The 115343-nt window shown below is 62.6% G+C and carries 103 protein-coding genes, 1 tRNA gene and 4 pseudogenes (1 of these 108 running past the window's edge); 73 read left to right on the top strand and 35 right to left on the bottom strand.

Going from position 1 to position 115343, the window contains the following annotated elements; genetic code table 11:
- The 3 genes in view from HHL21_RS15150 to HHL21_RS15140 are tightly spaced (at most 10 nt apart) and all read left to right on the top strand, a layout consistent with a single transcriptional unit that may run on beyond the window.
- Positions 1-1241, top strand: the 3' portion of a protein-coding gene (locus HHL21_RS15150; RefSeq protein WP_169467325.1) for a cyanophycin metabolism-associated ABC transporter. 1042 nt of this gene lie to the left of the window's left edge; 1241 of the gene's 2283 nt are visible here — the last part of the coding sequence; its start codon lies beyond the left edge, outside the window; it ends in the stop codon at positions 1239-1241.
- Between the two features lies 1 nt (position 1242).
- A complete protein-coding gene (locus HHL21_RS15145; RefSeq protein ID WP_169467323.1) occupies positions 1243-1704 on the top strand; it encodes a cyanophycin metabolism-associated DUF1854 family protein in 462 nt (153 codons plus the stop codon).
- Positions 1705-1714: 10 nt separating this feature from the next.
- On the top strand, positions 1715-2014 hold the full coding sequence (locus HHL21_RS15140) for a YciI-like protein (RefSeq protein ID WP_169467321.1): 300 nt from the start codon (positions 1715-1717) through the stop codon (positions 2012-2014).
- A gap of 88 nt (positions 2015-2102) precedes the next feature.
- Here HHL21_RS15140 and HHL21_RS15135 read toward each other — a convergent pair whose 3' ends face one another.
- From HHL21_RS15135 to HHL21_RS15105, 7 genes are all read right to left on the bottom strand, one after another.
- Positions 2103-4028 (bottom strand): TRAP transporter large permease, encoded by a 1926-nt coding sequence (locus HHL21_RS15135; protein WP_169467319.1) that lies wholly within the window; start codon positions 4026-4028, stop codon positions 2103-2105.
- Positions 4025-4618 carry a TRAP transporter small permease subunit gene (locus HHL21_RS15130; RefSeq protein WP_169467317.1) on the bottom strand — a complete coding sequence of 198 codons (594 nt, stop codon included), beginning with the start codon at positions 4616-4618 and terminating at the stop codon, positions 4025-4027. The genes HHL21_RS15135 and HHL21_RS15130 overlap by 4 nt, the downstream gene beginning before the upstream one ends.
- A gap of 85 nt (positions 4619-4703) precedes the next feature.
- Positions 4704-5843, bottom strand: a complete 1140-nt coding sequence (locus HHL21_RS15125) for a TRAP transporter substrate-binding protein (protein ID WP_169467315.1) — start codon at positions 5841-5843, stop codon at positions 4704-4706.
- Between the two features lie 181 nt (positions 5844-6024).
- Positions 6025-7158: a HupE/UreJ family protein gene (locus tag HHL21_RS15120; RefSeq protein ID WP_169467313.1), complete on the bottom strand. Its 1134-nt coding sequence runs from the start codon at positions 7156-7158 to the stop codon at positions 6025-6027.
- Entirely contained in the window at positions 7155-8336 is a 1182-nt protein-coding gene (locus HHL21_RS15115) for a tetratricopeptide repeat protein (RefSeq protein WP_169467311.1), read from the bottom strand. Before HHL21_RS15115 ends, HHL21_RS15120 begins: the two co-directional genes overlap by 4 nt.
- A 59-nt stretch (positions 8337-8395) precedes the next feature.
- The gene (locus HHL21_RS15110; protein WP_169467308.1) at positions 8396-8680 is read right to left on the bottom strand and encodes a hypothetical protein; all 285 of its coding nucleotides are present in this window, start codon (positions 8678-8680) and stop codon (positions 8396-8398) included.
- A gap of 12 nt (positions 8681-8692) precedes the next feature.
- Entirely contained in the window at positions 8693-10192 is a 1500-nt protein-coding gene (locus HHL21_RS15105; protein ID WP_229496464.1) for a DUF4331 domain-containing protein, read from the bottom strand.
- Between the two features lie 434 nt (positions 10193-10626).
- Here HHL21_RS15105 and HHL21_RS15100 point away from each other — a divergent pair, with 434 nt between their 5' ends.
- Together HHL21_RS15100 and HHL21_RS15095 are read left to right on the top strand one after the other, a co-directional pair.
- On the top strand, positions 10627-10776 hold the full coding sequence (locus tag HHL21_RS15100) for a hypothetical protein (RefSeq protein ID WP_169467307.1): 150 nt from the start codon (positions 10627-10629) through the stop codon (positions 10774-10776).
- Positions 10777-10824: 48 nt separating this feature from the next.
- Positions 10825-11883 carry an aldose epimerase family protein gene (locus HHL21_RS15095; RefSeq protein ID WP_169467304.1) on the top strand — a complete coding sequence of 353 codons (1059 nt, stop codon included), beginning with the start codon at positions 10825-10827 and terminating at the stop codon, positions 11881-11883.
- Positions 11884-11890: 7 nt separating this feature from the next.
- Here HHL21_RS15095 and HHL21_RS15090 read toward each other — a convergent pair whose 3' ends face one another.
- Positions 11891-12346: an MgtC/SapB family protein gene (locus tag HHL21_RS15090; protein WP_169467302.1), complete on the bottom strand. Its 456-nt coding sequence runs from the start codon at positions 12344-12346 to the stop codon at positions 11891-11893.
- A 319-nt stretch (positions 12347-12665) separates the two neighbouring features.
- Here HHL21_RS15090 and HHL21_RS15085 point away from each other — a divergent pair, with 319 nt between their 5' ends.
- The 4 genes and pseudogenes from HHL21_RS15085 to HHL21_RS15070 all read left to right on the top strand — a co-directional run bounded on the left by HHL21_RS15085 (position 12666) and on the right by HHL21_RS15070 (position 16698).
- Complete coding sequence (locus HHL21_RS15085; protein ID WP_169467300.1) at positions 12666-13847, top strand: OmpA family protein; 1182 nt, start codon at positions 12666-12668, stop codon at positions 13845-13847.
- 454 nt (positions 13848-14301) lie between these two features.
- Positions 14302-14909 (top strand): annotated as a pseudogene (locus HHL21_RS15080) (CheR family methyltransferase); the annotation flags it as partial.
- Complete coding sequence (locus HHL21_RS15075) at positions 14906-15508, top strand: chemotaxis protein CheB (protein ID WP_169467298.1); 603 nt, start codon at positions 14906-14908, stop codon at positions 15506-15508. The pseudogene HHL21_RS15080 and the gene HHL21_RS15075, both read left to right, overlap by 4 nt.
- On the top strand, positions 15505-16698 hold the full coding sequence (locus tag HHL21_RS15070; protein WP_169467297.1) for a hybrid sensor histidine kinase/response regulator: 1194 nt from the start codon (positions 15505-15507) through the stop codon (positions 16696-16698). The genes HHL21_RS15075 and HHL21_RS15070 overlap by 4 nt, the downstream gene beginning before the upstream one ends.
- Before the next feature lie 7 nt (positions 16699-16705).
- On the opposite strand, the gene HHL21_RS21950 is transcribed toward HHL21_RS15070, so the two are convergent.
- Positions 16706-16828, bottom strand: coding sequence for a hypothetical protein (locus HHL21_RS21950; RefSeq protein WP_267874083.1), 123 nt, complete (start codon positions 16826-16828; stop codon positions 16706-16708).
- A 207-nt stretch (positions 16829-17035) separates the two neighbouring features.
- On the opposite strand from HHL21_RS21950, the gene HHL21_RS15065 reads away from it, so the two are divergent.
- From HHL21_RS15065 to pdeM, 5 genes are read left to right on the top strand one after another with little or no spacing between them, the layout of a single operon-like run.
- Positions 17036-18733: a RecQ family ATP-dependent DNA helicase gene (locus tag HHL21_RS15065; RefSeq protein ID WP_169467294.1), complete on the top strand. Its 1698-nt coding sequence runs from the start codon at positions 17036-17038 to the stop codon at positions 18731-18733.
- A 14-nt stretch (positions 18734-18747) separates the two neighbouring features.
- Entirely contained in the window at positions 18748-19776 is a 1029-nt protein-coding gene (locus HHL21_RS15060; RefSeq protein ID WP_169467292.1) for a ligase-associated DNA damage response exonuclease, read from the top strand.
- Positions 19769-21406 (top strand): ATP-dependent DNA ligase, encoded by a 1638-nt coding sequence (locus tag HHL21_RS15055; RefSeq protein WP_169467290.1) that lies wholly within the window; start codon positions 19769-19771, stop codon positions 21404-21406. Before HHL21_RS15060 ends, HHL21_RS15055 begins: the two co-directional genes overlap by 8 nt.
- The gene (locus HHL21_RS15050) at positions 21403-23865 is read left to right on the top strand and encodes a ligase-associated DNA damage response DEXH box helicase (RefSeq protein ID WP_169467288.1); all 2463 of its coding nucleotides are present in this window, start codon (positions 21403-21405) and stop codon (positions 23863-23865) included. Before HHL21_RS15055 ends, HHL21_RS15050 begins: the two co-directional genes overlap by 4 nt.
- Positions 23862-24512, top strand: coding sequence for a ligase-associated DNA damage response endonuclease PdeM (gene pdeM / locus HHL21_RS15045; RefSeq protein WP_169467286.1), 651 nt, complete (start codon positions 23862-23864; stop codon positions 24510-24512). The genes HHL21_RS15050 and pdeM overlap by 4 nt, the downstream gene beginning before the upstream one ends.
- 67 nt (positions 24513-24579) lie before the next feature.
- On the opposite strand, the pseudogene HHL21_RS15040 reads toward pdeM, so the two are convergent.
- Positions 24580-24840, bottom strand: a pseudogene (locus HHL21_RS15040) (zinc ribbon domain-containing protein); the annotation flags it as partial.
- A 213-nt stretch (positions 24841-25053) separates the two neighbouring features.
- On the opposite strand from HHL21_RS15040, the gene HHL21_RS15035 reads away from it, so the two are divergent.
- Complete coding sequence (locus HHL21_RS15035) at positions 25054-25347, top strand: hypothetical protein (RefSeq protein WP_169467284.1); 294 nt, start codon at positions 25054-25056, stop codon at positions 25345-25347.
- 54 nt (positions 25348-25401) lie between these two features.
- On the opposite strand, the gene HHL21_RS15030 is transcribed toward HHL21_RS15035, so the two are convergent.
- From HHL21_RS15030 to HHL21_RS15020, 3 genes are all read right to left on the bottom strand, one after another.
- On the bottom strand, positions 25402-26202 hold the full coding sequence (locus HHL21_RS15030; protein WP_169467506.1) for a Crp/Fnr family transcriptional regulator: 801 nt from the start codon (positions 26200-26202) through the stop codon (positions 25402-25404).
- Between the two features lie 450 nt (positions 26203-26652).
- A complete protein-coding gene (locus HHL21_RS15025; protein WP_169467282.1) occupies positions 26653-27297 on the bottom strand; it encodes a response regulator in 645 nt (214 codons plus the stop codon).
- A gap of 77 nt (positions 27298-27374) precedes the next feature.
- On the bottom strand, positions 27375-27839 hold the full coding sequence (locus HHL21_RS15020) for a universal stress protein (protein WP_169467280.1): 465 nt from the start codon (positions 27837-27839) through the stop codon (positions 27375-27377).
- A gap of 435 nt (positions 27840-28274) precedes the next feature.
- Between HHL21_RS15020 and HHL21_RS15015 the strand changes: the two genes are divergently transcribed.
- The 20 genes from HHL21_RS15015 to HHL21_RS14920 all read left to right on the top strand — a co-directional run bounded on the left by HHL21_RS15015 (position 28275) and on the right by HHL21_RS14920 (position 50727).
- Positions 28275-29102 (top strand): protein phosphatase CheZ, encoded by an 828-nt coding sequence (locus tag HHL21_RS15015; RefSeq protein ID WP_169467278.1) that lies wholly within the window; start codon positions 28275-28277, stop codon positions 29100-29102.
- The gene (locus tag HHL21_RS15010; protein ID WP_169467276.1) at positions 29102-30955 is read left to right on the top strand and encodes a chemotaxis protein CheA; all 1854 of its coding nucleotides are present in this window, start codon (positions 29102-29104) and stop codon (positions 30953-30955) included. Before HHL21_RS15015 ends, HHL21_RS15010 begins: the two co-directional genes overlap by 1 nt.
- A gap of 216 nt (positions 30956-31171) precedes the next feature.
- Positions 31172-32575, top strand: a complete 1404-nt coding sequence (gene leuC, locus HHL21_RS15005; RefSeq protein ID WP_169467274.1) for a 3-isopropylmalate dehydratase large subunit — start codon at positions 31172-31174, stop codon at positions 32573-32575.
- 30 nt (positions 32576-32605) lie between these two features.
- On the top strand, positions 32606-32728 hold the full coding sequence (locus tag HHL21_RS15000) for an entericidin A/B family lipoprotein (protein ID WP_169467272.1): 123 nt from the start codon (positions 32606-32608) through the stop codon (positions 32726-32728).
- A 104-nt stretch (positions 32729-32832) separates the two neighbouring features.
- Entirely contained in the window at positions 32833-33480 is a 648-nt protein-coding gene (gene leuD, locus HHL21_RS14995) for a 3-isopropylmalate dehydratase small subunit (protein WP_169467270.1), read from the top strand.
- Between the two features lie 14 nt (positions 33481-33494).
- The gene (gene leuB / locus HHL21_RS14990) at positions 33495-34565 is read left to right on the top strand and encodes a 3-isopropylmalate dehydrogenase (protein ID WP_169467268.1); all 1071 of its coding nucleotides are present in this window, start codon (positions 33495-33497) and stop codon (positions 34563-34565) included.
- A 24-nt stretch (positions 34566-34589) separates the two neighbouring features.
- Positions 34590-35717: an aspartate-semialdehyde dehydrogenase gene (asd, locus tag HHL21_RS14985; protein WP_169467266.1), complete on the top strand. Its 1128-nt coding sequence runs from the start codon at positions 34590-34592 to the stop codon at positions 35715-35717.
- A gap of 204 nt (positions 35718-35921) precedes the next feature.
- Complete coding sequence (locus tag HHL21_RS14980; RefSeq protein ID WP_169467264.1) at positions 35922-38795, top strand: motility hub landmark protein FimV; 2874 nt, start codon at positions 35922-35924, stop codon at positions 38793-38795.
- Positions 38795-39619, top strand: coding sequence for a tRNA pseudouridine(38-40) synthase TruA (gene truA, locus HHL21_RS14975; RefSeq protein ID WP_229496462.1), 825 nt, complete (start codon positions 38795-38797; stop codon positions 39617-39619). The genes HHL21_RS14980 and truA overlap by 1 nt, the downstream gene beginning before the upstream one ends.
- Positions 39567-40328, top strand: a complete 762-nt coding sequence (locus HHL21_RS14970) for a phosphoribosylanthranilate isomerase (protein ID WP_370659738.1) — start codon at positions 39567-39569, stop codon at positions 40326-40328. Before truA ends, HHL21_RS14970 begins: the two co-directional genes overlap by 53 nt.
- Positions 40312-41559: a tryptophan synthase subunit beta gene (gene trpB, locus HHL21_RS14965; protein WP_169467260.1), complete on the top strand. Its 1248-nt coding sequence runs from the start codon at positions 40312-40314 to the stop codon at positions 41557-41559. Before HHL21_RS14970 ends, trpB begins: the two co-directional genes overlap by 17 nt.
- Positions 41560-41593: 34 nt before the next feature.
- Complete coding sequence (trpA, locus tag HHL21_RS14960) at positions 41594-42397, top strand: tryptophan synthase subunit alpha (RefSeq protein ID WP_169467258.1); 804 nt, start codon at positions 41594-41596, stop codon at positions 42395-42397.
- A 175-nt stretch (positions 42398-42572) separates the two neighbouring features.
- A complete protein-coding gene (accD, locus tag HHL21_RS14955) occupies positions 42573-43448 on the top strand; it encodes an acetyl-CoA carboxylase, carboxyltransferase subunit beta (RefSeq protein ID WP_169467256.1) in 876 nt (291 codons plus the stop codon).
- A gap of 60 nt (positions 43449-43508) precedes the next feature.
- Positions 43509-44813, top strand: coding sequence for a bifunctional tetrahydrofolate synthase/dihydrofolate synthase (gene folC / locus HHL21_RS14950; protein ID WP_169467253.1), 1305 nt, complete (start codon positions 43509-43511; stop codon positions 44811-44813).
- Between the two features lie 4 nt (positions 44814-44817).
- Positions 44818-45678 (top strand): SPOR domain-containing protein, encoded by an 861-nt coding sequence (locus HHL21_RS14945; protein WP_169467251.1) that lies wholly within the window; start codon positions 44818-44820, stop codon positions 45676-45678.
- 34 nt (positions 45679-45712) lie between these two features.
- Positions 45713-46201: a CvpA family protein gene (locus HHL21_RS14940; RefSeq protein ID WP_169467249.1), complete on the top strand. Its 489-nt coding sequence runs from the start codon at positions 45713-45715 to the stop codon at positions 46199-46201.
- A 41-nt stretch (positions 46202-46242) separates the two neighbouring features.
- On the top strand, positions 46243-47763 hold the full coding sequence (gene purF / locus HHL21_RS14935; protein WP_169467246.1) for an amidophosphoribosyltransferase: 1521 nt from the start codon (positions 46243-46245) through the stop codon (positions 47761-47763).
- A gap of 50 nt (positions 47764-47813) precedes the next feature.
- Positions 47814-49049 carry a cystathionine gamma-synthase family protein gene (locus tag HHL21_RS14930; protein WP_169467244.1) on the top strand — a complete coding sequence of 412 codons (1236 nt, stop codon included), beginning with the start codon at positions 47814-47816 and terminating at the stop codon, positions 49047-49049.
- A 91-nt stretch (positions 49050-49140) separates the two neighbouring features.
- Positions 49141-49944: a sel1 repeat family protein gene (locus HHL21_RS14925; RefSeq protein WP_169467242.1), complete on the top strand. Its 804-nt coding sequence runs from the start codon at positions 49141-49143 to the stop codon at positions 49942-49944.
- Positions 49945-50019: 75 nt separating this feature from the next.
- Positions 50020-50727, top strand: coding sequence for a tetratricopeptide repeat protein (locus tag HHL21_RS14920; RefSeq protein WP_169467240.1), 708 nt, complete (start codon positions 50020-50022; stop codon positions 50725-50727).
- A gap of 50 nt (positions 50728-50777) precedes the next feature.
- Here the strand turns inward: HHL21_RS14920 and lexA are convergent, their stop codons facing one another.
- A complete protein-coding gene (gene lexA / locus HHL21_RS14915) occupies positions 50778-51413 on the bottom strand; it encodes a transcriptional repressor LexA (RefSeq protein WP_169467238.1) in 636 nt (211 codons plus the stop codon).
- Between the two features lie 114 nt (positions 51414-51527).
- On the opposite strand from lexA, the gene HHL21_RS14910 reads away from it, so the two are divergent.
- From HHL21_RS14910 to HHL21_RS14875, 8 genes are all read left to right on the top strand, one after another.
- Positions 51528-51989 (top strand): DUF29 domain-containing protein, encoded by a 462-nt coding sequence (locus HHL21_RS14910; protein ID WP_229496460.1) that lies wholly within the window; start codon positions 51528-51530, stop codon positions 51987-51989.
- Between the two features lie 132 nt (positions 51990-52121).
- Positions 52122-52526: a 30S ribosomal protein S6 gene (gene rpsF, locus HHL21_RS14905; RefSeq protein WP_169467236.1), complete on the top strand. Its 405-nt coding sequence runs from the start codon at positions 52122-52124 to the stop codon at positions 52524-52526.
- 42 nt (positions 52527-52568) lie between these two features.
- Complete coding sequence (gene priB / locus HHL21_RS14900) at positions 52569-52862, top strand: primosomal replication protein N (RefSeq protein ID WP_169467233.1); 294 nt, start codon at positions 52569-52571, stop codon at positions 52860-52862.
- A gap of 31 nt (positions 52863-52893) precedes the next feature.
- Entirely contained in the window at positions 52894-53184 is a 291-nt protein-coding gene (rpsR, locus tag HHL21_RS14895) for a 30S ribosomal protein S18 (protein ID WP_119812411.1), read from the top strand.
- Between the two features lie 27 nt (positions 53185-53211).
- Positions 53212-53664 carry a 50S ribosomal protein L9 gene (gene rplI, locus HHL21_RS14890; protein ID WP_169467231.1) on the top strand — a complete coding sequence of 151 codons (453 nt, stop codon included), beginning with the start codon at positions 53212-53214 and terminating at the stop codon, positions 53662-53664.
- 131 nt (positions 53665-53795) lie between these two features.
- On the top strand, positions 53796-55181 hold the full coding sequence (locus HHL21_RS14885) for a replicative DNA helicase (RefSeq protein ID WP_169467228.1): 1386 nt from the start codon (positions 53796-53798) through the stop codon (positions 55179-55181).
- A gap of 64 nt (positions 55182-55245) precedes the next feature.
- Complete coding sequence (locus HHL21_RS14880; RefSeq protein ID WP_169467226.1) at positions 55246-55872, top strand: DUF47 domain-containing protein; 627 nt, start codon at positions 55246-55248, stop codon at positions 55870-55872.
- 30 nt (positions 55873-55902) lie between these two features.
- The gene (locus tag HHL21_RS14875) at positions 55903-56913 is read left to right on the top strand and encodes an inorganic phosphate transporter (RefSeq protein ID WP_169467224.1); all 1011 of its coding nucleotides are present in this window, start codon (positions 55903-55905) and stop codon (positions 56911-56913) included.
- A 54-nt stretch (positions 56914-56967) separates the two neighbouring features.
- Here the strand turns inward: HHL21_RS14875 and HHL21_RS14870 are convergent, their stop codons facing one another.
- Together HHL21_RS14870 and HHL21_RS14865 are read right to left on the bottom strand one after the other, a co-directional pair.
- On the bottom strand, positions 56968-59325 hold the full coding sequence (locus tag HHL21_RS14870) for a GspE/PulE family protein (protein ID WP_169467222.1): 2358 nt from the start codon (positions 59323-59325) through the stop codon (positions 56968-56970).
- On the bottom strand, positions 59322-60230 hold the full coding sequence (locus tag HHL21_RS14865) for an MBL fold metallo-hydrolase (RefSeq protein WP_169467220.1): 909 nt from the start codon (positions 60228-60230) through the stop codon (positions 59322-59324). Before HHL21_RS14865 ends, HHL21_RS14870 begins: the two co-directional genes overlap by 4 nt.
- 360 nt (positions 60231-60590) lie before the next feature.
- Between HHL21_RS14865 and HHL21_RS14860 the strand changes: the two genes are divergently transcribed.
- The 4 genes from HHL21_RS14860 to HHL21_RS14845 all read left to right on the top strand — a co-directional run bounded on the left by HHL21_RS14860 (position 60591) and on the right by HHL21_RS14845 (position 69123).
- Positions 60591-62858 (top strand): CHASE2 domain-containing protein, encoded by a 2268-nt coding sequence (locus tag HHL21_RS14860; RefSeq protein ID WP_169467218.1) that lies wholly within the window; start codon positions 60591-60593, stop codon positions 62856-62858.
- 157 nt (positions 62859-63015) lie between these two features.
- Positions 63016-64602, top strand: coding sequence for a ShlB/FhaC/HecB family hemolysin secretion/activation protein (locus tag HHL21_RS14855; protein ID WP_169467216.1), 1587 nt, complete (start codon positions 63016-63018; stop codon positions 64600-64602).
- A gap of 14 nt (positions 64603-64616) precedes the next feature.
- Positions 64617-68390, top strand: coding sequence for a two-partner secretion domain-containing protein (locus HHL21_RS21430; protein ID WP_206085798.1), 3774 nt, complete (start codon positions 64617-64619; stop codon positions 68388-68390).
- Positions 68353-69123, top strand: coding sequence for a FecR family protein (locus tag HHL21_RS14845; protein WP_229496458.1), 771 nt, complete (start codon positions 68353-68355; stop codon positions 69121-69123). Before HHL21_RS21430 ends, HHL21_RS14845 begins: the two co-directional genes overlap by 38 nt.
- A 70-nt stretch (positions 69124-69193) precedes the next feature.
- Here the strand turns inward: HHL21_RS14845 and HHL21_RS14840 are convergent, their stop codons facing one another.
- The 3 genes from HHL21_RS14840 to HHL21_RS14830 form a co-directional block, all read right to left on the bottom strand.
- Entirely contained in the window at positions 69194-70993 is a 1800-nt protein-coding gene (locus HHL21_RS14840) for a PhoH family protein (protein ID WP_169467214.1), read from the bottom strand.
- 238 nt (positions 70994-71231) lie between these two features.
- Positions 71232-71702, bottom strand: a complete 471-nt coding sequence (locus tag HHL21_RS14835) for a peroxiredoxin (protein WP_169467212.1) — start codon at positions 71700-71702, stop codon at positions 71232-71234.
- A 113-nt stretch (positions 71703-71815) separates the two neighbouring features.
- A complete protein-coding gene (locus tag HHL21_RS14830) occupies positions 71816-72205 on the bottom strand; it encodes an Mth938-like domain-containing protein (protein WP_169467210.1) in 390 nt (129 codons plus the stop codon).
- 165 nt (positions 72206-72370) lie between these two features.
- Here HHL21_RS14830 and HHL21_RS14825 point away from each other — a divergent pair, with 165 nt between their 5' ends.
- From HHL21_RS14825 to HHL21_RS14805, 5 genes are all read left to right on the top strand, one after another.
- A complete protein-coding gene (locus HHL21_RS14825) occupies positions 72371-73600 on the top strand; it encodes a pyridoxal phosphate-dependent aminotransferase (RefSeq protein ID WP_169467498.1) in 1230 nt (409 codons plus the stop codon).
- A 23-nt stretch (positions 73601-73623) separates the two neighbouring features.
- Positions 73624-74946, top strand: coding sequence for a homoserine dehydrogenase (locus tag HHL21_RS14820; RefSeq protein ID WP_169467208.1), 1323 nt, complete (start codon positions 73624-73626; stop codon positions 74944-74946).
- A gap of 215 nt (positions 74947-75161) precedes the next feature.
- Positions 75162-75917, top strand: a complete 756-nt coding sequence (locus HHL21_RS14815) for a helix-turn-helix domain-containing protein (RefSeq protein WP_169467206.1) — start codon at positions 75162-75164, stop codon at positions 75915-75917.
- Positions 75914-77800, top strand: coding sequence for an MFS transporter (locus HHL21_RS14810; RefSeq protein ID WP_169467204.1), 1887 nt, complete (start codon positions 75914-75916; stop codon positions 77798-77800). Before HHL21_RS14815 ends, HHL21_RS14810 begins: the two co-directional genes overlap by 4 nt.
- 142 nt (positions 77801-77942) lie before the next feature.
- Positions 77943-78019 (top strand) — tRNA-Pro (locus HHL21_RS14805).
- Between the two features lie 393 nt (positions 78020-78412).
- On the opposite strand, the pseudogene HHL21_RS14800 reads toward HHL21_RS14805, so the two are convergent.
- Positions 78413-79270, bottom strand: a pseudogene (locus HHL21_RS14800) (DUF3387 domain-containing protein); the annotation flags it as partial.
- Positions 79271-80027: 757 nt separating this feature from the next.
- Between HHL21_RS14800 and HHL21_RS14795 the strand changes: the two are divergent.
- A complete protein-coding gene (locus HHL21_RS14795) occupies positions 80028-80828 on the top strand; it encodes a hypothetical protein (protein ID WP_169467202.1) in 801 nt (266 codons plus the stop codon).
- Positions 80829-81055: 227 nt separating this feature from the next.
- On the opposite strand, the gene HHL21_RS21945 is transcribed toward HHL21_RS14795, so the two are convergent.
- Entirely contained in the window at positions 81056-81274 is a 219-nt protein-coding gene (locus tag HHL21_RS21945; RefSeq protein WP_169467200.1) for a hypothetical protein, read from the bottom strand.
- A gap of 261 nt (positions 81275-81535) precedes the next feature.
- Here HHL21_RS21945 and HHL21_RS14785 point away from each other — a divergent pair, with 261 nt between their 5' ends.
- From HHL21_RS14785 to HHL21_RS14775, 3 genes and pseudogenes are all read left to right on the top strand, one after another.
- Positions 81536-82513, top strand: coding sequence for a DUF4214 domain-containing protein (locus HHL21_RS14785; protein WP_169467198.1), 978 nt, complete (start codon positions 81536-81538; stop codon positions 82511-82513).
- Positions 82514-82616: 103 nt separating this feature from the next.
- Entirely contained in the window at positions 82617-83069 is a 453-nt protein-coding gene (locus HHL21_RS14780) for an MFS transporter (RefSeq protein ID WP_169467196.1), read from the top strand.
- Positions 83070-83283: 214 nt separating this feature from the next.
- Positions 83284-84277, top strand: a pseudogene (locus HHL21_RS14775) (IS1595 family transposase).
- A gap of 581 nt (positions 84278-84858) precedes the next feature.
- Here HHL21_RS14775 and HHL21_RS14770 read toward each other — a convergent pair.
- Positions 84859-85020: a hypothetical protein gene (locus tag HHL21_RS14770; protein ID WP_169467194.1), complete on the bottom strand. Its 162-nt coding sequence runs from the start codon at positions 85018-85020 to the stop codon at positions 84859-84861.
- A 140-nt stretch (positions 85021-85160) separates the two neighbouring features.
- A complete protein-coding gene (locus HHL21_RS14765) occupies positions 85161-87038 on the bottom strand; it encodes a hypothetical protein (RefSeq protein ID WP_169467192.1) in 1878 nt (625 codons plus the stop codon).
- A gap of 177 nt (positions 87039-87215) precedes the next feature.
- On the opposite strand from HHL21_RS14765, the gene HHL21_RS14760 reads away from it, so the two are divergent.
- A complete protein-coding gene (locus HHL21_RS14760) occupies positions 87216-87440 on the top strand; it encodes a hypothetical protein (RefSeq protein ID WP_169467190.1) in 225 nt (74 codons plus the stop codon).
- 218 nt (positions 87441-87658) lie between these two features.
- On the opposite strand, the gene HHL21_RS14755 is transcribed toward HHL21_RS14760, so the two are convergent.
- Both HHL21_RS14755 and HHL21_RS14750 read right to left on the bottom strand, forming a co-directional pair.
- Positions 87659-88750, bottom strand: a complete 1092-nt coding sequence (locus HHL21_RS14755; protein ID WP_229496456.1) for a thioredoxin family protein — start codon at positions 88748-88750, stop codon at positions 87659-87661.
- Positions 88751-89066: 316 nt separating this feature from the next.
- Complete coding sequence (locus HHL21_RS14750; protein ID WP_169467186.1) at positions 89067-89465, bottom strand: DUF4148 domain-containing protein; 399 nt, start codon at positions 89463-89465, stop codon at positions 89067-89069.
- 378 nt (positions 89466-89843) lie between these two features.
- On the opposite strand from HHL21_RS14750, the gene HHL21_RS14745 reads away from it, so the two are divergent.
- The 3 genes from HHL21_RS14745 to HHL21_RS14735 all read left to right on the top strand — a co-directional run bounded on the left by HHL21_RS14745 (position 89844) and on the right by HHL21_RS14735 (position 92131).
- Entirely contained in the window at positions 89844-90167 is a 324-nt protein-coding gene (locus HHL21_RS14745) for an epoxide hydrolase N-terminal domain-containing protein (protein WP_169467183.1), read from the top strand.
- 105 nt (positions 90168-90272) lie between these two features.
- Positions 90273-91280 (top strand): alpha/beta fold hydrolase, encoded by a 1008-nt coding sequence (locus HHL21_RS14740; protein ID WP_169467181.1) that lies wholly within the window; start codon positions 90273-90275, stop codon positions 91278-91280.
- Positions 91281-91513: 233 nt separating this feature from the next.
- On the top strand, positions 91514-92131 hold the full coding sequence (locus HHL21_RS14735; protein WP_169467179.1) for an OmpW/AlkL family protein: 618 nt from the start codon (positions 91514-91516) through the stop codon (positions 92129-92131).
- A gap of 129 nt (positions 92132-92260) precedes the next feature.
- Here the strand turns inward: HHL21_RS14735 and tnpA are convergent, their stop codons facing one another.
- The gene (gene tnpA, locus HHL21_RS14730; RefSeq protein ID WP_169467177.1) at positions 92261-92677 is read right to left on the bottom strand and encodes an IS200/IS605 family transposase; all 417 of its coding nucleotides are present in this window, start codon (positions 92675-92677) and stop codon (positions 92261-92263) included.
- Positions 92678-92697: 20 nt separating this feature from the next.
- On the opposite strand from tnpA, the gene HHL21_RS14725 reads away from it, so the two are divergent.
- A complete protein-coding gene (locus tag HHL21_RS14725) occupies positions 92698-93951 on the top strand; it encodes an RNA-guided endonuclease InsQ/TnpB family protein (protein WP_169467175.1) in 1254 nt (417 codons plus the stop codon).
- A gap of 24 nt (positions 93952-93975) precedes the next feature.
- Here HHL21_RS14725 and HHL21_RS14720 read toward each other — a convergent pair whose 3' ends face one another.
- The 4 genes from HHL21_RS14720 to HHL21_RS14705 form a co-directional block, all read right to left on the bottom strand.
- On the bottom strand, positions 93976-95088 hold the full coding sequence (locus HHL21_RS14720) for a glycosyltransferase family 9 protein (RefSeq protein ID WP_169467173.1): 1113 nt from the start codon (positions 95086-95088) through the stop codon (positions 93976-93978).
- Entirely contained in the window at positions 95085-95429 is a 345-nt protein-coding gene (locus tag HHL21_RS22045; protein ID WP_169467170.1) for an HAD hydrolase-like protein, read from the bottom strand. The genes HHL21_RS14720 and HHL21_RS22045 overlap by 4 nt, the downstream gene beginning before the upstream one ends.
- Before the next feature lie 140 nt (positions 95430-95569).
- Positions 95570-96571: a glycosyltransferase family 2 protein gene (locus tag HHL21_RS14710; RefSeq protein WP_169467168.1), complete on the bottom strand. Its 1002-nt coding sequence runs from the start codon at positions 96569-96571 to the stop codon at positions 95570-95572.
- A gap of 336 nt (positions 96572-96907) precedes the next feature.
- Positions 96908-97291: a hypothetical protein gene (locus tag HHL21_RS14705; RefSeq protein ID WP_169467165.1), complete on the bottom strand. Its 384-nt coding sequence runs from the start codon at positions 97289-97291 to the stop codon at positions 96908-96910.
- Between the two features lie 370 nt (positions 97292-97661).
- Here HHL21_RS14705 and HHL21_RS14700 point away from each other — a divergent pair, with 370 nt between their 5' ends.
- From HHL21_RS14700 to HHL21_RS14680, 5 genes are all read left to right on the top strand, one after another.
- On the top strand, positions 97662-98045 hold the full coding sequence (locus HHL21_RS14700; protein ID WP_169467163.1) for a KGG domain-containing protein: 384 nt from the start codon (positions 97662-97664) through the stop codon (positions 98043-98045).
- 147 nt (positions 98046-98192) lie between these two features.
- Positions 98193-98597 carry a hypothetical protein gene (locus tag HHL21_RS14695; protein ID WP_370659734.1) on the top strand — a complete coding sequence of 135 codons (405 nt, stop codon included), beginning with the start codon at positions 98193-98195 and terminating at the stop codon, positions 98595-98597.
- A gap of 96 nt (positions 98598-98693) precedes the next feature.
- Positions 98694-99815, top strand: a complete 1122-nt coding sequence (locus HHL21_RS14690) for a M14 family metallopeptidase (RefSeq protein WP_169467161.1) — start codon at positions 98694-98696, stop codon at positions 99813-99815.
- A gap of 2 nt (positions 99816-99817) precedes the next feature.
- Entirely contained in the window at positions 99818-100282 is a 465-nt protein-coding gene (locus tag HHL21_RS14685) for a CYTH domain-containing protein (protein ID WP_169467159.1), read from the top strand.
- A gap of 78 nt (positions 100283-100360) precedes the next feature.
- Entirely contained in the window at positions 100361-101509 is a 1149-nt protein-coding gene (locus HHL21_RS14680) for a serine hydrolase domain-containing protein (protein WP_169467157.1), read from the top strand.
- Between the two features lie 224 nt (positions 101510-101733).
- On the opposite strand, the gene HHL21_RS14675 is transcribed toward HHL21_RS14680, so the two are convergent.
- The 5 genes from HHL21_RS14675 to HHL21_RS14655 form a co-directional block, all read right to left on the bottom strand.
- Positions 101734-102996: a DUF2863 family protein gene (locus HHL21_RS14675; protein ID WP_169467155.1), complete on the bottom strand. Its 1263-nt coding sequence runs from the start codon at positions 102994-102996 to the stop codon at positions 101734-101736.
- 290 nt (positions 102997-103286) lie between these two features.
- Positions 103287-105995 (bottom strand): aconitate hydratase AcnA, encoded by a 2709-nt coding sequence (gene acnA / locus HHL21_RS14670; RefSeq protein WP_169467153.1) that lies wholly within the window; start codon positions 105993-105995, stop codon positions 103287-103289.
- A gap of 72 nt (positions 105996-106067) precedes the next feature.
- Positions 106068-106568, bottom strand: coding sequence for a hypothetical protein (locus HHL21_RS14665; protein ID WP_169467151.1), 501 nt, complete (start codon positions 106566-106568; stop codon positions 106068-106070).
- Positions 106568-107581: an HpcH/HpaI aldolase/citrate lyase family protein gene (locus HHL21_RS14660; protein WP_169467148.1), complete on the bottom strand. Its 1014-nt coding sequence runs from the start codon at positions 107579-107581 to the stop codon at positions 106568-106570. The genes HHL21_RS14665 and HHL21_RS14660 overlap by 1 nt, the downstream gene beginning before the upstream one ends.
- Before the next feature lie 143 nt (positions 107582-107724).
- A complete protein-coding gene (locus HHL21_RS14655) occupies positions 107725-108717 on the bottom strand; it encodes a malate dehydrogenase (RefSeq protein ID WP_169467146.1) in 993 nt (330 codons plus the stop codon).
- Between the two features lie 269 nt (positions 108718-108986).
- On the opposite strand from HHL21_RS14655, the gene HHL21_RS14650 reads away from it, so the two are divergent.
- The 7 genes from HHL21_RS14650 to HHL21_RS14620 all read left to right on the top strand — a co-directional run bounded on the left by HHL21_RS14650 (position 108987) and on the right by HHL21_RS14620 (position 115097).
- A complete protein-coding gene (locus HHL21_RS14650; RefSeq protein ID WP_169467144.1) occupies positions 108987-109781 on the top strand; it encodes a GntR family transcriptional regulator in 795 nt (264 codons plus the stop codon).
- A gap of 193 nt (positions 109782-109974) precedes the next feature.
- Positions 109975-110397 (top strand): succinate dehydrogenase, cytochrome b556 subunit, encoded by a 423-nt coding sequence (sdhC, locus tag HHL21_RS14645; protein ID WP_169467142.1) that lies wholly within the window; start codon positions 109975-109977, stop codon positions 110395-110397.
- Positions 110397-110762, top strand: coding sequence for a succinate dehydrogenase, hydrophobic membrane anchor protein (gene sdhD, locus HHL21_RS14640; protein ID WP_169467139.1), 366 nt, complete (start codon positions 110397-110399; stop codon positions 110760-110762). Before sdhC ends, sdhD begins: the two co-directional genes overlap by 1 nt.
- A gap of 2 nt (positions 110763-110764) precedes the next feature.
- Entirely contained in the window at positions 110765-112543 is a 1779-nt protein-coding gene (gene sdhA / locus HHL21_RS14635; RefSeq protein WP_169467137.1) for a succinate dehydrogenase flavoprotein subunit, read from the top strand.
- A gap of 10 nt (positions 112544-112553) precedes the next feature.
- Entirely contained in the window at positions 112554-113264 is a 711-nt protein-coding gene (locus HHL21_RS14630) for a succinate dehydrogenase iron-sulfur subunit (protein ID WP_169467134.1), read from the top strand.
- 178 nt (positions 113265-113442) lie between these two features.
- Entirely contained in the window at positions 113443-113724 is a 282-nt protein-coding gene (locus HHL21_RS14625; RefSeq protein WP_169467132.1) for an FAD assembly factor SdhE, read from the top strand.
- Between the two features lie 68 nt (positions 113725-113792).
- Complete coding sequence (locus HHL21_RS14620; RefSeq protein WP_169467130.1) at positions 113793-115097, top strand: citrate synthase; 1305 nt, start codon at positions 113793-113795, stop codon at positions 115095-115097.
- The last annotated feature ends 246 nt before the right edge of the window (positions 115098-115343 follow it).

Below are 115343 nucleotides of genomic sequence, written 5' to 3'. Positions count from 1 at the left end.
GGATGATCCACGTGGTGCGCGACCGCCTGCGCACCGGCTTCGAAAAGATCGACCGTGTGTGGGGCGAAGTCACCAACGTGCTGGCCGATACGATCCCCGGCATCCGCGTGGTCAAGGCCTTTGCGCAGGAAAAGCGCGAAGCGGTGCGCTTCCGTGAAGCGAACAAGCATAACCTCGTGGTCAACGACAAGCTCAATCGGGTCTGGTCGCTGTTCTCGCCGACTGTGTCGTTCCTGACCGAGCTTGGCCTGCTGGTGATCTGGGTGTTCGGCATCTGGCAGGTCTCGAAAGGCGAGATCACCGTCGGCGTGCTGTCCGCCTTCATCGCCTACAGCACGCGCTTCTACAGCAGGCTCGATTCGATGAGCCGCATCGTCTCGGTGACGCAGAAGTCGGCATCGGCCGCCAAGCGCATCTTCGACATTCTCGATCACGTATCGAGCGTGGCCGAACCGGCCAGCCCGGTCAAGCTGGACAAGGTGGAAGGCCGCATCGACCTGCGCGAAGTCGGCTTCCGCTACGGTAACCGCGCGGTCAACCGCGGCGTCACGCTCAACATCAAGGCGGGCGAATTCGTCGGCCTGGTCGGCCACAGCGGCTCGGGCAAGAGCACCCTGGTCAACCTGATCTGCCGCTTCTACGATGTATCCGAAGGCGCGATCCTGCTCGATGGCGTCGACATCCGCTCGTTCCCGGTCGCCGAATACCGCAGCAATATCGGCCTCGTTTTGCAGGAGCCTTTCCTGTTCTTCGGCACCATCGCCGAGAACATCGCCTATGGCAAGCCGAACGCCACGCGCCAGCAGATTATCGCCGCAGCACGCGCCGCGCACGCGCACGAATTCATCCTGCGCCTGCCGCAGGGCTACGATTCGATGGTGGGCGAACGCGGACAGGGACTGTCCGGCGGCGAACGCCAGCGCATCTCGATTGCGCGCGCGCTGCTGATCGACCCGGCCATCCTGATCATGGACGAAGCCACATCGTCGGTCGACTCGGAAACCGAAAAGGAAATCCAGAAGGCGCTCGACAACCTGGTGCAAGGCCGTACCACGATCGCCATCGCGCACCGCCTGTCGACGCTGCACCGTGCCGACCGCCTGGTGGTCATGGACCGTGGCGTGGTGGTGGAGCAGGGCAGCCACGACGAACTGATGGCGCGCGAAGGCGCTTACTTCCGCCTCTACGAAGCGCAGGCGCGCAACGTGGACACGGACATGGACGACAAGGACGGGGAATAAGATGGCGTTTCAACTGACCCGCAACAGCTTCGGCAAACTGCTGCTGACCGGCGCAGACGGCCAGGTGCACGAGGCCGTGCTGCCGGTGCGCGCGTTCCCGATCCAGGCCCCTAGTGAAGGCATTTCGATGGTTCTCCCGGACGGCAAGGAGGTCGCGTGGATCGACGCGCTGGCCGACCTGCCCGACGAAATCCGCCAGCTGGTGCATGACGAGCTGGAAGGGCGCGAGTTCATGCCCGAGATTTTGCGTATCGTCGGCGTCACCAGTTTCGCGACGCCTTGCACGTGGACGGTTGCGACCGACCGCGGACACACCGAGTTCCTGCTCAAGGGCGAAGAAGACATCCGCCGCATCGGCGCCACGTCGCTGCTGGTGGCGGACAACCACGGCATCCACTTCCTGATCCGTGACATGTTCACGATCGATAAGCACAGCCGCAAAATCCTCGACCGCTTCTTGTAAAGGGCAACGCATGCACTACCTGTTGTGTTACGACCTCGCACCTGACTATCTCGAACGCCGCGGCGAATTCCGCGACGAGCACTTGAAACTGGCATGGGAAGCGCAGGAGCGCGGCGAAATTGTCGTCGCCGGCGCGCTGGCCGACCCGGCCGACATGGCCGTGCTGATGTTCCAGGCCGAGTCGCCGGATGTCGTCGAGCGTTTCGCCAAGGCCGACCCGTATGTGATTCACGGACTGGTCACTGGCTACCGCGTCCGGCAGTGGAACACGGTGGTCGGCGAATTCGCGTCCACTCCGGTCCGTACCTAAGCTGTCGTTCCCGCCTGCGCTGGGGTGCGAAATCGGCGTGCTGTAATACGCCGGGACGCGGAATGCTCCGCGTCGCGGCTTGATCATCTTACTTGTACAGCAGCTCCGGCAGCCACAAGCCGATTGCCGGGAAGGTGTACAGCAGGATGATGCCCAGTACCTGGATGCCCATGAACGGCAACATCCCCAGGAAGATCTGGTTCAGGGTGACGTGCGGCGGTGCCACGCCCTTCAGGTAGAAGGCCGACATCGCGACCGGCGGCGACAGGAACGCGGTCTGCAGGTTCATCGCAACGAGCAAGCCGAAGAACAGCGGGTCAATGTTGAAGTGGGCCAGCAGCGGCACGAAGATCGGCATGAAGATGACGATGATCTCTGTCCATTCCAGCGGCCAGCCGAGCAGGAAGATGATCACCTGCGCCAGCAGCATGAACTGAATCGGCGTCAGGTCCATCGACAGCACCCAGGAGTTGATGATCTCCTGGCCGCCCAGCAGCGCGAACGCGGCCGAGAAGATGCTCGACCCGACAAACAGCCAGCACACCATCGCACTGGTCTTGGTCGCCAGGTGGGCCGATTCCTTCAGCATGCCGAAGTTGAAGCGGCGGTAGGCGACCGCCAGCAAGATGCCGCCGAAGGCGCCCATCGCCGCAGCTTCGGTCGGCGTGGCCAGCCCGAACACGATACTGCCCAGGACCGCAAGGATCATGAAGGCCAGCGGGAACAGTGAGCCGAGCAGCATCTTGAAGATCTCAAGCCGGGCGAAGCTGAAGTAGGCGTAAAACGCAGCGGCCAATGCGATGCAGATCGCCATCGCGATCCAGTACGCGCGCGGCGCATCCTGCGATTCGGGCTGCGCCGGTGTGCTGCTCGCTTCGGTGGCCGGAATCGGTGCGGCGGCTGGCGGAGCGGCGGCGGCAGGCGGCTCCGCCAGCGCACCTTCCACCGGTGGCTCTTCCAGCCCGCCTTCGATCGGCGGTTCTTCCAGCCCGCCGTTGTAGCTGGTCTCCGGCGGCAGCTCCTGCGCCGCGCCCATTTCGACCATCGCGGTCGGCGCATCGGCCGGCGCCGTGAATGCGCGGTAGCCAAGGCCGAGGAACAGCGCCAGCGCCAGCGCCGGCAGCAGCGCGACGAACAGTTGAGTCACCACGGTACGCTGCGCTACGCCAGCCGGGCGCGAACGTTTCAGCGCGCCCATCAGGCCAGGCAGCGCGCGCGTCGAGCCCCCGGCCATGATGGCGGTGGCATGCGCGGGCAGGGCGACGCGGCGCTCTTCTTCGGACAGCGGCGGGGCCACGCTCGGCTTCAGCTTGGCCAGGATCAGCACATAGCCGACGTACAGCGCGGCCAGCATAATCCCCGGGAACAAGGCGCCCGCATACAGCTTGACCACCGAGACGCCGGCGGTCGCGCCGTACACGATCAGCAGCACCGACGGCGGGATCAGGATGCCGAGGCAGCCGCCCGCCGTGATGGCGCCGGCCGACAGCTGGGTGCTGTAGCCGGCCTTGAGCATCGCCGGCAGCGCCAGGAGTCCCATCAAGGTCACCACCGCGCCGACGATGCCGGTGGCGGTCGCGAAGATCGCGCAGGTGACGATGGTGGCCACCGCCAGCGAACCTGGCACCCGCGCCATCGCGATGTGCAGGCTCTTGAACAAGCGCTCGATCAGGTTGGCGCGCTCGACCAGGTAGCCCATGAAGACGAACAGCGGGATCGAAATGAGCACGTCGTTCGCCATTACCGAATAGGCGCGCTGCACCATCAGGTCAAGCGTTTGCTGCCATGCCTGCCCGGGATCGCGGCTATAGAACGCGTAGAACGCGAACATCACGCCCATCCCCATCAGGGTGAACGCGGTAGGGAAGCCGAGCATGATGGCGATGACCACCAGGGCCAGCATCAGCAGTCCGACGTGGCCGTTGGTCATGTCGGCGGGCGCCGGCATCAAGGCGAACAGCGTGATGACCAGGGCGACCAGGATGGACAGCCCGAACCAGATTTCTTTTTTCATCGCGGCCCCCCAGGAAGCTTGCCGCTGACGCTGACCATTTCGCGCAGCTGGTCGACGTCGACTTCCTCGACGTCGGGTTCGCGCGGCGGCCATGCGCCATCGCGCAGGCAGACGATGCAGCGGACGATTTCAGCGAGGCCCTGCAGCAGCAGCAGTGCACCGGAAATCGGGATCACCATCTTGAACGGGTACAGCGGCGGACCGTTGGCGGTCAGGGTCGAGTGTTCGTTGATCGCCATCGATTCGGCGGCATAGGTGTAGCCGGCCCATACCAGCGCAACCACGCCGGGAATGAAGAAGACGAAATACAGCAACAGGTCAAGCCCGGCCTGCAGCCGTGGCGGGAAGAAGCCGTACAGCACGTCGCCGCGCACGTGGCCGCTCTTGGCCAGCGTGTAGGCGCCGGCCATCATGAACGAGGCGCCGTAGGCCATGATCATCAAATCGAAGGCCCAGGGATTGGGGCTGTTCAGCACATAGCGCGCGAACACCTCCCATGTAATAAGAAAGGTCAGCGCGACGATCAGCCAGGAAAAGGCCCGGCCGACCCAGCTGCTGACCCGGTCGACAAAGAATAAAACGTTCTGCATGCGATGCTCCTGAAGCGGGGCGGCGGCCCGGATAAAAAACACCATCCGGTGATCTGGATGGTGTGCAGGACATGTCCTGTTGGGGTTACGCCTTCTTCGGCGCCGCCTTGCGCGCGAAGTAGTGGTTGTAGGCCATGCGCCGCGGGGCGTTGGTGTCCATGTCCCACTTCATGGCGCGGTCGGCGAACGCGCGCTGCGATTGCTCGACTTCGCGGAACAGCGGGTTGTCCGCGCCCTTCTTTTTCACCACCTCGTCCCATACCGCCAGTTGCGCCTGCAGCACCGAATCAGGAGTCTTGTAGAACTTGACACCGTCCTTGGCCTGCATGTCGCGGTAGTCCTTGGAGTAGCGGTCGATCGCCTTCCACGACATGTCGGCCGATGAGGCTTCGACGGCGTTGTCGATGATCGCGCGCATCTTGGCCGGCAGGGCGTTGAACTTGGTCTTGTTGAAGCTGATCTCGAACTGCTCCGACATCTGGTGGAAGCTTTGCAGCATGCAGACCTTGGAGACGTCGGGGAAACCGAGGAGGCGGTCGGAGGTCGCGTTGTTGAATTCGGCGCCGTCGAGCAGGCCGCGGTCCATCGCCGGCACGATCTCGCCGCCAGGCAGCGCGTTGACGGCTGCGCCCATCGCGGTGAACAGGTCGATCGCCAGGCCGTTGGTGCGGAACTTGGTGCCTTTCAGGTCGTCGACCTTGGTGATCGGCTTCTTGAACCAGCCCAGCGGCTGGGTCGGCATCGGGCCGGTGAGGTAGGAGACGACGTTGGCGCCGATCGAGTTATACAGCTTGACCAGCAGCTCCTTGCCGCCGCCGTACTTGTGCCAGGCCAGCACCATGTTGGCGTCCATGCCGAACACCGGGCCCGAGGTCCACAGCGCGATGGCGCTCTGCTTGCCGTAGTTGTAGCCCATGACGCCGTGGCCGCCGTCCAGCGTGCCTTTTGAAACCGCGTCGAGCAGGCCGAAAGCGGGAACGACCGCACCGGCAGGAAGTACCTCGATTTTCAGCTCGCCGCCGGTCATGTCGTTGACCTTCTTGGCGAAATCAAGGGCGTATTCGTGGAAGATGTCCTTGCTCGGCCAGGTGCTCTGGAAGCGCAGCTGGGTCGGGGTCTGGGCAGTGGCAATCATCGGGACGGCCAGGGCGGTGCCCGCGGCTGCGCCAATAAACTTCCGGCGGTTTGAAACGGCTTCCTGTGGCTTGGTATCGCTCTTCTTCATCGTATGTCTCCTGTTTTAGTTTTTACATGGATCAAAACCGATAAATCTCAACGCTTGCGACTAGGGGCTACCTCCTGTTTCTTGTATGCATGGCAAATCTCTTGCAAGAATGTTCCCGGATGCTTACAGATTACTTACGTTGAGCTTACAAAGTCAAGATGGGCGCCGAAGCGCCCATCGTTCAGGAGATCAGCTGGACATCGAGCCCGCGTTCGGCCAGCCAGACCAGGGCGACCAGCACGATCAGCGAGGATCCGCCGGCGACGACGGCCTTGCGGTAGAACGAGGTGTGGCGGGCGAGGAAGGCCAGCGGCAGGAAGGCGGCGACGATGGCGACCTGGCCCAGTTCGACGCCGACGTTGAACCCGACCAGCGACAGCATCAGGGCGGCCTGGGGCAGGCCCAGGTCGATCAGGACGCCGGCGAAGCCGAAGCCGTGAAGCAGGCCGAAGCAGAATGCCATCAGCGCGCGCTGGCGCTGGAACATCGGCCACAGGTTGTTCAGCGCAGCCAGTGCGACCGACGCCGCGATCGCCGCTTCGACCAGCCGCGAAGGCAGCGACAGCATGCCGAGCGTGGCCAGCGTCAGCGTGATCGAATGGGCCAGCGTGAACGCGGTGACGATCTTGACGACGTCGATGGCCGCCGCGCGGAAGGTCGTGGCGCCGGCCCATGCGCGGTCGCGGTACACCAGCACCGCCGGCAGCAGCAGCGACAGCAGGAACAGGATATGGTCGAAGCCGATCCAGATATGCCAGACGCCGTGGCGCACGTAGTCGGCGAACTGGCGCCACTTCGACGCTCCGGCAATCTGGAGCTGCTGGCGCGGCGCGTCCGGCGTGAAGATCGCGGTCGTGGCCTGGCCGGCATGCTGGAGCTTGAGCAGGCCTTTGTGCTGCGGGTCGATGTCGAACAGCAGGGCGTAGTCGATGTCGAGGGTTGCCACGTCGGCTGCGCAGGCGGCGCGCAGGCGCAGCACGGCATAAGCGCCGTCGGTATGGTCGTCCAGCAGGTGGCCGGTGACCTGCAGCGGGCAGGCCGCGCCGCCGCTCGACAGCTTGAGGCGCGACCGCGCGTAGGCGGCGATCGCGTCGTGACGCAAGCGCACTTCATCCCAGGTCAGTTCGCCATTGCCGTCGGAGTCGAGGCCAATGGCCATGTCGAGGTCGCGCAACGCGATGTCCCACTGGCCGTCGACCTGCTGGCCGGCCGCGCTCAGGGTCAGGTAGCTGTCGCTCGGCTTGTGGGCGGATGCGGGAAGGGCCATCGACAGGGCGCAGGCGCAGAGGTACGCCGTCAGCAGGCTGCGCATCATGCGGCGCCTTTCAGTTTGCCGAGCGCCGCCTGGATGGTGCGGTCCTCGATGTTCGACGCCCTCAGCCAGTCGCGTACCAGCCTGGTGGCTTCGGCATCGCCGCTGGCGGCCGCCGCTTCCGCGAGGATGCGCAGGTCGGCCGGCTCCTTCTGGACCGCCCAGTTCAGCTTCGCCAGCCGCACGGCGGCTGCGGGGTCATTGCGAAGTCCCAGCTCGAAGCGGGCCTGTTCGCGCTGGTGCACCGTGTCGGTGCGCAGCATCGCCGCTTCGAAGCGGCTGCGCAGTACGCCCGTGTGGCGCGCCGCTTCCGGCGAACCGGTGGCCTTGAGCGCCAGCGCGTAGCGCAGCAGCAGGGCGTCGGCGCGGGTTTTATCTTTCAGCAGGCCGGCCGCCTCGGGTGCGCGCTGGTGATCGAGCAGGAAGTCGGCGTAAGCGGCCAGCAGGTAGCTGTCGGCATCGTCAAGGGCCAGCGCCTGGCGGAAGTAGTCTTCGGCGGCGGCATTCTTGCCAAGGCGGGCCGCCATCTCGGCGAGCAGGGTAATCACCCAGATACGCACACCCTGGTCGGCGTCCGGATGGCGTTCCAGCGCCTGCTGCAGTTCCGCATAACTGGTACGGGCGGCGCCGTTCACGCTGCCGACGCTGGACAGGCAGGTCTGCACCACCAGCGCCGGCGCGCGCGAATGCAGGCGCATGCAACTGGCCCTGGCGGCGGCGAAGTCGCCCGTGATCGACTGTACTGTCGCCCGGATCAGCCAGGCTTGGGGGTTTTCCGCATCGCGCCTCAGGACGGCGTCGAGGTCGGCCAGTGCCGCGCCGAACTGGTGAGTGCTCTGGCGCAGCGTGGCGCGCAGGACCAGCACATCGGCGGGCGGCTGCGGCAGTTTCCACCACGGCGCCAGTGCCGCCTGTGCATAGCCGAGGTAGCGCGGATCGCCGTCGCCGCGCGCCATCTCCATATAGCGGCGCGCCAGCGTGGTCGCGAGGGCGAGGTCGGACGGGTTCTTGTTCAACGCCGCGCGCATCCGTGCGAGGTCGCGCTGGGCCGGGTCGGTGCGGGCCGGCAGGCGCTCGACCACTTTGCTGCCGTCGGCGGGAATGTAGGGTGCTGCCATTGCGGGTAAAGCCAGCGTGTGCGCCATCAGGGCCAGCGCGAAGAGACGTTGTGCGGTCGTCATGGGGTATCGGTCGTGTTGGGGAAGGGAGGAACAGCGGCGCCGTTCCTCCCGGCTGATGCTTACTGTACCGCTTCAGGCTCGGTGTTGTCCGGCGTGGTGGCGGCTACCGCGTCGATTTCGACCGGCTCGCCGGTGTCGAGCGCTGACGCCACCAGTGCCGACACATACGCGAAGAACGAATCGACCACCGGCACAGGGGGCGGTGTGGGTGTCGGCGCCGGTGCCGGCGCCGGCGGCTCCGAGTGGTCGTGATTGTCACCGCATGCGGTCAGGAGAAGTCCTGCCGCCAGTGCCGCGACAGCGAAGCCAAGGCGCTTGCGGGCGCTTGATGGTTGAGTGCGCATATCCCGTCCTCCTTATTGGTTGCCTGGCAGCGGCGTGTTCAGGTAAGGGAAGGCTGGCTTGAACGAAGCGGCCGTCTTGCGCACGCCGTCAGTCAGGGCTGCCGCGCCGGCTGGTGCGTCGGCTGGCTTGCAGCCTACCTGCAGCGCATCGCCGGCGCCGGTCAGCACGCACAAGGCGCCCATCGCTACGCGCAGCGAAACGTCGACGATGTCGTCGGCAGGACGGCGGCCGTTAGGGAAACCGGCATTGTCGCCGCCCGCCACGCCCAGCACGTTCTGCGACGCGGCCGGAGTCGGCGCGATGCTGGTATTCAGGCGCATCATCTCGGAAGCGACCACGTTCTTCGGCTGGTTGACGCCGTTGATGCCTTTAAGGAAAACGGTGACCAGGTCGGTACGCGGGAAGTTGGTCGGCGCCTTCGCGGTCGGGAACAGGGTCTCGACGACGGCCGGCAGCACCGGGTTGGTGACGTAGTCCAGGAACTGGACGTCATCCTTCGGCTTGGAGGTATTGAAACGGTCCTTGTCGTCCATGCCGATGATGACTTCGTTCACCAGCGGCATGCCGATACGCGATACCTGGCTCCAGGCGCCGCCCTCCTTGACCGCGGTGTTGATGCCCGACGCAGGCGCGGGGTTCAGCAATCGTCCCTGGCGCATGCTGGCGGTGGCGTAGGCGCCGATGACTGGCTCGCCGGCGGCGGTCAGGCAGGAAATCGGGATCTCCAGCGCGATCGAGCTGACGTTCTTGCCTTCGAGGTCGTTCGTGTTGCCGTTGGTTTCCGCGCCCAGCGGGTTCAGGTTGAACAGGTCGAAGATCTTGCCGACGGCGATAAAGAACGATTCCTTGCGCTGGCCGACGAACACGCGGCCGGTGCCGCACCCAGGAATGGCGATGTCGTACATGTGCTGGTTGGCGTAGGTCTCGTAGCCGGTGGTTCCTCCGAAGACCTTGTCGCCGATATTGTCGACCGGTTTGTCGAACTCGGTGGCGCCGCCGGTGGCTGCGGCCAGGCGGCTGCGGGTGCCGCCGCGGCGGTCGCCCTTGACCATGTCCACGGTGTAGGTCTCGCGCACATTCAGCGAAGCCGGATTGACGCCGCTGATGGTCGACGAATTAATCAGCGGGATCAGGACCTGTTTGCCGCCGATGTTCAGGGCAGTGCGCTTGGAGGTGTTCTTGAAGCGCAGCTGGAAGGTGATGTCTTCCCTGGCGTCGCCGTTGTTATCGACGTGGATCTCGTACAGCGCGTTCTGGTCGAACTGGTAGAAGTTCGGGCCGCCCTGCGGATCCTGGAACGGGATGAAGTTGGCGATCATCGTCACATAGTCCTGGCGCCCGGCAGCGTAGCTGCGGAACATGTAAAAGTCGGTGCCGTCGACTTTCGGCGCGTTGGTCAGGAACGGCGCTTCGCGGTGGCTGGACGCGCTGGCCGGGGACATCGCTCCCGCTAACGCCGTCCCGGTGATGATGGCGGCAATCCACATATTCTTTCGCTGCTTTGCTTGCATGATCGAGTTCTCCTCAGATGGTTTAGCCCGCCGGACGCGGGCTTATTTTTATCGCAAATTCTGCGTCAGTTATACGATGCATGAACGCCATTGAATGTGAAATGACGAACATATGTAAGCAATCACTACATTCGTAACAAATTATTTCTTCATCAAAGTCCTTCTGGGAAAACTCCGTGTTTCTTGTCCAGCCTTCATCGATTTTTAGCCCAGCAGTGCGGCCTTTTAGTTAACAATCTTATATTATTGGCAACGATCCTTCGGAATAATGGTTGTGCTCGGAATGCCAGTCGGCCTTTACAGCAGCGTGCTGCGCGCGCGCAGCGGCACTGTGCGCGCGGACCGGCTGACCGAATCGAGCGCCGGCGTTTATTTCGAGAATACGATCGCGTGGCTGCCATCGTTGCGCAGCACCGCAGCGCATTTCACTGGACGTGTTCAACCTGCTCGACCGCAAGGCCAGCGACGTCGACTACCTGTACCGCTCGCGCCTGCGCGGCGAACCGCCCGGGGGTGTCGAGGACATCCATCTCCATCCGGTCGAGCCGCGCAGCGCACGCCTGACACTGGCACGCACCTTCTAGCCTGCTGGTGTACCATGGCCCCGACTCACCATTCGACGCGGGGTACACGTGCAAGCGACCATAACGCAGGGCGAATTCGGCACGCTGCCAGATGGCAGGCGGGCGACTTTATATACGCTGGTGAACGCGAACGGGCTGGTCGTCAAGATCAGCGATTTCGGCGGGGTCATCACGGAAATCCATACGCCCGACCGCAACGGCCATTTCGCCGATATCAACCTCGGCTTCGACAATGTCTTGCCGTACCTGGAAGATTCGCCTTACTTCGGCGCGCTGATCGGGCGCCATGGCAACCGTATCGCGCACGGCCGATTCGTCCTCGACGGCCGCGAGATCCAGCTGCCCATCAACGACGGGCCGAACCACCTGCACGGCGGGCCGCAAGGTTTCCACCGCGTGTTCTGGCGCGTTGCACCATTCGAACGCGACGGCAGCGTCGGCCTCACCCTCAGGTACCTGAGCGCCGACAGCGAACAGGGCTATCCGGGCAACCTGGACGTCCAGGTGGTCTATGAACTGACCGCGGCGAACGAACTATGGGTGCGCTTCCATGCGATCACGGACCAGGCCACGCCGGTCAACCTCACCCAGCACGCCTATTTCAACCTGGCCGGCAAGGGCAGCATCCTCGGGCACTTGCTGATGATCGACGCCGACGCCTTCACCCCGGTCGACAGCACGCTGATCCCGACCGGCGAACTGCGTCCGGTGGCCGGTACGCCGTTCGACTTCCGCAGCGCGCACGCGATCGGCGCGCACATCGGCGAGCCCGACGAGCAGCTGGCGCACGGCGGCGGCTACGACCACAATTTTGTGTTGAACAAGGCAGGCGAGGGCTGCCAGCTGGCGGCGCGCGTGGTGGAGCCGGTGTCGGGACGGGTACTGGAAATGCATACCGAGCAACCCGGCGTGCAGTTTTACAGCGGGAACTTCCTCGACGGCAGCCTGACCGGCAAAGGATGGAACTACTTCTACCGCGGCGGCTTTTGCCTGGAACCCCAGCATTTTCCCGACGCGCCGAACCAGCCCGGCTTCCCGGGTACCATCCTGCGTCCCGGCGAGGAATACCGCACTCAGTCGAAATTCGCCTTCTCGGTCGAAAAATAGGGGCCGCTCAGCCCTTGCGCTTGCTTTCGGTACGGCGCAGCAGCGACAGGATGATCAGCGCAAGGATCGCGCTCAAGACGGCGGTGGCTTCGCGCCCCATGCCGGCGGCGACGCCCACCGCGGCGGTCAGCCACACGCTGGCGGCGGTCGTCAGGCCGGTGATCTCGCCGGCCTTTTCCGATTTGAGGATCGCGCCGGCGCCCAGGAAGCCCACCCCGGCGGTCACGCCCTGCAGCACGCGCGAGACGTCGACCAGCGGCATGCCTGCCTGTAGCGGGATCAGGACGAACAGCGCTGAGCCCAGCGATACCAGCATATGGGTACGCAGCCCGGCCGAGGCGCCGATCGACTCACGCTCATAACCCAGCAGCGCGCCGAGGCTGACCGCCACCAGCAGGCGCACCATCACCCGCGTGATGTCGGAAGCATCGCCCAGGTCCGAAAACTCCTGCTGAATCGTCATCCAACTCTCGGTCCACCACACGCGGCACCTCCGGATTTGCCATTGCTGATGACGACAGCTTACACAAAACGGCTTTTGCAGAGCGCCAAGGATGAGCTGCGAAAAGCCGCAGTGCCTGCGCCTGCCGCACAATTTGAGATATTCGCTCAGAAAATTTGTTGTATTTTTGCGACTTTTATCATACGTTCAATCCTTATGTTCGGTACCGTACGGAGCGTCTGTTGGCGTTCAGTAATAGTGACATCACTGCTACGCAACTGCGCTAGCTGGCACTCAAGAAACCGTGGATGGTCACCATCCCCCAACACGAAAGAAAAATATGAAATCAGCTAAAAACATGTTCAAACTGACCGCAATGGCTGCAGCAATCCTGGCTAGCCAGGTAGTAATGGCGCAGACCACCACGATGGCCCAGGACGGCACGCTGGCGCCAGCGCCGATGATCACCACCGAAAGTAACCTGGAAGCATGGAACAACAGCGCCGCCTACATCGGTGCTGCGATCGGCCGTTCGCGCGTCCATATCGATGACAGCGCAGCAGCCCGCCAGCTGACCGCCCCGGGCCAGACCGTCAACGCATGGTCGAGCGACGAAAAAGACGTCGGCTTCAAACTGTTCGCTGGCAAGCACATCAACCGCTACCTGGCAATTGAAGGCGGCTACTTCGACATGGGCGACTTCTCGTACAGCACCAGTACGGTACAAGGCGGCACCCTGACCGGCGACGTACGCATCCGCGGCGTCAACGCTGACCTGATCGGCAAACTGCCGGTATCGCAGCGCTTCATGCTGTTCGCACGTGCCGGCATGGCATACGTCAAGGCTGACACCGACTTCTCCGGTTCGCGCGTCAATTCAGCAGCCCCTGCAGAACACAACGAAGGCAAGTGGAAGCCGCACTTCGGCGTTGGCGCGGAAATGAGCCTGAGCCAGAAGCTGTCGCTGCGCCTCGAAGCTGAGCGCGTCCGCACCCGTGACTTCCTGTCCGACAGCGGCAAGGCTGACCTGTACTCGCTGGCGTTGGTATACAAGCTGGGCAACCCTGCACCAGCACCTGTCTACGTCGCTCCGCCAGCACCGGCTCCTGTCGAAGCTGCGCCAGCACCTGCGCCAGTAGAAGCAGCACCAGTGCCAACCTCGGAAAAAGTATCGTTCGCCGCTGAAGCGCTGTTCGACTTCGACAAGGCCATCGTCAAGCCAGAAGGCAAAGCCGCCCTGGACGACCTGCTGAACAAGCTGCAAGGCATGAACACCGAAGTCATGGTTACCGTTGGCCACACCGACTCGATCGGCTCCGACGCTTACAACCAGAAGCTGTCGCTGCGCCGTGCTGAAGCTGTCAAGGCTTACATCGTGTCGAAGGGTGTTGACCAGAGCCGCGTGTACACCGAAGGCAAGGGCGAGACCCAGCCAGTGGCTGACAACGGTACCTCGGAAGGCCGCTCCAAGAACCGCCGCGTGACCGTTGAAGTTGTCGGTACCCGTACCGACACCAAGTAATACGGACTTCGGCGCGCCTTGTGCGCGCCGGCTCCTGGAAGCCGCCCGGCGCAAGCCCGGCGGCTTTTTTCATCAGAATTGCTCCGAGAAACCCTGTCCTTCAGGGCAGGGAGTGAAAGGAGCCGGGCGCGTAGCGCCCGCAGCCGTCCAGGTGAAAAAATGTTTTGAACTTGGTTGTTGGGGCATGGTCAAACTCCATAAGTGCTTCAGTATGCGATTACGCGCTGGGGCATGAGTCACCTGCACCGTTTTTTCCGATCCGCAGTCGCCTTAGGCGAGGTCGAGAGATATCCTGCGGATTGAATAAGAAGCTGGGCTACTTTCAGTCCGGCTTCCGTCTGGGGCATCAGACGCCAGCAGTGGGAATCCCCTTCCGTTTACGAAGGGGAGGATGTCAAGGATCGGTGTCGCCGTACGCGCGCCGCCTGTTCCACCAGATGCCCGTGCCCGAGGCCCGGTCAGCGAGATGTTCCGCGACCCGAGCTTTTACGCCTCGCTGCGCGAGCAGGTGATGCCTTTCCTGCAGACCTATCCTTCGCTGAAGGTCTGGATCGCCGGCTGCAGCACCGGCGAAGAAGTCTATTCGATGGCCATCCTGCTGAAGGAAGAGGGCCTGCTGGAACGCTCGATCATCTACGCGACCGACATCAACCCGCAATCGCTGGACGCGGCGCGGCGCGGCGTGTTCGCGCTGCGCGACATGCGCAAGTTCACCGAGAACTACCAGAAGGCCGGCGGCAAGGCCGCCTTCTTGGACTATTACACGGCGGCCTACGACGGCGCCTTGTTCGACCGCTCGCTGATCGAGAACGTGACCTTCGCCGACCACAGCCTGTCGACCGACAGCGTGTTCTCCGAGACCCAGCTGATCTCCTGCCGCAATGTGATGATTTATTTCAACAAGAAGCTGCAGGACCGGGTGCTGGGCCTGTTCCACGAATCGCTGTGCCACCGCGGGTCCTGGCGCTGGGCAGCAAGGAAAGCCTTGAATTTTCCGCCTGGGCCGGCCGCTTCGAGCCGCTGGTCAAGCGTGAACGTATTTACCGGAAGCTGGGCCAATGAGCGAACCACGTTTCAGCGCGGCACTCGCAGGGCGCGACATCCACGCCGTCGTGATCGCCGGTTCGGCCGGCGGCGTCGATGCGCTGCTCCACTTGTTGCCGCGGCTGCCGGCCGGCTATGCGTTGCCGGTGATAAGCATGCTGCACCTGCCCGAACACCGCGAAAGCCGCCTGGCCGAACGGTTTGCACCGCGCCTTGGCTTGCCCGTGCGAGAGGCGTTCGATAAGGAGGAAGTTTCTCCCGGAACAGTCTATTTCGCCGGATCCGGGTACCATTTGTCGATTGAGAAAGATTTCCGGTTCTCCCTGAGCTGCGAACCGGCTGTGCATTTTGCGCGGCCCGCCATCGATGTATTGATGGAATCGGCCGCGCAAGCCTACGGTCCGCACCTGGCGGCGGTGTTGCTGACCGGGGCCAACCAGGATGGCGCCGAAGGCATGCGCCTCATTAAGCAGTGCGGCGGCTTGACCGTCGTGCAAGATCCCGCCGAGGCGCAAGTTGCAACCATGCCCGAGCAGGCGATTAAGTTGCAGGCGCCCGACCTGGTGTTGACCTTGCCGGAAATCGGCAAGCTGTTGTTGCTGTTGGAGAAAAAATGAGGGCGAACGACCCCACCAAAGTCCTGATCGTTGACGATCTTGCTGAAAACCTGCAAGCACTCGATGCCTTGCTGCGCGACGAGCACCGCCTGGTGCTGCACGCGCGCTCCGGCGACGAAGCGCTGGCGCTGCTGCTCGAACATGAATTCGCGGTGGCCATCCTCGACGTCCAGATGCCGGGCATGAACGGTTTCGAGCTGGCCGAATTGATGCGCGGCACCGACCGCACCCGTAACATCCCGATCGTATTCGTCAGCGCCGCCGGGCGCGAGCTGAACTATGCATTCAAGGGCTACGAATCCGGCGCCGTCGACTTCATGTACAAACCGCTCGACCCCGACGCCGTGCGCAGCAAGGTCAACGTGTTCGTCGCGCTGTACCAGCAGCGCAACGAGACGCGCCGCCAGGTGGCCGCGCTGGAGCAAAGCCGCAAGGAGCAGGAAACATTGCTGGCCGAGCTGTCGGCCACGCAGCTGGAACTGGAACGCTCGCTGCGCATGCGCGACGACTTCATCTCGCTGGTCGCGCACGAGTTGCGCACGCCGCTCAATACGCTGTTCCTGGAAACCCAGATGCGCACCTTGCAGCTCAAGCGCGGCAACCTGGCCGCGTTCGGACCGGAGCAGATGACAAAAATGATCGCGCGCGACGAACGGCAGATCCAGGCGATGATCCGGCTGATCGACGACATGCTCGACGTGTCGCGCATGCGCAGCGGCGCCTTGTCGATCCAGCCAGCGCCGGTCGAGCTGATGGGCTTATTGGAACGCATCGTCAGCGACCTGTCCTTGCAGGCGGCTGGCTCGGGCAGCTCGCTGAGCCTGGTGCCGCACGACCCGGTGCACGGGCGCTGGGACGAGTTCCGTATCGAGCAGGTGATCGTCAACCTGCTGACCAACGCGCTGCGCTACGGCTGCGGCATGCCGGTCGAGATCAGCGTACACCTGGAAGGCGAGGAAGTGCGGGTTGATGTCAGCGACCAGGGCAAGGGTATCGCCGAGGCCGAACGCCATCGCATCTTCGAACCGTTCGAGCGCGGCAGCGGAAACCGCGACGTCAAGGGCCTCGGACTTGGCCTGTACATTTCGCGCCAGCTGGCCGAATCCCACCGAGGCCATCTGGCGGTGGTGCCGGGTCCGGAATGCGGCTCGGTGTTCAGCCTGACCCTGCCGCTCAACGCAAGCGATTGATCCGGCTTTAATGGATCAGCAAAGCGGCGCCGGCGCCGTGCAGTACGTCGGTGGAGCACACCAGGATGGTTGCGGCGGCGGCCAGGGCCACATGCAGGGCCGCCCACGTCATTGGTAAGAATCTGGTCATGCCGTCCTCCGCTTTGCTTTGTCAGTTGTATGGCTCCATCGTATTGGCTGTACCGTACTGCAACCATCGGTCAACTGTCCGAGCGCCTGTAGGAGCTTGGCTAGCGACGCTGTCTGATTGACCGGGCGGGCGTCTAGGGGCGCTCCTACGATCGCTGTAGGCTGCGTCCTATGGCGAGTGCGCCCGCCGCAGAATACAGTTGGGTTCATGACTACTTACAACCAACCACTGATGCACAACGGGGCGCGCGCGATTCGCCGCAATGCCATTGCAACCCTCCTGAAGAATGTGTTCGGGATTGAACGCCTTCGCGACGGCCAGCGCCGCGTCATCGACAGCGTGCTGGACGGTTCCGACACCCTCGCGATCATGCCCACCGGTAGCGGAAAATCGCTGTGCTACCAGATTCCCGCGCGCATCTTCCCCGGCACCACGCTGGTCGTTTCGCCCTTGATCTCGCTGATGAAGGACCAGCTGGAAAAGCTGGTCGCGCTCGGCATCGGCGCGACCCAGGTCAACAGCAGCCTGTCGCGCGAGGAAGAAGACGATGCGCTGGAAGGCGTCAGCAGCGGGCGCTACCGCATCGTGTTCTGCACGCCCGAACGCCTCGCCACGCCGGAGTTCGTGGCGACGCTCAAGCCGGTCCGGGTATCGCTGGTCGTGATCGACGAGGCGCACTGCATCTCCAAATGGGGGCATGACTTCCGCCCGGCCTACCTCGACCTGTCCGGTTCGATCGACGCCCTCGGCCATCCGCCGGTGCTGGCGCTGACCGCCACCGCGACCGACGAGGTGATCGCGGATATCGGCAAGCAGCTGGCCCGTCCGAAGATCAACGTCATCAACACCGGCATCTACCGGCCGAACCTGCACTACAGCGTGGTGCAGGTGACCAATCCCGACGAGAAGTTCCAGAAGGCGCGCGAGCTGGTGCAGCAGAACGAAGGCGTGGGCATCGTGTACGCGGCCACCGTCAAGGCGGCTGAGGAGATGTACACCTTCCTCGAGGACGCGGGCGAGAGCGTCACGATCTACCACGGCAAGCTGCCGGCGTCGGAACGCAAGGACCACCAGGACATGTTCATGGACGGCGAACGGCGCGTGATGGTCGCGACCAATGCCTTCGGCATGGGCATCGACAAGAGCGACACGCGCTTCGTGATCCACCTGCAGGTGCCGGCCAACCTCGAGGCGTATTACCAGGAGTCGGGCCGGGCCGGCCGCGACGGCAAGGACGCCGAGTGCGTGCTGCTGTACTTCCAGGACGACAAGCGCGTGCAGCAGTTCTTCCTGGCGAAGCACTATCCGCGCGCGGCGGAACTGCGCGCGCTGTACGAAGCGGTGAAGCAGCTGGCCGAAGAGGGCGCGGTTACCTTCGAGCGCATCAGCCAGATCGACGAGGACGTCCACGCGAGCAAGCTGAAGGTCTGCCTGAAGCTGCTCAAGGAAGGCAAGCTGCTGCGCCAGAACCGCCGCCTCGAGTATGTGCCGACCGCGGCCACGGCGACACAGGACGACTTCGACAAGCTGGCCGCGATCTATGCGAACAAGCAGGAACGCGACCGCGAGGCGCTTGACCAGATGGTGTCGTATGCGATGAGCGGCTTTTGCCGCTGGAAGGTGCTGCTCGATTATTTCGGCGACGAAGTCGAGGGCTTCGAGAAGTGCTGCCGCTGCGATAACTGCCGCAATCCGCCGGTGGTGCTGGACGAAATCCGCGACGACGAGTTCGACAAAGAGCCCGAGGCCGCACCGGAAGGTCCGGTCTTCGAGGTGGGCGCGAAGGTCAAGGTGCCGAAGTACGACATGGGCACGGTCGACTCCGTGGCAGGCGGCGAGGTCACGATCGCATTCCCTGACGGGGAGACGCGCACCTTCATGGCCGAATACGTCACGCCGGCGTAAGGCAGGGGAGGTATATGGGTGACATGGTGATCGTCCGCAAGGAGGGCTTGTACTGCGTGCCAGGCCAGTTCTACATCGACCCGTGGCGGCCGGTGGGCCGGGCGGTGATCACGCACGCCCATGGCGACCACGCGCGGGTCGGCCACGGCCATTACCTGTCCGCTGCCAGCGGCGTCGACATCCTCAAGTCGCGCCTGGGCGACATTCACATCGACGGCATCGAATACGGCGATTCGGTGGTGCATAACGGCGTCACCGTCTCGCTGCATCCGGCCGGCCACGTGCTCGGTTCGGCGCAGGTGCGCATGGAGCACAAGGGCGAAGTGTGGGTGGCGTCGGGCGACTACAAGGTCGAGCCGGACCGCACCTGCGCGCCGTTCGAACCGGTGCGCTGCGATACCTTCATCACCGAATCCACCTTCGGCCTGCCGATCTACCGATGGCAGCCGCAGCAGGAAATCTTCGACGACATCAACCGCTGGTGGCGCAAGAACGCCGACGAGGGCCGTTGCAGCGTGCTGTTCGCGTACGCGTTCGGCAAGGCGCAGCGTATATTGTCCGGGCTCGATCCGGGCATCGGGCCGGTTGTCTGCCACGGCGCGGCCGAACCGCTCAACAAGGTCTACCGCGCGAGCGGCGTCGACCTGCCGCCGACCGTGATGGTCACCGACATCGACCAGCAGGCGCTCAAGCGTGCCATCGTCATCGCGCCGCCATCGGCTTCCGGCTCGCCGTGGATGAAGCGCTTCGGCGACTACAGCGACGCCTTCGCGAGCGGCTGGATGCAGCTGCGCGGCGCGCGCCGCCGGCGCGGCGTCGACCGCGGCTTCATCCTGTCCGACCATGCCGACTGGCCTGGACTGATGACGGCAGTGCGCGCCACCGAAGCCGAACGGGTAATCGTCACGCACGGATCGATCGCGGTGATGGTGCGCTGGCTGTGCCAGCAGGGCCTGGATGCTGCCGGCTTCGATACGGAGTACGGCGACGACGAGGCGGAGGAAACCGCGGCCACTGTGATCGCCGGGGTGGAGAATGCGTGAATTCGCCCGCCTGTACGCCGAGCTCGACGAAACCACCGCCACCAGCCGCAAGCTCGCCGCGCTCCAGAATTACTTCAGCAGCACCGCGCCGGAGAGCGCGGCGTGGGCGGTGTACTTCCTCGCCGGCGGCAAGCCGCGCCAGGCGGTCCCGAGCAAGCTGCTGCGCCAGTACGCGATCGAATATGCGGGCCTGGACGAGTGGCTGTTCGACGAGTCGTACCACGCGGTCGGCGACATGGCCGAGACTATCGCCCACATCCTGCCGCCTCCGACGAAGCAAAGCGACACAGGACTGGCCGAATGGATGCAGGAGCGGATCGGTCCCTTGCGCGGCGCCGACCCGGCGACCATCCGCGAATCGCTGTTTCGCTTCTGGGACGAACTTGACTGGCGCGAGCGCTTCCTGCTGGTGAAGCTGATCGGCGGGGGCTTCCGCGTCGGCGTGTCGAAGCTGCTGGTGACGCGCGCGTTATCGAGCATTGCCGCCGTCGACAGCAAGCTGATTGCACAGCGGCTGATGGGCTGGACCGACGGCTCGGTGCGTCCCACCGCTGCCGGCTTCCTGCAGCTGATCGCCGAGCAATCCGACGACGAGCACAAGCTGCGCGGCGGCCAGCCCTATCCGTTCTTCCTCGCGCACCAGCTGCAGGGCGAGCCGTCCGCGCTGGGCGAGCTGGCCGACTGGCAGGCCGAGTGGAAGTACGACGGCATCCGCGCCCAGCTGGTGCGGCGCGGCGGCCAGAACTACCTGTGGTCGCGCGGCGAGGACCTGATCACCGAACGATTTCCGGAACTGGCCGCGGTGCGTCTGCCGGAAGGGACGGTAGTCGACGGCGAAGTGCTGATCTGGAGCGCGGGCGACGGGCCGGCGCCGTTCGCCGACCTGCAAAAGCGCATCGGGCGCAAGACGCTGTCGGCCAGGCTGCTGGAGGAGCTGCCCGCGGTGCTGGTGTGCTACGACCTGCTGGAAGAGAACGGCGTCGATCTGCGCGCCCTGCCCCAGCACGAGCGGCGCACGCTGCTCGAAGCGCTGGTGAAGGAAGTTGACCAGCCGCAGTTGAAAATCTCGCCGCTGGTACAGGCGGCGGGCTGGGAAGAACTGGCGGCGATGCGCACTGAGTCGCGCAACCGCGGCGTTGAAGGCATGATGCTCAAGGCGACCCAGGCCCAGTATGGCGTCGGCCGCACCAAAGATGTCGGCACCTGGTGGAAGTGGAAGGTCGATCCGTACTCGATCGACGCGGTGCTGATCTACGCGCAGGCTGGCCACGGCAGGCGCGCTTCGCTGTACACCGACTACACCTTCGCCGTGTGGGATGCCGGCGATTCCGGCGAGCGCAAGCTGGTGCCGTTCGCGACAGCGTATTCCGGGCTGACAGATGCCGAGATTGCCGTGCTGGACAACGCCATCCGCAAGACGACGATCGAGAAGTTCGGGCCGGTGCGCTCGGTGCGGCCGACCATGGTGTTCGAGATCGGCTTCGAGGGCATCGCGCTGTCGAGCCGGCATAAGGCGGGCATCGCGGTGCGCTTCCCGCGCATCCTGCGAAAGCGCGACGACAAACCGGTCGAGGAAGCGGACACGCTCGACACGCTCAAGGGCCTGCTGGCGGCAGCCGCCGCGCCATGAGCAAGAGCCAGGCGGCGGTGGCCGTTGACGCATGGTTCGCGGCGCGCGCCTGGAAGGTATTCCCGTTCCAGCGCGCGGTGTGGAAGGCGGCGCTGGCCGGCGAGTCCGGGCTGCTGCACGCGAACACCGGTTCCGGCAAAACCTACGCGGTCTGGTTTGCGGCGCTCCAGCGCGGCATGCGCGCGGCAAGCCGCACGAAGGGCGGTCTGCGGGTGCTTTGGATCACGCCGATGCGCGCGCTGGCGGCCGATACCCAGCGCGCCCTGGATGAAAGCGCGGCAGACCTTGCGCCCGGATGGACCATCGGCGCACGCACGGGCGACACCGGCTCGGCCGAACGGGCGCGCCAGTCCAAAGCCTTGCCGACCACCCTGATCACCACGCCCGAAAGCTTGTCGCTGCTGCTTAGCCATGCGCAGGCGCAGGTCCAGTTCGCGTCGCTCGACATGATCATCATCGACGAATGGCATGAGCTGATGGGCAGCAAACGCGGTGTGCAGGTGCAGCTGGCGCTGGCGCGGCTGCGCCGCTGGCAACCAGAGCTCGTCGTCTGGGGCCTGTCGGCGACGATGGGCAACCTGGCCGAAGCGCGCGAAGTGCTGCTGGGCGAGGGCGGGGGCGTGCTGGTCGAAGGCGAGGTGCGCAAGGAGCTGCTGGTGGACACGCTTATCCCGCAAAACGTATCGCGCTTCCCGTGGGGCGGCCACCTCGGCATCCAGATGCTCAATCCGGTGATCGCGGAGATCGAGAAGTACGACGCCACGCTGGTGTTCACCAATACCCGTTCGCAGTCGGAGCTGTGGTACCAGAACATCCTCGAGGCGCGGCCCGACTGGGCCGGGGTCATCGCGCTGCATCACGGCTCGCTCGACCGCGAAGTGCGCGAATGGGTGGAGCTGGGACTGAAGAAGGGCGAGCTGAAGGCGGTGATCTGCACGGCCAGCCTTGACCTTGGTGTCGACTTTTTGCCGGTCGAGCGCGTGCTGCAGATCGGCAGCGCCAAAGGCATCGCACGCCTGCTGCAGCGGGCCGGGCGCAGCGGCCACGCGCCGGGGCGGGTATCGCGGGTGACGCTGGTGCCGACCCACAGCCTGGAGATCCTGGAGGCGGCGGGCGCGAAGCAGGCGGTGGCCGCGCGCCGCATCGAGGCGCGGCTGGCGCCGAACAAGCCGCTCGACGTGCTGGTGCAGCACCTGGTGACGGTGGCGCTGGGCGGCGGTTTCGACTCCGGGCCCCTTTACGACGAGGTGCGCAGCGCATGGTCGTACCGCGCGCTGACCGGCGAAGAGTGGCAGTGGGCGCTGGACTTCGTCGCGCGCGGCGGCCAGAGCCTGATCGCTTATCCCGAGTACCAGCGCGTCGTGCCGGACGAGCATGGCGTGTATCGCGTGCCGAATGTGGCGCTTGGGCGCCGCCACCGGATGGGCATCGGCACCATTGTGTCCGACTCGTCGATGCAGGTGAAGTACCTGACGGGCGGGCGGATCGGCACCGTGGAAGAGTCGTTCATCTCGCGCCTGAAGGCGGGCGACCACTTCCTGTTCGGCGGGCGCATCCTCGAATTCATCCGCGTGCACGAGATGACGGCGTTCGTGAAGCGCGCCACGGGCAAGCGCGGCGCGGTGTCGCGCTGGCTGGGCGCCAAGATGCCGATGTCGTCCGAGCTGGCGCACGCGGCGCTGGAACAGCTGCGCCAGGCCGCGCTGGGCCAGTTCAAGGGCCCGGAAATGCAGGCGATCAAACCGCTGCTCGAGATCCAGCAGCGATGGTCGGCGCTGCCGACCATCGACACGCTGGTCGTCGAGAGCATGAAAAGCCGCGAAGGCTATCACCTGTTCATGTATCCGTTTGCCGGTCGCTCAGTGCATATGGGCCTGGCCTCGCTGTTCGCCTACCGCATTGGCAGGCTGCAGCCGACCACGTTCTCGATCGCGATCAACGACTACGGCTTCGAACTGCTCGCGCCGGAACCGGTCGACTGGAAGGCGGTGTTCGCCGGCGCCACGGGAGCCGATGTGGCCTTGTTCGACACCACCACGCTGCTTGAGGACGTGCTCGACAGCCTGAACGCGACCCAGTTGGCGCAGCAGCGCTTCCGCGAGGTGGCGCGCATCGCGGGGCTGGTGTTCCAGGGGTATCCGGGTCAGCCGAAGAGCACGCGCCAGATCCAGGCGTCGTCGTCGCTGTTCTTCGAAGTGTTCCGCAAACACGATGCCGGGAACCTGCTGCTGTCGCAGGCCCAGCGCGAAGTGCTGGAGCAGGAACTGGAACTGACGCGGCTACGCGACACGCTGCATGAGCTGCATGCGCGCGCCGTCGCCTACCGTGAAGTCCCGCGCGCCACGCCGTTCGGCTTTGCGCTGATGGTCGAGCGCTTCCGCGAGAAGCTCACCACCGAAAAGCTGTCCGACCGGATCGGCCGCATGCTGCGCGACCTTGAGAAGGCGGCCGAGCCATGAGCGCGCGCGAACTGCTGGTCGCCGGCGAACTGCTGCTCCTGCTGGCGCAGAAGGCGCTGTACTGGCCGGGCCGGAAGACCCTGGTCATCGCGGACATCCACTTCGGCAAAGCCGCGTCGTTTCGCGCGCAGGGCATCCCGGTGCCGCGCGGGACCACCACGCAGAACCTGCTCGCGCTCGACGAACTGATGGCGGCGCACGAGGTGCAACACATCGTCTTCCTCGGCGACTTCCTGCATGCGCGCGCCGCTCATGCGTCCGCGACCCTGGCCCGGATGCTGGCGTGGCGCCGGCGCCATCCGGCACTGGTGCTGACCCTGGTGCGCGGGAACCATGACCGCCACGCGGGCGATCCGGCGGCCAGCCTCGGCATCGAGATGGTGGACGAGCCCTGCACGCTGGCGCCGTTCTCGTTCTGCCACCATCCCGACCTCGATACGCCGGGCTACGCGCTGGCAGGCCATATCCACCCGGTGTTGGTGCTGGCCACGCGCTTCGAATCGCTGCGCCTGCCATGTTTCGTGGTGGGGGCCAAACGCATGATCCTGCCGTCGTTCGGCGCGTTCACCGGCGGCTACTCGATCGCGCCGGAAGCGGGCGACCGCATCTTCGTCACGTCCGGCGACGCCATCCATTTCGTTCGCTGACGCACCGACGCAGGGCGGCAGGGCGCTTACCTTGAAACGACAGGAGACAATCACTTGACGTCCCGACCTAAAGGACGGGGATTCCTACAGCTAGCGTCGCACGTCCGCGACGGAGAATATTTCGCGCAGCATTGAGATCACGATCATGTACCGCACCGCAATCACAGCAACGCCATTCTCTTACTCCAAGGTCTGCGATACCTTTCGGCCGCGAATCGGGAACAGCACCGCAATCCGAGCAGATCTGGGTGGTAAAGCTTTCGTTCACTTCCTCAAACCAGGCGCCATGCTTAACAGCCTTGTACGCCAGTTGTGCGCGAAAGGACGCTTGTTCAGCAAGCCGGCCAGCGACTTGACGCGGTAACGGTAAACCAGTTTCATCCAGGTTCGACAGCAATCGTCGACCATGGTTCCACACTTACAACCGAGGCATCGCTACTGCTGCGGCATGTCTTTTTACGGGGCCCGAATTGCTGCGCAATTCGCAGTCGGCTCCTTTCACTCCTCGTCCTGAAGGACGAGGTTTCTCGGAGCAAATCTGATGAAACGAACACGATTGCTTGCGCTGCTGACAGCGGCGCTGCTGTCCGTCTTGGCGCATGCCCAGGACAAGCCGCGCGAGGTCCGCTATTGCACCAACTGCGCGACAGTCGAAGCGCTCAATCCTGTCCCGGCGGGCGGCGGCGCGCACCGCTATGAAATGGTGCTGCGCTACACGGATGGGAAGGTGAAGACCTTCAGATATGACAACGACCGGGGATTGCGGGTCGGTGAAAAGGTGAAGGACAACAACGGGGGCGTGGTACGCGACGTGCCCGCGAAGCCTTCGCGGTAGGCGGATGAACCGGGGGTCTCCCGATCGTCATCCGTCCGGCGTGACCCGGGCAGCTTATGCCGGGGTGAGTACCTGGCCGTCGCCAGGTTGTACCTGCTCCGCTTTTTGTTTGGCGGCGAGGTTTTGCTTGGCGCGTGAGCGCGACGGCGGCAGGCGGCGCAAGGTTTTCAGCGCTTCGGCGTCCTTGATGCCGATGGTGCGCTGGTCGACAGTGATGAGGCCGATTTCGTTGAAGGCCGACAGCGTGCGGCTGACCGTTTCCAGGGTCAGGCCGAGGTAGCTGCCGATTTCGTGGCGCGTCATGCGCAGGTTGAACAGCTTGCTGGAGTAGCCCATGGCCGCAAAGCGGTCGGCGAGCGATACCAGGAATCGGGCAACCCGTGCTTCGGCGCTGAGCGCGCCGAGCATGCCGATCATGGTCTGCTCGCGCACCAGTTCGCGGCTCATGACGCCATACATGACGTTTTCCAGCTCCATGTGCACGCGGCCGAGGGCGGTCAGCTTTTTGAACGGCAGCAAGATCAGGTCGCAGTCCGACAGGGCTACCGCTTCCGATGCGTAATGGCGGGTGTGGATGCCGTCGACGCCGAGCATGTCGCCCTTCATCGGGAAGCTGAGCACCTGCTCGTTGCCGAACTCGTCGATGAGTACGGTCTTGAGGAAACCGGAATTGACGATGTACAGTGTGTCGAATGCCTGTCCGATGGTATGCACGCGTTGGCCGGTCTTGAACTGAACGTGCTGGAACAGGAGCTCCTCGGTATTGACCGACACCGCGGCCGTGATGTGAAGCAGGTCGCAGACTTCTTTGAGGTTGGACCAAAGCCGCCCCTGGCGTTGACGGCCTGCTTCCATAGGCGAGGAATGCAAAGTCGACGAGGTGGTGTTGCGTGTTTCTGGCGTATCCGTTGACAGCATGCTCATCTCCCAGAAGGAACAAAAGTTTCAGAGCTGTAGATAATCACAGGGAACAACGATCTGTGATATTGCGGACCGATGCTTCAGGGTGACCTGGACAGCACGATTTGCCGCTTCGGCACCGAGGAAATGAACCGTAAGCAAGCCAAATCGTTAGATTTAGTATGCCAACACGAGTCCGGCATTGATATCAGCGAACGCTGATTCTGGGAGTAGGATAGGGGTGGGATCCGTAGGATTAATCCTACGGTCTTGGTGGCAGTTTCATAGGGGAGCGCCAGTGCCGCAATGGGGGAGAAGCTGCTGCGATGCATGTCGAGATATGGACTAGCTGTCGCAAAAGGTGGCACAAAAACCGTGGCAGGCTGTCTAAAACTCTTTCACCTGTCACGATTTGAAAGGCGACAACAGGCGGTGTGCCACGGCGTACTGCACCATTTCCGACAAGGACGTCATGCCCATCTTCTGCATGATGCGGGTCTTGTGGGTGCTCACCGTTTTGACGCTGAGGTGCAGGGTATTGGCGATCTCGGTGATCGATTTCCCGCTGACCAGCGAAGAGAACACTTCAAATTCCCGGTCCGATAACTGTTTGTGCAGCAACTGCTCGTGGGGCGTCATGATGTTGAGCGCCAGCTGCTCGGCCACTTCGGTACTGATATAAGGGCGTCCCGACGCAACCTTGCGGATCGCGCCCACCAGTTGGGTGCCGGCGCTTTCCTTGGTCAGGTAGCCTTGCGCCCCGGCGCGGATGGCGCGGACCGCATATTGCTCTTCTTCGTGCATGGTCAGGATCAGGATCGCCAGCTTGGGCGACTCGCTGCGGATTTGCCGGATCAGGTCGACGCCGCTGCGCCCGGGCATCGACAAGTCCAGCAGCAGCAGGTCGAAACCGCCCTGGCGTATATGCGACAGCACTTCGAATCCATTGATTGCCTCGCCGACGATGTCGATGTCCGGTGCGCCATCCAGGATGCGCTTGAGACCTTCGCGCATGATGGTGTGATCGTCAGCAATGACAATTCTTATCATAGATTTTCGCCTGGTGAACTTGGTAAATCAATCATTCAAGAGTAATGCCAAACATCAACTGAGGCAATGCACAGTGACTAAGCGGCCGGTTCTTTGATCAGGCGATGGACCAATACCGGCTTTTGCGTATGCGACAGCACTTTGTTCGTCACGCTTCCCAACAATATCTGGCCCCATCCGCTGCGACCGTGCGAGCCCATGAAGATCAGGTCGCAGTCCTGCTCGTCGGCCACGTCGACGATCCTTTGCGCCGCCGAATCGGCGAACGCCACCAGTCCGCTATGCTGGAGGCCGCTTTTCTCGGCCGATTCCAGGATGGGGCGCAGGTGCTCGCCGCCAACCCTTTGCATCTGGACCAGGTATTCCTCTTCGCTCGGATAGGTCGGCGGGATGATTTCCACATACACTGGGTACTGGTACTCAGGAGCGACAAACAGGACCAGCACTTCGGCACCCATTTGCTGCGCAAATTTCACGCCGGCACATGCGGTGTGTTTCGACACCGCCGAGCCGTCGGTCGCAATCAGAATCTTCCGGTACATGGTGAGTCCTCCCGCAGCCACACACAATTCTATTGTAGTCCGGCTTTTTGAACTTGTTAGAACGTAAATGCTTGATCTTGCTCAAATCCATCGATAATCTTTCCGACAACAAATTGGTCGGATGAGTGGGAAATATATTGCTTTTGCTAATTTGTGACCCTGCCATTTGTGGCCCAGCCGATACAACGATGACAAAAAGAGGGGTCCAATTCGTCGAAAAGGGCGGTAAAGATACACTTTGCTTGTCGATGGAATAAGTTTCTCTAGGCAAATTGATCGGCGCTGCGCTTGGACATTTACCACGGCACAGCACGCTGATACACTCGCGTAAACCGCGATGTTGCCGCGCATCATTAATTCCGCCGCTTCAATCGCACCGCACCGACACGCACCACGCAACGCTTGTTGCGACTACCAAATGGAGAAGCAGGGATTATGACCGACGCCGCTGACGATTTCGACGCACTATTCGAGGAAGTATCCTCGCAGCGCAGTAGCGCTCCGGCAGCCGCGCCGGCCGCCGCCCCGGCAGTTGCCGACGAGGACGACATGGAAGCCCTGTTCGACCAGGTCGCATCGACCCGCCCGGCGCTGGCCGCCGTGCCTGCCGCCGCCCCGGAAGCTGTTGCCGCGGCCGGCGCCGCCCACGAGGAAGTCGACCACGGCGACAACCCGATGTACGAGCGCCTCGGCGGCATCGTGCGCCTGCTGCATGATTCCCTGCGTGAGCTCGGCTACGACAAGGCGCTGACCGAAGCGTCGAGCCAGATCAACGACGCCCAGGACCGCCTCGAATACGTCGCCTCGCTGACCGAACAGGCCGCCAACAAGGTGCTCAACACACTGGACGAAGGCATGCCGGCCCAGGACGTGCTGTCGAAGCAAGCCAAGGCCATGGACACCCGCTGGAACGAGCTGTTCGCCGGCAAGCTGTCGATCGACGAATTCAAGGCGCTGGCCGGCGACTCGCGCCAGTTCGCCCAGCAGGTGGCCGAGGCCACCGAGGCGGAAAAAGCGCGCCTGCTGGACATCATGATGGCCCAGGACTTCCAGGACATCACCGGCCAGCTGATCAAGAAGGTGGTCACGATCACCAAATCGGTCGAGCAGGAACTGGCCGAACTGCTGCGCGACAACGCGCCGCCGGCGGTGCGCGAAAAGCTGGCTGCCAAGCCGGCCCCTCTGATGTCCGGCCCGTCGGCTCCGTCCGTCGCGCTTGACCAGGACAACGTTGACGACCTTCTTGCCGATCTGGGATTCTAATGGACGATATGCTCAAGGATTTCGTCGTCGAGGCGATGGATCTGGCAGTCAATGTAGAAGAACACCTGCTCCGCCTCGAACGCGATCCTAATAACAAGGAAACGCTGAACGCGGTGTTCCGCTCCTTCCACACGATTAAAGGTGGCGCGGGCTTCATGAACCTGCCAGCGCTGGTCGCGGCCTGCCACCTGACCGAGAACCTGTTCGACGCGCTGCGCACCGGCGCCGCGCCGGTCACGCCGATCGCGATCGAAGCTGCGCTGCAGGCGTCGGGCTTCGTCGCCGACCAGCTGACGGACCTGAACAACGGCACCCCGGCCGAACAGCTGGCGTCGATGCCGGATGCGCTCGAGCGCATCCTGGTTGACGCCATCGAAGGCAAGACGCAATCGGCGCCCGCGCCGAAAGCCGCAGCCGCCGCACCGGCGCCAGCGCCAGTGGTCGCCGCAACGCCGGTTGCCGCCGCCAGCGCCGATAGCCTGGACTGGGAAGCGATGTATGTCGCCGTGACCCCGGCCGGCACCCACACCCCGGCTGCCGCGCCTGCCGTAACCGAAGCCGCCGCAGCAGCAGTTGCCGCCGCGCCGGCCGCCGGCGCCAAGCCCGGCTGGGACGGCGTCGACCGCCGCGAAGAAAAGGTGCAGGAGTTCCGCGCCGCTTCGGCTCCGGCCAAGGAAGACAGCATCCGCGTCGACGCGGTCAAGCTCGACGCGCTGCTCGAAGTGGCCGGCGAATCGGTGCAGGCCGCCAACCAGGCTGCCGTGCTGCTCGAGCGCCTGTCGCAGTTCAAGTTCGAAGGCGCCGCCGCCACCCTGATGGCGACGCTGACCGAAACGCTGGAACGCGCATCGCGCTACTCGGCCGAACTGCAGCGCGCCACGCTGGCGACCCGCATGCAGCCGGTCGGGCGCCTGTTCCAGAAATTCCCGCGCCTGGTGCGCGAGCTGGCCAAGGACCTCGGCAAGGACGTCGAGCTGACCATCGAAGGCGCTGAGACGGAAGTCGACCGCGTCGTGGTGGACAGCCTGTACGACCCGCTGGTGCACATGCTGCGCAATGCGCTCGACCACGGCGTCGAGTCGCCGGAAGACCGCCTCGCCGCAGGCAAGCCGGCCAAGGCCTTCATCGCGCTGAAAGCATGGCAGGAAGCGAACAGCGTCATGATCGTGCTGCAGGACGACGGCAAGGGCATGGACCCGGTCAGCCTGCGCAAGAAGGCGATCCAGAAGGGCCTGATCAACGAGAACGGCGCCCAGAGCGACGAAGAGGCCTACCAGCTGGTATTCCTGCCGGGCTTCTCGACCAAGGAAGTGGCGTCGTCGGTGTCCGGCCGCGGCGTCGGCATGGACGTGGTGAAGACCGCCGTCGAGAAGAACCGCGGCGCGATCCACATCGAATCCTCGCTCGGCCATGGCACCAAGTTCGCGATCCGCCTGCCGATCGAACTGTCGATCGTGCCGACCATGCTGGTCTCGACCTCGGGCGCGCTGCTGGCGCTGCCGATGGCGGTGGTCCAGCGCGTGGTCGAACTGCCCGACACCTTCGCGCAGGTTGGCGGCGCGCCGGTCCTGAAGGACCAGGGCCGTCCGCTGCCGGTGCGCTCGCTGGCCGGTTCGCTCGGCTACGAGGCATGCTCGGAAAAGGTCGGCATCGTGGTCGCCGCGCCGCAGCCTTACATCCTCGCGGTGGCCGCGGTGGACGGCACCGCCGACCTGGTGATCAAGCCGATGACCGCGCTGTCGGTCGACGGCATCACCGGTACCGCGCGTTCGGCCGAAGGCGACCTGGTGCTGGTGATCGGCCTGTCGTTCCTGATGGACGGCTGCCGCGGCAGCGTCAAACTGGCCGCGTAACGAAAAAAACTTCTTGCTGCATGGAAGTTGAAATGCCTGCTGAAATTCAGCAGGCATTTTTTTATTTGCAAAAATACTTAATTTTGCAAATAACATGCGCAAATATGGCAAAATTTGCAAATAAAGTTCAAAAAGTCCATTCTTGCTGACGCAGTGCACAAATATGGCATAATCATTTTCGGTCTTTGATTCATGCGTCGCCCCACACCACACATCATGATAAAAACGCTCTACGACAAACTCTGGGATTCCCACGTCGTGCGTGCCGATGAAGACGGCACGACGGTCTTGTACATCGACCGCCACCTGGTGCATGAAGTGACCAGCCCGCAGGCCTTCGACGGCCTGCGCGAGGCCAACCGCAAGCTGTGGCGCAATTCCGCCAACCTGGCCGTGGCCGACCACAACGTGCCGACCACCGACCGCAAGGATGGCATCGCCGACCCGACCTCGCGCCTGCAGGTCGAAACGCTGGACGCCAACGCCAAGAGCTACGGCCTGACCTACTTCAACATGAACGACCGGCGCCAGGGCATCGTGCACGTGATCGGGCCGGAGCAGGGCGCGACCCTGCCGGGCATGACGGTGGTCTGCGGCGACTCGCACACCTCGACCCACGGCGCCTTCGGCTGCCTCGCGCATGGCATCGGCACCTCGGAAGTCGAACACGTCCTGGCCACGCAGACGCTGCTGGCCCGTAAATCCAAATCCATGCTGGTGCAGGTCGACGGCGCCATGCCGGCCGGCGTCACCGCCAAGGACATCGTGCTGGCCGTGATCGGCAAGATCGGCACCGCGGGCGGCACCGGCTACGCCATTGAATTCGGCGGCTCGACGATCCGCTCGCTGTCGATGGAAGGCCGTATGACGGTCTGTAACATGGCGATCGAAGCGGGCGCGCGCGCCGGCATGGTCGCGGTCGACGACACCACCATCGACTACGTCAAAGGCCGCCCGTATTCGCCGGCCGGCCCGCACTGGGACCAGGCGGTCGCCTACTGGCGCACCTTGCATTCGGACCCGGGCGCGCAGTTCGACATGGTCGTCACGCTCAACGCCGCCGAAGTCAAGCCGCAGGTCACCTGGGGCACCTCGCCCGAGATGGTCACTTCGGTCGACGGCCGCGTGCCGGATCCCGAACAGGAGAAGGACGCCGTGCGCCGCGACGCCATGGAAAAGGCGCTGATCTACATGAACCTCAAGCCCAACACCCCGATCGAGGACATCCGCATCGACAAGGTGTTCATCGGCTCGTGCACCAACTCGCGCATCGAAGACCTGCGCGCCGCCGCCGCTGTCGTGCGCGGCAAGCAGCGCGCATCGAACGTGCGCCTCGCGCTGGTGGTGCCGGGATCCGGGCTGGTAAAAGAACAGGCCGAACGCGAAGGCCTGGACAAGATTTTCAAGGATGCGGGCTTCGAATGGCGCGAGCCAGGCTGCTCGATGTGCCTTGCAATGAACGCCGACCGGTTAGAACCGGGCGAGCGCTGCGCCTCCACCTCGAACCGCAATTTCGAGGGCCGGCAGGGGCAGGGCGGACGCACCCACCTGGTGTCTCCCGCCATGGCGGCGGCGGCCGGTATCGCCGGCCATTTCGTCGATGTACGCGCACTGCGCTAAAACTACCATCTATTTATTGAGAGTCTCACCATGAAAAAAGTATTCGCCCTATCCCTGATCGCCATCGTACTCACCGGCTGCAACACCATCTCCGGCGTCGGCCGCGACGTGCAAAGGGCCGGCCAGATCGTCACCGGCGCGGGCGGAAAATAACCACCACACCGTCGTTCCCGTGCAAGCGGGAATCCATACGAAGTCAAATATCACGCGCGGCATGGATTCCCGCCTGCGCGGGAACGACGGCATAAGCGAGAAATATGGACAAATTTACGCTACACGAAGGACTGGTAGTCCCTCTCGACCGTGCCAATGTCGACACGGACGCCATCATCCCAAAGCAGTTCCTGAAGTCGATCCACCGCACCGGCTTCGGCCCCAACCTGTTCGACGAATGGCGCTACCTTGACCACGGCGAGCCGGGCAAGGACAACAGCGCGCGTCCGCTGAACCCGGACTTCGTGCTGAACCAGCCGCGCTACCAGGGAGCGTCGATCCTCCTGGCGCGCAAGAACTTCGGCTGCGGCTCCTCGCGCGAACACGCGCCGTGGGCGCTCGACCAGTACGGCTTTCGCGCCATCGTCGCGCCAAGCTTCGCCGACATCTTCTTCAACAACTGCTACAAGTCCGGCCTGCTGCCGATCGTGCTGTCCGAAAGCCAGATCGACCACCTGTTCAACGAAGTCAAGGCCTTCCCCGGCTTCCGCCTGGCGATCGACCTTGAGAAGCAGACCATCGGCACGCTCGACGGCAGCCTGTCGTACGAGTTCCAGATCGACGCCTTCCGCAAGTACTGCCTGCTTAACGGCCTGGACGACATCGGCCTGACCTTGCGCCACGCCGACGAGATCCGCGCCTTCGAAGAACGCCACCTGGCTGCCCAGCCATGGCTGGCCAACGTCATCTGAACCGGAACAGCACAATGAAAATAGCAATCCTGCCGGGTGACGGCATCGGTCCTGAAATCACGGCGCAGGCAGTGCAAGTACTGAACGCGCTCGGCGAGAGCTTCGAGATGGAGCAGGCGGAAGTCGGCGGCGCCGGCTACGCGGCCCACGGCCATCCGCTGCCGCCCGCCACGCTGGCGCTGGCGAAAAGCGCCGACGCCGTGCTGTTCGGCGCGGTCGGCGACTACAAGTACGACACGCTCGAACGCGCACTGCGCCCGGAGCAGGCCATCCTTGGCCTGCGCAAGGAGCTCGGACTGTTCGCCAACCTGCGACCGGCGATCCTGTATCCGGAACTCGCGGGCGCATCGACGCTCAAACCTGAAGTGGTGTCGGGCCTCGACATCCTGATCATCCGCGAACTGACCGGCGACATCTACTTCGGCAAGCCGCGCGGCGTGCGCGAATGCCCGGACGGCCCGTTCAAGGGCGAGCGCGAAGGCTTCGACACGATGCGCTACGCCGAATCCGAAATCCGCCGCATCGCCCACGTGGCTTTCCAGGCCGCGCGCAAGCGCGACAAGCGCGTGACCAGCGTGGACAAAGCCAACGTGCTCGAGACCTTCCAGTTCTGGCGCGACATCGTCACCGACGTGCACAAGGAATACGCCGACGTCGAGCTTGAGCACATGTATGTCGATAACGCCGCGATGCAGCTGGTGCGCGCGCCGAAGAAATTCGACGTCATCGTCACCGGTAACATGTTCGGCGACATCCTGTCCGACTGCGCAGCGATGCTGACCGGTTCGATCGGCATGCTGCCATCGGCCTCGCTCGATGCGAACAACAAGGGCCTGTACGAACCGTCGCACGGCTCCGCGCCCGACATCGCAGGCAAGGGCATCGCCAATCCGCTGGCGACGATTTTGTCGGCCGCGATGATGCTGCGCTACTCGCTGGGCAAAGCCGAGCAGGCCGACCGCATCGAGACTGCGGTCAAGCAGGTGCTGGCGCAGGGCCTGCGCACCCCGGACATTTACGAGGCGGGCACCACCAAAGTCGGCACCGAAGAGATGGGCAACGCAGTCGTGAACGCATTACGGTAATTTTCAAATAAACGAGGAAAGACGATGAAATTAGTAGGCTTGGTAGGCTGGCGCGGCATGGTGGGTTCGGTCCTGATGCAGCGCATGCAGGACGAGGGCGATTTCGCCCACATCGAACCGGTATTCTTCACGACCTCGAACGCGGGCGGCAAAGCCCCGGCGATGGCGAAGAACGAGACTACCCTGAAAGACGCTAGCGACATTACCGAGCTGTCGAAATGCGAGATCATCATCTCGTGCCAGGGCGGCGATTACACCAGCGACGTCTTCCCGAAGCTGCGCGCAGCGGGCTGGAACGGCTACTGGATCGACGCCGCGTCGACCCTGCGCATGAACGATGACGCGGTCATCGTGCTCGACCCGGTCAACCTCGACGTCATCAAGAACGCGATGACCAGGGGCGTGAAGAACTACGTCGGCGGCAACTGCACCGTGTCGTGCATGCTGATGGGCCTTGGCGGCCTGTTCCAGCACGGACTGGTCGACTGGATGACGTCGATGACCTACCAGGCCGCATCGGGCGGCGGCGCGCAGCACATGCGCGAGCTGCTGACCCAGTTCGGCACCATCAACAGCGCCGTCAAGCCGCTGCTGGACAACCCTGCCGCCGCCATCCTCGAGATCGACCGCGCCGTGCTGGCGACCCAGCATGGCATGTCGGCCGACGAAACGAAGCAGTTCGGCGTGCCGCTCGCCGGCAACCTGATTCCGTGGATCGACAAGGACCTGGGCAACGGCCAGTCGAAAGAAGAGTGGAAGGCCGGCGCCGAGACCAACAAGATCCTCGGCCGCGGCGCTTCGTTCGGCAGCAAGGAGATTCCGGTCGACGGCCTGTGCGTGCGGATCGGCGCGATGCGCTGCCACTCGCAGGCGCTGACCATCAAGCTGACAAAGGACGTTCCGCTCGACGAGATCAACGACATCATCGCCGCCAACAACCAGTGGGTGAAGGTGGTGCCGAACAACCGCGAAGCATCGATGCGCGACCTGTCGCCGGCAGCGGTGACCGGCAGCCTGACCATCCCGGTCGGCCGCCTGCGCAAGATGTCGATGGGCGGCGAGTACCTGTCGGCCTTCACGGTCGGCGACCAGCTGCTGTGGGGCGCGGCCGAACCGCTGCGCCGCATGCTTCGTATTATCCTTGATAAGTAAGTTGTCAAGAAGTGCAGTGCCGGGCCTGGCACTGCATTTGTCGCATTTCTAACGGCTGGCTAAAGAATGCATCAAATCGCCCGTTATTACGGGCGTAGCCCCTCACATATCAGGCCAAACGCTTGCATGCTCCAAAGCATGATGATATGTTGAGACTCCCGGGAAAACCGCTTTTTCCCCTAGCTAACCTTGATGCTGCCAACTATGCATGTAAACAATCGCCCCAAGATCGTCTCATTCGCGATGAAGGCCCTGGCCGGCGCGGTCGCCAGTGCCGTGTTGCTGTCCTCTTCGGCTTACGCCGCCGGTCTTGGCAAGCTGACCGTCATGTCCTCCCTCGGCCAGCCGCTGCGCGCCGAAATCGAACTGACTTCCGTATCGAACGAAGAAGCAAGCGGCCTTGTCGCCAAGCTGGCTTCGCCCGATGCGTTCCGCCTGGCGAACATCGATTTCAATCCGGCCCTGCTGTCGCTTCGCTTCGCGATCGAACAGCGCGGCGGCCGGCAGATCATCAAGATTACCTCGTCGCAGCCGCTCAACGAACCGTTCGTCGACATGCTGCTCGAACTGAGCTGGGAAAGCGGGCGCCTGGTGCGCGAGTACACCTTCCTGCTCGATCCGGCCGAACTGCGCGCGACGCAGCCGGCGCAGGTCGCCGCACCATCGAACACCACGCCGCAGGCTGCCCGCACTGCGCCGGCACCGTCGGCAACCGCCGCCGCGCCTGCCGCCGATTATCGTCCCGCGCCGCGTCCGGTAACGCCGGTCCCGCAGCAGCCGGCTCCGCGCGCAGAACGCGCCGCAACGGCCGCCAGCGAATACCGCGTCAAGCCTGGCGATACCCTGGGCGAGATCGCGGGCGAACTGAAGCCGGTCGACATCTCGCTCGACATGATGCTGGTCGCGCTGTACCGCGCCAATCCTGACGCCTTCATCGGCAATAACATGAACCGCCTGAAGTCGGGCCGCATTCTGTCGGTGCCGGATTCGAGCGCCATCCGCGGCACCGGCGACGGTGAAGCGCGCGGCGTCGTCGTCGCGCATGCCGCAGACTTCAACGCCTACCGCAACAAGCTGGCGGGCCAGGTCGCCACCAGCGCGCCGACCAAGGCGCCGGATGCGGGCCAAAGCGCCGCCGGCAAGATCACCGCGCGCGTCGAAGAACGCCCGACCGCGGTCACCGAATCGAAGGACAAGCTGCAGCTGTCGCGCGCAGCGCAAGCCAACGCAGCGGCAGGCAAGACCTCCGCCGCCAGCGAGGAAGATCGCATCGCCAAGGACCAGGCGCTGGCCGAAGCCACCGCGCGCGTGAAGGAACTCGAACGCAACGTCAACGAGCTCGAACAGCTGATGACGGTCAAGAGCAAGGCCGGCGTCGAAGCCACGGCAGCCGCCGCGGCGCCTGTCGCAGCCGACACCGCGCCGGCGCCGGCTGCGGAGCCGGCCAAGCCAGTTAAGCCAGTCGTCAAGAAAACGCCGGCAGCATCCGGGCCGTCGTTCGCCGACATGGTGATGGATAACATCAACTACGTATTGGCGGGCTTCGGCGTGCTGCTGCTGGCGCTGGTGGGCATCGCCTCCGCCCGCCGCCGCAAGCAGGTGGCCGAGCAGGGCCCGACCGAGCCGTCGATCCTGGGCGCGCCAACCGACCAGGCCCATTCGATGTTCGCCGAAGCGGGCGGCCAGAGCGTGGACACCAACAACAGCGTGTTCAACTCCAGCTTCGCGCCATCGGCCAGCCAGCTCGATACCAATGAAGTCGACCCGGTCGCCGAAGCCGACGTGTACATCGCCTACGGCCGCGACGCGCAGGCCGAGGAAATCCTCAAGGAAGCGCTGCGCACCCATCCTGAACGCAATCCGGTTCGCCTGAAACTGCTCGAGATCTACGCTGCCCGCAAGGACCAGCGCGCATTCGAAGCGCAGGCCAGCGAGATGTACGGCATCACCAAAGGGCAGGGCGACGACTGGGCGCAAGCCGCCGCGCTTGGCCTGGCGCTCGAGCCACTGAACCCGCTGTACGCCAGTGCCGCCAGCGGCGAAGTCGTCACGCCTGAGCCAAGCATGGAAGAGCGCGGCCAGCAGGCGATCCTGTCGCAGGAACTGGACCACGCACTGAACGCGGAATCCAACAATTCGACGATGGACTTCGACCTCGGCCTGGCCGATGCGCAAGACGAGCCGAAGCCTTTCGACGCACCGGCGCCGGTAGCTGCCGCTGCGCCTGCGGAAGACCATTCGCTGGACTTCGACCTCGGCGGCCTGTCGTTCGAGCCGGTTTCGCAAAGCGAGCCGATCGCGATGGCAACCCCTGCCGACGACAAGCTGGCGGAAGATCACCTGGCCGATGAAGCTCCGGCCCCGGTCCCTGCGGCGCAGGAGTTCGACATGGACTTCGACATGTCCTTCGATTCGCCGGCTGCGGAAAAGCCGACCGCGGTGCCTGCACCGACGACGTCGTTCACCGATATCAGCCTCGACCTCGGCCAGGGTGCACCCGCCGACGACGAAGCGGCGCGCGAATTCGGCATGGTCGACCTGACGGCGGACGTCGATGTGCCGCAGGTCCCGGCCATCAGCACAGCTGCCGCCGATGCGCGCCCGGACTCGCTGCTCGACCTCGACATGATGGACTTCGACCTGCCGGCAATGCCGCCAGTGCCGGCCCCGGAAACGGCCTCGCGCGACAACGGCCTTCAGCCCGACGACCAATTCGCACTGCCTGACATGCCGTTCGAGCCGCTCGACGAAACCCCGCAGGCGCCGATCGCGGCACCTGCCGCGCCGCAGTTCGACATGTCGGGCATCGACCTCGACCTGCCGCCGGTGGAGCCGCAGGACGCCAACGACACCGCGCTGCCGGACCTCGGTGAACTCGACCGCCTCGACGATTCCGGCGACGGCATCGACGACATGTCGACCGCCGACATGGAAATGGAAACCAAGCTCGACCTGGCCATCGCGTACCAGGAAATCGGCGACAAGGAAGGCGCACGCGAATTGCTGGATGAAGTCATCAAGGGCGGCAATGCCGCGCAGGTTGGCAAGGCGAACGAGATGCGGGCGAAGCTGGGTTAATGAGTGCTTTACCAGAGGGACGCGAACTGAAACGGATAGCACTCGGCGTCCAGTATGACGGTAGCAGCTGGAGCGGCTACCAGAAGCAGCCCGACCGCAACACGGTGCAGGACCGGCTTGAAATCGCACTCGCGGAATTCGCGCGCGTCGAACTGCCGACCACCTGCGCCGGCCGCACCGACGCCGGCGTGCACGCGCTGGAGCAGGTGATCCACTTCGATACCGATCTGTCGCGCCCCATCAACGCATGGGTGCGCGGCGTCAACGCCTTCCTGCCCGATTCGATCGTGGTCCGCTGGGCCAGGGAGCTCGCGCACGACCCGGAACACGAGTTCCACGCGCGCTTCTCGGCTCATTCGCGCACCTACCACTACGTCCTGTACAACAACCCGAACCGTTCGGCGCTGCTGGCCGGCCGCGCGGGCTGGGTGTTCCGCCCGATCGACGTCGAGCTGATGCGCGAAGCGGCGCAATGCCTGGTCGGTACCCACGACTTTTCCGCGTTCCGCTCGTCCCAGTGCCAGGCCAGGACGCCAATCAAGAAGCTCAATGAACTGCGCATCGAACGGCGCGGCGACGTTATCGTCTTCACGGTCTGCGCCGGCGCCTTCCTGCACCACATGGTGCGCAACCTGGTTGGCTCGCTGGTGTATGTCGGCATCGGCCGCCAGCCGGTGTCGTGGATGCGCGAGGTGCTGGAGAGCGGCGACCGCGACATGGCCGCGCCGACCTTCATGCCGGACGGGCTGTATCTCGCCAAAGTAGGGTACGATCCCAAGTGGGGCCTGCCGCAGGAAGACAGCTCGCCCCTCGGCTGGTTCTGACCTGAAGGAGGCTGCCTTGCAGCGCACACGCATCAAGATCTGCGGGCTGACCCGCCCGGAAGACGTATCGGCAGCGGTCAACGCGGGCGCCGACGCCCTCGGCTTGGTCTTTTACGACAAGAGCCCGCGCTTCGTCACGGCGGCGCAGGCGGCGGCCCTGGCGTCGGCGGTGCCGCCGTTTGTCACCACGGTCGGATTGTTCGTCAACGCGACCGTGGCGGAAGTCGCGGCGGTCACGCATATCGTTCCCATATCGCAGCTGCAGTTCCATGGCGACGAGACGCCGGCGCAGTGCGCGGCGCTTGCGGCAATCGCCAACCGGCCGTTCTTGCGGGTATTCCGGGTACGGCCCGACACCCGCGGCGCCGATTTGCTAGAATACGAAAATGAATACCGCGCCGCCAGTCCGCTGTTTTCGGGCCTTTTGCTCGATACTTTCGTGGACGCCTACGGTGGCGCAGGAAAGGTCTTCGATTGGTCCATAGTCCCAAAAGAAATCGCGCCTCGGGTCGTTTTGAGTGGTGGCTTGAGCGTACAAAACGCGACTGACGCGGTGGTACGTGTACGCCCGTATGCGGTCGACATCAGCAGCGGTGTCGAACAGCAGAAGGGCATCAAGGACGCCCGCAAGATCGCTGCCTTCGTGCAGGCGGTCCGGGTAGCCGACGCCACCTCTGAAAGCGAAAACCATCATGAACGAAGTACCTGAACGCGGCCCCGCCGCACACCTGTTCAAAACCACCGAGTACCAGCTGCCCGACGCCAAAGGCCACTTCGGCCCGTATGGCGGGTCGTTTGTCGCCGAGACCTTGAGCCACGCGCTGGCGGAACTGAAGGAAGCGTATGCGCGCTACAGCCGCGATCCTTTGTTCCTCGACGAATTCCGCTATGAGCTGAAGCACTTCGTCGGGCGTCCTTCGCCGATCTACCACGCCAGGCGCTGGTCCGAGTTGATGGGCGGCGCGCAGATCTTTTTCAAGCGCGAAGACCTGAACCACACCGGCGCGCACAAGATCAACAATGTCATCGGGCAGGCGCTGCTGGCGCGCCGCATGGGTAAGAAGCGCATCATCGCCGAAACCGGCGCGGGCCAGCACGGCGTGGCCACCGCCACCATCTGTGCGCGCTTCGGCCTCGAATGCGTGGTGTACATGGGCGCCGAGGACGTGCGCCGCCAGGCCCAGAACGTGTACCGCATGAAGCTCCTCGGCGCCACCGTGGTGCCGGTCGAATCGGGCTCGAAGACCCTCAAGGACGCACTCAATGAAGCGATGCGCGACTGGGTCACCAACATCGAAAACACTTTCTACATCATCGGCACGGTGGCGGGCCCGCACCCGTACCCGATGATGGTGCGCGACTTCCAGTCGGTGATCGGCGAGGAGTGCCGCGTGCAGATGCCCGAAATGACGGGGCGCCAGCCCGACTACGTCATCGCCTGCATCGGCGGCGGTTCCAACGCGATGGGGATCTTCTACCCCTACATCGACGAGAAGAACGTGCAGCTGATCGGCGTCGAAGCGGCGGGCCACGGCATCGACTCGGGCATGCACGCGGCGTCGCTGACGGCAGGCATACCGGGCGTCTTGCACGGCAACCGCACCTACCTGCTGCAGGATGCGAACGGCCAGATCATCGAAACGCATTCGATCTCGGCGGGCCTCGACTATCCGGGCGTGGGGCCGGAACACGCGTGGCTGAAGGACTCGGCGCGCGCGCAGTACGTGTCGGTGACCGACGACGAAGCGCTGCAGGCCTTCCACGACTGCTGCCGCATCGAAGGCATCATCCCGGCGCTGGAATCTGCGCACGCGCTGGCCTATGCGGCCAAGCTGGCGGCGACACTGCCGAAGGATAAGCTGGTGCTGGCGAACCTGTCGGGCCGGGGCGACAAGGACATGCACACCGTGGCTTCAACGCTGGGACTGGACTTCAGCTAATCCATCCTCCAAGAAATCACGAAAGAACAAGCACATGTCCAGAATCGCACCAACCTTTGCCGCGCTTGCGGCGCAAAACAAGACCGGCCTGGTCACCTTCATCACGGCCGGCGATCCGGGTCCCGAGATGACGGTGCCGCTGATGCACGCACTGGTCGCGGGCGGCGCCGACGTGCTCGAACTGGGCGTCCCGTTTTCCGACCCGATGGCCGAAGGCCCGGTGATCCAGCGCGCCTGCGAGCGTGCACTCAAGTTCAACATCGGCCTCGGCGACGTCTTCAACTACGTGCGCGAATTCCGCCAGACCAACCAGCACACGCCGGTGGTGTTGATGGGGTACGCCAATCCGATTGAGCGGATCGGCCCCGATGCCTTCATCCGCGCATCGAAAGACGCGGGGGCGGACGGCGCCATCGTGGTCGACTACCCGCCGGAAGAATGCGAAGAGTTCGCGGCCGCGATGCGCGCCAACGCGCTTGACCTGATCTTCCTGCTGGCGCCGACCTCGACGCCCGAGCGCATCGCGCAGGTGGCGCGGGTAGGCAGCGGCTTCAGTTACTACGTTTCGCTCAAGGGCGTGACCGGCGCCGGCACCATCGACACCGCCGACGTCGCGCGCCGCGTGGCGGCGATCCGCGAGCACGTCAAGCTGCCGATCGGCGTCGGCTTCGGCATCCGCGACGCGGCCACGGCGAAAGCGGTGGCCAAGGTGGCCGATGCGGTCGTCATCGGCAGCCGCATCATCCAGGAGCTGGAGAACACGCCGAAGGACCAAGCCGTGGAAGCGGTGCAGTCGTTCGTGTCGGGCATCCGGGCCGCCCTCGACAGCAAATCCTGACAGCAATTTCGCTGACGCCTGCGAATTATTGAACTTGCAAGCTATTGCTCGGTCGAACACTTGAGCGAGCCCCGAAACAATGGCGGTATGGCAACCATCAGGCCGGAATGTTCGACAAGCACCGCCTTACCGGCTAAACTATCGACCACTGTAGAACGCTGTACGAGGAGAACATATGAGTTGGTTAGAAAAACTGCTGCCCCCACGGATCCAGCGCTCCGATGCCGCTGCGCGTAAAACCATGCCGGAAGGCCTCTGGGTGAAGTGTCCGTCGTGCGAAGCGGTTCTCTACCGCACCGACCTGGAATCGAACCTGCATGTTTGCCCGAAGTGCAGCCACCACATGCGCATCCGCGCCCGCGCGCGCCTCGATTCGCTGCTCGACGAAGGCGGCCGCTATGAAATCGGCCAGGAAACCCTGCCGGTCGATACGCTCAAGTTTAAAGACAGCAAGAAATACCCTGACCGCCTGAAAGCGGCGATGGAAGCGACCGGCGAGACCGATGCGCTGATCGTCCTTGGCGGCTCGATCATGAGCCTGCCGGTTGTCGTGGCCTGCTTCGAATTCGAATTCATGGGCGGCTCGATGGGCTCCGTGGTCGGCGAGCGTTTCGTGCGCGGCGCCCAGATGGCGCTGGAGCAGAAAGTGCCGTTCATCTGCATCACCGCCACTGGCGGCGCGCGCATGCAGGAAGGCCTGCTGTCGCTGATGCAGATGGCGAAAACCACCTCGATGCTGACCAAGCTGTCGGAAAAAAAGCTGCCGTTCATCAGCGTGCTGACCGACCCGACCATGGGCGGCGTGTCCGCGTCGTTCGCCTTCATGGGCGACGTCGTGATCGCCGAGCCGAAAGCGCTGATCGGCTTCGCCGGCCCGCGCGTGATCGAGAACACCGTGCGCGAGAAGCTGCCTGAAGGCTTCCAGCGCGCCGAGTTCCTGGTCACCAAAGGCGCCGTCGACATGATCGTCGACCGCCGCAAGATGCGTGAAGAGATCGCCCACCTGCTCGCACTGCTGCAGGGCCAGGCGGTCGAAGTCATCGCAGAATAAACATCGTTCCATCAGGCCGCGCGCGTTTCCCGCGCGCGCGCCGCCACCGAAGTACATTCCATGCCAAACCTCCCGACCACATTGCCTGCCTGGCTCGCGCTGCTCGAGTCGCGCCACGCTGAAGTCCACATCGACATGGGCCTCGACCGGGTACGCGCGGTCAAGGAGCGCATGGGGCTGAAGTTCGACTGCCCGGTGATCATGGTCGCCGGCACCAACGGCAAGGGCTCGACCTGCGCCATGCTGGAATCGATCCTGCTGCGCGCCGGTTACAAGGTCGGCCTGTACATCAAGCCGCACTTCCTCGACTTTAACGAGCGCGCCCGGATTGGCGGCGAGCTGGCGACCGACGCGATGCTGGTGGCCAGCTTCAACGCCGTCGAGGCGCAGCGCGGCGACGTCGCGCTGACGTATTTCGAGTTCACCACGCTGGCCATCATGCATCTGCTGGCCGGGGCAGGGCTCGATGTCGCGATCCTTGAAGTCGGCCTCGGCGGCCGCCTCGATGCGGTCAACGTCATCGACGCCGACGTGGCGATCGTGACCTCGGTCGACATCGACCATACCGACTACCTTGGCGACACGCGCGAGAAAATCGGTTTCGAAAAAGCCGGTATCTTCCGGCCGGGTAAAGCGGCGATCTGCAGCGACCCGGTAGCGCCGGCGTCGCTGGTCGCCCACGCCGCGGAGATCGGCGCCGACCTGTGGCTGCTGGGCCGCGACTTCAACTACTCGGGCGACAAGCAGCAGTGGAACTTCGGCGGCCGCAGCCAGCGCCGCAATTCGCTCGGTTATCCGAGCCTGCGCGGCGCCAACCAGCTGCTCAACGCGTCGGCCGCGCTGGCGGCGCTGGAAGTGCTGCGCCTCGAACTGCCGGTCGGCGCGCAGGAAGTGCGCACCGGGCTGGTGCTGGTCGAACTGCCGGGCCGCTTCCAGGTGCTGCCGGGCCGCCCGACCGTGATCCTCGACGTCGCCCACAACCCGCACGCCGCGGCGGCGCTCGGCCAGAACCTCGGCAACATGGGCTTCCACCCATTTACCTATGCGGTGTTCGGCGTCATGGAAGACAAGGACATCGACGGCGTCATCGCACCGATGGCCGAATATGTCGACCACTGGTGCGTGGCGGACTTGCCGTCGCCGCGCTCGGCCTCGTCCGGAAAACTGGCTGAAAAACTCGCCGCCTTGCGGCCGGCCGACGCCAAAGAGGGCGAATATTCGGTCAGCGCCTTCGCCGATCCGGCCCAGGCGTTTGCAAATGCGATGAGCCGGGCCGGGGAGAATGATAGAATTGTGGTCTTTGGCTCCTTTTACACCGTCGCCGGCGTGATGGCAGCCCGAAAAACCTCAATCACTGGCAAATAATCGCATGGGCTTGTTCTCGAATTCCAGTAAAAACAAGCAAGAGACCACTGCAGAAGATAGTGGTTTTTATACCTCCCCGGACGATGCCGTCTCGGCGGAAGCGCGTTCCAAGCGCGCGTCAAACGCCGGCGCGCCAGCGCCACGGCGCGCGCGCGCGAAAGCGGGCGCCGATCCTATCCTTCCGGAGAAAAAGCGCGCACGCCGCCGCCTGGTTGGCGCGATCGCGCTGGCGCTGGCCGTCGCCGTCGGGCTTCCAATGCTGCTCGACGCCGAGCCGAAGCCGCTGTCGTCCGATATCGATATCCGCATCCCGTCGAAAGACCGCCCGGCCGCGCTGCTAGCCGAAGCGCCGGTGCCTGCCGCCGATACCCTCGACGCGCGCGAGGAGATCGTCGACGCGCCCGCGGCGCCGGTCCAGCGCGACGTGGCGCGGGTCGAGGTGGCCCCGGCCAGGCCTGACATGAAGATGCTGCCGAAGGAAGACAAGCCGGCGGAAGAAAAACTGATGCCTGCGGCGAAGCCGGTTGAAAAGGCCGTCGCCAAAAAGATCGAAGAAAAGCCTGCCGTGAAGGCCGAGCGCCCGGCCGATGCCGCCCGCGCGATCGCCATCCTCGAAGACAAGCCGGTGGGCGCCGCCGGCCAGAAGTTCGTGGTGCAGGTCGCGTCGCTGGCCAGCCAGGAGAAGGTCGACGAGCTGCGCGCCAAGCTGCGCGCCGAGGGCATCAGTTCGTTCACCGAGAAGGTGAAGACCAAAGAGGGCGAGCTGATTCGCGTGCGCGTCGGCCCCTCCAGCAAGGAAGACGCCGACAAGACCCGCGCCAGGCTGGGCAAGCTTGGCCTCGGCGGCAGCGTGGTTCCGGCCTGATGCGCGCTGGTAGCGATAACGGAAGCCGCGCGGCGTGACGCTTTTTGATTATTTAGTATTGTTTGTGCTGGTCGCCTCGATTGTCATCAGCACCATGCGCGGCCTGGTGAAGGAAATCCTGTCGCTGGTCAGCTGGGTGACCGCCTTTGTAGTCGCCAACGCCTACGGCGCCCAGCTGGCGCCGATGCTGCCCTCGATGATCCCCGGAGAAGCCGTGCGCCTGATGGTGGCGTTCGTGGCGCTGTTCCTCGGCGTGCGCATCCTGATGGGCCTGTTCACGCTGGCGGTCGACGCACTGGTCAAGGCCGGCGGCCTGACCATCGCCGACCGCGGCCTCGGCGGCCTGTTCGGCCTGGCGCGGGGTATTGTGATTGTGTTGGCCGGGGTCATATTGTGTGGGATGACTTCCATTCCCCAACAGGCTTTCTGGAAGGAAGCGCTGCTGAGTCCGATGGTCGAGACCGGCGCGCGCACCGTCAAGCCTTTCCTGCCAGGCACACTTGCACAGTACGTAAAGTTTTGAAAATTTTTAAAATCCAGCAGTACCAGTCTTAGGAGCGCACCATGTGTGGCATCGTCGGCGTCGTCTCGAATAATCCCGTCAACCAGCTGTTGTATGACGCATTGCTGCTGTTGCAGCACCGCGGCCAGGATGCGGCGGGCATCGCAACCAATCACAGCAGCATGTTCTCCATGCACAAGGCCAACGGCCTCGTGCGTGACGTTTTCCGTACTCGCAACATGCGTTCGCTGCAGGGCAATTCCGGTATCGGCCATTGCCGCTACCCGACCGCCGGCTCGTCGAGCGAAGAGGAAGCGCAGCCGTTCTACGTCAACGCGCCGTTCGGCATCACGCTGGCGCATAACGGCAACCTGACCAACCAGGAGCAGCTCAAGTCCGAGATGTTCCGCAATGACCGCCGCCACATCAACACCGACTCCGATTCGGAAGTGCTGCTGAACGTGCTGGCCCACGAGATCCAGGAAAGCACCACCGGCCTGGCGCTCGATCCCGATTCCGTGTTCAAGGCGGTCGCGGCGGTGCACCGCCGCGTGCGCGGCGCCTACGCCGTGGTCGCCCAGATCGCGGGCCACGGCCTGCTGGCGTTCCGCGACCCGTACGGCATTCGTCCGCTGTGCATCGGCATCAACGAAACCGACAACGGCACCGAGTACCTGGTGGCCAGCGAATCGGTCGCGCTCGAAGGCATGGGCTTCCGCTTCCTGCGCGACGTTGCGCCGGGCGAAGCAATGTTCATCGACATGGACGGCAAGCTGCACGAGCGCCAGTGCGCGGACAATCCGTCGCTCAACCCGTGCGCGTTCGAATACGTGTACCTCGCGCGTCCGGACTCGATCATCGACGGCGCCTCGGTCTACGCCACTCGCCTGAAGATGGGCGAATACCTGGCCGACAAGGTGCGCGGCCAGTTCAAGGCTGGCGACATCGACGTCGTGATGCCGATTCCCGATTCCTCGCGCCCGGCCGCCATCCAGCTGGCGCTGAAACTCGGCGTCGAGTACCGTGAAGGCTTCATCAAGAACCGCTACATTGGCCGTACCTTCCTGATGCCGGGACAGGCGATTCGCCGCAAGTCGGTGCGCCAGAAGCTCAACGCGATCACCGCCGAATTCAAGGGCAAGAACGTGCTGCTGGTGGACGACTCGATCGTGCGCGGCACCACCAGCCGCGAAATCGTGCAGATGGCGCGCGAAGCGGGCGCCCGCAACGTGTACTTCGCCTCGGCCGCGCCTCCGGTGCTGTTCCCGAACGTGTACGGCATCGACATGCCGACCCGCGACGAACTGATCGCCTACGGCCGCAGCACCGAGGAGATCTGCCGCGAGATTACCGCCGATGCGCTGGTGTACCAGGATGTCGATGCGCTCAAGCGTTCGATCTCGGACGTCAATCCGGCGCTGCAGAACTTCGAGGCTTCGTGCTTCGACGGTGTCTACGTCACCGGCGATGTGACGCCGGAGTACCTCGACCGCCTCGAATTCGCGCGCCATAATCCGAAGGCCGCTGTCGAGGAAGATGCAGCCCGCACGCGCCTGAACCTGAACCTCGCGGCCAGCGAGTAATCGCGTCGCACCCCGGCGGCCCCGCGCCGCCGGGTTTCACCTCGTCCACCATGAGCGACAAGAAGAACTACGGCTTCACCACCACCATCCTGCACAACGACCGCCGCAAGGGGATCGAGCACGGATCGCTGCACAAGCCGGTGCACACCTCGGTCACCTTCGCTTACAACGACGCACGCCAGCTGGCGTCCGTCTTCCAGGGCAAGGAGCCGGGCTTCCGCTATGGCCGCCAGGGCAATCCGACCATCTCGGCGCTGGAAGACAAGATCACCCGCATGGAGGATGGCGTCGGCACGATCTGCTTCGCCACCGGCATGGGCGCCATCGGCGCGGTGTTCCAGGCGCTGCTGCGCGAGGGCGACCATGTGGTGTCGTCGTCCTTCTTGTTCGGGAATACCAACAGCCTGTGGCAGACCGTCGCAGGGCAGGGCGTGGCGGTCGATTTCGTCGATGCGACGGACGTAGCCAACATCGAAGCGGCGCTGACGCCTGCTACCCGCGTGGTGTTCGTCGAGACCATCGCCAACCCGCGCACCCAGGTGGCCGACCTGGCCCGCATCGGCAAGCTGTGCGAAGAGCGCGGCATCCTGTACGTGGTCGACAACACGATGACCACGCCTTACCTGTTCCGTCCGAAGGCGGTGGGCGCGGGCCTGGTGGTGAACTCGCTGACCAAGTCGATCGGCGGCCACGGCAACGCATTGGGCGGCAGCCTGACCGACACCGGCGCTTACGACTGGAACAAGTACCCGAACATCGCCGCCAGCTACCAGCGCGCGGCGCCGGCGCAGTGGGGCCTGGCGCAGTTGCGCGCGAAAGCGCTGCGCGACTTCGGCGCGTCGCTGGGACCGGAAGCGGCCCACCACATCGCGGTCGGCGCCGAGACGCTGGCGCTGCGCATGGAGCGCACCTGCGCCAACGCGCTGGCGCTGGCCCGCATGCTGGAAGCGGACGAGCGCGTCGCCGCCGTCTACTATCCGGGCCTGGCATCGCATCCGCAGCACGGCATCTCCACGGAACTGTTCAAGTCCTATGGGTCGCTGTTCAGCTTCGAGCTGAAAGAGGGCATCGATTGCTTCGATTACCTGAACCGGATGACGATCGCCGTCTCCGCCAGCAACCTGGGCGACACGCGCACGCTGGTGATCCCGGTCGCGCATACGATCTTCTTCGAGATGGGCGCCGAGCGCCGCGCCAGCATGGGCATCGCCGAGTCGCTGATCCGGGTGTCGGTCGGCATCGAGGACACCGCCGACCTGCTGGCGGACTTCAAGGGTGCGCTGTAAATACTTGCCAACCTAATATTTTTGTTAGGTCATGTTCCATGTCGCAAAACGCGGTGTATGATCGGGTTTTCAACTTTTCGTGAGACCGATCATGCGCGCGCTCGTACTCGCTGTTGCCCTCTCCGTTTCAGGTGCCGCCTTCGCGGACGACCTGGCTGATGCCAACAAGGCGTTGGTGGCAAAGTCGTATCCGCAGGCTTTGCAGTTGTTCAGCAAACTGGCCGACGCCGGCAATGCCGAGGCGCGCTTCCGGCTTGGCGAGATGGTCTGGTACGGCCAGGGCGTGCCGGTGGACCGCGCCAAGGGCGACGCCCTGTTTGCGCAAGCGGCTGCCGCGGGCATCGCCGATGCGAAAACGGCCATGGCGCGGACCGCGCGCCGCACCGAGCGCAGCGCCGATATTGCGTGGTGGACCTCCAAATACGATGGCGCCGACCTCACCTCCGGCAAATACAGCTGCGATCGCCCGGCCATTCCCGAGGTCTCGAAGGACAACGCCGAAATCGCGGCCACCAACACTGCGTTCAATGCCTGGGTGGCCTGCTACAACGGCTTCATCGCCAACCTGGCCGACGCAATGCCGCCCGGTAAGCGCATTCCCGCCGACATCCTCGATCTGATGAGCGAAGCGGAATTCGAGCAGGCCCGCATCCACCTGGACCGAGTATATGGCGGCGTCTCGGACAGCGCGCAGGCCGCCGCAGGCGAGTTGATGGGGAAGCACGGGGTGTGGGAGAAGGCGACCGTGGCCTACGTCGCCGAGGCCAACAAGCAAGCGGGCGTGCGCAACGATATGCAGAAAGCGCAACTTGAGCTGGACATGCATCAGCGCGGGGGGCGCCAGGCCGTCGCCAATCCGCCGTCACCGCCGCCACCGCCGCCAACCCGCCGTTAAAGCGGCCGTCGCGATGGATGGTTGTGGAAATTCCAGTTATGATCTGGACTCATCTACGACCATCCAAGCGCGCCAATGAAGAAATACCTGTTCGTCCTCTCCCTCCTGGTATGCGGCGCCGCTTATGCGGACCCGATCGCCGACGCCAACGCCCTGTTCGCCAAGAAGTCTTACCCGCAGGCGATCCAGGCCTACACCAAACTCGCCAATGCCGGCAACGCCGAGGCGCAGCTGCACCTGGGCGAAATGCACCTGTATGGCGAGGCTGGCGCGGTCGACCTGGAAAAGGCCGAAACGTGGTTCAGGAAATCGGCGGCCAAGGGCAACAAGACCGCCATCGCGGCGCTGGAGATGATGAAGCGGCGCGAAACGCGCCGCGCGGACATCGAATACTGGACCTCGAAGTACGACGGAACCGAACTGAAGTCAGGTAAATTCCGCTGCAGCGCGCCGCGCATCCCGGCGCTGTCGAAGCAGAACGATGAAATTGACGTGGTCGGCGCCAGGATGGCGGCATGGCAGGAGTGCTACAACGGCTTCGTGCAGAACCTGAACGATTCGTCGCCGCTGACGAAATTGATCCCGAAAGACATCGCCGACCTGCTCACCAGGGACGAGAACGAGCAGGCCGCCAAACACCTGGCGCAGGTGCAGGTGAACCTTGCCGAAGAGGCGCGGGTGTCATCGAAAATGGTGCTGGCCGACTTTGCCGTGTGGCGCGACGCCACCGATAAATATGTCACCGAGCATAACCAGATGGTGAAGTCGGCAAAGCCCCGCTGAAGCGGGCCCGTGTTCGCCATTCCCGCCGCAATGGACGGGAATGGATTCCCTTAGTGCCAGGTGCGCATCAGGCCGACCGCCAGGCCTTCGAGCGCAAAATCGTCCTCGGACGGATCGACGCGGATGACCTTGAAGTCCGGATTTTCCGGGAACAGCTCGATCAGGTCGCCGGTTTTCTTGTAGCGCTTGACCGTCACTTCCTGTCCGAGGCGCGCCACGACGATCTGGCCGTTCTTCGCGCTTTCAACCTTTTTTACCGCCAGCAGGTCGCCGTCCATGATGCCGGCGTCGCGCATCGACTCGCCGCGCACTTTCAGCAGGAAGTCAGGCCTGGCCGAGAACATGGCCGGGTCGACGTTGTAGGTCGCCTCGACATGTTCCTGCGCCAGGATCGGCGAGCCCGCGGCGACGCGCCCGACCAGCGGCAGCGCCATCATCAGCGCGGCCGGGACGGCCGGCATGGCTTCGACGCTGGCGCCGACCAGGCGGATGCCGCGCGAGGTGCCCGGCGAAATTTCGATGGCGCCCTTGCGCGCCAGCGCCTGCAGGTGTTCCTCGGCCGCGTTGGCGGACTTGAAGCCAAGTTCGTTGGCGATCTCGGCGCGGGTCGGAGGGAAACCCGTGTTTTCGATCGCGTCCCTGATGAGGTTCAGGATTTGTTCTTGCCGGGGAGTGAGCTTTAGCATGGCTGTCGGGTGCTGGGTGGATAATCAGCCTGTATTTTTGTACAGTATTTCGCCTAATGCAAGCAAAAGTTGAACTTTCGCCGCAAAATGCGTTCTAAAGGATCGGGAGGAGTCATGAATGACCTTAAATTGCCGGCCTCGGTGGACGAGATGCCGGATGTCGACACGGATTTCGCCGTCTGGGCTGGACATCAGATTGGGCTGCTTCGCGCGCGAAGCTTTCAAGAGCTAGACGTCGAACACCTGATCGAAGAACTGGAGAGTCTCGTGGCAAACGACCGCAGGGAGTTGCGTAACCGTCTCGTCGTCCTGTTGATCCATCTCCTTAAATGCCAATTTCAGGCCACCCGCAAATCCCGTAGCTGGCTTGGCACCATCGCCGAGCAGCGCGATCAGCTTGATGGCCTGTTCGAGAAGAGTCCGAGCCTGAGGCACTTGGTGCCTGAGGTGTTGGCCGGCTGCTACGCTCCCGCGGTCAAGCGGGCGGTGAGCGAGACCGGGTTACCGGCTGCGGCATTCCCCGTTTCGAATCCCTATTCCCCGGCCGAGGTGCTTGACGACGACTTCGTGCCCTGAGTTGTCCCGCGCCCCGCAACAAGGGGATTGCCCGAACCATCATTCCCGGTTTATAATAGCCGGCTATTCCCTTCCCACACTCGTCTTGACGCCGAGGTGGGCACTTGTTTAAACGTCCTTAAGGAGTTATGCATGCGTCATTATGAAATCGTTTTTATCGTCCACCCGGACCAAAGCGAGCAAGTCCCGGCGATGATCGAACGTTACAAGGCCAGCGTCACCGCACGCGGCGGTAACATTCATCGCGTCGAAGACTGGGGCCGTCGCCAGATGGCTTACTCGATCCAGAAGCTGCCAAAAGCGCACTACATCTGCCTGAACATCGAATGCGACAACGAGACCCTCGTGGAACTCGAAACCGCGTTCAAATTCAATGATGCCGTGCTGCGTCACCTCACCGTTAAGATGAAGAAGGCTGAAACCGCGCCGTCGCCGATGATGAAGTCGGTACAACGTGAAGACGCAGCCAAGAGCCACCGCGCAGAAGCCCCGGCACCAGCCGCAGCTCCTGCAGCAGCCCCTGCCGTAGCGGCTTAATTCTTTGCACGGAAACGTGAACGCGAACTTGATTGCCCGTAGGTGAATCAGCTTCAGGTAGTAGCCCAGATTTGCGAGCGCGACGTATTGCGCTATACCCCGGCTGGCGTGCCGATCGTGTCCGCCACCTTGCTGCACAGTTCGCAGCAGATGGAAGCAGGGGTAGCCAGGCTGGTCGAGTTTGAAATTGCCGCGCTGGCCGCTGGCGAAATTTCAGGCCGATTCAGCCAGGCCGAATTAGGTGCTGTCCACCAGTTCACAGGTTTCCTCGCCAAGAAGAACCGCAACAGCAAAAGCCTGGTGTTTCACATCATTGATTTTAGTGCCGCCGCCTAAGCGGAGCACATTTTAGATACAGGAGCCTCAAATGGCATTCGGTAAAAAATTCGACAAGAACAAAGCAAAGCTTAAAGAAAAGCGCAAACAGCAAAATCCACTGTTCAAGCGTAAGAAATTCTGCCGCTTCACCGCAGCAAACGTTGAACAGGTCGACTACAAAGACGTCGACACGCTGAAAGACTTCGTCCAGGAAAACGGCAAGATCATGCCAGCACGCCTGACCGGCACCAAGGCGCATTACCAGCGCCAGGTGGACACCGCCATCAAGCGCGCCCGCTACCTCGCGCTGCTGCCATACACCGATCTGCACCACGCTTAATCGCTGGCAGAATAACTGGAGAGAACTATGCAAATCATTCTGTTAGAAAAAGTTGTTAACGTCGGCAACCTGGGCGACGTGGTCAAAGTTAAAGACGGTTACGCACGTAACTTCCTGATCCCGCAACGTATGGCTCGCCGCGCTACCGCAGCAGCGGTTGCTGAATTCGAAGTCAAGCGCGCCGAACTGGAAAAAGCAGCAGCTGCAAAGCTGGCCGCTTCCCAGGCTCAAGGCGACAAGCTGAGCGGCATGACCATCTCGATCTCGCAAAAAGCGGGCGTCGATGGCCGTCTGTTCGGTTCGGTCACCAACTTCGACATCGCTGAAGCGCTGACCAAGCAAGGTTTCGCTGTAGAAAAGTCGCAAGTGCGCCTGCCTACCGGCCCGCTGAAGACCACTGGCGAACACCCGGTAGCGGTCCAGCTGCACACCGACGTGGTGGTTGAAATCACGATCGCTGTTGTTGGCGAAGCTGCCTAAGCAATATTAAGCGGCAGGAGGGGCGAGAGCCTTTCCTAGCACACAAAAAGCCGGGCTTGCCCGGCTTTTTTATCGCCTGAACCCAGCCATTTCTTGCAGCCTGTTTATGCGAAAAAGGTATAATGCGCGCCATGAATGTCCCTTCCGATCCGCAACTAGAATCCCTCCGTATCCCGCCGCACTCGATCGAAGCAGAGCAATCCGTCATTGGGGGCTTGCTGCGCGATAACGCTGCGTTCGACCGCATTGCGGACATGATGCATGCGGATGACTTCTACCGTTACGACCACCGCATCATCTTCGAGCAGGTTGTCAAGCTGATCAACGGCTCGCGGCCGGCCGACGTCATCACCGTATTCGAAGCTTTGAGCACCATCGGCAAGGCCGAGGAAGTGGGCGGCCTGCAGTACCTGAATGCGATGGCGCAGAACACGCCGTCGGCAGCCAACATCCGCCGCTACGCCGAGATCGTGCGCGACCGCGGCATCCTGCGCAAGCTGATCACCGTGGCCGACGAAATCCAGGGCCAGGCGTTCAACCCGCAGGGCAAGGAAGTCAAGCAGATGCTCGACGAAGCCGAATCGAAGATTTTCGCGATTGCCGAGCAGGGCTCGCGCGGCGCCGCCGGCTGGGTGCCGGTGCAGCCGCTGCTGACCCAGGTGGTGGAGCGCATCGACGAGTTGTACAGCCGTGACAACCAGAGCGAGATCACCGGCGTGCCGACCGGCTTCATCGACCTTGACCGCATGACCTCCGGCCTGCAGCCGGGCGACCTGGTGATCGTCGCCGGCCGTCCATCGATGGGCAAGACCGCGTTCTCGGTCAACATCGGCGAGAACGTCGCGATCGAAGCCGGGCTGCCGGTGGCGATCTTCTCGATGGAGATGGGCGGCACCCAGCTGGCCATGCGTATGCTTGGCTCGGTCGGCCAGCTCGACCAGCACCGCCTGCGTACTGGCCGCCTGAACGACGAGGACTGGCCGCGCCTGACGCATGCGATCCAGAAAATGAACGACGCCCAGCTCTACATCGACGAGACGCCGGCGCTGAACCCGATCGAAATGCGCGCGCGCGCTCGCCGCCTGTCGCGCCAGTGCGGCAAGCTTGGCCTGATCATCGTCGACTACCTGCAGCTGATGTCCGGCTCCACCCAGGGCGACAACCGCGCCTCCGAGATCTCGGAGATTTCGCGAAGCCTGAAGGGCCTGGCCAAAGAGCTGCACTGCCCGGTGATCGCACTGTCGCAGCTGAACCGGTCGCTGGAACAGCGCCCCAACAAGCGTCCCGTCATGTCCGACCTGCGCGAATCGGGCGCGATCGAGCAGGATGCGGACGTCATCATCTTCCTGTATCGCGATGAGGTCTACAACCCGGACTCGCCCGACAAGGGCACCGCGGAGATCATCATCGGCAAGCAGCGTAACGGTCCGATCGGCGCGGTGCGCCTGACCTGGATCGGACAGTACACCAAGTTTGGCAATTACAGCGGAAACCTCGCCCTCTACCAGGGCGACTAAAACATCACAAGCCGCCGGCCGCAGCGGCATCATGAGAAGCATCTACGATTTAACGGAGAAATGTATGTTCGGACGTTTAATGCCCACCGAGGGCAAGTTCTTTGACCTGTTCAACCAGCACGCCGCACTGTGCGTGAAGGGCGCCCACGAAATGGTTGGCCTGATGACCAACTTCGACGACCTTGAAATGCGTACCCACGCGATTGAAGGCATCGAGAAGGAAGCCGACAAGGTCACTTACGCCACGGTCGACATGCTGCACAAGACCTTCATCACGCCGATCGACCGCGACGACATCCACAAGCTGATCACCCGCATGGACGACATCCTCGACCTGATGGAAGACGCGGCCCAGACCGTGTCGCTGTACGACCTGAAGGCGGTCACGCCGGAAGCCAAGCGCCTGGCCGAACTGTGCCTGGCATGCTGCGAACGGGTCCAGGCGGCCGTCGGACTGCTGCACAACATGGACAACTCGCACAAGATCGTCGCCATCTGCGAAGAGATCGACCGCCTCGAGTCGGACGCCGACCACGTGATGCGCGCCGCAATGTCGAAGCTGTTCCGCGACGAGCCGGACGTGCGCAACCTGATCAAGATGAAGGCTATCTACGAAATCCTCGAGACCGTGACCGACCGTTGCGAAGACGTGGCCAACATCATCGAAGGCATCATCGTCGAAAACGCATAAGACGCGTCAACGTCCGAGAAAAGAAAAAACATGAGTAATGTAGAAATCAGCATTTACGTGCTTGGCATGTTGATCGCGCTCGCGCTGGTGTTCGACTTCATGAACGGCTTCCACGACGCGGCGAATGCAATCGCCACCGTCGTGTCGACCGGCGTCCTGAAGCCGCAGACCGCGGTCGCCATGGCGGCCTTCTTCAACTTCGTCGCCATTTTCGTGGTCGGCCTGAAGGTCGCCAGCGCGATCGGCAAGGGCACCATCGATCCGATGGTGGTCGACCACTACGTCATCTTCGGGGCCCTGGTCGGGGCCATCGTCTGGAACCTGATCACCTGGTACTACGGCATCCCATCGTCGTCCTCGCACGCGCTGATCGGCGGCCTGGTAGGCGCCGCAGTCGCCAAGGCGGGCACGGGCGCGCTGATCGCCGGCGGCCTGATCAAGACGGTGATCTTCATCGTGGTGGCGCCGCTGCTCGGCTTCGCGCTCGGGTCGATCATCATGCTGATCGTGTCGTGGCTGTTCGTCAAATCGACGCCGCGCAAGGTCGACACCTGGTTCCGCCGCCTGCAGCTGGCTTCGGCCGCGGCGTACAGCCTTGGCCACGGCGGCAACGACGCGCAAAAGACGCTCGGCATCATCTGGATGCTGCTGATCGCGTCGGGCAACCTCGCGATGGACGCAACCGAGCCGCCGAAGTGGGCGATCATTGCGTGCTACGCGGCGATCAGCTTTGGCACCCTGTTCGGCGGCTGGCGCATCGTCAAGACCATGGGCCAGAAGATCACCAAGCTCAAACCGGTCGGCGGCTTCTGCGCTGAAACCGGCGGCGCGATCACCTTGCTGATGTCGAGCTTCTGGGGCGTCCCGGTTTCGACCACCCACACCATCACCGGCGCAATCGTCGGCGTGGGCGCATCGCAGAAGATGTCGGCGGTGCGCTGGGGCGTGGCTGGCAACATCGTCTGGGCATGGGTCTTCACGATCCCGGCGTCGGCCTTCATGGCTGCGGTGGCGTGGTGGATCGGCACCAAGATCATGTAAGCATGTTCGGATGCAAACGAAAAACCGCCCAATTGGGCGGTTTTTTTTGGCCGTTTATTTTATACAGACCTGGCGCACCATCTTCATGTCGGTCAGGCCGAGCAGCACCTTTTCGACGCCGTCCATCTTCAAGGTCAGCATGCCGTCTTCCAGCGCGGCGGTGAGCAGCTGGGCCACCCGGCTGTGCTCCTGCAGCAGCTGCTTGACCCGGTCGGTGCCGAGCATCAGCTCGTGCAGTCCGACCCGGCCGCGGTAGCCGTTGTTGCACTCGGCGCAGCCGAGCGGCCGGTATAGCGTGAACTGGCCGGCGTTATCGGCGTAGCGCCGCTTCCATCCGTCCAGCACCTGCGCGCGCGCGCCGGCAGGGTCGCGCACGAACGTTGCGGTGTTCATCAGCTCCGCCGTGAACTCGGTCAGCAGCAGCTGCATTTCGGCGTCGTCCGGATGGTAGGGCTGCTTGCACGAGCCGCACAGGCGCTTGGCGAGGCGCTGCGCAAGGATGCCGAGCAGGGCGTCGGCGAAGTTGAACGGGTCCATGCCCATGTCGAGCAGGCGCACGATCGATTCCGGCGCGCTGTTGGTGTGCAGGGTCGCAAACACCAGGTGCCCGGTGAGCGAAGCTTCGATGCCCATCGCGACGGTTTCCTTGTCGCGCATCTCGCCGACCATGATGATGTCCGGGTCGGCGCGCAGGAAGGCCCGCATCACGGTCGCGAAATCGAGTCCGGCCTTGCGGTTTACCTGCACCTGGCGCAGGCCCTTCTGGGTGATCTCGACCGGGTCTTCGACAGTCCAGATCTTGGTGTCGGGCGTGTTCAGGTAGCTCAGCACCGAGTGCAGGGTGGTAGTCTTGCCGGAGCCGGTCGGCCCACAGACGAAGAACAGCCCGTACGGCTTTTCGATGGCGCCGCGCAGCCGGTCGAGGTTGAACGGCAGGACCCCCAGCTTGTCGAGCGGGATAGGTTCGCCCGCCGCCAGGATGCGCATCACGATGTCCTCGACGCCGCCAGTGGACGGAATCGTCGCCACGCGCAGTTCGATGTCGAGCGGTCCGTACTTCTTGAACTTGATCTTGCCGTCCTGCGGTCTGCGGCGCTCGGAGATATCGAGGTCGCACATGATCTTCACGCGCGCCACCAGCGCGCTGCGGTAGCTGGCCGGGATCTCGATGTACGGCACCAGCGTGCCGTCCTTGCGGAAGCGGATGCCGGTCTTGCCCTTGCCGGGCAGCGGTTCGATGTGGATGTCCGATACGCCCTGGCGGTAGGCGTCGATGATCACCTTGTTGACCAGCCGGACCAGCTCATTCTCGACCGCCTCGGACACTTCCTGCGGGGTCTCGCCGTCCTCGTCGTCGCTCTCGAGGCCCGACAGCAGTTCGCCGACGCTGTCGCCTTCGGCGGTGGCGCCGCTGCCGACGAACTGCGCCACGGTCTTGCTGAACTCAAGCTCGGTGGTGACGCGGAACACGACCTTCGCTTTGGGGAAGATCTGGCTGACGATGCGGCTGTCGTTGATCCGCTCGGGATCGGTGGCCAGCACCACCAGGCCATCCTTGCCGTCTTCCAGCGGCAGCCAGTGGTTCTCCTCGATGTACTGGACCTTCAGGTTGCGCAGCAGGTCGACCGGCTTGATCCGGTCGGCGCGGTATGGCTCGTACGGCACCTTGAAGTAGCTCGACAGCGCCGCGCCGATGGCGGCCGGCTTGACGTGGTATTCATCGACCAGGATATCTTCGAGCGCGATTTCGCGGGTGCGCGCACTGCGCGTGGCCAGGTCGAGGTCGGACGCCGACAGCACGCCATCGGCCACCAGCCCGTCGTATTTGCCGTGGACGGCCGGCGCGGGCTGCATGCGCTTGTCCAATGCGACCGACAGCGTTTCGGCCAGCTTGTGGACGCCTTCGATGCAGATGTCGGAAAACGGTCCCTTGCTGCGGTTGTTGATGAACTGGACCACGCCCAGCAGTTCGGGGGTGTCGGCGCCGACCAGCGGCGCGGCCAGCATTTCGCGCGAGCGGTAGCCGGTGCGCTGGTCGACGCCGCCCTGGAAGCGCAATTCGGGCGACAGCTGCCTGAGCTCAGCCTCGTCGTAGACGTCGGTGATATTGACCGTCCGGCGGGTCTGGGCGACGAAGCCGGCGATGCTGCTCGGCGAGATCGATAGGCGCACATCGCGAAAGGAGGTGAGGCCGGTCTTGACCTTCGAGACGATGTGGTCCTTCTCGGGCGTGGTCACGTACAGCGTGAAGCGGTCGCAGTCGAACAGGTCGCAGAACTCCATGCCCAGGTGGAGCATGATTTCATCGAGGTTGCCGGTGGCGTGGATCTTGGTCGTCACCGCCTGCAGCTTGCGGAAAAACTCGAGGCGGCGCCCGGTGTCGTTCTCTGGCCCCGGGGCGCCGGCGTTCATACCACTGCCTCCCTGGCGCATACCTCGACTTCGAGGCCCTCGTAGGCAAGGACCACCTTCAGGCCCTGCGGCAGCGGCGCGTGGCGCGCCAGCGCGTCGGCGAACGCCGCTTCCAGCTCGTCGTCGCCGCGGGTCGGTTCGTGGTGGGTGCAGTAGAGCGTGCGCGCGCCGACCCGCTTGGCGGTAGCCAGCGCGGCGTCGAAGGTGCCGTGGCCCCAGCCGCGCTTGGCGGGGTATTCGTGGATGGTGTACGAACAGTCCATGATCAGGGCGTCCACATCTTCCATCGCCAGGTCGATCTGGCGCTGGCGCTGATCCATCCAGGCCTGGTGCGGGGCGTGGCGCGGGTCGCCTTCGGGATAGTCGTTATAGAACGGTTCATGGTCGCCGGTGAAGAACACCGACTTGCCATTGCAGGTGATGCGGTAGCCCAGGTTGGTGACCGGGTGGTTCATCACCACGTTGGCGACCACTGCGTCGCCCACGCCGATCGGCATGCCGGCCGTGAGGGTGCGGTATTCGATGGTCGCATCCATCTGGGTTTCGCTGACCGGGAAGTAGCTGTTCTGGAGCTGCACGCCCATCACGTGCTCGATGCCGTTGCCGGTGACCGGGTCGACCGCGCCGTGCAGGCGCACGCGGTTACCGCGGATGAACAGCGGCGCGAAGAAGGGCAGGCCGTGGATGTGGTCCCAGTGGCTGTGCGTGATGAAGATGTTGGCCTGGACCGGCAGCCGCGTGAGCAGGTTCTGGGCGAGCGCGAACAGGCCGGTGCCGCCGTCGAGGATGATCAGCGTGCCGTCGTCGGTGCAGACTTCGATGCACGTCGTGTTGCCACCATACCTGACAGTACGCGGCCCCGGCGACGGTATCGAACCGCGCACCCCCCAAAAGCGGAATTTCATGTAAGACTCCCGGACAGAACCGACCGATATGTTTCGATCTCGAAAATAGCGCCGATCGGGCGGTCCCGTCGGCTGCAACACGCCGGCACGTACGCGCCTCGCATAGATAGTTGCAATTTAGACCGATGATAGCCGTTTTAGGTCGCCCCCGCGCTAAATTTCGCGCCGCGATGTACAGCCGCTTGCGCTAGCGTTACACTGCAAGGTTACACTTTGGCAATTATTTTCCTGTCCAACGCATCCCGAAACGCACACCAGGCTGTTCACATTCATGCATGAGCTAAACCCCGCACAAATCGCGCAGCGGCGCGACCGGCAGATCGATGAGGTCGACGACGCCAGCATCCCGGGATACACGCCATGAGCCGTTCGCGCGGCAGGCAGCTGCAGAAGTACGGCGCACGCTGGGCGCTGGGACTGGTGCTGACCCTGGCGGCGGTGCTGCACGTGTGGGCGCTGTTCGACAGCGACGCGGTCGAACGCCTCGACGGCTTCCTGTCCGGGCTGCGCATGCGCGTCGAAAAGCCGGTGCTCGATCCGCGCATCGTCATTGTCGACATCGACGAGAAAAGCCTGGCGCAGGTTGGACGCTTCCCGTGGAGCCGCGACATCCAGGCCGACCTGGTGACCAGGCTGACCAAACAATACAAGGTGGGCGCGGTCGGCTTCGACATCTCGTTCCCGGAGGCGGACAATTCGTCCGGCTACAAGGTGCTCGAGAAACTGGCGCGCGAGGAGCTGAAGGACGTACCGGGCCTGAAGACGCAGCTGGCGGCGCTGGAAGCGCGCATGGACTACGACGGCCTGTTCGCCAAAGCGATGGCAGGGCAGCCGGTGGTGCTGGGGTACAGCGTATCGGAGCGCCACACCAAGGGGATGCTGCCGGCGCCCGCATTTACGGTCGCCCAGCTGAACGGGCGCGAGGTGGCGGCTTACCAACCCGATGGCTACGAGGGCAATATCGCACGCCTGCAGCAGGCCGCCAGCGGCGCCGGCATCTTCACCGCACTGACCGATGCCGACGGCGTGATCCGCTCGTCCACGCTGCTGCAGCGGATCGGCGACGGCTACTACCCCTCGCTGTCGCTGGCCACCGCTGCCGTCTACCTGAAAGCGCGCGCGATCTTCCCGCAGTTCGAGGAGACGGCCGATACGCTGTCCGAGGCGGAACTGGAAAACGGCGGCCTCGACGAGATCGTGATGTTCACGCCGGAGCGCGCAATTGCGATCCCGGTCGGCTATGGCCTGGTGACGACGGTGCAGTTCCGCGGCAAAGGCGGGCCGGATGGCGGCGCGTTCCGCTATGTGCCGGCGGTCGACGTGCTGACCGGCGCGGCCGACCCGGCGGTCCTGAAAGGCGCCATCGTCCTGGTCGGCACGACCGCGCCGGGGCTGAAGGATATCCGCGTCACCCCGGTCAATGCCGAATATCCCGGCGTGGAAGTGCACGCCAACCTGATCAAGTCGATCCTCGACGGCCGCTTCAAGTCGCGCCCCGACTATGCGCTGGCGGTGGAATTCCTGCTGGTGCTTGGCATCGGCCTGGCGCTGACCTTCGGGCTGGCCGTGCTGTCGCCGCTCAAGTCGATCGTGCTGGCCGGCGCGGCGCTGGCTGCGGCGGCGCTGTTCAACTATTGGATGTATGCGTCGCAGGACATCGTGCTGAACGGCGCCGCGATAACCCTCTTGATCCTCGCGCTGTTTGTCCTCAACGTGGCATGGGGCTACTTCTTCGAGGTGCGCAAGGGGCAGGCGCTGGTGTCGCGCTTCGGCGAGTACGTCGCGCCCGAGCTGGTGGCCGAGATGGCGGAGGATCCGGGCAAATACAACATGGACGGCGACAGCCGCGAACTGAGCGTGATGTTCGTCGATGTGCGCGGCTTCACGACGATCTCCGAAGGGCTGGCGCCGAAGGAGCTGCGCGAGTACATCAACCTGTACCTGACCGCGATGTCGGAAGATATCCGCGACAGCCACCGCGGCACGCTCGACAAATACATCGGCGACGCGGTGATGGCGTTCTGGGGCGCGCCCGTGCACTTCGCCGACCACGCCAGCCGCGCGGTCGCGACGGCCCTGCTGATGCAGGCCAGCGCGGCCCGCCTCGACGAACAGTTCCGGGCACGAGGCTGGCCCCCGCTGCAGATAGGTATCGGCGTGAACACGGGCCTGATGCACGTCGGCGACATGGGCTCGAAGATCCGGCGCGCCTATACGGTGATGGGCGACGCGGTCAACCTCGCCGCGCGGCTGGAGGGCATCACCAAGGTGTACGGCGCGGGTATCGCGGTGGGCGCGGCGACGCGCGACGCGGCCCCGGAGTTCCTGTACCGCGAGCTTGACCGGGTGCGGGTGAAGGGCAAGAACGAACCGGTGGCCATCTTCGAGCCGGTCGGCCGGCGCGATGCGGTCGATGCCGCCGCCGCGCAGGAAGTGGCCGAGTGGGAGCAGGCGCTGGCCCTGGTGCGCGCGCGCGACTGGGATGTGGCGCAGGCTTCGATGGAAGCGCTGGTTTCCGCCTACCCCGGCCGCGCGCTCTACCTGCTCTACCTCGACCGGATCGCGCAGTTCCGACTCAACCCGCCCGGCGCGGACTGGGATGGCGTTACCAACTTCGACACAAAGTAGTGCCGATGCCATCATTACGTTGTGCTCAAGCAACATCGTGACTTGAGGTAGATATTCCACTGGCTATGGCGCCATATATTTTCTCCAATACAACATAAAGGCGATAGACTCAAAGGTGAAGAAGTGCCGCTACACCACCTTTTTGTCGAGCCAATACATGAGTTTACGATTTGCGCGCCTGTTTGCAGGCTCCGTGCTTGCTGTCGCAGTCAGCGCCGCCTGGGGAGCCGGGCAAGAGACTGAAGCGCCCATCCGTTTCGAGATCAGCCGCTTTGCCGTCAGCGGCAACAGCCTGCTGCCGGCTGCGGAAGTCGACGCGGCGGTCGCGCCGTTCGCGGGCAAGGACCGCGACTTCGGCGACGTCCAGCGCGCCCTCGAAGCGCTGGAAGCGGCCTTCCACGCGCGCGGCTACAAGGTCGTCACAGTGCAGCTGCCGGAGCAGGAACTGGGCGGCGGCGTTGTGCGGCTGGATGTGGTCGAGCCGAAAATCGGACGCATCAAGGTCAGCGGGAACAAGGTCGTCGGCGAAGCCAACGTCAGGCGCAGCATGCCGGCGCTGGCCAGCGGGCGCACGCCCAACCTCGATGAGGTGTCGGCCAACCTGAAGCTGGCCAATGAACATCCGTCGCGCAAGATCAACCTGCAGCTGCACAGCGGCGAGGCCGACGACGTGGTCGACGCCAGCCTCGAGGTCGTCGACGAAAAAGCGTGGCGCGCGATGCTCAACCTCGATAACTCCGGCAACCGCCAGACCGGCAAGACCCACGCAGGCGTAGTGCTGCAGCACGCGAACCTGTGGGGGCGCGACCACCTGGGCAGCCTCCAGTACACGACCACCGTTGAACATCCCAACCAGGTCAGCGTTTACGGCCTCGGTTACCACATTCCGTTGTACGCGCTGGGCGATTCGCTCGACCTGTTCGCCAGCTACTCCAACGTCGATTCGGGCCTGGTCAGCGCCGGCCTGTTCGACCTTGGCGTCAGCGGCAAGGGCGCGACTTACGGCGCCCGCTACAACCACGTGCTGGCGCGCCGCGGCACGCTCGATCATCGCATCGTCGGCGGTGTCGACATCAAGGCATACAAGAACGACGTGCTGTTCGCCGGCCAGAATTTCGGCAACGACGTCACCGTACGTCCCATCAGCCTGGCCTGGGTAGGCAGCGTGCCGCTGGACGGCGCCGCGGAAGCGAGCTTCTCGCTAGCGGCGGTTCAGAACATCCGCGGCGGCAGCCGCGGCGGGCCCGTCGACTTCGAGCGCGCACGCGCCGGCGCCGACGACAGCTATTCGATGCTGCGAATTTCGGGCGCGTACTCGCGCATGGTGGCGCAGGACTGGCAGCTTCGCGTGCTGGTCAACGGCCAGTGGACGGACGACGCGCTGGTATCGGGCGAGCAGTTCGGCGCCGGCGGTAACGCATCGGTGCGCGGCTTCGAGGAGCGGGCGCTGTCGGCCGACTCGGGCGCCTTCGCCAACCTTGAACTGTATTCGCCGAACTTCTGCACTAGCAGCCGCTGGCAGTGCCGCGCGGTGGCGTTCTACGACGCCGCCTACGGCGAGCGCAACAAGGCGCTGGCGGGCGAACTGAGAAGCACCAGCATCGCCGGCACCGGCCTTGGCCTGCGCGTTGCGATGGGAACCAGCATGAACGTGCAGCTCGACTACGGCCACGTGCTGCGGCCGGGCGCTGTCGACATCTCCGGCAGGAACAAGCTTCACGTCCGCGTAGGTATCGCCTACTAAGGTTAGGAACAAATATGAACAACAATATGAAGCGCAAATTCATTACCGTGCTGGTGGCGGGCTGCTTCGGCGCGGCGCAGGCCGCGCCGACCCTGCCGCAGGTAGTGAACGGGCAGGCGACCTTCGGCCAGCAGGGCAATGTGTTCACGATTACGAACACGCCGAACGCGATCATCAACTGGCAGTCCTTCTCCGTCAACGCGGGCGAGGTGACCCGTTTCGTCCAGCAGAACGCGGACAGCGCGGTCCTGAACCGCATCACGGGGCAGGACCCGAGCCAGATCCTCGGCGCGCTGCAATCGAACGGACACGTCTTCCTGCTTAACCCGAACGGCATCATGTTCGGGCGCGACTCGCGCATCGACGTGAACGGCCTGACGGCGTCGACGCTCGGCCTGTCCGACGCGGACTTCCTCGCGGGTCGGCGCAATTTCAGCGCCGGCGCGGTCTCGGGCAAGGTCACGAACCAGGGCGCGATCACCACGCCGAACGGCGGCAAGGTGTTCCTGATCGCGGCCAATGTAGAAAACAACGGCATCATCAACGCGCCGAACGGCGAAGTGGTGCTGGCGGCGGGCCACTCGGTTCAGCTGGTCGACAGCGCCAATCCCGACCTGCGCGTGGTGGTGTCCGCACCGGCCGGCGAAACGGTCAACCTCGGCCAGGTAGTGGCGCAGGGCGGCAAGATCGGCATCTACGGCGCACTGGTGCGCCAGCGCGGCGTTGTCAATGCCAACAGTGCGGTGCGTGGCGCCGACGGCAAGATCATCCTGAAGGCCAGCGGCGATACGCTGCTTGAAGCGGGCAGCGTTACCAGCGCCACCGGCGCGGGCACGGGCGGCAGTGTCAGCGTGCTCGGCGAGCGCGTCGCGCTGACCGGCGATGCGCGCATCGACGCCAGCGGCAATGAAGGCGGCGGCACGGTGCTGATCGGCGGCGACTACCAGGGCAAGAACGCGGCCGTGCAGAATGCGCAGCAAGCGTGGGTCGGCAAGGATGCGACCATTCGCGCCGACGCCATCGTCTCGGGCAACGGCGGCAAGGTGATCGTCTGGTCGGACGACGCGACCCGCGCGTTCGGCGCCATCTCGGCACGCGGCGGTGCTGCGGGCGGCAACGGCGGCATGGTCGAAACATCGGGGCACTACCTCGACGTGAACGGCGCGCGTATCGATGCGGGCGCGGCCAACGGAAGCAGCGGCAGCTGGCTGCTCGATCCGCTCAACATCGAGATCGTGGTCAGCGGCGACCACGTGCTATCCGACGCGAATGCTTTCAGCAAAAACGCGGGACTGACGACGCGCATTGCCCCATCCCTGATCGATAACGCCACCACCAGGGTGATCCTTCAGGCGACCAACAACATCGACTTCATCGACCCAGTGGCCATCGCGTCGTCGGCTGGCTCGTTGCGGGCGGAGGCGGGTAACGACATCAACGTCAACGCTGCGGTGTCGGCCAATGGCGGCGACCTGGACTTCCGCGCGGGGAACAGGTTCACGCTTGCCCCGACGGCATCGCTGGACACTTCCGGCTTCATCGACATCAAGACCGACAACATACTGCTTAACGGGACGATCGGATCGGCGGGCACCCGTCCGAATGTGTCGTTCACGCCGTTCTCGGATGGCCGCTCAATGCGCATTTCGAGTACCAAGAATGCCGGCGAGCTGTCGCTGTCGCCGCTTGAACTGAACCAGGTCACCGGCTACGGCATCAATATCGGCAGCAGCGCGAACACCGGCAGCATCACGGTCAGCGCCAATTACACGGCAGGTGCGGGCAAAACCCCTAACCTGGTGCTGGAAACGGGCGGCAGCATCCGCGTCGAAGGCATCATCGACCTGTCGACCAACCATGCGAACAGCCACGCGGTGCTGGGCCGTTACGGCGTCACCGGCGGCAGCATCGAAGTGATCGAAACGAGCGCGATCAAGTCTGCATCGATCGTCGCGCGCTCGGACGGCCTGCTCCTCGGCGGTGAACTGGATACCGGCGCAAACGGGAACATTACCCTCATGCCGCACAACGCGGCGACCATGATTTCGCTCGGCGGCGACGCGTATGACGAAACGGGCATGCTCGGCCTGTCCAACACCGAGCTGGGCAAGCTGAGTTCGGGTTCGCTGACGATCGGCGGCAACGACGGCCAGTCCGGCCGCCTGTCGGTGTCGGGCGCCGCCAACCTCGCAGGTGCAGGCAAGGTCGTGCTCGACGCGGGCGAGGGCTACCTGGACATCAATGCGCCGCTGAATACAATCTCGCTGCTGACGCTGAAGTCGATCAACCAGGTCAGGCAGGACGAGGGCGGCATCATTACCGCGCCGGCGCTGGAAGCGCGCGGCAGCCTTGTCGACCTGGCCCAGGCGAACGTGGTCGACGTCATTTCGGGCAGCGCGACCACCGGCACCTTCCACTTCGGCTCGGCGGGCAACCTCAGCGCCAGCGGCATCACGACGCTGGGCGGCGAGGTCATGCTCAACGCGGGCGGACGGCTGGCGATCGACAAAGCGATCAATGCCGGCTCCGGCGTGGTGGACCTTTACGGCGCTGGCATCGTCAGCGGCGCCAATGGCATCGTCATCGCCAACAGCGTAAGCCTTGGGTCGAGCGAGGGCGTTGGCACGAATAGCGCAGCGCTGCAAATGCGCACCAGCTACCTGGCCGTCAATAACAACCATGCCAACGGCGCCAGCGCAATCAACATCAGCAACACCGGAGCGCTGGTCCTTGGCCGCGTGCTTCAGTCGGGCGCCGACAGCACCGGCTCGATCACGATTAGCAATGCCGGTACGATGAGCATTCCGGAGTTCGATCCGTTCGAACCGGATGCGCGCGCACGGGTAAGGTCTGGTGCGGGCGCGATTCGTCTGTCCAGCACCGGCGCGATGACGATCGATGGCAATGTCGAATCGGCGTCGGGCAGCATCGTCCTCGACGCCGGCGCGAATGCGCTGCTGAAGATTAACGGCACCGGCATCGTGACCTCGGCCACCGGCGATATCGCGCTCAAGGGCAAGCGCGTCACCAACGGCGGAACGATTACCGCGCCAGCAGGCAGCATCAGCACCGATGAGGCAGCGACTCCGCCGGTGCAGCCACCAATCAAGCCGCCTGTACAGCCGCCGGTTCAACCGCCCGTACAGCCGCCGGTTCAGCCGCCGGTTCAGCCGCCGGTTCAGCCGCCAGTTCCGCCGGTCCAGCCACCGGTAACGCCGCCGGTAACGCCGCCGGTAACGCCGCCGGTAACGCCGGAACCGCCCGTCGTCACGCCACCGGTGGTCGTGCCGCCGGTCGATCCGACACCGCCAGGCCCGTCGCTCGCACAGTGCGTCATCGCACCTGGCACGCCTGGCTGTTCGTCGGTACTGCCTTCGCTTGGCCAGTGCACGACGGCGCCAACGACGCCTGGCTGCGCGGTTGTGCTGCCGACGCTGGCGCAATGCGCTGCCAGCCCTGGCCTGCAGGGCTGCCGCGTGGTGGTGCCTGAACCGGCTGCCTGCAGCGTGAACCCGTCGCTTCCGGCCTGTATCGTGGTCAGCCCGGTGCCGACGCAGACGTCCGGCCAGAGCCCGCTCGCTACGATCCTGCAGCAGCAAGCTGGCATCAACAAGAAGGCCGATGCCGCAGCACCGGCGGCCGCACCGCCGGCCGCGGTCAAGCCAGCGGACGACGACAAGAAAACCGCCGCAAAAGAAAAGGACGACCAGCAGAACAAGGTCGACGCAGAATCACCAAGTGGAGCCAAAGATGAGAGCCCTCGTAAAGCCAAGACGTACTGTAATTAAGGTCCTGCTGTTTTCCGCGATGATCGCGGTGACGGCGTTCGCATGGGCCGGGCAGGTCGCGGGCACGGTCGTTCACCTGAGCGGCCCGCTGCTGGCGAAGAAGGCCGACGGATCGGTCAAGGTATTGGCGCGCAAGTCGGAAGTGGAGCAGGGCGACACGCTGGTGGCGGAGAAGGGCACGTATGCGCAGATCCGCTTCATCGACAACAGCGAGATCACGCTCCGGCCGGACACCACCTTCAAGATCGAAGCTTTTGCTTACGACGAGGCCAGGCCGGACGCTGACAGCGCCAGCTTCAACCTGGTCAAGGGCGGCCTGCGTTCGGTCACCGGCCTGCTCGGCAAGCGCAACAAGGAGAAGTTCTCGCTGAAGACGCCGACGGCGACGATTGGCATTCGCGGCACCACCTTCATCGCGCAGTACGTCCCGACCGCCGCGCCGGCCATGCCGGCTACGCCGGGCAGGCCACCGGCGGCGCCGTCGCTTGCGCCAGGACTGTACGTGCAGGTTGTCGACGGTGCGATTAATCTGACCAACACGGGTGGCGCAATGAATTTCACCGCGGGCCAGTTTGGTTTCGTCCGGAATAACATCACTCCGCCGGTCATTGTGCCGCCCAATCCGGCACTGAAGTTCATGCCGCCGCCGGCATTCAGCTCCTCCAGCGGCGCAGCGGGAGGCGCGTCGGGCAGCCAGTCCAAGGCAGCGACGGTGGACTGCGAAGTGCGCTGACAAGCCCGCGCCCAACAAAAAACCCTGTACACCTCGCGGCGTACAGGGTTTTTCTTTGAGCGGGGAAGTCTTACAGCACTTCGCTCGCGTGGTCGGCCAGGCGCGAACGCTCGCCGCGCGCCAGGGTCACGTGACCGCTGTGCGACCAGCCCTTGAAGCGGTCGACCACGTAGGTCAGGCCGCTCGAACCTTCGGTCAGGTAAGGCGTGTCGATCTGCGCGATGTTACCCAGGCAGAGGATCTTGGTGCCCGGACCGGCGCGCGTGACCAGGGTCTTGATCTGCTTCGGCGTCAGGTTCTGCGCCTCGTCGATGATCAGGAACTTGTTCACGAAGGTACGGCCGCGCATGAAGTTGAGCGACTTGATCTTGATGCGCGAGCGGATCAGGTCCTGCGTCGCCGCACGGCCCCACTCGCCGCCTTCGCCGTCGGACTTGTTGAGCACTTCGAGGTTGTCGTCGAAGGCGCCCATCCACGGCGACATCTTCTCTTCCTCGGTACCTGGCAGGAAGCCGATGTCCTCGCCGACCGGCACGGTGACGCGGGTGACGATGATCTCGTTGTACAGCTTGGTTTCAAGCACCTGCGCGAGGCCCGCCGCCAGTGCCAGCAGGGTCTTGCCGGTACCTGCCTGGCCAAGCAGGGTGACGAAGTCGCACTCCGGATTCATCAACAGGTTCAGCGCGAAGTTCTGCTCGCGGTTGCGCGCGGTGACGCCCCATACGTTGTTCTTGTTGTGGCTGAAGTCGCGCAGGGTCTGGATCACCGCGGTCTTGCCGTTGATCTGCTTGACCTGGCCATAGAACGGCGCTTCGCCGCTTTTCGGCTCGAGGAACACGAACTGGTTGACCAGCAGCGTAGGAATGACCGGACCGGTCATGCGGTAGAACGTGGCCGAATAGCCGTTCTTGTTCTCCTGCCACGACTCCATGTCCTTGCCGTGCTTGTTCCAGAAATCGTCCGGCAGCTGGACGATGCCCGAGTACAGCAGGTCGGTGTCTTCCAGTACATGGTCGTTGAAATAGTCTTCGGCGGGCAGGCCCAGCGCGCGCGCCTTGATGCGCATGTTGATGTCTTTCGACACCAGCACGATGGCGCGGCCCGGCAGTTCCGCTTCGAGGTTGCGCACCACGCCGAGGATCTGGTTGTCGGCTTTGCCCTGCGGCAGGCCTTCCGGCAGGCCTGGACCGGCTTGCAGGCGGGTCTGGAAGAACAGGCGGCCCTTGGCGTCCTTGTTGCCCAGCTTGGCCAGCGGTATGCCCGCTTCGATGGCGCCGTCGTCGATGCTGCCGACCAGCGCGTCCAGCGTGCGCGATACCTGGCGTGCATTGCGCGCCACTTCGGACATGCCTTTCTTGTGGTCGTCGAGCTCCTCCAGCGTCATCATCGGCAGGTAGACGTCGTGCTCTTCGAAACGGAACAGCGATGTCGGGTCATGCATCAGCACATTGGTGTCGAGCACGAACATCTTGGTCAGGCCGCTCTTGTCGGCCCGGCGGCTGGTGGAAGACTTGACCTGCAGTTCGACCGGCTTGTGCTTGGCCGGATGCGGCAGTGCGTTTTCGGAAGGCTGGCGGGCCTTGCCGCGCGACGGCTTGGCGGCCGGCTCGGCCCTGGCGACAGGTGCGGCGATGTGCGGCGCCGCAGCAGGCGCAGGCACTGCCTCGGGCGCGGACAGCAGGCGTGCGGTCTTGCGGCCGCCCTTGGCCGGCTTGGCGATCATGTCGTCATTGACCGGCTCGGGCACGGCGGCCAGTTTCGGCTTGGCGGCCGCGACAGTGCGCGCGCCGGACTTGCCAGGTTCAGCTTTCGGGTAATCAGCGACCGGCAGCAGTGTGGCCGGCTTAGTTGGTATTTTTGGTAGTGGCATCAGTGTCTCAATCTAAAAATGTCCGAGGATAGCCAGCAGCGTGCACGCAAGCGTGGCTTGCGGCGTCGTAGGTGAAAAACGGCTGGGGCGAATTACGTGGGCGCTGGTCGGACCCGGAATATGACCGGGCCGGCAGGCCGCCAGATTGGAGTGATGCAAAAGGTAGAAACGGTTGACTCAAAATGGGCTGGTGCAATCAGGTTCTACAGCAGGTTGATCAACAAGTTAGCCGGGCGAGTCAGGGCTGGGTTGTTACGAATTCCAGCACCTCGTCCGCGTGATTTGGAACCTTCACGCCACGCCATTCTTTCACCAAATTACCACTAGCGTCAATGATAAACGTACTGCGTTCCACCCCTCGAACTTGCTTACCATACATATTTTTCATCTTCATGACATTGAACTGGCCGCAGACCGCTTCTTCCGGGTCGGAAATGAGTTCGAACGGCAGGCCCAGCTTCGACTTGAAGCCTTCGTGCGAGCGCAGCGAATCGCGGCTGATGCCGTAGATCTCGGTCTGCGCCTTCTCGAATTCCGGATACAGCTCGCGGAAATTGATGCTTTCGGTGGTGCAGCCGGGCGTGTTGTCCTTCGGGTAAAAGTAGAGCACGGTGTAACGCGCAGGGCGGCCGGACAGCTCGAAGGTCTTGTCGCTGGTCATGGCGGCGGAAAAATTCGTTACGGGTGCTGGGGATTGGCTATCAGCCACAGGTCTCTCCTGGAGATGGTCGGCGCTGATTTTCGTGCCCCCAATCAGCGCGGCAGGGGTAATGCAAGGGCAATATGGACAACCTGGTAAATATGGGGACGCTGGTCCCGCAATCAAGCCGTTGTTTGCTTGCCCTCGATAATCAATGCGAGCGTGACCTTGCGGCCTTCGCCCATCAGGATATTGTAGGTGCGGCAGGCGGCCTGGCTGTCCATGCATTCGACGCCGATGCGGCGCGCCGACAGGGTGGCAACCAAGCGCGGGTGGACGAAGCGCTGGCGCGCGCCGGTGCCGAGGATGACAACGTCGGGCTGGTCGGCTTCGATCTGTTCAAAATGTTGTGCGGTCAGGCTCTCGAAATCTGGCACGGGCCACGGGCGCGGCGCCGTCTCCGGCATCACGATCAGGCTGAAATCGAAGTGTTCGGCATTGATTTCTACCCCGCTGTCGTCATAGCCGGTGACGGTCTGGTATTGTTTGGTGGTGCTGGCATGAAGCTTCATTGGTAGGGCGCGTGGTTGTTGCAGGGCTGCGCCTGCGTGGGGCATAGCATGCCACAAACAGTTATAAAGCGCGAATTTTCGCGATAAGTTGATTAAATGGAGCGCTTTCGGCAGAATGGGTATTTTTCGCACTGCAACATACGCGCCACCAAACAGGGAATGATTTTGCGACCGATCCTGAAATCGAACAAGCTCGACGACGTCTGCTACGAAATTCGTGGCCCAGCCATGGAAAAAGCCCGCCAGATGGAAGAGGAGGGGCACAAGATCATCAAACTGAACATCGGTAACCTGGCCGTGTTCGGTTTCGATCCTCCTGACGAGATCGTGCACGACATGATCCGCAACATGCACGGCGCGGCCGGCTACACCGACTCGAAGGGCATGTTCGCGCCGCGCAAGGCGGTCATGCACTACACGCAGGAGAAAAACATCTCCGGCGTGACGATCGAGGACATCTACCTCGGCAACGGCGCGTCCGAGCTGATCGTGATGGCCATGAACGGCCTGCTGAACAACGGCGACGAAGTGCTGGTGCCTGCGCCCGACTATCCGCTATGGACCGCCGCGGTCAGCCTCTCGGGCGGCAATCCGGTGCACTACATCTGCGACGAACAGGCCGGCTGGATGCCCGACGTCGAAGACATGCGCCGCAAGATCACCTCGAACACCAAGGCAATCGTCGTCATCAACCCGAACAACCCGACCGGCGCGCTGTACCCGCGCGAAGTCCTGCTGGACATCATCGAGCTGGCGCGCCAGCACCAGCTGATCGTGCTGGCCGACGAAATCTACGACAAGACGCTGTACGACGAAGAAGAACACGTGTCGATGGCGTCGCTGGCCGACGACGTGCTGTTCATCACCCTGAACGGCCTGTCGAAGAACTACCGCGCGTGCGGCTACCGCGCCGGCTGGATGGTGGTGTCGGGCGAAAAGCGCCACGCCAAGGATTACATCGATGGCCTCAACATGCTGGCCTCGATGCGCCTGTGCGCCAATGCGCCGGGCCAGTTCGCGATCCAGACCGCGCTGGGCGGCTACCAGAGCATCAATGACCTGGTCGGCCCCGGCGGCCGCCTGCTCAAGCAGCGCGACCTCGCGCACAAACTGCTTACCGATATTCCGGGCGTTACCTGCGTCAAGCCAAAAGCTGCGCTGTACATGTTCCCGCGCCTCGACCCCGTGATGTACCCGATTGCGGATGACCAGCAGTTCGCCTGCGAGCTGCTGTCCGAGGAAAAAGTGCTGATCGTCCAGGGGACGGGCTTCAACTGGATCGCGCCGGACCACTTCCGGCTGGTGTTCCTGCCCAACTCTGACGACCTTAGCGACGCCTGCGGCCGCATTGCGCGCTTTCTCGACGGCTACCGCCGCCGCCACGGGCGTGGCTGACATTCCAATCTGATACGAAGAATATGAAACCCATCAAAGTAGGCCTGATCGGCCTCGGCGTCGTCGGCGCCGGAACCTATACCGTCCTGCAGCGTAATGGCGAAGAGATCCGCCGCCGCGCCGGCCGCGCCATCGAGATCTCGATGGTCGCCGTGCGTAACACCGCGCGCGCCGAAGCCATCGTCGGCGCCGGCGTGGAAATCGTCACCGACGCCAACCTGGTCGTCAACCATCCCGACATCGAAATCGTCGTCGAACTGATCGGCGGCTGCGACACCGCGCGCGAACTGGTGCTGAAGGCGATCGCCAACGGCAAGCACGTGGTCACCGCCAACAAGGCGCTGCTGGCGCTGCACGGTAACGAGATTTTCGCGGCGGCGCAGGAGAAGGGCGTGATGGTCGCTTTCGAAGCGGCAGTCGCAGGCGGCATCCCGATCATCAAGGCGCTGCGTGAAGGCCTGACCGCCAACCGCATCGAGTCGGTGGCGGGCATCATCAACGGCACCACCAATTTCATCCTGTCCGAAATGCGCGACAAGGGCCTCGACTTCGAGACGGTGTTGAAGCAGGCGCAGGCCCTCGGCTACGCCGAAGCCGATCCGACCTTCGACATCGAAGGCATCGACGCCGCGCACAAGCTGACCATCATGTCCGCCATCGCGTTCGGCATTCCGGTGCAGTTCGGGAAGGCTTACGTTGAAGGCATCAGCAAGCTGCAGGCGGTCGACATCCGTTATGCGGAGCAGCTGGGCTACCGCATCAAGCTGCTCGGCATCACGCGCCGCGCGGTGGTGAATGGCGTTGAAGGCATCGAGCTGCGCGTGCATCCGACCCTGATTCCGACCAAGCGCCTGATCGCCAATGTGGAAGGCGCGATGAACGCGGTGCTGGTGCAGGCTGACGCTGTCGGTGCTTCGCTTTACTACGGCAAGGGCGCGGGCGCCGAGCCGACCGCATCGTCAGTGATTGCCGACCTGGTCGACATCACCCGCCTGGCGACGGCCGATCCGGGCAACCGCGTGCCGCACCTCGCGTTCCAGCCAAACCAGATGACCGACGTGGCGATCCTGCCGATGGACGAAATCACGACCAGCTACTACCTGCGCGTGTACGTCAAGAACCGCCTGGGTGTGATGGCCGACCTGACGCGCATTCTGGCGGACGCGCGCATCTCGATCGACGCGGTGCTGCAGAAGGAACCGGCGGAGAACGCGACGCGCCTCGATATCGTCATGCTGACGCACCAGACGCAGGAAAAGAACATCAACGACGCGATCGCGAAGATCGAGCAGTTGGCGACGGTGGTGGGGCAAGTGGTGAGGATCAGGCTGGAGTCGCTGAGCTAGCAAATTTGGGTTGTTGCTTCAACGTCGGGGTCAGGCCACCATTGTTTTGGAATATTCCCAAACAGTGGTGGCCTGACCCCGATTGTTTGCTGACCAATCGGGGTCCGTCCCCGGGGACGGACCCCGATGTGGGCTCAAAAATTTCCCACCACTGTATCGCTTTTACCGTTGAGAAGTATTAGTATCTGCTACCAGATTACTATCGGGAATCACTCATGCCGCAAGCGATTACACTCGTCGACACATTAAAGCGCCTGCTTAAAAGCCGAGGGGTAACCTACGGCGAACTGGCGGTGCGGATCGGCATGTCGGAGGCGAGCGTAAAACGGATGTTCTCTCAAAAGAATTTCACCCTCCAGCGGCTGGACCAGATCCTGGACGCCTCCGGCATCGGTTTCGATGAACTCAACGCCGCGCAGGGCGGCCCGAAACTGATCTCGCAACTGACCCTGGCGCAGGAAAAGGAAATCATCGGCGACCCGCAGCTGCTGGTAGTGGCGGTATCGGCGATGAACCATATCGGCTTCGAGGATATCGTCCGCACGTATGAGCTGGACGAAGCGCAGGTGACTGCCTGCCTGCTTCGCCTCGACAAGATCGGCTTCCTCGAACTGCTGCCGAATAACCGCGTCAAGCTGCTGATCGCGCGGACCTTCAGCTGGATCGCGAATGGCCCGATCCAGTCGTACTTCCGCAGCGAAGCCGCTGCCGACTATTTGAACGCGCGTTTCGACGGCGATGGCGAGGTGCTGGGAATGGTGAACGTGATGCTGTCGAAGCAGTCCAGCGCCGCGCTGATCGAACGCCTGAAGCAGGTCGCCGCCGACATCGCGCAGCAGCACCAGAACGAAATGCGCGTGCCGCTCGAGCAGAAAAATGCGATGAGCTTCATGCTGGCGGCGCGTCCATGGGTGCCGCACGCATTCCAGGCGCTGCTGCGCAAACCTTCACTTAGCGAGCAATCGTCATGAAACAACAGAGCCAGTTTTCCCTGCTGACGCAACGCCGTTTCGGTCCGTTTTTCTGGACCCAGTTCTTCGGCGCGTTCAACGACAACGTGTTCAAGACCGCCTTGCTGGTGGTGTTGACCTACGATGCATTGAGCTGGACGACCATGGAACCGGCCATACTCAACAGCCTGATTCCCGGCCTGTTCATCCTTCCGTACGTGGTTTTCTCGGCGACTGCCGGCCAGATCGCCGACAAGGTGGAGAAGGGACGCCTTGCGCGTTTCGTCAAAATTCTCGAGATAGCGATCATGCTCGTCGCCGGTATCGGCTGGATGACGCACACGCTGTGGGTGCTGATCGCCGCCGTCGTTGGCATGGGCGTGCATTCAACGCTGTTCGGGCCTGTGAAGTACGCGTATATGCCGCAGCACCTGAAGCAGGAAGAACTGGTCGGCGGTAACGGGCTGGTGGAGATGGGCACCTTCGTCGGCATCCTGCTCGGCCAGGTGCTGGGCGCGGCGATGGTGCAGGTGAAGCCTTTCGGGATCGAGCTGGTGGCAGGCGCCACCTTGCTGTTCGCGGTGGTGGGGCTGGTGGCCAGCTTCCGCATCCCGCATTCACCGGCGCCTGCGCCGACCCTCAAAATCAGCCGCAACCCGCTCGCGGAGTCGGTACGCAATATCGCTTTCTCGCGGCAGAACCGTACTGTGTTCCTGTCGATGCTGGGGAATTCGTGGTTCTGGTTCTACGGCGCGCTAGTGCTGTCGCAGTTCCCCGTGTTCGCCAAGGACTACCTGCACGGCGACTACAGCGTGTTCGTCATGTTGCTGACTGTGTTCTCGGTGGGCGTCGGCGCCGGATCACTGCTGTGCGAACGCCTGTCGGGACACAAGGTGGAGATTGGCCTGGTGCCGTTCGGCTCGATCGGCCTGTCGCTGTTCGGTATCGACCTGTACTTCGCCAGTCTTGGCTACACCGGCACCATCACGGTCGACATGGCCGGCCTGCTTGCGCAGCCGGGCGCGCTGCGCATCCTCGGCGATATCCTGATGCTTGGCGTGTTCGGCGGCTTCTATATCGTGCCGCTGTTCGCGCTGATCCAGACCCGCTGCGATCCGGAGCACCTGTCGCGCACCATTGGCGGCATGAACATCCTGAACGCGCTGTTCATGGTGGCCGCTGCCGGCCTGGCGATGCTGATGCATGCGCAGGGCTTTACGATCCCGGAGATGTTCCTTGCGACGGCGCTGCTGAATGCGCTGGTGGCGATCTATATCTTCTCGCTGGTGCCGGAATTCCTGATGCGCTTCCTCGCGTGGATGCTGATTCACACGATCCATCGCGTGACGACGGTCGACGTCGAGCGTATTCCGGACGAGGGCCCGGCTGTTTTGGTATGCAACCACGTCAGCTACGTCGATGCGATCGTGATCGGCGCTGCGAGCCCGCGCCCGATTCGCTTCGTGATGGACCACCGCATCTTCAACACGCCGATCCTCGGCTGGATCTTCCGCACCGCGAAAGCGATTCCAATCGCCTCGGCGAAAGAGGACCCGTGGGCGATGGAGAAGGCCTACGTGGACATCGCCAAGGCACTGCACGACGGCGAGCTTGTTTGCATTTTCCCGGAGGGGAAGCTGACCTCGACCGGCGAGCTCAACGAGTTCCGCGGCGGGATCGCCAAGATCATCGAACGCAGCCCGGTGCCGGTGATTCCGATGGCGCTGCGCGGCTTGTGGGGCAGCCTGCTGACCCGCGATCCTGGTAACCTGTTCGAGCGCTCGTTCACGCGCGGACCGCGTTCGAGGCTGGCGCTGGCGGTCGGCGTGCCGGTGCCGCCGCAGGAGGCGAGTCCTGAGTACCTGTACCAGCAGGTGAGCGCCTTGCGTGGGGACTGGCGCTAGACGCAGGCGTGACGTTATGGATGGGCTATGCGGGGCGGGTGCCCGGGAATTGCGTTTGCGCAAACCTGGCGCGGTATAGGGCGTCGAGGGGCATTTCGCGCTGTCAAAAAGTCAAAATGCTCTGATATAATTCGCAACTCGTCGGGGCGTAGCGCAGCCTGGTAGCGTACTTGCATGGGGTGCAAGGGGTCGAGTGTTCGAATCACTCCGTCCCGACCAATAGAATCAATGACTTAGGCAGTGCTGGCCTGTTTCAATTTCAACTGTCTGCGTCCGGGTTGTGTCCGGATTTTCTCTCAGCTAACGTTTTTTGGACTCGGCCCCTTTATTGGGTAAAGGTCCACTGGCGGCTTTCGTAAGATGCGCGCCTCGGTGGCAAGCTCGGCAAGGGTCATTCCTAACGCGCCGGAGATCTTGATGAGCGTGAGTGCCGCCCCATTGCTCATTGCGGCCGTTTGCTGGGTTCGCATCATCGGAGAGGCCGTAGCGGTCGATCAGGCCGGCCTTGATGACTTCGCCCACCTTGTTGTCGAACGCGGCCGTCGCGGTCTCCTCCCGCAGCCGGAAAGCCCCGCGCCACACTGCCAGCGCGCCGGTTTTCTCACCCGCCTGCTACGCCCATTCCGCACTCAGCGCCTCCGCCTGCTCCAGCACCAAGGCAACAGCCGCCTCTTCCTTCACCGGCGGATATCTATACTTGCGCAGGATTCGCTTCACCAGCAGCCGCAGCTTGGCCCGCACGCTGTCGCGCACTGCCCAGTCCACGGTCACGTTCTTGCGCAAGCTCTCGGCCAACTCATGGGCGATCTTCTTCAACGTCTCATCGCCCAGCTCGCGCACCGACTCCTCATTGTCAGCAAGAGCGTCGTAGAATGCCAACTCATCAGCGTTCAGCCCGGCGTTTGCCCCTCGCTCCGCCTCTTCCTTGAATTTCTTCGCCATCGCGATCAGCTCTTCCATCACCTGCGCCGTCTCGATGGAGCGATTCTGATAACGCTTAATCACGTTGGTCAGCATCTCGCTGAACTTGTTGTTCTGCACCACGTTGGTGGCGAACCGGGTCTTGATTTCGCCTTCGAGCAGGCGCTCCAGCAGTTCCACCGCCAGATTCCGTTCCGGCAGGTTGCGCACCTCGTTGAGGAAGTCGTCATCGAGGATGCCGATGTTCGGCTTTTCGAGACCCGCCGCATTGAAGATGTCCATGACCTCATTCGATACCAGCGCCGAGCCGATGATCTGCCTGACGGCCAGATCGCGCTCCTCGTCCGTGCGCTTCTTGCTGCTGATTTCCTTCTTGGTCAGCAGAACCTTGACGGCCTGGAAGAACGCAACCTCATCGCGCACTGCCTTGGCCTCGTCGAGCGTGCAGCACAGCGTGAACGCCTTTGACATGGCCAGCGCAGTATCACCAAATCGCTTTTTGCCGTCTTTCAGTCCTACCTGTGCCCACGCGACCATTGCAGCGGCGCGTTGAATGACCGTGACGACCCGGACCTGACCAAGCCCAGGCCGTCGTCATCAGGGCGCTGCGTCTATTTCGGTGGCCCCAATGGCGGCCTGCGCCTGCGCATGTCCGCGCAGAGTGCGAATGACCACTACACGCGGAAAGCATTGGAGCGGGGCTACTCAGAGATCTCGACGCGCGCGATGTTAATTGCGGACCTCGACGGCGTAGATTAGCAGGGCACGCTGTAGGCACCGATGTGACCGACAGCACTTTATATCGGCGAATCTACCGCCCGTAGGTTGCGAGGCGCCATGATGCCGCTCTTGTGCCATGGCGGCGAAGTCTACCGGCTCGATTGAACCTCTTGGCGCTACGGCCCGCGCCTGGCGTCTTGGAGGGACGCAACGTGATCAACCGCCAAATTCGTGGCCACACAATCAGCGCGCTCATCGTCTAACGCCGCAGCCCTACCGAAGCGGGATCGAGGGCTACTGTGACCGCCTGCATTCGACCCGAAGCAGACGTTGTCGAAGACGGCCCCCTTTTAGACGTAACCGATGGATCTCGGTGGATACCATAGCCTGCGACATTCGAGCGAGAGGAAAGTCGACATCCACGCGGAATTTTTTTGAGAAATCATCATGAGTCATGCGAGTCAATCAGGGTGTTGCTGCAAGGAACTATTTTTCACCACCGACGATGTTCAAATAGTTCCGCATTGATACAATAAAATGTTTCCGAAAAAGAAAACATTTTTTCATTACAATTACCTGGGGTACTATGAATAAAAGACTGATCGGGGCCGTTGCCGCTGCCTTGCTGCTGAGCGCTTGCGCTACCACACCACCAAAAATGCTGGGCGCACCGCCGGGTAACGGCTATGCCATGGCGCGCGCGGCAGGGGTGGATGTCACTAACCACATGACGCGCCATCTGGACGCCAACAAGGACATCCTTTACACCCAGGCCAGCGGTGGTGGCGGGGTGGGAATGGGCCTCTTGCTCGGTCCCCTGGGTGTGATGGCCAACATGAAGATGATCGAGACCAGGACCGTGGCCGATGTCGCGACGCTGAACAACAAGATCAGCATTGCACCGCGCGCCCTGTTTTCGGACGCGATGCGCAAGAATGGCCAGGTCCTGAGTGACACGCCGCAAGCCAATCGCGCGACGCCATACCTCTACATCGCCAAAGCTGAAGGTGACAAGCTGCAGGTCCTGAGCGCGCTCATCGTCGAATCGAACGGCACCCCGCAATGGGCAGGCACCTACCAGTACCAGCTGCCGATGACCTACACTGTGGCTGAACTGGCCAGCCTGGATGCGGCCGGCATGCGCGCCCTGAACGATGCTGCTGCAAATGGCTTCGATCAGCTGCTCAATCGCCTCGCTGCCGAAAAGCAGGTCCGTGCCGATCAGGAACAGAAGATCCATTTCCGTTCGCGCCTCCTGCAGCCGATGGTGGATATCGAGATGCATGGCCAGCTCGTCGCCGATGAAGGCGACGTCGTCTGGGTACGCAATCCAGCCAGCGTGGTCGGCTTGCGCAAGGCACACGTCACCTACAAGATCGTTCCTTGACCGGACCGGGTTAATCGAAAAGGCGGGGCAACCCGCCTTTTTTCATGGGTAGGTGCGCGGGCGTTGCAGGCATGAAATTAGCACTAATTTTTTGAAGAAGGAGCGCGATCAGGTGTCGGTTGCGGTGTCGATCGCGAGCCGGACGGAGGTGCGCAGTTCGTCATCACAGCCTATATTTATCTTAGTGCACGGGCCGGATAGCCTATTGAACCGGGGCAGCATCCGCATCAACTTCTCGACTCGGCTTCACAATGGTAAGCACGGTCGCGCGTGAGACGCCGTAGAGCTTCGCCAGGGAACTCACGCTCTGCTTGCTCGCGTAGCCATCGATCATCGCCTTGCGTTGCTCTGACGTCGTTTTTTGGCGGTCTGCCGAGCGTCTTGCCTTCCGCCTTGGCTCGCGCCAGTCCCGCCTGGGTGCGCTCAACGATCAGGTCCCTTTCCATCTCCGCCACCGATAGCAAATACGAAACCTGGCTTTACGTTGCCCCGCTCGGATCCGAACGCTACCTCGAGTTTGTCGTGCTGATCGGTCCGGACGGCGTGGTCAAAAAGACCCGCCAACGCTCGCCCTGACTCGAATTTCCCGACTGCCGCGCCAAAACGGCCCCCCGATGGCTTTACCGCGCCCGTCCTTGACGCGCCGCCTTGCACCTGTTAATTTTCGTGAAGCAACTAAATTAGCCAACAACACAAGGAAACGCCACATGGCCATCGTCACCCTCGCGAGCAAGTTCAGCTTCTCCACGAACCAGGATTGGGACTGGATGGTCGCCAAGCTCAGCAGCAGTTTTATCTCGGTTGAGAACGCCAATTATCGGCAATCGTTCGACGGCAGCTTTGCCATCACTCCGGATGGCATCATTACGGGTAACGCAACGGCGAGCAATTTTTACGTCGACGACGCCCTGGTCTACTCGATCACCGGAATGTCCGCCGATGCCACCCAATTGCAGGTTTTCGTGGAAAACGAGGGCGACACCCAGCAGACGTATGCCTTTGTCCTCAGCGGTAACGACACCATCAACGGCAGCGCCGACGCCGACGTGCTGGCCGGTTTCGGCGGCAACGACACGATGTCTGGTGGCGCAGGCAACGACCTGATCATCGCCGGCAGCGGCAACGACACCATTTCTGGCGGCGCCGGTAACGACACCGTCACCTTCAGCGGCGCGCGTGCGAACTACACCGTGGTCAAGACGGCGGCCGGCATCACCGTGACGGACAAGACCGGGGCCGACGGCATCGACACGGTCAGCGGCGCCGAGCGCGTGCTGTTCACCGACAGCGGTATCGCGTTCGACGGCAGCGGTAATGGCGGCGAGGCCTACCGCGTCTACCAGGCCGCGTTCAACCGCACGCCGGACAAGGGCGGCGTCGGCTTCTGGATCAATGCGATGGACAAAGGCATGTCGCTCAAGGAAGTGGCGCAAAACTTCGTCGCCTCGGCCGAGTTCAAGGTGGCTTACGGTGCGGCCCCGAGCAATGCCGAGCTGGTCGGTAAATTCTACGAAAATGTATTGCACCGCCAGCCGGAGAAGGGCGGCTTCGACTTCTGGGTCGGCGTGCTCGACCGCAACCAGGCCAGCGTCGCGGACGTGCTGGAAGGGATCAGCGAAAGCGGCGAAAACGTCGCCGGACTCGCCGCCGTCATCGGCGCCGGCTTCGAATACTCGCTGTACTAAGCGCTTGCAGGCGAGGGCCGGGCCCGCAACCGGCCCGCGTGCCCTCGCCCGCTCTCCGGAAGGATTTACAGATGAGCATGTTATGCTTTCACGATCGGTGCGAGTGCAAGCACCAGTCCGTGAAGACATGACCAACGCGCCCGCCCGCAACACCATTCCCATCCTCGCCGTCACGCAGGTCATTGCCTGGGGCACGCTGTACTACGCGTTCGCGATCCTGGCCGCCGACATTCAGCGCGAACTTGGCTGGCGCGCCGAAACCGTGTTCGGCGCCTTCTCCTGGTGCCTGCTGGTCGGCGGCCTGGTGTCGGCGCCGGTCGGCATGCTGCTCGACCGCTTCGGCGGCCGTTTCGTGATGGGCGCCGGCTCGCTGCTGTGCGGACTCGGCTTCATCCTGCTCAGCCAGGCGCGTGACGTGGCCACTTACTATATTGCCTGGACCCTGCTCGGCGTGGCGATCGCCGCCACCCTGTACGAAGCCGCCTTTGCCACCATCATCCTTGAAACAGCATCCCCTGCCCATGCATCGTCACCAGTCGTGCGCGGTATAGCGTAGGTAACAACTCATCTGGTTGCCCGGTGCCACCGCCGGCATAGAAGGCCGCAACGATTTCCGTGCCTTGTCGGAACACTGTGAGGTTACCGACGGCGCCAGGATCTGCTGAAATGTCTCGATCGGCTTTGCGCTCACCCCGCGATCGGAGTCGTTTAATATAACTGTACATTCATAAGGGGTATCCATTTAGCTCCAGTGAAGTTAGAATCACTGTATGGATATCCATATATTAGCCCCAAAAGCGGGCGAAGACTACCCCACCGACTGGAACGAATTCCTGACTTGGTTTGCGTCCGAAGAAGCCTGTCTTTCGTATCTGGAAAGATTGCGGTGGCCGGCCGGATTCGTGTGCCCTGCGTGCAGCTGCATTGACCAGCCCTACAGGTCAAGCCGCGGTCGCATGGTATGCCGGGACTGCGGCCATCAGTGCACTGTCACCGCCGGCACGATCTTTGAAAAGACGCGCACGCCGCTGCGAGTGTGGCTCGCTGCTGCGTGGTATTTGACCAGCCAGAAGCAAGGCGTGAATGCCCTGGGTTTGCAGCGCGTTCTGGGCCTGGGAAGTTACCAGACGGCTTGGGCGATGCTGCACCGCTTCCGCGCAGCGATGGTGCGTCCCGGACGCGAACTGCTTCATGGCAAGGTTGAAGTCGACGAGACCTACCTGGCCATTAGCGATCGTCAAAACCCGGTCACTGCGAAGGGACGCAAGAACAACACCGCCAAGACGCTCATAGTCATCGCAGTGGAAATGCTTGAACCGAAAAGGCTTCGGGAGAATCCGCCTGCAGCGCATCGGCGATGACTCCGCTGCCAGCGTTCTTCCCTTCGTTGAGCAGGCCATTGAACCGGGCGCCACGGTGCATACGGATGGGTCTGCTGCCTACCGCACGCTGCGCGAGCTTGGCTACCTCCACCAACGCACCGTGCTGCTCGGATCGGACATCGCCGCCCATGCTTCCATGCCGGGTGTGCATCGCGTCGCAGCGCTGCTCAAGCGCTGGATCTTGGGCACACACCATGGCGCGGTGCAGCCCGCACACCTCGATGCTTATCTGGATGAATTCGTGTTTCGCTTCAATCGGCGCAGCTCAAGCTCGCGTGGGATGCTCTTCTACAGATTGCTCCAGCAAGCCGTCGTGACGAGCCCCGTCACGTACGGCGATGTGGTCAAAAAAACGCGCGCGCGGTCGAAAAATTCGGAGTAGTATACTACTGTACGTATATCCAGTGGTTCGGTGATTGTGGAGCTAACTGGATACCCCATACATTCATACAGTATATCTCGCGCTTTCCGAGTTTGGTTTTGCAGCCAGCCGGGTGGGGGACCGCTGACCGGCCGTCGTGATCTAACTGACACGATCTAACCAGAGCAAAGCCATGCCTACGAAAGCCTTCCTCCAAGCGTACATCGATGTTGATCAAAGTCTGCACGCCTATTCGTGCGTGAGGCACTGGTCGCTGTCAGGGCATAGTGCATAGTTCAGCAATCAGGTCTTCCAGCCGACGGCGTTTGCCTTTAAAGCCCACGGTGCGGCCAGCTAAGGGCGTGTGCGAGTAGTCTTTTTTTTGCATGAACTCTAACGTTTTCCAGACCACCTCGAACACCATCTGAACGTGGGAACGATCGACGCTGGAAGGGCTGGCTGGGTAGTTGAGACTTCGTGTTCTACGTGCGTCTACGTCGATGAGCTGATGATAATTCTTCTTGGTCTGGAACCCTAGCTGTTGAGGGGTGGAGATAGTTCGCGCCTCGCCGCCCGCCGATGTATCAAGGTGCCATACATGGTTAATCGGCGGGAGTCAGTTGCAGTTTGTTGCGAACGCCGGGCGTGCGTTGCAGCAAGTCGACAAGCCGCTGTCCTGTCATCCACGGCGCGACGCTAACGGGTTGGGCATTCGAAGGGGATGTGAGTGCGACGATCACGGCGATCGTCAGAATGATTTGCAAGACTTGCTCCGCGTCGTTTATGGGTTGAGCCCATATTGAAGCACGGAGAAAAACGAGTTATTGCTGAGTCGCAAGAAAGCGCATGCGGCGGGGTTTTTGGCTGCGTTTGTTTGTCCAATCGCTCAACCAGTTGTCGCGCTTTATTTCTGATGAATTATCGACGCTTCATTCGGAAATGCACCGGTAGCTTCCGTCAGGTGGACACGAACTGCCTTCCTCCGTCCAGCCATCGCGTGCAATTCGTTTCCCTGCACAGTCACGCGTTGTACAAGTTCCTCGACCTGGTTTTCCAGCAATTCAACGCGGATCGCGTGCAGGTCGAGCCCGATCTGGTGGACTGCGAACGCCAGCACTTCTGTCTCGTCGGGCCGGTAGCTCTCGCCCGATCCCTTTACGCCGATCAGCACAATGCCATTGAGAATGCCGCGATGGCTCATCGGCACGGCCAGCTCGCCCGGGAGCCCCGATTTCAGATGGTCGTAGCGTTGTGGCGCGACGTCGCTGCGCAGGGCAACCGCGATCGCGTGGTCGGTCTCGATTCGTGCCGGCGCTTGTGCCAGCGTACAGTCGGCGCGAAGCAGGTAAGTGCCATCGGGCTCGCGAAGGTAGATCGTGCATCCTGCCTGGACGGTGAAGCGGTCGATAGCGCTTCGTGAGGAGGCCATCAATGCGTCAATCGACGTTATGTGGGCAGCTTGCCGCACGAAATGCCGGAGCTTGTGTTCGTTCTCATGCCATTCATGGAAAAAGAAGCGCTCGACCCGGCGTTCGACCCTTCCGTGCAGATGATGGAAAACGAGATACACGCCGAGCGCGATGAGACCGTCGACGATCAGGGTGATGGTGGGCGCGTCAGCGTGGCCGCCGCCATGCAGCATCGACGAGGAGATGCGTTCGACGACGCCAAAGGTGCAAAGCAGCAGGATGCTGACAACGGTGAACACCACCATTCGGCTCACTGCAAAGTCAAAATTGAAAACGCGATGCTTCAGAACTGCGTACGCCAGGCCGATGTACATGGTGAACTGACCGGCGAACATGCCCATCGTGGTCCATCGTATGCCATCGTAGTCGGCGTCGAACGCGGGAACCCAGGCAATCATGGCGGGGACGGTCCCAACTGCGTAGGACAGCAGTAGCCATCGATGCCGCTGGCGCATTTCGCCGGCCGATTGTTGCCAGCCATTGACCATGGTGACGATGCTCAGGGTCAGGCCGAATCCAACCACCGCTCCAATCAACGGCAACATCAGCGGCGCTTCGTTACCCAGGCCGAACCACACAGCGTAAGCGGAAGTGCCAAATGCCAAGACCCGGTAGAAAGGGAAGCTGCGCTTGAGCCACCGGCGCAGGGGGCCTACCGCATTAGGCTGGTAACTCAGCGCGAACGAAAAACTCCAGTACCAGATCAGTGGATAGGTGGCCATGCAGAGCAGCTTGCTGATGTAGAACAGCGGGCCGGCGGGGGAATAGTTGATGGTGATGAAGAAGATGAGGCTGAGCGCACAGAAAGTCATCGCAAGTGCGCGGTTTGCGCTGCCGCTGCCTTGCTTGATGCCGACAAGGAGGCTGAACAGCAGGGCAGTGACGGCCATGACGAAGCTGGCAGCGTAGTCGAATGCCTCGGCAAACGGAATGGGCGACCCCACCGCCCGGATCGTCAAGTGGCGCTTGCCTTCGGTCTGGATCAACGTCAGGCCGATCGGTTCGCCGACCTGGAAGCGACGCCAGCGGTCGAGTGGACGGTCATAGCGGACGTGGTCGCCCGGTCTGGCTCCCTGCGCCAGGAGTGGCGAATTCGAGTCCAGGCTGAGAATGCGCAGGACATACGTACCCTGGCTTTCCGGCGACAGTCCGAGGTGGTCGTCCAGCCTGCCGCCGATTGTGCCGTGCTCGTGTTGAAGTACCAATGCGCTGAATCCGTGCCTGGCTTCGACCACGAGAAGGACGGCCGTTATAGCGGTAAGGATGCAGATCAACCACTTCCACGTCGCCGGGGACAGCCGGAATCCAGTCATTGCGCGCTCCTTCGGGTGTACGCCAAAGGAAAGTATAAATTGATAATGAGCTAGTTGTTAAAAATTTACTGAAAATCAGCGAAGGATTGCAGGTTCCTGTTGCGGAAAGCGCAGGAATTCAGTCACTGACGGTGCGAACACGTTTGCCCGTCCAGCTTGACACTCGCGGCTCGAAGGGTGAGCATCATCGTTATGGAAACGCGAATTGCATCGCTCGAAGCGATCACCGAAAGCACCAGTAAAGCTCTGGAGGAGTGGCGTCGCCGCATGGATGATGGCTTTAGAGAGCTCCGCTGCGAGATGCGAGATACGCGTGCCGAATTCAACAGCCGGCTGAACGACCGTCGAACCGAACTCCGATCGGAAATTCGCGATACGCGTAACGAGTCAAACGAACGCTAGAAGGAACTGCGAAAAACGATTCGCTGGCTGATCGGAATTCAGGTGACTACATTACTTGCGGTGGTTGGACTGCTAGCCCGGGCGGCGGATCTGTTCTAATCGATTGCCATTGTTTCAGGCTATTCGGAGATTGGTGAGGTCGTATGGGAATTCCCCGGTGTGGACATCGATATGCCAGTTTAGACGGCGCATCTAGGAAAGCAATGCCGCACTTTCAATCAGCCGAAGGTGAAGGAAAAAGCCTGAACGCCGGGATCCAGAAACACGATGTCGAACTGCCGATCGTTGATCGGCTTCGTCGTTTGCCGGATTAGTTGATATAACCGCGGCTCAGTCACCGTGCCGATGCCGTCTTTATCGACGTCGATTCCGTGCGCTGCGCCGGGCGGCTGTCCATCAATGCGCACGCGGAATCGCACGGGTTTTTCTCGTGTCGCCGCACCCATGACGAGGTGAAGATCGCGGGCGTGGAAGCGGTACACTATTGCGCCATTCGGCTGGTTCAGAATGGTTGCCTGGGGCTTTACCGTCCAGTCCCCAACAAGCGCCCAATGATTGAGTCCAAGGTGCGCTGGGGCGGCATAAACGCGACGCTTGTCCGGCGCTGCACCGCCGGGCGACGCAAAGCCCTCGGTGCGCTCATAGCCGACGTAATTCTCCGGTGATTTCAAGCTGGCCCAATCGGCGGCAACTTCTGCGCCCCGGGCATCGACCGACACCAGTTGCTGGTTGGTCCCATGGTTTCCGGCCTCGACCAGCAATCGTTGGATGGCCCTTTCCGTTAATTCGTATTTCCCTTCGCCGGCATGGTAATGCCGAATTTTTCCTGTCGCATCGGCCAGATAGAGGGCTGGCCAAGATTCATTGTTGAATGCTCGCCATACCGCATGCTCACTATCGATTGCGATCGGATACTCGACTCGCATGGCGGCCGCAGCGCGGCGCACATTTCCGATGTCCTTTTCAAAGGGGAACTCAGGGGAGTGAACACCAATAACCACCAATCCCTGGTCCCTGTATTTTTCCGCCCACGCGCGGCGGTAGGGAAGGGTGCGCAACCAATTAATGCAGGTGTAGGTCCAAAAGTCGATCATCACCACCTTGCCGCGCAGGTCGGCGCTGGTCAAGGGGGGCGAATTCAGCCATGAGGAAGCGCTGGCAAGGGATGGCAACTGATGCACGGGAGGCAGAGCCTCTTTCCTGCCGGACTGTGCCATTGCGCTCCCGATGAGCCCAAACTGTGCCGTCGCGATGCCAACGCCCAAGGCGCCAGAGAGTGCGCGGCGATAGTGGTCGATGCAGTCGGTCATGATTCGCTCCAATTGTTCAGTTGCCATGGACGATGAACGCGGAGGGCATTCAGCAGGCTAATATACTCCAACATTCTTATGCTTGATACCGACGAACAGAAGGAGATCAAGACTGGTCTGGTTCTACGGCTTTCGAGCCGGCGAGCTTGGACATCCAACGTTGCAGGTCGGGACTCAGCGCGCGGCCGTTCGTGGCGACGATGCCGTAGCTCGGCTTGTCGCGCCACGCCGCTTTGCTCGGGGCGGCACCAACGCAAACGCCAATACGCGCGTGCGCTCCGCCTTTACGAGCTGTTCACATCGTGCGGCTGCTGCCTTAGAGGAAAGCCGCAGTCGCTTCCGTGATGTCGAGCTCACCCGCCGCACGAGCGCGAATCACTTCGGCCAGCACGTCGGCTCGCACAACACTTGATTTTTCGTTCGCGTAGGGAAAGGCGGCAGAGGCTTCTGTCCAATCCAATTCACCCGCAGCACGGGCGCGAATCACTTCAGCCCTGACCTCGGCACGAGTGACGGTCGATTTTATAGCCGTGAATTCGCGTGGATAGTTCACTTCGGTGATATCGAGGGTGCCGGCAGCGCGTGCGGCCAGAACTTCGGCACGCACTTGTTCGCGCGTTACATTGTGGGAGGCGTCATGCTGGCCGACGGCGGAAGCGCCGGTGGCAACGACAGCGGAAAGGATCAGGACTGCTGCGGCGTTTAATTTCAACATGGTGTTCTCCTTGGATGAGTCGAGCTTTATTGCTTCGATGAATCCATTAGACGACTCCAATGTATCGCCTCCATGTCACCAACTTTTGCCAACGCAAGCTCGTGTATCTGGGACGGGGTCAGATACAGTTAGATACGAATCAATGCCTCGAGATCAGGATTTCGCCGCAGGCCGGCGCAGCCCGTTTTGTGGCTCGCGGAAGGGCCGCAAGGCGTTTCAAATTCATTGACACGCTCCGCCCGCTGGCCTAAATTGAACGACACGCATCTCATTCGCCGGTGGTCGCAATCAATGCTTTCTGTTAGGGAGTTCATCGTGACCCTCGACATAGTGCAGTACGCCGCCGAAACCCTCAGGTGCCTTTCTCAACGAGTAAGTATGATCATGTCCGTAGTATTGGCACTGATCCTGCTCTTTGGTGCCAGCTACGCTAAGACCGTCTCGGCGGCCGAAGACAAAGCCATTAAGCCCTTCCAGGCACATATTCCGCAAGCCCAGATCGATGACTTACGCCGGCGTATCGCTGCCACGCGCTTCCTGGAGCGCGAGACCGTCGACGACTTCTCCCAAGGCGTGCAGCTCGCGAAGCTAAAGCCACTGGTGGAATACTGGGGAACCAAGTACGACTGGCGAAAAGCCGAAGCGAAGCTGAACGCCTTGCCTCAGTTCGTCACCAACATCGCTGCGCTGATTAAAAAGTAGTGGCGCGGGTCCAGGAATGGAGAGGGGGAGGCCCTGCAACTGCTCGTGCAGGGCGCGTAGTTCGAAGTGCAGCCGCCCAACCGATACCACACTGGAGAGAGAACAATGTCTGAACAAATCAACCATGATCGCCGCCATTTGTTAGGCGCTGCGGTCATGACGCTCACTGCCGCAGAGCTTGTCAAGGCCGGGCCGGCGAAAGCTGCGACAAATGCCTCGTTCAGCCCACTGAAACAGATCGATGCAGGACTTTTGAATGTGGGCTATGCTGAAGCCGGCCCTGCCAATGGCCCTGCGGTCATTCTTCTGCATGGCTGGCCTTACGATATTCACACCTATGTCGATGTCGCTCCCTTGCTGGCATCGGCAGGCTACCGGGTAATTGTCCCATTTTTGCGCGGCTATGGCTCGACGCGTTTTCTTTCGAGCAAAACGTTCCGGAGCGGCCAACCGGCGGCGATAGCTGTCGATATCGTCGCTCTCATGGATGCTCTCAAAATCGAGAAGGCAACCGTTGCCGGCTGCGATTGGGGAGCCCGAACGGCCAACATCATCGCGGCGCTGTGGCCGGAGCGCTGCAAGGCGATGGTATCCGTGAGCGGATATCTGATTGGCAGTCAGGAAGCCGGTAAGGTCCCGTTGCCCCCCAAGAATGAACTGCAATGGTGGTATCAGTATTATTTCGCAACCGAGCGCGGCCGGGCGGGTTACGACAAGTACCGGCACGACTTCGCAAAGCTCATTTGGCAAATTGCATCGCCGCAGTGGCGCTTCACCGACGCGACTTTTGACCGTAGTGCTGCGTCCTTTGACAATCCCGATCATGTCAGCATCGTGATTCACAACTACCGGTGGCGGCTCGCACTAGCGGAAGGCGAGCCAAGATACCGTGATCAAGACAGGCTGCTTGCCGCCGGTCCGATTATCAACGTGCCTACCATTACGCTTGAAGGTGATGCCAATGGTGCGCCGCATCCGGAACCCAGTCTGTATGCCAAGAAATTTTCGGGCAAGTATGCGCACCGGACCATTACCGGCGGCATCGGCCACAATCTTCCTCAGGAAGCCCCGCAGGCTTTTGCCGACGCAGTTTTAGACGTCAACCGTTATTGACTAGCGTTTTCCTGAGCGGCGACCAAAAGGAAATCGTGAACCAGCATCACGGTCAAATCCTGATCCAGACAAGGCCAGATGGCCAGCGCACCTGCGTGTTGGTGAGCTTGCCGCTGGCAATATGATTCGAATTTCAGTGGACTAACAAAAAATTTGATTCATATCAAAGATTTTGTTGAGCCAAATCAATAACCTTCATCTCAGGAAATACAACAACTGATGAAGGAAGCAACGTGAAAAGTACTACCCCAGCAGTCATTCTCGCAGCCCTTGGTTTTATCTTTGCAGCTGCACCCGTTCATGCCGAGGAATATTCCTGGCTGGTACGCGCCCGAGCCACCTATCTGAACCCGGCTGACAAGTCGGGGCCGGTCGGCGGCACCGGTGCGTCGGATCGTATCAGCGTGGAAAGCCGTACCATCCCGGAACTGGACATCAGCTACTTCTTCAGCCCGAACGTGGCGGCTGAACTCGTGCTGACCTACCCGCAGAAACACGAGGTCTACCTGGACGGCCAGCCAATCGGCACCTTCAAGCACCTGCCGCCGACGCTGCTTGCGCAATACCACTTCCAACCTGACAGCCAGTTCTCGCCGTATGTCGGCGCCGGCGTCAACTTTACCCATCTGTCGAGCGTGAAGCTGCTGGGCGGCACGGGCGACCTGGAAAGCAACAGCGTCGGCCTGGCGCTGCAGGCAGGCATCGACTTCAACATCGACAAGCGGTGGTCCGTCAACCTGGACATCAAGCGTTTGAACATCCGCAGCGACGTGCTGGCTGGCGGTGTGAAGATCAGCGATGTCAAAGTTGACCCGACCCTGGTATCGCTCGGCGTCGGCTACCGCTTCTAACTGCCGCGCCCGGAAAAGCCGGAACCACGCCGCACGTCGGAAGGTCCGGCTTGACCAGGTGCGCGGCAAGCCACGTCCTTCAGCGCGGGGGCAAGAGCGCGGACGGCGCAGCCGTCCTTGCCGTTGCTTTTAGTGCGGGGTCTGCTGCTGCTCGATGTACTGCCGGATAACGGCGATGGGTGCGCCGCCGCAGCTACCGGCGAAGTAGGACGGCGACCATAGCGCCCCGCCCCAGAGTTTCTTGCCGATGCTCGGATAATTCTTCTTCCGAATCATCCAACTGGACACGCCCTTCAGGCTATTCACCAGATTGGAGACGGAAACCTTCGGAGGGTAGTTCACCAACAAGTGAACGTGGTCGTCCTCGCCGTCGAACTCCACTAGTTCCGCTTCAAAGTCCACGCAGACGCTGGCAAACATCGGGCGCAGGTCGTCAAGAATCGCTTTCGTGAAGACTTTCCGGCGGTATTTTGTCACGAAGACCAAATGCACATGCATCAAAAAAACGCAGTGTCTTCCTTGTCTAATGTCGATATTATTGCTCATAGACCAACTATAATCTAGGCATGCAACGTCTACAAGCCTTCAAATACGAACTGATGCCAGATGGCGAGCAGGCGCGCGATATGCGCCGATTCGCCGGGTCGTGCCGTTTTGTCTACAACAAGGCGCTGGCGATGCAAAAGGAGAATCACGCGGCGGGCAACAAGTTCATCGGGTTCGCTGGCCTATGCAAAGCGCTCACCGGCTGGCGCAATGGCATCGACACACCGTGGCTCAAAGATGCGCCGTGTCATCCGCTGCAACAAGCGCTAAAAGACTTGGAGAGGGCATACAAGAATTTCTTCGAGAAACGCGCCGACTTTCCGAACTTCAAGCGCAAAGGCGGCGGCGACAGGTTCCGCTACCCGGACCCGAAACAGATCAAGCTCGACCGGTTCAACGCCCGCATCTTCCTGCCCAAACTCGGCTGGCTGCGCTACCGTCACAGCCGCGACGTGCTGGGCGAAGTCCGCAACGTCACCGTCAGCCAGTGCGGCGGCAAGTGGTTTGCGTCGATCCAGACGCAACGAGAGGTCGAACAGCCCTTGCCCACGGCGACGACGGCCATCGGTATCGATGTTGGCATTGCCCGGTTCGCCACCATGAGCGATGCGAGCTTCATCGCGCCGGTCAACAGCTTCAGGAAACACCAGCAGCGCTTGGCCCGCTACCAGCGGCGCATGAGCCGCAAGGTCAAGTTCAGCAACAACTGGAAGAAGGCAAAGGCCCGCGTCCAGAAGATTCACACCAGCATCGCCAACGCCCGCAAAGACTTCCTGCACAAGACCACAACGACGATCAGGCTGGCCGCCCGCGCAAACCACGCGCTCGTATGCATTGAGGATTTGCAGGTACGGAACATGTCCAGGTCTTCCAAAGGCACGGTCGAACAACCGGGCAAGAAGGTGAGCCAGAAAAGCGGCCTGAACCGCGCCATCCTCGATCAGGGCTGGGGCGAATTCAGGCGGCAGCTTGGCTACAAGGTGGCGTGGAACGGCGGTATTCTGCTGGCCGTGCCGCCGCCCCACACAAGCCAGGCGTGCCCGCGCTGCGGCCACGTATCGAAAGACAATCGGCAAACTCAGGCGACATTTCTGTGCGTCGATTGTGGCTATGAAAATCACGCTGACGTGGTCGGTGCGATCAATGTTTTAGCGCGAGGACATCGCGTTTTAGCCTGTGGAGAGTCGGTGCAGTTAGGCCGCTCGGTGAACCAGGAACCCGCCGAAGCGACCCGCAGATCATCGCGCGGCGCCGTAGGAATCCCCGTCCTTTAGGGCGGGGAGGATGTCAAAATCAGGCTATCCCGCCGGGCGATTCAACATCGCTTGCAATGTCATCCGCGCGCTTCGCGCGAGCAGGCCGCACGCTGCATCGACTACGCGTTCTGGCGTAATGCCTTTCAAGCAGTCGTTGTGGCCGTGCGGGCAAACACTTTTCTGGCAGAACCGACACGGCACGTCGTGGAACAGCACGCGGCATTCGACCTGCCACGGCGTGTGCTGCGGATTGGTCAGCGCGTACAAGACTACAAGCGGTGTGCCAACCGCCGCGGCCATGTGCGCAGGGCCGGTGTTGTTTGAGATAACGAGGCTTGCCAGCTTGATGGCCGCTCCCAGTTCACCAAGATCGAGCAGCCCTGCAAGGGAGACGGCGTGGCTGCCGCCAGCCTCAACGATTTGCTCAATGAGAGGCTGTTCGGCTGCGTCGCCGGTGAGCACCATCGGCAGGCCGGTGCGCGCCGCGAGGTCCTCGAGCACGCGCGCCCACTGGCCCGGCGGATAGCGCCGGGACGGGGCGCTCGCGCCGGGATGGAGAAGGACCCATTGTCTTGTGGCGTTGATTCCCCGCGCCGCAAGGCGACCGGCAACCGCCTCGATGTCGTTATCCCGCACTGCAAATGACAGCCCCGCACTTGACGCCGTGCAGCCAACCGAAGCGGCCAGGTCGAGTTGGCGCCGAACCTCGTGCTTGACCAGCGTGTCGGGCTCAGGGTCGGGCAGCCAGTCCGACAGCAGATGGTAAGGATTCTCGCGGCAATGTGCCAGCCGTAGGGGGATGCCAGCGAGGTAGCACATCAGCGCAGCGGGGAGCGCACTCTGGCTGTAAGAGGTGAAGATCGCGGCCGCATCGAAGCTGCGTGCAGCCAGGGTGGCGATGAACGCCATATCCACCGCTGGCAGGTGCCGTGCGCTGCTTTTCATCCATGGCGCCGGGTACACAAGTACGGCGTCGAGTTCGGGTATGAACGGGGCAGCTGCGGCACCACCCGGTGAACTGAGCAGGGTGACGCAGCGGCCAGGGCGCGACTGTTTGAGCGCCCGTATCGCGGGCGTGCACATCAGCACATCGCCTAGCGAGTCGAGCCGTACGCAGAGTACGCTGCGCGCGTCGTCCCAGCTGGCGCTGGTCATCGCGGCACCTTGCCTTCTTCGGCAATCAGAACGGCAGCCGCGTACACGTCCGGAGCCATCCGGGTCGGAATACGCCGCGGGCCAAGCTGCGATTCGGCTTCGTTGACATTGTCGATCAACAGTGTGCGGCAGCCGGCGCGATTGCCGGCTTCCACGTCGTCGAGGATGTCGCCGACTATCCACGACGAGCGCAGGTCAATGCCGGGTTCGTACACCGTCTGTCCGCCGCAGTCAATGCAGCCCCGGGACGCAAGCGGCGCGACATGCTCGGCGATGATCGCGCTTTGCCTGGTGCACCGGCCCGGCGAGCGCACAGCCATATATGTTTGTTCGAGTGGCATGCGGTCTCCTCGGGTTAGATAGGGCGCGGGCCAGGGCCGGGCGTCGTGACGCCGGTTACCTGACGCAAGGCGGGGTTCCAGTCCGCGGCAGAGCGATCTATGCCGAAGCGCGCGCGCGGCGTTGCGCGTTGGTGGCAGCCTCACGCAAACCGGACGCGAAATCGGATGGCGCCCGCCAGGCGCCAGAACACTGCCGTCGGCGGGATCAGGGCGGATGTGACGATTACTTCGGCGACGTGGGACAGCGAGCGCGAGGCGCCGCGCAATCGCTTGCGGCACAGCAGCGCCGTCATGACGACCCATACGGTCGCGCCGGTCGACGCGATCGCTGTGCTGCCTGCTCCAACGCCAAAGAGGCCAATGGCGAGCGCGGCGACGGTGGCGTAGTGCTCCCACGCGGGTGTCGCGCGGATTTTCTGCCGGTAGAGCTGCGGGTGGGTTTTATAGAGGAGGGCGTCGAACGCAAGGCTTTTTAGTTGCCATACGCTGGCGCCCCATGCAACCGGGCGCACCGGCTGGACCACCAGCGCGTGCTCGGCCCGGGCAATTGCCGCGCGTATCTTGAGCAACCGGAAGTGGAAGTCGTCTGGCCAGCCGGCATGGAAGCGCTCGTCGAAGCCTCCCATTTTTTCGAGCACCGATTTGCGGCAGAAGCAATTGGCAGTGGCGAATTCGGCGTGTTCGAACGTGCGTGCTTCGCGCCGGTAATCGGTAAGCGCCCCGGTGCGCGGCGTATCGACACGCCCGGATACGACGTCCACGTTGTCAGTGAACGCATCCATGCCGTGTTTGAGCCAGCTGGGGGAGGGCACCGTATCGTCTTCAGTGAACGCGACGATGGGCGCGCGCGCGTTGCGCCAGCCGAGGTTACGCACGGCAGCCGGACCGTGCGAGGCAGTGTTGGGCATGTACCTCAGGTCCGGCCCGCGCTCGCCTGCACTGGCGCGCCACACGGCGACCAGCTGGCGGGTGTTGTGGCCCGGGTTGTCGTCCATTACGATGACCTCGAAGCGACGACCGTCCAGGGTCTGGCGCATGAGCGCGTCAAGGCAGCGGTCCAGCAGGTCGACCCGGCCGCAGGTGGGCAGCACCACCGATACTGCAGGGACTGGCTGTTCGGGCATGTTTTGCGCTGGTTGCATTGTTGTACCCTCTACGACGTTTCCCGCGATGATGTGAGTGGTTCGATTCAAGGACAAGCGCTCCAGTTCCTGCTGAATCGCGCGCACTGAATCTGAATCAAGCGCTGGCGGTGCTTCGGCGAAGATCAGGATCGGCGGCGACTTCAGGATTGCCCGGGCCGCCAGCGCAGACTCAGCATGGGTTCCCGCTTTCGCGCGAACGACATGGTGGCGGTGGAAGCGCATTGCACACTTAAGGGTGGTACCGCAAATAAAAAGCGCCAGCGCTGACAAGTCAGCACTGGCGCCGGAGAAGCCGGATCTGCGGAAAGACAGGCTTCCCGCAATAACTACATTTTAATCAGCCGTCATATCGCTGCGGCGACCGACATTGCTTTGCTGGGACTGGCGGCCGTGTTGCTCGTTTTCAGCCGACTGGCGGTTTACCGTGTTCGACAGGCCAGTGTCTTCGTCCATCTTTTCGTCAGCAGCCATGTGGCCGCTGTGCGGGCTCGCGCCCTGCGTGTTGCCGGTCTGCGAACCGGTGCGATCCGTGCTTGGCATGCCACCTTGTTGCTTGGAACCTTGCTGCTGGTTACCTTGCTGCTGTTGCGACTGGCGGTTCCCCGGATTTCCGGCCTGATCGGCGCCGGTTGGCTGGGCTTTGCCTTCACGGCCCCACGACGAGTCTTCCTGGTTCACTTGAGGACGGTCCTTCTGCTTGCGTTCGTTCGAATTCATATCGATTCCTTTGGATGTGTTTGGTTAGCAATTTAGTGACCGCATTTGGCGGGGGCGGTGGCTAACCGTCCAGTCCGCCGCGGCCTTGCCAGGGTTCCCATGATGCACATCGAAATTGCACGGCTGTATCGGCACACGGAGCGCATGAGTGTAGGACTCGGCGCTAGTACTTTTACATCAGGAATCTTTCCTTTAATTTCTGCAACTTCTATCTCATCTAGTCCTACAAACTCTGTCACCCCACTCCTATACCTGCTTGGGGAAACGGTGCATATGATGAAGTGCTCGATTACTCATCGGCGTACCGCCGGCGGTCGGAGCAATGGCCCTACGCATCGGCGGGGGTTTTCCCAGTTCAAGGAGATTCACCATGGCTACAAACAATCAGGGCAATAAGCAATCGGGCAGCGGCACCAGTAACCGCGGATTCGCTTCGATGGATCCGCAGCGCCAGCGTGAAATCGCCAGCGAAGGCGGTAAGGCGGCACACCTGAAGGGCACCGCGCATGAGTTCACCTCCGAGGAAGCACGCCGCGCCGGCAGCATGAGCCACGGCAACCGGCAGTCCGCAAACGCCAGCTCGGGCAGCAAGCAAGGCGGCAACAAGCAGGGCGGCCAGCAACCGGAAATCAACCCGGCCGACAGCAAGCAAAGCGCCAAGCAAGGCAGCAAGCAGTCCGCCGCCAAGTCTGGCAGCAAGCAAAGTGGCAGCCAGAGCGGCAGCCGCAGCGGCAGCAAGCCCGGCAACCGCTAAGCCGAAGCAAACGGAATTAACCTTGGGGAGCGCGAGCTCCCCATTTTGTTTGTGCGCCCGGCAGGGCGCACTCACCCATTTCACCAAAAAGCCGGGAGGATGCGGTAGAATCGTCGCGCCTTTTTCATACCCACAAGGAACGATTTCGTGAAAACTCCGGTCATCCGTGAAGTAAAAAGCCTCAACATGTCGTGCGATCGGATCGGCAACCTGTTGCTGGTCAAGTTTCTCCCGCAAGGCGGGAACGAAACCTGCATCCTGATGCCTGCATCGATCGTGTTCTGGCTCCTCAAGCACCTTCCGGTGAACCAGGACCCGCAGCTGGCGCCGCCGGCCGTGCTGCCGCGCATCGAGCAATACGACTGGGATAATCGGGATACGCCGCGTGCGTTTACCGTCCAATGCAAACAGTTCGACCAGGCAATTCGCATGCAGTTCGCGCTCGACCGTGGTCCTGACCTGATGGTCCTGCTGAACCGCTCCAACGTCGAGCTGATGCGCCAGATGCTGGTCGCATACAGCAAGGACCTGATCGACCTCGACGCCGAGTAATCGGTCGTTCTCCGCGGACTGACTCCGCGGAGAGCACATCATGGCAGGGCTGGGTTATCATTCTGTTCTTTTGACGCTCAACAAAAGGACGCAGCCATGCCCATCAAAATCAGCCAGCATTTCGACTCCGGCGCCATCGAGGTGGTGCAGGCGGACAGCGCAAGCCAGATCGACCTGAACCTGCGCAGCGACTCGCACGCGGACATCCACCAGTGGTTCCACTTCCGCCTGCAGGGCGCGCGCAGCCAGCCGTGCACGATCCGCTTCCTGAATGCCGGCCAGGCGACCTACGCCAAGGGCTTCGAAGACTACAAGGTCTGCGCCAGCTACGACACCGAAAACTGGTTCCGCGTCCCGACCGCCTTCGACGGCCAGGTCATGACCGTCACCCACACCCCCGAACTGGACAGCGTCTATTACGCCTACTTCGAACCGTATTCGTGGGAGCGCCACCTGCGCCTGCTGGGCGAAGTCGCCGAGAACCCAATCGCGCGCGTGCACGACATCGGTACCACCATCGACGGCCGCGACATGAACCTGGTCGTCATCGGCAACCCGGCTGCGGAAAAGAAGATCTGGGTGATCGCACGGCAGCACCCGGGCGAAACGATGGCCGAATGGTTCGTCGAAGGCATGATGGACGCGCTGCTCGACAACGCCAATCCGGTCTCGCGCAAGCTGCTGCAGCGCGCCGTGTTCTACATCGTCCCGAACATGAACCCGGACGGCTCGGCGCGCGGCAATCTGCGCACCAATGCGGCTGGCGCGAACCTGAACCGCGAGTGGATGACGCCGACGCTGGAGCGTAGCCCTGAAGTGCTGTGCGTGAAAGACAAAATCCACGAAACCGGCGTCGACATGTTTTTCGACATCCACGGCGACGAAGCGCTGCCGTACAACTTCGTGGCGGGTAACGAGATGCTGGCCGACTTCACGCCGGAACGCATGGAGCGCCAGAAGGCCTTCATCGACCAGTACATGGCCGCCAGCCCGGACTTCCAGAACGTCTACGGCTATGCCGCATCGAAGTACAACGAAGAACTGCTGACACTCGCATCGAAGTACATCGGCCACACCTTCAAGTGCCTGTCGCTGACGCTGGAGATGCCGTTCAAGGACAACGCCGACCTGCCTGACGCTTACACCGGCTGGAACGGCGCGCGCAGCTCCGAGCTGGGCGCGGCGATCCTGCAGCCGATCCTGAAGTCGCTGGACTGACCGTGGGCGTCGAAATCGAACGCAAGTTCCTGCTTGCGGGCGACGAGTGGCGCAGCCTCGGCGATCCCGTGCTGCTGCGCCAGGGTTACCTGTCGTCGCAGCCGGACCGCGTGGTACGCGTGCGCATTGAAGGCGAACGCGCGACCATGACGATCAAAGGTCGCAGCAGTGGGGCGAAGCGCGGCGAGTGGGAGTACGAGATTCCGCTGCTTGATGCGAACGAGTTGCTCGACCAGTTGTGCGAAAAGCCGATTATCGAAAAGTACCGTCGGCGCATTCCGTTCGCGGGGCTGACCTGGGAGGTCGACGAATTCCTCGGCGCGAACCAGGGCTTGATGTTCGCGGAAGTGGAGCTTGAATCCGAAGAGCAACAGTTCGACAAGCCATCGTGGATCGGTAAAGAAGTCACCGACGACGCCCGCTACTACAACTCCAGCCTGATCCGCCTGCCGTTCTCGCAGTGGTAAGCAGTCACCCCGTCGTGCCCGCCACTGGCGGACCCGACTTCCCGCGAAGGCGGGAACCCATACCATTTAAGGCCACACATGACTCCATCCCGCCGTTCCGCGTTGCATCTGTGCGTTGCGCTCATCGCGTCAACCGCCGTCAGCGCCTTCGCGCAGTCCATTGCTTACTTCCCACCGGCTGGCACATGGGCCAAGAAGTCTCCCGCAGAACTGGGCATGGATCCGGCCAAGCTGGCGGAGGCCGTCAGCTATGCGCAGCAGCACGAGACTGAGCGGCCGCTCGACTTGTCCGACCAGGAGAGCGTGTTTGGATCGCTGTTAGGCTCAATGCCGACGCGGCGCGCGAAGACCAACGGCGTGGTGATCTACAAAGGTTATGTGGTTGCGGAATTTGGCGATACTGCGGCGGTTGACCCCACGTATTCGGTTGCGAAGAGCATGCTGGCTACCGTAGCTGGCGTGGCCCTGCGCGACGGGCATATCGCCGCGCTTGACCAGCCGGTTGCGGCAACCGTCAAGGACGGCGGCTACGCGTCGCCGCACAATGCAGCAGTGACGTGGAAAATGCACCTGCAGCAGGCGTCCGAGTGGCACGGCGAGATGTGGGGAAAGAAGGACGATTTCATCGGCGCCGCGCAGTTCGGCAAGGGCGAGCGCAAGCCACGCGAGCTTAAGCAGCCTGGCGCGTTCTACGAGTACAACGACGTGCGCATCAACCGCTTTGCGTTGTCGCTGCTGCGTGTGATGGACAAGAGCGTGCCTGATGCATTCCAGCAGGAGGTCATGGACCCGATCGGCGCATCGTCATCGTGGAAGTGGGTGCCTTATGCGAACAGCTATGTGGAGCAGGGCGGCAAGCGCATGCCATCAGTCAGCGGCGGCACCCGCTGGGGCGGCGGCATGTGGATCAATTCGTGGGACATGGCGCGCTTCGGCTACCTGTGGCTGCGCGGCGGGCAGTGGGGCGGCAAGCAGCTGCTGCAGCCGTCGTACGTGAAGGCGGCGCTGGCGCCAAGCGAACACGGGCCCGATTATGGCTACCTGTGGTGGCTGAATACAAAGGGGAAGAATCTGCCGGGGCTGCCGTCGAATGCTTTCGCGGCGCTGGGGGCGGGCAGTAATACGATTACGGTGTCGCCGGATCACGACCTTGTAGTCGTGTGGCGCTGGCACTCAGGAAACTCTGCGGAGCTCGCGAAGCGGGTTATTTCGGCTATCAATTTGTGATCGCAATCGCTGAGAGTACGTGCCCGATTCGAAATGCCGGACTTATATTGGTTGGCAGCGCGCGGAAAACCTAGCATTCACATTCATGCTTCACACAAGGATGATCCAATCTCTATTCTTCCCAAGTTTAAAATTCGGATTGATAGAAATGTCTGAACTAAGCCTTAACGAACCCGAGACTTCGTGCGCTTAAAAAAGAAGGCCCGGTAACCCGGGCCTTCGTCTTAGTGAAAGTGTTCGCCGCCTTGAGGAGCGTCTTCCGGCATCTCCGCATGCACCAGCTCTCCGGTCGGGTCCGCAAACAGCGGCGCCCCGCAATCGTCGCAGTACTCCACCACGAACCGGTCATTGTGGCGCTTGATGTGCGTGATGCCGCAGTCGTTCAGGTGCGCCACGATCTCGTCGATCGGACGGACGATCTCGCCGGTAGCGAGTGCCGAATGCGTCAGCCCTTCCAGCGGCGTACCTTCTTCATCCTCTTGCCCGTACAGCGGCCACACGATGCCGTAGATGACGTCAGCTTCCTGGCGCATTGTGAACGACACGCGGTATTCGTCGATCTGGCCGTCGGTCGTCTCTTCGCCAAACGCCGCAATCACGGCGCGCAGGTCGGATGGCTCAACACCCAGGGTATTGGTCAGGTAGTGAACCGCGGCGCGGATCGACACCGGGCGAATCAGCTTGTCGGCTTCGCGGCACGCCACGTAATACGCTTCCGGCAGCAGCATCTCGATGCCGCAGCCGGGCAGCAGGCGTGCGATGCTTGGCGTCGCCTGCGTGCGCCATTGTTCGAGCGCGGCTTCGCGTTCGGCGGTGAAGTTGTTCAGGTGCTGCGCTTCCTGCCAGCGGAACAGCGGGGCGCCGAGCCGGGCGACAACGGCCACCAGCAGGTAGCGCGTATCGGCCAGAAACGGCGCGGTGTCGGCTGGACGGGTCAGCGGCTTGACGCTGGTGCCCTTGTGCGCGGCCTGCGCCAGCTTGTGCGTCATCGCGTACGTTTCGGCGTGCGTGCGCGGCAGTTGGTCGATCGCGAACAGGGTAGGGGCCATCGACATTTGCGTGCCTTCGGCCAGCAGGTGCGCGGCGAAGTGGGCCGACAGTACCGTCAGCAGCTCGCCGGGAATGCTGCCCGATGCGATCGCGAAGCGGGTCCATGCGAGCACCGGCGCGGCAACGAGCAGCGCCTGGTAGGTGGTCTCGACGCCGTCGATCACGTCGGTCATCGTCGACGATTCGCTGACGGCTTCAACGCATTCCATCAGTACGTCGTAGGCGTTCAGGTCGTCCTTGAACAGCACGTTCAGGGTCGAATCGACGGTGTCCTGGTGGCCGGTCTTGAGCAGCTTCTGGAGCTGGGCGTCGAGCTGATGTTCAAACGCGCGTTCTTCCATGCGGCTGCCGGCCTGGACGATTGATTGGGAAATGCTGACCAGTCGCTGGCTTTCGGCCGACAGTTTGTTCGATGGATCTTTGGATGGTCGACGCATAACGCTAAGAGTCTCTTAAGTGAAGTGAACGGTTGGCTTGTCCTGTGAACAATGATAAACCCTTATCCCCGTATTGTAGTTGATTCGGGGTGGGGGGATGAACACTGCGCAAGTTTGGTGCGGATTTGCCGTCAGCGGTAGCCCTTGGGTAGCTGGCCGACGTCACGAACGATGGCCCAGGCACAGCCAGCATGGCCTCCCGCGTTCGCGGGGACGACGTTGACGGTGTTAACGGCGGCGCAAATAAAAAACGCCGGACGAATCCGGCGTTTTTGGCTATTCCTTGCGATTTACTGGGCCAGCAGCTGGCGCAGGACGAATGGCAGGATGCCGCCGTGCTTGTAGTAGTCGACTTCGATCGGGGTGTCGATACGCAGCAGGACAGTGACTTCCTGCTTGTTGCCGTTGGCGCGGTGGATCACGAGGGTAGCCAGTTGCTGCGGCTTGATCTCGCCTTCCAGGCCCTTCAGGTCGAAGGTTTCTTCGCCGGTGATGCCGAGCGTCTGGACGCTGTCGTCGCCGATGAACTGCAGCGGCAGGACGCCCATGCCGACCAGGTTCGAGCGGTGAATACGCTCGAACGAGCGGGTGATCACTGCCTTCACGCCCAGCAGCTGGGTGCCTTTCGCTGCCCAGTCGCGCGACGAGCCGGTGCCGTACTCTTCGCCGCCGAAGACCATCGTCGGCACGCCGTCAGCGACGTACTTCATCGCTGCGTCGTAGATCGACATCTGTTCGCCGGTCGGCTGGTGGATCGTGATGCCGCCTTCGACCGCGGAGCCGTCCTTCTTGGCAGGGATCATGCGGTTCTTGATTCGCACGTTGGCGAAGGTGCCGCGCATCATGATCTCGTGGTTGCCGCGGCGCGAGCCGTACGAGTTGAAGTCGGCCTTCAGCACGCCGTGCGCCTTGAGCCACTGGCCCGCAGGGCCGCTTTCCTGGATCGAACCAGCTGGCGAGATGTGGTCGGTGGTGATCGAGTCGCCGAACACGCCCAGTGCACGCGCGCCGGAAATGCCGGTCGCAGCTGCCTTCGGGGTCATCGTGAAGTCCTGGAAGAACGGTGGTTCCGCGATGTAGGTCGATTCAGGCCAGTTGTAGACCTGGCCCTTGACCGTCGAAACCTTTTCCCACAGCTTGCCCGGCGCGCTCTTGACTTGCGCGTAGTTGGCCTTGAAGACGTCCGAGTTCATCGCGAACTTCATCAGCGCGGCGATCTCTTTCGAGGTCGGCCAGATGTCGCCCAGGTAGACGTCCTTGCCGCCGGTGCCCTTGCCAACTGGCTCGGTCATCAGGTCGCGCGTCATGTTGCCGGCGATGGCGTAGGCGACGACCAGCGGTGGCGAGGCCAGGAAGTTCGAGCGGATGTTCGGGTGAATACGCGCTTCGAAGTTGCGGTTGCCCGACAATACAGCCGAGGCGACGATGTCGTTTTCGGTGATGGTGGCGTTCAGTTCCGGGGTCAGGTCGCCGGCGTTGCCGATGCAGGTGGTGCAGCCGTAAGCGGTGACGCCGAAGCCGAGCTTTTCCAGGTATGGCAGCAGGCCGGCGGCGGTCAGGTACTCGGTGACCACGCGCGAGCCAGGAGCCAGCGAGGTCTTGATGTGGGGATCGACCGTCAGGCCGGCTTCGACAGCCTTCTTGGCCAGCAGGCCAGCAGCCAGCAGCACGCTCGGGTTCGAGGTGTTGGTGCACGAGGTGATCGCCGCGATCAGCACGTCGCCGTTCTTGACGTTGACGCCGTTGGTGGTCTGGTATTGCGTGGTCAGCTCACCCGGGTTCTTGTTGAAGCCGTTTTCGGTGGTCGGCTTCGAGAACAGTTCAATGAAGTTGTTCTTGACGTTGCCGATTTCGATACGGTCTTGCGGACGCTTTGGACCAGCCAGCGATGGGGTGACAGTCGACAGGTCGAGCGATACCACGCGGGTGTAGTCGATTTCGCCTTCGCGCGGCACGCCATACAGGCCCTGCGCCTTGAAGTAGTTCTGGAACGCGGTGATTTCGTCCTGGGTGCGGCCGGTGCCTTCGAAGTATTCGATGGTGGCGTCGTCAACCGGGAAGAAGCCCATGGTCGCGCCGTATTCAGGCGCCATGTTGGCGATGGTGGCGCGGTCGGTCAGCGACAGCGTCTCGGTGCCGGCGCCGAAGAATTCGACGAACTTGCCGACGACTTTTTCACGGCGCAGCATTTCGGTGATGGTCAGTACCAGGTCGGTCGCGGTGCAGCCTTCGCGCAGCGCGCCGGTCAGGTTGACGCCGATGACGTCAGGGGTCAGGAAGTAGACCGGCTGGCCCAGCATGCCCGCTTCCGCTTCGATGCCGCCCACGCCCCAGCCGACCACGCCGATACCGTTGATCATGGTGGTGTGCGAGTCGGTGCCGACCAGCGTGTCAGGGTAGTAGGTGTCGCCGGCCTTGTGCACGCCGCGCGCCAGGTACTCGAGGTTGACCTGGTGGACGATGCCGAAGCCCGGAGGCACGACGCCGAAGGTGTCGAACGCCTGCATGCCCCATTTCATGAACTGGTAGCGCTCGTTGTTGCGCGAGAATTCCAGCTTCATGTTCAGGTCAAGCGCGCCCGGCTCGCGGTAGTGGTCGATGGTGACCGAGTGGTCGACCACCAGGTCCACCGGCACCAGCGGCTCGATGTTCTTTGGGTTCATGCCCATCTTGCTGGCGACGTTGCGCATCGCGGCCAGGTCGGCCAGCAGCGGAACGCCGGTGAAGTCCTGCAGCACAACGCGCGCCACCACGAACGGAATTTCGTCCGTGCGGTCTGCGGCCGGTGCCCAGTTCGCCAATTGCTTGACGTGTTCTTCGGTCACTTTCTTGCCGTCGCAGTTGCGCAGCACGGACTCGAGAACGATGCGGATCGACACCGGCAGGCGCGAAATATTCACGCCCAGGTTTTTCTCCAGTGCCGGCAGCGAGTAGAACTTACCTTTCTGGCCTGCCGACAGTTTGAAATCCTTGAGCGTGTTCAGTGTGTTGCGGGACATGTCCTCTCCTTCAGTGGGATATTGTTATTACTTGATTACTTGATCGGTGCAACGGCTTTACTGCAATCTGCTTCAGCTTTTCGCGGCTTTTTCAGCGTCGACCTGCTGTTCCTTCTTGGTCTGCTCTTCGTTCTTGCATTCGTTGGCCAACTGGCGGTTCAGCTTCGAGTCAAGCAGCATGCCCTTCGACGGGATGCCGATCCATACCAGACCGTAGCGCACGTTCTCGAAGCGCAATGCGCCGGTGGTGGTGCCGACGCGATCGAGGCGGTGCAGGCGCTTCTTCCAGCGCAGCGCGATGTGGGCCGCGTCGTTGTCGTTATGATAAATCGTGACCTTGTTATTCAGTTCACAAGCATATTCGGTGGTGGTGCTGTCGGTGACGTCCGGTTCCGGTTCATCCGCCAGTACGTCGATCGCCAGCGGGTGCTTTTCCTTGGTCTTTTTGGCCGATTTTGCCTTGGCCTTGACCGGTTTTTTGTCGGTTTCGGCGGCAGTGGCAGGGGCGCACAGGGCGGCGCTTGCGAGGGCCAGGCCGCAGGCAACGAGCATTTCACGAATGAGTTTTGGCATCAGGTAGGTTCCGTATGAGGGTCTTGGCCGAGAAGGGCGGTGGCTGCGTCGGGCAGCCCGAGGCCAGCGAGGCGGGCGCGCTGGAGAACTGTCCAATAGTATCGGTAGCTGGCTCGGTCATGCAAGCGCCCGTGTTGCGCAATTGGTCCCCAATTCGCGTTGATCGCTTCGGTCAGGATGTTGGTCGCTTCGTTTACCTCGGACAGGCGGGGCGTGAATGCCTTGATGATCGGCTTGATCTGGTCAGGGTGGATGCTCCACATGCGCGTGTACCCGAATTCGGCGGCGGCGCGCTGGGCGTCGTTGGCCACCACGGCGGTGTCGCGGATTTCGGTGGTCACATTATGCGACGGTACCTTGCCGTGCGCATGACATGCAGCAACCATCTCCAGCTTGGCGCGTACCACCAGCGGGTGCGTGAACTGGCCCGGCGTGCGCATCGCGGCGCCGGGAATGGCGCCGTAATGGGCCGAAACGAAGTCCATGATCCCGAACGACAGGCATTCGACCTGGGGCAGGGCAGCGATGCTGTAGGCGTCGCGCAGGGCGCCGTGGGTTTCGATCAGCACGTGCACTGGCAGGGCGCTCGGTCCGGCGCTCCGGCGGCCCGCCTTGGCGGCGTGCTGGTTGATCAGGTCGATGGCGCGCATGACGTCGGCCGTGCTGTCGACCTTCGGCAGCACCACATAGGCCAGGCGCGCGGCGGCGCCGCCGACGATAACGGCGATGTCGGCTTCAAAGAATGGGCTGGCGACGTCGTGCACGCGCACGCCGATGCGGTTGTGGCGGTTGCCTTCATCGTTCAGCAGGCGGACGACCAGCTGGGCGTGCGCAGGCTCGTCGCCGGCGGCAGCGCCGTCTTCGCAGTCGAACGTGATGTCGAACAGGGGGCCAAGCTCTTGTTGCAGGGCCATCGACTTGAGCATCAGCTTCTCGGTGCCGCAATAATGGTCGCAGGCTGGGAGCAGCAGGGGCTGGCGCTTACCCTGGAATAAAACCTCGGATGGATGCATATGATTTCTTCTGTTACGTTGCCGTCGTTCCCGCCATTGGCGGGAACGACCTCCCGCGAAAGCGGGAGCCCATGCTGAGTTGAATATGCCGGCTCAGTATGGATTCCCGCTTGCGCGGGAACGACGATGCGGGTGCAGCGGGCTTAAGCCTTCAGCAGGTGTGCAACGCCTTCGCGCTCTTCGGTCAGTTCCTTGAGCGTGAGGTTGATGCGCTCTTGCGAGAACTCGTCGATGGCCAGGCCTTGTACGATCTTGTATTCGCCGTTTTCAACGATGACAGGGAAGCCGAACATGGTGTCCTGCGGGATGCCGTACGAACCGTCCGACGGGATACCCATCGTGGTCCACTTGCCGTTGGTGCCAACGTGCCAGTCGTGCATGTGGTCGATCGCCGCGTTGGCTGCCGACGCTGCCGACGACAGGCCGCGCGCTTCGATGATCGCTGCGCCGCGCTTGCCGACGGTAGGCAGGAAGGTGTCGCGGTTCCATGCGTCGTCGTTGATCATGTCCTTGACCGATGCGCCGTCGATGGTGGCGAAACGGTAATCGGCGTACATCGTTGGCGAGTGGTTGCCCCACACTGCCAGCTTTTCGATCGACGAAACCGGCTTGCCGGTTTTGGCAGCGACTTGCGACAGCGCGCGGTTGTGGTCCAGGCGCAGCATGGCGGTGAAGTTCTTGGCCGGCAGCGAAGGCGCCGATTTCATGGCGATATAGGCGTTGGTGTTGGCTGGGTTGCCGACCACCAGTACCTTGACGTTGCGCGAAGCGACGGCGTCGAGCGCCTTGCCCTGCACGGTGAAGATCTGGGCGTTCGCTTCCAGCAGGTCCTTGCGCTCCATGCCCGGGCCGCGCGGACGCGCGCCAACCAGCAGGGCGAAGTCTGCATCCTTGAAGGCGGTCATCGGGTCCGAGTGGGCGGTCATGCCAGCCAGCAGCGGGAATGCGCAGTCGTCGATTTCCATCATGACGCCCTTGAGCGCTTTCTGTGCTTTTTCGTCAGCGATTTCCAGCAGTTGCAGGATGACCGGCTGGTCTTTGCCCAGCATGTCGCCGTTGGCGATGCGGAACAGCAGGGAATAGCCGATCTGGCCGGCCGCGCCGGTGACGGCAACGCGCATTGGGGTCTTAGTCATGGTGAATCTCCAAAGTGAGAAAGAAAACGGTCGAAGCTGAGGATACGCCGGTTCAGCAAAAGTGCAATGATACCAAAAGCGCGCATCTTCAACTTGGGCAGGCGCCGGGCGTCTCGATGTACTTCAACGCGCGCGGATGCCGGAAGCGATCGCGAGTGTAGGCGGGTAGGGTAGTTCTGTCAATTCATATCTTATGTCTTATATAAGACAGAAAACTACGGCTCCGTTGTGCTGGACGGGCATGCCCATTTGTGGTGAAATCGCGGTCTATGAACCCAGTCTCGTCGAATTCGAACAACAATGGCGCGCCGCCTGGTGCAGGCGGCGCCGGCAATGGAACGGGCGGTTCACCCACGTTCAGTCCGCTGTACCAGCAAATCAAGGCCCTGATCACCCAAAGCCTGCAATCGGGCGAGTGGAAGCCGGGCGAACTGATCCCCAGCGAAGTCGAGCTGGCCGGCCGCTTCAAGGTCAGCCAGGGCACGGTGCGCAAGGCGATCGACGAGCTGGCGGCCGAGAACCTGGTCATGCGGCGCCAGGGCAAGGGCACCTTCGTGTCCACCCACCACGAGGCGCGCGCGCACTTCCGCTTCCTGCGGCTGGCGCCCGACGAGGGCGTGCCCCATCATCCCGACAACAAGATCATCGAGGTCAAGCGCATGCGCGCGCCGGCCGAAGTGGCGCGCCTGCTCGATTTGAAGAGCGGCGACGCGGTGGTCTACATCAAGCGGGTGCAATCGTTCGAGGGCGAGCCGACCATTCTGGAAGAACTCTGGCTGCCGGGCTTGCTGTTCAAGGGCCTGACTGCCGAACGCCTGGTCGAGTACAAGGGTCCAATGTATGGCTTGTTCGAGTCGGAATTCGGCACTCGCATGATCCGCGCGACCGAAAAAATCCGTGCCGTGCCGGCGGACCCGACCGCGGCGGAATTCCTGCAGGTAGCCGAGGGAACGCCGCTGCTGTGCGCCGAACGGGTCTCGTTCACTTATGGAGACAAGGCGGTGGAGCTGCGCCGTGGGCTGTACCTGACCACGCACCACCACTATCAAAACGAGTTGTCGTAACCACAGGCAAAGCGGGCAGCTCCTGCAGACCCTATGCGTTGCGGTTAAAATACGTTGTTATACAGAAATTAGCAGGCGATACCTGCGTTCTCGTTGCTTTTACCGCATCTTGAAAATTAGATATTGGTCCGGTCAATGAAATCGGCGAAAATTGCGAGTTAATTATTCAGTTTGTTTTAAGGGGAGGTCTTGTATGTCCGAAGCCGTGAAAGAAGTTCCAAGAAAAGAGCGGCCGCATTTCAGTAACATCCATGTTACCGATTTGATGAATTACCGCATGACGCCATCGGCGTACGTGTCGATCCTGCACCGCGTCAGCGGCGCAATCATGTTCCTGCTGCTGCCTTTCGTCCTGTATCTGCTGCAGCTGTCGATCAGCTCCGAAATGACCTTCGCGCGTTTCGCCGGCATCCTCGAGCATCCCCTCGCCAAACTCGTCCTGCTGGGCCTGATCTGGGGCTATATGCACCACTTCTGCGCAGGCGTGCGCCACCTGTTCATGGACATGCACATCGGTATCGAGAAGGATTCGTCGCGCCAGTCCGCCGTCATTGTGCTGGTCGTCAGCCTGCTGTTGACCGCGCTGGCAGGTCTTAAATTGTTTGGAGTATTTTGATGGCAAAGAATAACGTCGGACCAAAGCGCCTCGTCGTCGGCGCCGGCTACGGCTGGAAAGACTGGATGGCGCAACGCGTAACCGCGATCGTCATGGCGGTCTACACGGTCATCCTGCTGGTCACTTTCCTGACCGGCCAGAACTTCACCTATGAAGGCTGGGCTGGCCTGTTCGCCCAGCAGTGGTTCAAGCTGTTCTCGCTGGTGACCTTCGCCGCGCTGTTCTACCACGCGTGGGTTGGCATGCGCGACATCTGGATGGACTACGTCAAGCCGGTCGGCATCCGCCTGGCACTGCAAATCGGCACCATCCTGTGGCTGGTTGCCTGCGCGGCCTGGACCGTTCAAATTCTCTGGAGTGTGTAATCGTGGCAGCAATTAAAACTGCAATCCCTACCCGTCGCTTCGACGCGGTTATCGTTGGCGCCGGCGGTTCCGGCATGCGCGCATCGCTGCAGCTGGCTGAAGCCGGCCTGAACGTGGCCGTGCTGTCGAAAGTCTTCCCGACCCGCTCGCACACCGTGGCGGCGCAGGGCGGCATCGGCGCCTCCCTCGGCAACATGAGCGAGGACGACTGGTACTGGCACATGTTCGACACCGTCAAGGGCGGCGACTACCTGGGCGACCAGGATGCGATCGAATTCATGTGCCGCGAAGCGCCAAAAGTAGTCTACGAGCTGGAACACTTCGGCATGCCGTTCGACCGTAACCCGGACGGCACCATTTACCAGCGTCCGTTCGGCGGCCACACCGCCAACTTCGGCGAGAAGCCAGTCCAGCGCGCCTGCGCGGCGGCTGACCGTACCGGCCACGCGCTGCTGCACACCCTGTACCAGCGCAACGTGCGCGCCCGCACCCACTTCTTCGTCGAGTGGATGGCGATCGACATCATCCGCGACGCCGAGGGCGACGTGGTTGGCGTGGTTGCGCTTGAAATGGAAACCGGCGAGTGCATGATCCTGGAAGCGAAGACCACTATCTTCGCAACCGGCGGCGCAGGCCGCATCTTCGCAGCATCGACCAACGCCTTCATCAACACCGGCGACGGCATGGGCATGGCGGCACGCGCCGGCCTGCCGCTGCAGGACATGGAGTTCTGGCAGTTCCACCCGACCGGCGTGGCCGGCGCGGGCGTCCTGATCACCGAAGGCGTGCGCGGCGAGGGCGGTATCCTCATCAACAGCAACGGCGAACGCTTCATGGAGCGCTATGCGCCAACCCTGAAAGACCTGGCCCCGCGCGACTTCGTGTCGCGCTCGATGGACCAGGAAATCAAGGAAGGCCGCGGCTGCGGTCCGAACAAGGACCACGTGCTGCTGGACCTGCGCCACATCGGCGCCGACACCATCGCCAAGCGCCTGCCGTCGATCCTCGAGATCGGCCACAAGTTCGCCAACGTCGACGCGACCAAGGAACCGATCCCTGTCGTGCCGACGATTCACTATCAGATGGGCGGCATCCCGACCAACATCCACGGCCAGGTGGTAGCACCTGCCGCGGACGGCTCGCAGAAGATCGTCAACGGCCTGTACGCGATCGGCGAATGCGCCTGCGTATCGGTGCACGGCGCCAACCGCCTGGGCACCAACTCGCTGCTCGACCTGCTGGTGTTCGGCCGCGCGGCCGGCAACCACGTGGTGGCGCAGAACCTGAAGGCGCGCTCCAACAAGGCGCTGCCGAAGGACGCCTCTGAATTCGCGATGGGCCGCCTGAACCGCCTCGAAACCTCGACCGGCTCGGAAAAAGTGCAGGGCGTCGCCAACGACATCCGCTCCACGATGCAGAAGTACTGCGGCGTGTTCCGTACCGACGAGCTGCTGACCCAGGGCCTGAAAGAGATCCTGGTGCTGGACGAGCGCCGCAAGCACGTCTCGTTCAAGGACAAGTCGAAGGTGTTCAACACCGCGCGCGTCGAAGCGCTCGAACTGGACAACCTGATCGAAACCGCCAAGGCCACCATCACCTCGGCCCAGGCCCGCAAGGAATCGCGCGGCGCGCACGCGCACAGCGACTACCAGCAGCGCGACGACGAAGTCTGGATGAAGCACACCCTGTGGTACTCGGAAGGCAACCGCCTCGATTACAAGGCCGTGGTCACCAAGCCGCTGACGGTCGACACCTTCAAGCCAAAAGCACGTACTTTCTAAGGCATCAAACATGACACGCACAGTACAACTCAAGATCTACCGTTACGATCCGGACAAGGATACCAAGCCGTATATGCAGGACGTCACGGTGGAACTGCAAGACACCGACAAGATGCTGCTCGACGCGCTCCAGCGCATCAAGTCGGACGTCGACGACACGCTCAGCCTGCGCCGCTCGTGCCGCGAAGGCGTCTGCGGTTCGGACGCGATGAACATCAACGGCAAGAACGGCCTGGCCTGCACCACCAACCTGAACGAGCTTACCCAGCCGATCGTGCTGCGTCCGCTGCCTGGCCTGCCGGTCATCCGCGACCTGATCGTCGACATGACCCAGTTCTTCAAGCAGTACGATTCGATCAAGCCGTTCCTGATCAACGATTCGATCCCGCCGGAAAAAGAACGCCTGCAGACCCCGACCGAGCGCGAAGAGCTCGACGGCCTGTACGAGTGCATCCTGTGCGCCTGCTGCTCGACCTCGTGCCCGTCGTTCTGGTGGAATCCGGACAAGTTCGTCGGCCCGGCCGGCCTGCTGCAAGCCTACCGCTTCATCGCCGACAGCCGCGACGAAGCCACCGGCGACCGCCTGGACAACCTGGAAGACCCGTACCGCCTGTTCCGCTGCCACTCGATCATGAATTGCGTCGACGTTTGCCCTAAGGGGCTGAACCCGAACAAGGCAATCGGCAAGATCAAGGAACTGATGGTGCGCCGCGCCGTTTAAGTTGGCATCGAAACGTCGTTCCCGCGAACGCCTCGGCGGCCGCGCGGTAACCCATACTGAGCTGATTTGGACGCGAAGTATGGGCTCCCGTTTTCACGGGAGCGACGTTCGTAGCCCGACAATACAGTAGTAGTACCGTACTGCCGAATCCTGGCGGGCGGAGTATAGTGTTGACCCAATGACAGACTCTAGTGTGACAACGCATCAATCCGATCCCGCCAACCGTGCCCGCCTGCGCTGGCGCAGCCGTCGCGGCTTGCTCGAGAACGACCTGGTGCTGACCCGCTTCCTCGACGCCAATGAGGAAACGCTGAGCGACGAGGACGTCGATGCGCTGACGCGGCTGCTGGACCTGGCGGACAATCCGCTGATGGACCTGCTGCTGGCGCGGACCGAACCTGAAGGCGAGCTCGACGTTCCGCAAGTGCGCGCGCTGCTGCTGCGCCTGCGCCAGGCATAGAGCGGCTGCACCCGAAACAGTTTCGTTATATTTTATTTTGTAGACTCACCTCCCAAGAAGGAAGTGCCATGAACATCTCTGATAACAAAGCCACCCTGTCGTTCTCCGATGGCAGCCCAGCCATCGACATGCCGATCTACAAAGGTACGGTAGGCCCGGACGTCATCGACATCCGCAAGCTGTACGGCCAGACCGGCAAGTTCACCTACGACCCTGGCTTCATGTCGACCGCAGCCTGCAACTCGTCGATCACCTACATCGACGGCGACAAGGGCGAGCTGCTGTACCGCGGCTACCCGATCGAACAACTGGCGGTCAACTGCGACTTCCTCGAAACCTGCTACCTGCTGCTGAACGGCGACCTGCCGAACGCGGCCCAGAACCAGAAGTTCTCGGACACCGTCACCAAGCACACGATGGTGCACGAGCAGATGCAATTCTTCTTCCGCGGCTTCCGCCGCGACGCGCACCCGATGTCGGTGCTGGTCGGCACCGTCGGCGCGCTGGCCTCGTTCTACCACGACTCGCTCGACATCAACGACCCGCATCACCGCGAAGTATCGGCAATCCGCCTGATCGCCAAGATGCCGACCCTGGTCGCGATGGCCTACAAATACTCGATCGGCCAGCCGTTCGTGTACCCACGCAACGACCTGTCGTACAGCGCCAACTTCATGCGCATGATGTTCGGCAATCCGTGCGAAGAATACGTCGTCAACGACGTGCTGGTACGCGCGCTTGACCGCATCCTGATCCTGCACGCAGACCACGAGCAGAACGCGTCGACCTCGACCGTCCGCCTGGCCGGCTCGTCGGGCGCCAACCCGTTCGCCTGTATCGCAGCCGGTATCGCCTGCCTGTGGGGCCCTGCCCACGGCGGCGCGAACGAAGCGGCTTTGACCATGCTGAAAGAAATCGGCACCGTCGAGAACATCCCTGCGTTCATCGAAAAGGTGAAGGACAAGAACTCCGGCGTCAAGCTGATGGGCTTCGGTCACCGCGTCTACAAGAACTTCGATCCGCGCGCCAAGCTGATGCGCGAAACCTGCCACGAAGTGCTGCAAGAGCTGGGCCTGCAAGACGACCCGCTGTTCAAGCTGGCGATGGCGCTCGAAAAGATCGCGCTGGAAGACGAATACTTCGTATCGCGCAAGCTGTACCCGAACGTCGATTTCTATTCGGGCATCGTGCAATCGGCGCTGGGCATTCCGGTATCGCTGTTCACCGGCATCTTCGCGATGGCCCGCACGATCGGCTGGATCGCCCAGTGGAACGAAATGATCGCCGACCCGGAACAGAAGATCGGCCGTCCGCGCCAGCTGTTTATCGGTTCGCCGGCACGCGACGTGCCTGCAATGGACAAGCGCAAGTAATCAATTGCGTGACCAAAAAAAGCGAGCTTCGGCTCTAATGCCGTTCAGTTAAGACTGAACGGCATTTTTATTTTGCTGTTGTAAACGCCGGGCATCGCTGTTAACCTTCGTCGCGATGTTCGACGATACCCTTCACTTCCTGGCCAACCATCTCGAGTCTCCGGACTGGAAGAGGCTGGGCGAGCATTTGCCATACGAGTGGATCGAGCAAGCGATCCTGAGTACGGATGCAGCCAGTATTCGGCA

The organism is Massilia polaris (assembly GCF_012927275.1).
GTDB lineage: Bacteria > Pseudomonadota > Gammaproteobacteria > Burkholderiales > Burkholderiaceae_D > Telluria_A > Telluria_A polaris.
Note: the sequence above shows the minus strand (reverse complement) of the source record. Positions and strands in the feature narration are given on the sequence as shown.

Excerpts from the sequence above, each read along its gene's own strand:
- rplI (WP_169467231.1), top strand. The coding sequence starts at position 53,212 with ATGCAAATCATTCTGTTAGAAAAAGTTGTTAACGTCGGCAACCTGGGC.
- HHL21_RS14625 (WP_169467132.1), top strand. The coding sequence starts at position 113,443 with ATGACAGACTCTAGTGTGACAACGCATCAATCCGATCCCGCCAACCGT.
- HHL21_RS14630 (WP_169467134.1), top strand. The coding sequence starts at position 112,554 with ATGACACGCACAGTACAACTCAAGATCTACCGTTACGATCCGGACAAG.
- HHL21_RS14660 (WP_169467148.1), bottom strand. The coding sequence starts at position 107,581 with ATGCATCCATCCGAGGTTTTATTCCAGGGTAAGCGCCAGCCCCTGCTG.
- asd (WP_169467266.1), top strand. The coding sequence starts at position 34,590 with ATGAAATTAGTAGGCTTGGTAGGCTGGCGCGGCATGGTGGGTTCGGTC.
- HHL21_RS15075 (WP_169467298.1), top strand. The coding sequence starts at position 14,906 with ATGAGCGAACCACGTTTCAGCGCGGCACTCGCAGGGCGCGACATCCAC.
- leuC (WP_169467274.1), top strand. The coding sequence starts at position 31,172 with ATGATAAAAACGCTCTACGACAAACTCTGGGATTCCCACGTCGTGCGT.
- rpsF (WP_169467236.1), top strand. The coding sequence starts at position 52,122 with ATGCGTCATTATGAAATCGTTTTTATCGTCCACCCGGACCAAAGCGAG.
- HHL21_RS14675 (WP_169467155.1), bottom strand. The coding sequence starts at position 102,996 with ATGCGTCGACCATCCAAAGATCCATCGAACAAACTGTCGGCCGAAAGC.
- HHL21_RS15110 (WP_169467308.1), bottom strand. The coding sequence starts at position 8,680 with ATGCGCACTCAACCATCAAGCGCCCGCAAGCGCCTTGGCTTCGCTGTC.
- HHL21_RS15025 (WP_169467282.1), bottom strand. The coding sequence starts at position 27,297 with ATGATAAGAATTGTCATTGCTGACGATCACACCATCATGCGCGAAGGT.
- HHL21_RS14875 (WP_169467224.1), top strand. The coding sequence starts at position 55,903 with ATGAGTAATGTAGAAATCAGCATTTACGTGCTTGGCATGTTGATCGCG.
- HHL21_RS14725 (WP_169467175.1), top strand. The coding sequence starts at position 92,698 with ATGCAACGTCTACAAGCCTTCAAATACGAACTGATGCCAGATGGCGAG.
- HHL21_RS15135 (WP_169467319.1), bottom strand. The coding sequence starts at position 4,028 with ATGAAAAAAGAAATCTGGTTCGGGCTGTCCATCCTGGTCGCCCTGGTC.
- HHL21_RS15065 (WP_169467294.1), top strand. The coding sequence starts at position 17,036 with ATGACTACTTACAACCAACCACTGATGCACAACGGGGCGCGCGCGATT.
- leuD (WP_169467270.1), top strand. The coding sequence starts at position 32,833 with ATGGACAAATTTACGCTACACGAAGGACTGGTAGTCCCTCTCGACCGT.
- HHL21_RS15145 (WP_169467323.1), top strand. The coding sequence starts at position 1,243 with ATGGCGTTTCAACTGACCCGCAACAGCTTCGGCAAACTGCTGCTGACC.
- HHL21_RS15020 (WP_169467280.1), bottom strand. The coding sequence starts at position 27,839 with ATGTACCGGAAGATTCTGATTGCGACCGACGGCTCGGCGGTGTCGAAA.
- HHL21_RS15115 (WP_169467311.1), bottom strand. The coding sequence starts at position 8,336 with ATGACGACCGCACAACGTCTCTTCGCGCTGGCCCTGATGGCGCACACG.
- sdhD (WP_169467139.1), top strand. The coding sequence starts at position 110,397 with ATGGCAAAGAATAACGTCGGACCAAAGCGCCTCGTCGTCGGCGCCGGC.
- rpsR (WP_119812411.1), top strand. The coding sequence starts at position 52,894 with ATGGCATTCGGTAAAAAATTCGACAAGAACAAAGCAAAGCTTAAAGAA.
- HHL21_RS14665 (WP_169467151.1), bottom strand. The coding sequence starts at position 106,568 with ATGCCAAAACTCATTCGTGAAATGCTCGTTGCCTGCGGCCTGGCCCTC.
- HHL21_RS14885 (WP_169467228.1), top strand. The coding sequence starts at position 53,796 with ATGAATGTCCCTTCCGATCCGCAACTAGAATCCCTCCGTATCCCGCCG.
- purF (WP_169467246.1), top strand. The coding sequence starts at position 46,243 with ATGTGTGGCATCGTCGGCGTCGTCTCGAATAATCCCGTCAACCAGCTG.
- HHL21_RS14920 (WP_169467240.1), top strand. The coding sequence starts at position 50,020 with ATGAAGAAATACCTGTTCGTCCTCTCCCTCCTGGTATGCGGCGCCGCT.
- HHL21_RS14910 (WP_229496460.1), top strand. The coding sequence starts at position 51,528 with ATGAATGACCTTAAATTGCCGGCCTCGGTGGACGAGATGCCGGATGTC.
- HHL21_RS14710 (WP_169467168.1), bottom strand. The coding sequence starts at position 96,571 with ATGCAACCAGCGCAAAACATGCCCGAACAGCCAGTCCCTGCAGTATCG.
- HHL21_RS15090 (WP_169467302.1), bottom strand. The coding sequence starts at position 12,346 with ATGACGATTCAGCAGGAGTTTTCGGACCTGGGCGATGCTTCCGACATC.
- HHL21_RS15035 (WP_169467284.1), top strand. The coding sequence starts at position 25,054 with ATGAAACGAACACGATTGCTTGCGCTGCTGACAGCGGCGCTGCTGTCC.
- HHL21_RS14755 (WP_229496456.1), bottom strand. The coding sequence starts at position 88,750 with ATGACCGACTGCATCGACCACTATCGCCGCGCACTCTCTGGCGCCTTG.
- HHL21_RS22045 (WP_169467170.1), bottom strand. The coding sequence starts at position 95,429 with ATGCCACTCGAACAAACATATATGGCTGTGCGCTCGCCGGGCCGGTGC.
- HHL21_RS14925 (WP_169467242.1), top strand. The coding sequence starts at position 49,141 with ATGCGCGCGCTCGTACTCGCTGTTGCCCTCTCCGTTTCAGGTGCCGCC.
- truA (WP_229496462.1), top strand. The coding sequence starts at position 38,795 with ATGAGTGCTTTACCAGAGGGACGCGAACTGAAACGGATAGCACTCGGC.
- HHL21_RS15120 (WP_169467313.1), bottom strand. The coding sequence starts at position 7,158 with ATGATGCGCAGCCTGCTGACGGCGTACCTCTGCGCCTGCGCCCTGTCG.
- acnA (WP_169467153.1), bottom strand. The coding sequence starts at position 105,995 with ATGTCCCGCAACACACTGAACACGCTCAAGGATTTCAAACTGTCGGCA.
- HHL21_RS14810 (WP_169467204.1), top strand. The coding sequence starts at position 75,914 with ATGAAACAACAGAGCCAGTTTTCCCTGCTGACGCAACGCCGTTTCGGT.
- HHL21_RS14860 (WP_169467218.1), top strand. The coding sequence starts at position 60,591 with ATGAGCCGTTCGCGCGGCAGGCAGCTGCAGAAGTACGGCGCACGCTGG.
- accD (WP_169467256.1), top strand. The coding sequence starts at position 42,573 with ATGAGTTGGTTAGAAAAACTGCTGCCCCCACGGATCCAGCGCTCCGAT.
- HHL21_RS14750 (WP_169467186.1), bottom strand. The coding sequence starts at position 89,465 with ATGTTGAAATTAAACGCCGCAGCAGTCCTGATCCTTTCCGCTGTCGTT.
- HHL21_RS15010 (WP_169467276.1), top strand. The coding sequence starts at position 29,102 with ATGGACGATATGCTCAAGGATTTCGTCGTCGAGGCGATGGATCTGGCA.
- HHL21_RS14830 (WP_169467210.1), bottom strand. The coding sequence starts at position 72,205 with ATGAAGCTTCATGCCAGCACCACCAAACAATACCAGACCGTCACCGGC.
- HHL21_RS15070 (WP_169467297.1), top strand. The coding sequence starts at position 15,505 with ATGAGGGCGAACGACCCCACCAAAGTCCTGATCGTTGACGATCTTGCT.
- HHL21_RS14840 (WP_169467214.1), bottom strand. The coding sequence starts at position 70,993 with ATGCCACTACCAAAAATACCAACTAAGCCGGCCACACTGCTGCCGGTC.
- HHL21_RS15130 (WP_169467317.1), bottom strand. The coding sequence starts at position 4,618 with ATGCAGAACGTTTTATTCTTTGTCGACCGGGTCAGCAGCTGGGTCGGC.
- lexA (WP_169467238.1), bottom strand. The coding sequence starts at position 51,413 with ATGCTAAAGCTCACTCCCCGGCAAGAACAAATCCTGAACCTCATCAGG.
- HHL21_RS14870 (WP_169467222.1), bottom strand. The coding sequence starts at position 59,325 with ATGAACGCCGGCGCCCCGGGGCCAGAGAACGACACCGGGCGCCGCCTC.
- HHL21_RS14680 (WP_169467157.1), top strand. The coding sequence starts at position 100,361 with ATGACTCCATCCCGCCGTTCCGCGTTGCATCTGTGCGTTGCGCTCATC.
- HHL21_RS15085 (WP_169467300.1), top strand. The coding sequence starts at position 12,666 with ATGAAATCAGCTAAAAACATGTTCAAACTGACCGCAATGGCTGCAGCA.
- trpA (WP_169467258.1), top strand. The coding sequence starts at position 41,594 with ATGTCCAGAATCGCACCAACCTTTGCCGCGCTTGCGGCGCAAAACAAG.
- HHL21_RS14815 (WP_169467206.1), top strand. The coding sequence starts at position 75,162 with ATGCCGCAAGCGATTACACTCGTCGACACATTAAAGCGCCTGCTTAAA.
- HHL21_RS15030 (WP_169467506.1), bottom strand. The coding sequence starts at position 26,202 with ATGGAAGCAGGCCGTCAACGCCAGGGGCGGCTTTGGTCCAACCTCAAA.
- HHL21_RS15055 (WP_169467290.1), top strand. The coding sequence starts at position 19,769 with ATGCGTGAATTCGCCCGCCTGTACGCCGAGCTCGACGAAACCACCGCC.
- HHL21_RS14945 (WP_169467251.1), top strand. The coding sequence starts at position 44,818 with ATGGGCTTGTTCTCGAATTCCAGTAAAAACAAGCAAGAGACCACTGCA.
- sdhC (WP_169467142.1), top strand. The coding sequence starts at position 109,975 with ATGTCCGAAGCCGTGAAAGAAGTTCCAAGAAAAGAGCGGCCGCATTTC.
- HHL21_RS14845 (WP_229496458.1), top strand. The coding sequence starts at position 68,353 with ATGAGAGCCCTCGTAAAGCCAAGACGTACTGTAATTAAGGTCCTGCTG.
- HHL21_RS15050 (WP_169467288.1), top strand. The coding sequence starts at position 21,403 with ATGAGCAAGAGCCAGGCGGCGGTGGCCGTTGACGCATGGTTCGCGGCG.
- HHL21_RS14620 (WP_169467130.1), top strand. The coding sequence starts at position 113,793 with ATGAACATCTCTGATAACAAAGCCACCCTGTCGTTCTCCGATGGCAGC.
- HHL21_RS14980 (WP_169467264.1), top strand. The coding sequence starts at position 35,922 with ATGCATGTAAACAATCGCCCCAAGATCGTCTCATTCGCGATGAAGGCC.
- HHL21_RS14765 (WP_169467192.1), bottom strand. The coding sequence starts at position 87,038 with ATGACTGGATTCCGGCTGTCCCCGGCGACGTGGAAGTGGTTGATCTGC.
- pdeM (WP_169467286.1), top strand. The coding sequence starts at position 23,862 with ATGAGCGCGCGCGAACTGCTGGTCGCCGGCGAACTGCTGCTCCTGCTG.
- tnpA (WP_169467177.1), bottom strand. The coding sequence starts at position 92,677 with ATGAGCAATAATATCGACATTAGACAAGGAAGACACTGCGTTTTTTTG.
- HHL21_RS15060 (WP_169467292.1), top strand. The coding sequence starts at position 18,748 with ATGGGTGACATGGTGATCGTCCGCAAGGAGGGCTTGTACTGCGTGCCA.
- HHL21_RS14655 (WP_169467146.1), bottom strand. The coding sequence starts at position 108,717 with ATGACTAAGACCCCAATGCGCGTTGCCGTCACCGGCGCGGCCGGCCAG.
- HHL21_RS14690 (WP_169467161.1), top strand. The coding sequence starts at position 98,694 with ATGCCCATCAAAATCAGCCAGCATTTCGACTCCGGCGCCATCGAGGTG.
- HHL21_RS14855 (WP_169467216.1), top strand. The coding sequence starts at position 63,016 with ATGAGTTTACGATTTGCGCGCCTGTTTGCAGGCTCCGTGCTTGCTGTC.
- HHL21_RS14930 (WP_169467244.1), top strand. The coding sequence starts at position 47,814 with ATGAGCGACAAGAAGAACTACGGCTTCACCACCACCATCCTGCACAAC.
- HHL21_RS15140 (WP_169467321.1), top strand. The coding sequence starts at position 1,715 with ATGCACTACCTGTTGTGTTACGACCTCGCACCTGACTATCTCGAACGC.
- folC (WP_169467253.1), top strand. The coding sequence starts at position 43,509 with ATGCCAAACCTCCCGACCACATTGCCTGCCTGGCTCGCGCTGCTCGAG.
- HHL21_RS14745 (WP_169467183.1), top strand. The coding sequence starts at position 89,844 with ATGATCATGTCCGTAGTATTGGCACTGATCCTGCTCTTTGGTGCCAGC.
- HHL21_RS15000 (WP_169467272.1), top strand. The coding sequence starts at position 32,606 with ATGAAAAAAGTATTCGCCCTATCCCTGATCGCCATCGTACTCACCGGC.
- HHL21_RS14865 (WP_169467220.1), bottom strand. The coding sequence starts at position 60,230 with ATGAAATTCCGCTTTTGGGGGGTGCGCGGTTCGATACCGTCGCCGGGG.
- HHL21_RS14785 (WP_169467198.1), top strand. The coding sequence starts at position 81,536 with ATGGCCATCGTCACCCTCGCGAGCAAGTTCAGCTTCTCCACGAACCAG.
- trpB (WP_169467260.1), top strand. The coding sequence starts at position 40,312 with ATGAACGAAGTACCTGAACGCGGCCCCGCCGCACACCTGTTCAAAACC.
- HHL21_RS14700 (WP_169467163.1), top strand. The coding sequence starts at position 97,662 with ATGGCTACAAACAATCAGGGCAATAAGCAATCGGGCAGCGGCACCAGT.
- HHL21_RS21950 (WP_267874083.1), bottom strand. The coding sequence starts at position 16,828 with ATGACCAGATTCTTACCAATGACGTGGGCGGCCCTGCATGTGGCCCTG.
- leuB (WP_169467268.1), top strand. The coding sequence starts at position 33,495 with ATGAAAATAGCAATCCTGCCGGGTGACGGCATCGGTCCTGAAATCACG.
- HHL21_RS15105 (WP_229496464.1), bottom strand. The coding sequence starts at position 10,192 with ATGCAAGCAAAGCAGCGAAAGAATATGTGGATTGCCGCCATCATCACC.
- HHL21_RS21430 (WP_206085798.1), top strand. The coding sequence starts at position 64,617 with ATGAACAACAATATGAAGCGCAAATTCATTACCGTGCTGGTGGCGGGC.
- HHL21_RS14650 (WP_169467144.1), top strand. The coding sequence starts at position 108,987 with ATGAACCCAGTCTCGTCGAATTCGAACAACAATGGCGCGCCGCCTGGT.
- HHL21_RS14795 (WP_169467202.1), top strand. The coding sequence starts at position 80,028 with ATGAATAAAAGACTGATCGGGGCCGTTGCCGCTGCCTTGCTGCTGAGC.
- HHL21_RS14705 (WP_169467165.1), bottom strand. The coding sequence starts at position 97,291 with ATGAATTCGAACGAACGCAAGCAGAAGGACCGTCCTCAAGTGAACCAG.
- HHL21_RS21945 (WP_169467200.1), bottom strand. The coding sequence starts at position 81,274 with ATGGAAAGGGACCTGATCGTTGAGCGCACCCAGGCGGGACTGGCGCGA.
- HHL21_RS14880 (WP_169467226.1), top strand. The coding sequence starts at position 55,246 with ATGTTCGGACGTTTAATGCCCACCGAGGGCAAGTTCTTTGACCTGTTC.
- HHL21_RS14820 (WP_169467208.1), top strand. The coding sequence starts at position 73,624 with ATGAAACCCATCAAAGTAGGCCTGATCGGCCTCGGCGTCGTCGGCGCC.
- HHL21_RS15015 (WP_169467278.1), top strand. The coding sequence starts at position 28,275 with ATGACCGACGCCGCTGACGATTTCGACGCACTATTCGAGGAAGTATCC.
- HHL21_RS15125 (WP_169467315.1), bottom strand. The coding sequence starts at position 5,843 with ATGAAGAAGAGCGATACCAAGCCACAGGAAGCCGTTTCAAACCGCCGG.
- HHL21_RS14720 (WP_169467173.1), bottom strand. The coding sequence starts at position 95,088 with ATGACCAGCGCCAGCTGGGACGACGCGCGCAGCGTACTCTGCGTACGG.
- HHL21_RS14740 (WP_169467181.1), top strand. The coding sequence starts at position 90,273 with ATGTCTGAACAAATCAACCATGATCGCCGCCATTTGTTAGGCGCTGCG.